Here is a 115,343-nt window from a genome sequence, read left to right on the forward strand (position 1 = left end):
GATCCGCCAGGGCGACACGGTGATCATCTCGGCCACGCCGATCCCGGGCAACGAAAAACTCGTCTCCCGGACCATCGACAACCTCTTCCGCATCGGCGCCGACGTGGTCTACAAGGAAGTGGCCAATGTTCACGTCTCCGGCCACGCCGCCCAGCAGGAGATTAAGCTCATGCTCAACTTCCTGCGCCCCAAATACGTCATCCCCTTCCACGGCGAGTACCGGCACCAGGCCACCTTCGCCAAGCTGGGGCAGACGATGGGCATCCCTGACGAGCATATCCTGCGCGTTAACATCGGTGAACGCTACGAAATGAACGAGGAAATGGTCCAAATGACCGGCACTGTCGAGGCCGGCAGCGTCATGGTCGACGGTATCGGCGTCGGCGACGTGGGCAATATCGTCCTGCGCGACCGTCACCACCTGGCCCAGGACGGCGTCGTCATCGCTGTCGTCACCATCGACAAGGAAAACGGCAACGTCCTTGCCGGACCGGACCTCGTCTCCCGCGGCTTCGTCTTCGTCCGCGAGGCCGGCGACATGCTCGGCGAAGCCAAGTCCCGCGTTAAGGATGCATTGACCGGCCGCAACACGGGCACGACGGAGTGGTCGGTGCTGAAGAACCTGATCCGGGATACGCTGAATGAGTTCTTCTACCAGAAGACGAAGCGGCGGCCGATTGTGTTGCCGATTATCATGGAAATTTAATTAGAGCGAAAAAGCCTTCGTTAGCTTGGATAAAGCAACGAGGGCGTTTTTTTGAGGATCACCCTATTAAGTGTATCGCTAAATGCTATGGAGACAGACCTTACAATGCCTTTTTCGTCATAGAAAAAGCAATTCCTGTCCTGTTCACCTTTCATTTCACCTTCGAGATCGACAAATGAAGACGATAGTTGCCGTAACGCAGAATGTCATCCAACAACCGGTCCAGGCTCTCTGTGTTCTCCAGGCAGGCTTTCAGCCAATAACAACCGTCGCCGCTGATACGGTGGGATTCGACGATAGCTGCTTCCTGTGTGATGAAGTCCTGAAAGGCCTTATGGTGATTGGTCTTCATGGAAACGGTGATCATCGCCACAATCGGGAGGCCGATCTTCTCCTGGTTGACTTTGATGGTGAAGCCTTCGATCACGCCGATCTCTTCTAACCGGCGAATGCGGCTTGCCACCGCCTGACCGGTCATGTGGACCAACTCGCCGATTTCTTTCCATTGCAAACGGCTGTTCTGTTCTAATAGTCGCAGGATTTCGCGATCCGTTTGATCCAGCATGTCCACTCGAATCCTTTCAAGATGAAAAGAATAGGGGCAAAATCCTTCCATCGGACAATCGTCTTGTCATCGGCGCCGATCTAGAATGAGAGGAGAGATCCGAAAAACGATGGAGGGGTTTTGGGTGAAAATACGGCTGATCCGGCACGCCACCGTCTTACTCGATATCGGGGGCCAGAAGATACTGGTCGATCCCATGCTGAGCCCGGCGAGGGCCATGGAACCTGTTGTTCATTCTCCGAATCGGCAACGGAATCCTCTTGTGGAGCTTCCCCTTTCAACAGAAGCACTGTTGGATGTCGATGCCGTGCTGCTGACCCATACGCACCGGGATCACTTCGATGATGAAGCGGCGAAAAGACTGCCCAAGGACGTTCCGGTATTTTGCCAGCCGTCCGATGAAGGGAAGGTAAACGATTTGGGCTTTGCTTCCGTCCATCGCGTTGACGATCGGTTGGATTGGGGCGAGATCACCTTAATCCGAACAGGTGGACAGCACGGAAGGGGGGAAATGGCAGAGAGGATGGGACCGGTATCGGGTTATGTGATCCAAGCGACGGGGGAACCGTCGCTCTACATCGCCGGTGACACGGTCTGGTGTCCCCCAGTCGAGGCTACCCTGGATCAATATCGACCTGCGATCAGCATCCTCTATGGTGGCGCGGCACAGTTTCTCGAAGGCGGACCGATCACCATGGCCTGGGATGATGTTCTTCAGGTTTGCCGTAAAAACGCCGATATGAAGGTGGTCGTTATCCACCTGGAGGCCTTTAACCACTGTCTAGAAAGGCGAAGTGATCTAAAAAGAAAACGCGATGAGCATGGTCTGTCTGAGCGTATATCGGTTCCTCTCGACGGTGAATTATTGATCTTCCCCAAAACGACTCCGGTTTCAGGATAAGAAGTCCTGGCTAGGTTGTAAGGACAAACAGCAATAAAAAGCTACCGTCAAAAAAGAGAAGTGATTGTTGCAAATGCAGCCAATTTACCCTCACGAAAATCGCCCTCTGCCTCTTCAAACGATGAGATGAGGCGGAGGGCGATTTTGTTTTTGACGATTGTAGAATGATTGGCCCAAAAAAGCGTTACACCCGAAAGTAGATATGGGCGTCCAGTTAGGAAGATGCTGAAGAAAAGAATGCTCGGTTCACTTCTTCGAACAGGGTCGGCTTGCCATTCTGGACACAGACGCCGGTTGCCTTCGCCCGCAGCACCAGTTTTTCATCGGGAAGACGGTACAGGTCCTGAAGGAAGACAAGCCGCAACCGGCCTTCTCGGATAATGTTCATGCGGACGACGAAACGGTCTCGGCTGCGCAACGGCAGTTTGTAGTCCGCCTCGATCCGGATGAGAACCAGGTCTTTTCCTTTGGCATGGAGACCGGCAAAGTCAATCCCTTTGGCGTATAGAAACTCATGCCGGGCATGTTCCAGGTAGTGCAGGTACACAGCGTTGTTGACGACCCCTTGCAGATCACACTCATAGTCACGCACCTGAAAGGCCACTTCGTACTGGTAGGCAGTGTCGGAAGTGATGTTTTTCATCATGATACCAACTCCCTGTTGCGAATTCTGGATAGATAGTAATGTAAACAATAGCGAAGTGGAAAGCAAGGGAGTTAATCAGCAGGGGGAGAAAAACGGTGTTATCGGTTGGTTAGGTGACGGAGTAGTTTCGTTTACCTTATCCCTGGGCACCCCGGTGTTCCATTTGCCGGCTCTCTTCGTAGGTAGCGGCAGCTTCGTCCTTCCCTTCCGGCAACTGATCGATCTGCTTCAACAGAAATTGTTGGAGATCGATGCCGGTGGTGGTCTTCAGCACATCGGGCAGTCGGGTCATCAGTTCGGTCACATAATTGGTCACCTTCGAGGCGCCGGCGTTGTTGCCGTTGCCGGAATCGACGATGGTGATGCGTTCGATGCGGCTGAGCGGTTCGGCGATATTGCGGGCGATCTCCGGCATCTTCTCGATCAGTTTTTCCATGATCACCAGGGTCATGGCAGGCTGCTCGTACTTCTTATAGGCTTCCCCGAGCGCTTCGATAGCTGCCGCCTCGGCCATGCCTTTTTCCCGGATGATCTCGACTTCGGCCATCCCTTCCAGGCGCCTGGCTTCCGCCGCTGCGCGGCCTTTGGCTTCAATGGCCGCCGCTTCCGCCTGGGATTCCTGGATTTTTTGATACCGTGCGGCGTCGGCCTGGCGTTCGACCTGGAACTGCTCGGCTTCCGCCTGTTTCTTCACGGTCGCTTCCAGTTCTTTTTCTTTCCGCTCAGCTTCTTTTTGAGCCAGTTCCGTCTCTTTTTCCTTGCGGATGATGTCGATCTGCATCTTCTCGCGCTCGGCCTGCTGTTTGATGCGCAGGCCTTCGATTTCATAGGCCAGATCGGCGTTGGCGCGCGCCGTTTCCTGTTCCTTTTTGTAGCCCTGGATTTTCAGGTCCGTATTTTTGCGCTCTTCCGCCACATCGGCGTCAGCGCGTAGTTGGGCCGCCTGACCATCTTTGACGGCTTCCGCCGTTTGCACTTCCGTTTCCTTGCGCGCGCGGGCTTTTTCGATTTCGGCGTCGCGGCGCGCCCGCGCTTCGGCGATTTCGGCTTCTTTCTTCACTTCAGCCACGCGCTCTTTGCCGAGGGCTTCCAGGTACCCGTTGTCATCAGAGATCTCCTGGATGGTCAGAGTCTCGATCAACAGGCCCATTTCAGCAAAGTTCTCTTTGGCGCCGAGCAAAATTTCTTGAGAGAAGCGCTCCCGGTCGCGATAGACCTCCTCTACGGTCAGGCGGGAGATGATCTCACGCAACTTGCCGCTTAGGACTTCGTGGGCGATCGTGCGGATTTTCAAAACCGTTTCATTGGCATTTCCGGCGTTGAAGCGCTCAAGGGCAGCCAGGATCGATTCGTTCGTGTCGCTCTTCACTTTGATGACGGCGACGCCGCTCACATTGATATCGACGCCCTGGGTGGTGTAGGCCTTGCGAACCCTTACCTCCAGGTTGATCGATTCCAGTGAGATGACGTCGACCTGATAGAGGATGGGAATGATGATGCCGCCGCCGCCGGCGATGACGCGCAAGCTGTTGTTCGGTCCTTTGATCACCAGGGCTTTTCCGGTCGGCACTTTGCGCCACATGGAAAGCACGCCGAAGACGATCAGCAGAAGAATAAAAACAATGCCGCTGACGATGGAGGCGCTGGGAAGAAGCTCACCGATAACGTCAAACATATGTTTTTCCCTCCTTAGAGTTTGGCGACGAGGTTGATATGTTTTTCGACTTTGATGATCACCACGTCATCGCCGGCGAGGATCTCTTTCCGATCAAAGGAACGGGCTGGGGCGCGGTGCCGGACGCCCTTGATCAGGTAGGAGACCTCGCCGAGTTCTTCTCCCTTCATCGAGGTCAATGCCGTCCCTTGCACGCCGGTAATCTTTTCGCTTTCAATGGTTGTCGTGCTTTCCCCTTCTTTGAGGGGACCGATGACAAAACGTTGGATCAAAAATGAGACGATCAGGCCGCAGGCCAGCGCGGCGATCCAGCGCGCCGGCATGGATAATCCTTTTGTCATCATGCCAACACCGCCAAAAACGGTGACAAAGGCGAAAATCGATTGTGGACCTAGCGGCAAAAAATGAGCAGCCGAATCGTCGAAAAGGTCAAGGTCTAGATCAAAGGCTGCAAAGAATTCGCCAAAGATAAATGAAAGGATGGTCATGGCAGCGCCGACGCCGAAACATACCTGAAAAAAGGTTTCCATAACATTCGATCTCCTTGATTCAGACGTCTTTGATACAGAACGGGAGTCTTTTAGCGGCTCACCTCCTGGGGCTTTGGAAAGATGAGATGAGATTCCCAAAATAGGTATGTTATAATTATATTTAGAATTATCTTTCAATGTCAAGAAAAATATGTAAATAATAGATTCGAATGTAAGAATAATAATTGATTAACGACAAAAACGATATTGGACAATCGGAAAGAGGGCTCACAAAAGAACTTATGGCAAAGAAAGAACCGACGTCAGCGCTTAGCTTCCGTCGGTTCTTATTGTGTACCGGAATATTTCGCTCCCCTGGCTGCGGCGGAGGCGCCCCTCCGTATCGAATAGATTCAAAGATTGTGTTTGGTACTACATGATTACTCTTCGAGCGCAAATAAAAGTTTTCGAATAATATTTATCATTCATATCGCTGATGATAACCCCCTTGTCCAGGGTAGAACAGTGCAGGAATTTTCCTTCGCTCAAATAAATGCCTACATGCCCGATTCGATCAATGCCCTTTTTGTTTTGCGTGTCACTGTTCCAGAAAAACACGAGGTCTCCACTTCGGAGTTGCGCTTTTTCAACACTTTTACCTTGGATGGACTGTTGCGCAGCCGTACGATTCAGTTGTATGTGATTTACCCCGTACACGTACTGCGTAAAGCTTGAACAGTCAAAGGCAGTGGGGGTCATCGACTTGGCGCCATATTTATAGGGCTTGCCCAGCAGTTTTTTTCCTGTAGAGACGAGCGCATTGATGATTTTTTGCCGTTCATCATTGTTGGCGCTTTGCGCTGATTGGATCGGTTGCATTACGTTCTGAGGTAAGTTCGAGGTAGGTAGAGGTTGCATTGCGGTTTGGGCTGAAATCGAGGGAGAGAGAGGTTGTGTGCTGCTCGTTTTAGACTTTTGCTGAATTGGAAGATTTAATAGTTGTCCTATTTTTAAACTGTTTGGATTTTTTAATTGCGGATTCGCTTCAATGAATTTATTTACACTTACGCCGGCATGTTGGGAAATCGACCATAAGGTGTCGCCGGATTTTACTGTGTATGTATGATCGTCGGCAAAAGCTTGATTCGGAACAGATATTAAAAACATGGTTAATACAATGGGGCAAAAAAAATATACGCATATCTTATCGTGTTGTTTGTTCATCGATAGTTCTCCTTTGAAGTGAATCTTCGCAGTGAGTCAATCTTTCTCGTGAAAGGCGCCGGTGATCGTTTCTATGCGTTTTTCGACGTACGAAAAGCAATTCCTGTCTTGGGGAAAAAAGAAATCGATACAACTCGGAATATGCGATCACTTGCCGGAGAATACTGGCAGGTGATTGAAAAGGCAAAACGATGGTGCGAAGGAGTTCGGTTTGATGAAGGTATTACTGGTCAACGGCAGTCCCCATGAAAAAGGGTGCACCTATACGGCATTGTCCGAAGTGGCCGGCGCGTTGGAAAAAGAGGGTGTGGAAACAGAAATCTTTCAAGTCGGAAAAAATCCGATCGCCGGTTGTCACGGTTGCTTCGCCTGTCAGAAGACAGGGAGATGCTTTATGAAGGACCCAGTCAATGAATTTTTAGACAAGGCGGCAGAGACGGACGGCTTTGTTTTTGGCTCGCCGGTGCATTTTGCTTCCGCTTCCGGCATGTTGACGTCCTTCATGGACAGGGTGTTTATTAGCGGCCTTCGGAGCGGACTGTTTGCCTACAAGCCCGCAGCGGCTATCGTCAGCGCTCGTCGCGGCGGAACCACCGCGACATTCGATCAGATCAATAAATATTTCACCATTTCGCAAATGCCGGTCGTATCGTCTCAGTATTGGAATATGGTGCACGGAAATACGCCGGAAGAAGTCAAGCAGGATTTGGAGGGGATGCAGACCATGCGCACCCTCGGCAACAATATGGCTTGGTTGTTAAAATCCATTGCAGCAGGAAAAGCGGCAGGTGTGGCGTTTCCGGAGAGAGAACCACGGGCGATTACAAACTTTATACGGTAGCCCATAAAAAAGCAAAAAAATGCCCTCCGCCTGTTTATCTATTTGCATAGAAGGCCGGAGGGCTTTTAAGTTCTCGCGAACTATCTGATTTTTACCGCTGTCCCGCTGGCAGTGACCATTAACATGCCATCACGGATCACCTCATAATCGATATCAATGCCGATCACGGCATTAGCGCCGAGACGATGGGCCTGTTCTTTCATCTCCCGAATGGCGATTTGACGGGCCTCGTTGAGTTTTTCCTCATAAGCGCCGGAACGCCCGCCGATCACGTCTGTGATGCTCGCCAGAAAGTCCCGAACAACATTTGCCCCCATCACGGCCTCTCCGGCGACAATGTCCAGGTAATCCGTGATTGAGCGCCCCTCGATGTTATGTGTGGTGGTAATGATCATTTCTTCGACCTCCTTATCCTGTTATTCAGATCATATCAGAAAACAGCCGGATTTAACCATGTATGTCACGTTGATTTCACCACATATTTCACCATATATTCCACAAAAACAACAGCCCGTTCGAAGCTAGAAAACCCTCTCCCGCTTATACCAAAGCCGGAGAGGGTTTTTTCAATGCTGTTGCAAGGGAGACCGACCGCGCTCGATACGACCAAGACAACAGTTGTAAGCAAAACGAAGCAAATCGTTTCTAGCATTTACGATGGAGAGATAACTGGCCGAGAAGGGGAACTTCTACATTGGTATCACCAAAGAAATTAGCGTAAAATATTAATCGACATGATAATATTATATATTATCATAAAAACACTGATTTGTCAATAGCTTTTTATTAGGAGGTTTCATGATGACGATTCATCGTTCCAGCATCACAGCGCTGATGAGCGCATATGTGCGGGCTTATCACTCGAAGCGCGATGCTAATCCGATCTTTGACGATTTCTTCGCGGAACGGTTGTTTACGGTAGAGGAGCGTTCATCGATTGAAAGCAACCTGGTCGCTGCGTTGCCCTTTTTTGATCCAGAAAGAGTCACATCATGCCCCGATGCGGATGCCGCATTGTCGTTGGTCATTCGGGCCATGAACGCAACCACCGTAATCAGCCGCGCGCGTTACACCGAGGATGTATTGGCAAAGATGGTCCATGAGGGTGTGCAGCAGTATGTGATCCTCGGGGCGGGTATGGACACCTTCGCCCTCCGGCGGTCCGATATGTTAGGGCAAATCGAAGTCTTCGAATTAGACCACCCCGCCACCCAGGCCGATAAACGCAGGCGCCTTGAACGCGCCGGAGTGTCCTGTCCGGAGCGATTGCATTTTATTCCCATCGATTTCACGACAGAGAGACTGCCGGATGCGCTAAACAGGTCACGGTATTCCCCTGAAAAAAGCACGCTCTTTAGTTGGCTGGGCGTCACCTATTACCTGACCGGCGAAGAGGTGCTTCGCGCGCTGCGGGATATCGCCACCCTGTCACCGGGAGGCAGTGCGATCATCTTCGACTACATGGATGCCGACGCGCTGGATCCCCGGAAAGCATCTATGAGAATGCAGAAGGTGCAGGCGATCGCCGGTCGTTCCGGCGAACCGATGAAGACAGGCTTTGATCCGCGCAGTTTGGCGGAAGACCTTGCGAAAACCGGCTTGCTTGTTAAGGAAAACCTGTGTCCTGCCGATATAGAAGAGCGCTATTTTAGAGGACGCATCGACGGGTGCCACGCATTCGAACATGTGCATTTCGCGTGGGCTGTTGTCGCATAGAGGCGGGGATATCGTTACGTAGAGAGGCCTCCTCCGACTCGTACAGATGTGTCTGTCATTGATCCCGCACATCCTGCTGGGACAAGCCTTGCCAAAAGGCGATGGCGATGCCTGACCAGACAAAGGTGGCATAGGAAGCATCAATCCCGGCGATGATCGAAAAGGCGACACCGGTCAGGCTGACGGCAAGGTAGCCGGCAAACCCTTTTGTCATCTGCTGTGGTTGGGGTATGCGGTTTCGCAATCCGTAACCGATGACAAAGGCCGTCGCCACCGTGATGATCAGGATGAGCAAAGGCATAGCGCGCCACCTCCTATCTACGCCTCCGGCTGAAACGTCCCCTCCGAGGGGCGTTTTCTTTATGCTCCCCTTGGCGCCTTTGTACAAACCGAAATCTCAATGCCTGAGGCGTTTCACTGAACAGCGTGTTCACATTCCGGTGTTTCTTCACACACAAAGGCGGCTCACCAGCCAGGGGGGCTTTACATATAGTGCTATAGACTTGGGGAGGGGGTGTGAACCGATCATTCTCGGCATGCTCGTTCATCCCCGAACCATTCGGGAAAATTTCCGTGGCAACCGGCTATTTTTCGGGCAGATGGCGCTGTTGGGGAAGACAATGGATATCACCCTGGTCGTTTTCCCGCCAAAGCATGTCGACTGGCAGCGCTGTCACGTGAAGGGGTATGTCTATGACAGCCGGAGACAGCGCTGGATTCTGCGACGAACGCCCATTCCGGATGTCGTCTATGACCGCTATATCCCCCATGATTTGCAAACAGCCAGGGTGATCTCCTGCAGGCGGGCCTTCCAGATGCGGGGGATTCCCATCTTCAATCCCCCCTTCGGCGGCAAATACGGTGTCTACCGGCGACTGCTCAATGATCCGGCCATCGCTCCCCACCTGCCGGAAACGCGATTGCTCATGGGAGAGCGGGGGTGGTCATCCAGGCTGGCAGCATGGCGGAAGGTGTACCTCAAACCGGACAAGGGATCAAAAGGCAAGGGGATCATCCGCATGTCCCTAGCTGGAGAAGAAGAGGTCGTCGTCGAGCCAACGGGCGGGCAGAGACAGTACTTGCGACGCAAGGCAGCCTGGCGGTGGCTCAAGAGCCGGACGTTAGGGCAGCGCTACCTGATCCAGCGGGCCATCGAACCGGCTTGCTGGAAGGGGCGCATCTATGACCTGCGCGTCCTGGTCCAGCGGGAGATGCGCGGGCAATGGGAGGTCACTGGGGGCAGCGCGCGGGTGACGGGCAATGGGATCACCTGCAACCTGCACACCGGCGCCAGCGCCGCGCCGCTTTCGGAGGCGCTGGCAGAGAGCGGTGTTGAGGTGACGGCGGAACAGGTTTTTGCGCTGTCCCTGCGCATCGCCCACGCCCTGTCCCGCCACTACCCGGGACTGGCGGAACTAGGGCTCGACTTCCTGGTTGATCGCGAAGGCAGGGTATGGTTTTTAGAAGCCAATTCACGCCCCGGGCGGAGCATCTTCAGTCGCATCGGCGACTTGCAAGGGCGCCTCACGGCGGTCCGCCGGCCCTTGGAGTATGCGCGGTATCTGGCAGGGAAAGAGGCCGGGTGAGAGCATGGGCACCATCTACCTGACGGCCCACCAGGCCGGGACAATCGGCGTCGAAGCGGGGAAAGCAGTCCTCATCCGCGCCGGCGTGCTCTCCTGGCAGGCAAATGTCCGTGTCGTTTCAACCAAACTGCAGTCCCCGCTCGCTCCGGGCGTGCTGTCCGGCCTGCACTGGCCTGCCGATCTACCCTATCAACTCACCTACTCGAAAGAGGAGCAGGCCTTTGTCGCCGGTCCTCTGCTCGGTATTTTTTCCTACCGTTATCCAAACAAATCCTACCTCTGGTCGTCTCACTTAAAAGAAACCCAGCGCTACGCCCGTGACTTGGGCGTTATTGCTGTCGTTTTTAGTCCTCAGGACATTGATTGGGGGGAGCGGACGGTGACAGGCGTCATCCTCGTCGGTGATGAGTGGCGCAAGAAGACCTTCCCCATCCCCCGGGTCGTCTATAACCGAATTCCTTCGCGAAAGGTAGAGAACCTGCCGGAGGTCATCGACTGCAAAAATCATCTGCTCGAAATACCGGGCCTGATTCTCTTCAACCCCCGCTACCTCGACAAGTGGGAGACCCACCGTCTGCTCCAGCAGCACGTCGCCGTCCGGTCGCTTCTGCCGGAAACGCGCCTGTTGCAGAAAGCGGAGGATATCTGGCCCTTGCTTAAAGAGCACCGCGTCGTCTACATTAAACCGATCCATGGGACCCAGGGATATGGCATCTACCGGATCGGCCTCCACCCGTCAGGGGGGTACTCCTGGATCGGCTGCCAATCGGCGGTCACCCTGGGGCTGGCGTACACGCGAAACGCGATTGAAGCCAAGATCAAACGGCTCCTTGAACGAACCGCCTATGTGGCGCAGCAGGGGTTGCGCCTGGCCTTGATCGAGGGGGCGCCCTTCGACATCCGCCTGCTGGCGCAGAAAGACGGCCGAGGGAAATGGGGGATTACCAAGGCGTTCGGCCGGATTGCCCCGCCGGGCAAGTTCACCTCCAACCTCAGCCAAGGCGGAAAGGCGATGGGCATCCTCAATTCCTTGAAGGCCGCCTCGCTGCCGCCGAAGCGAAAACGGTCGACCATCCTCAGAGAATTGCAGCGGTGGGGGGGAGCACTGCCCCGCATCTTGGAGGAGAGCGCTGGATTTACACTGGGGGAATTGGGGCTAGACATGGCAATTGACCGAAGCGGCAAGGTCTGGTTGCTGGAAATCAACGCCAAACCCTTCAAACGGCTCGACGAAGGGGAGGGGGATCCGCGGCTCGTCCGTCTTTCCCTGGAGCGGCCAGTCGTCTATGGGCGCTTCCTGGACGGATTTGAGGACGAAGGAAGGGGCCGATCTCCATGACGGGGCCTTATGTAGGGATTCTGGCCGCCGGCGAAGGGTCGAAAACAGCACCTTTTGGCCGGTGGTCGCCGGCGATCGCTGAAACAGTGAATGCCTTGCGCCTGCGGGGGATCAATGCCGTCGCCGTGGCTGTCGACGACCTGGGACAGAAACGCTTCGTGAGGGTCTGGCGGCCGGGGGTGGGGCATCGTTGGCATGGGGAACTCAAGGCAGCGCCAAAAATCCTCTACAACCGCATCCTCAACCGCAGCCGGGAGCACCGGCCTGAGGTGCAGTCACTCTTGCGCACTTTAACACAGCAGGGGGATATCCTTTTCAATCCAGGCTACCTGTCAAAGGCTGTCCTCTACCGTCACCTGTCCGGCAGCGCAGTGGCTGACTACCTGCCGGAAACGTCGCTGCAGCCGGCGCCGTCAGACGTGCTGGCTATGCTGGCGCGCCGCTCCTGCCTGTATCTGAAACCGGTCGACAGTTGCGGCGGCAGGGGGATCTTTCAGATCCGTCAGAACGGTCCCGCCTGGCAGGTGACGGAGGTCCGCAAGAAGATCGCCCTTACGTCTTCCTTCCATGAAAGGCAGGAACTGCTGGCCTGGCTCGACCGTCTGCTACACCGGCGTGAGTACCTGTGCCAGCAGGCCTTGTCGCTTGATCGCATCGATGGCCGGCCCTATGACTTTCGCGTCCTCGTCCAAAAAGATGGTCGGGGCCGCTGGACGTACGTTGATGCCGGTATCCGGCTGGCTGCGCCCGGTCACGTGGTTACCCACCGTCCCAACGGAGGGCGGATCCTTCGCCGGGAGCAGTTGCTGCGCCTCCGATTCGACCGCTTTCGTTGGAAAGCCATTGAATCAGAAATAGCGGCAGCGGCCATCGCGGCGGCCCGCGCACTCGAGGCAGGCAGCGGAGAGCACTTTGGGATTTTGACATTGGATATGGGCTTAGAACGGACTAGTGAACGTTTATGGCTCCTGGAGATCAACGCCAAGCCGGGACGTTTTGACGAACCCTGGATTCAACTGAAAAGCGACTACCTGCTGGCATCGTACATCAGACATCTGGCGGCCCGGAGGGGGGAGTTTCATGAAAATATATATTCACCATGAACCAAATTCAAGCGTATCGGAATTGACGCGTCGGCTGTCTGCTCGCGGCGTCAACGTGACCGCCGGCCGGCAGGGGCCGGAAGAACCGGTCGACTGGTGGATCGAATGGGGGGCAGGGAGGGAGAGTCAATCGGCAGCCGCCCAGAGGCTGTTCAATGCGCGGGCGGTCGCTTCCCCGGCGACCGATTTTGATACGGTGGAAACGGTGCTGCAAAAAAATCACCTGCAGGCGCTGCTCGGGGAGGATCCCAGCCGTTGGCCCCTCTCCGTCTGGCCGAAGGAATACCTGATCTATCTATGGGATTGCCGCGTTGTCGCCGTTCAGCGTAAGGTCTTGATTACACAGCAACTGCGCGATCTGCTGCCTAACAAATCGGTGGCGCCTGCCTTTCACTGGGTCGAACAGTTGACACCCTGGGAAGAGGAACGGATGGTCAGCGCAGCCATCCGGGCGCTACACTGCCTGGGTATTGATTTTGGCAGAGTCCACCTGGGCGTCAACCGCTCCCGCGGCCCCATCATCCTCGGTATCGACCCGGCGCCTGTGGTCCGCAAGAGGCTGGCCCAGGCTTACGCTGAGGCGATCGCAACGTCCATCCGGGAGTGGCAGGAAAAAGCGTCTGTGACCATCGGCTCTGACCCCGAGTTCATGCTCTCCCTCGTTCCCGGTCGGCGCATGGTGCCGGCCTCCCGGTTTTTTCCGCGCACGGGGACGGTCGGTTGCGATAACCGCAGAGCCTTCGGGGCATCCGACGACCTGCCCCTGGCTGAAGTCCGCCCGGCGCCGGCCGAAAACGCGGTTGAGGCGCTCCAGCAGTTGCGCAACGTCCTCAATGAGGCGAACCGCCTCTGTCCCTACGCCAACATCGCCTGGGTGACCGGATCAGAACCCTACCCCGGTTATCCGACAGGCGGTCACATCCATTTTGGCGGACTACAGCCGAACAGCCGTCTCATTCGCGCACTTGATCAATACTTGGCATTGCCGCTGCTTTATCTGGAAAACCCGGAGACGGCTGCCCGGCGTCGCCAGTTCTACGGCGCCCTCGGCGATTTCCGTGTGAAGCCTCACGGTTTTGAATATCGCACCCCGGGATCATGGCTGGCTTCTCCGGAGACAGCCTGGATCGCCCTGCACCTGGCCGCTGTTGTGGCCCAGCACTACCGGAGGTTGGAACGGTGGGACTTCCTGCTGCCGGAGGCACAAGAGGCATTTTACAGTGGGAAGCGAAAAGCGCTCATGCCCCTGTTGCGGCAGACGCTGCTCGATTTGGTCGCCCTTGACGATTCAGAAACGATGCGCCGCCTGGCCCAGCGGATCTGGACGATGGCCGAAGAAGAGGGCTATGTCCAGGAGGACATCGATATCCGCCGCGCCTGGAAACTGCCCGTTGGGATCCATCGCTACCGGTATGTCCCTCGTCCCCGCTACAGCATCTCCTGGCTAGGCGGCAGCGCCAACCGGATCTAAAAAAACCCTGCGGGATCATGCCCGACAGGGTTTTTTTCCTAAGGTCTCAAACCAGTTCTTGCGCCATTTCCGTGAGTCGCTCCGCCATGCGACTGATCTGGTCCAGGGCCTGGGTGATGTTTTCCGCCATGTGCACCTGAGCCTGGGTGATCTTGTTCAGTTCTTCGCCCTCTTTGGATACGGTCAGGATCAGTTGATGGATGCGGCTCAACGTGCCTGCGATCTGATCGGCTGAACTGGCGCTGTCCTGGGCCAGCTTTTGGATTTCCCCGGCCACGACGGCAAAGCCGAGGCCCAACTCGCCGGCCCGAGCGGCCTCTATGGAGGCGTTCAATCCGAGCAGGCGCGTCTGATTGGCCACCTTGCGGATGAATTTGACCACATCGTCAGTGGCGGCGACTTTTTGTTTTGCCTCCGTTGATGTCTCATTCAGCGCTGTGTTGGCTTGGGCCAGATCCTGCGAGGACTTGGCGATGATGCCAGCGGAGGCGTTTATCTCCTGGACAGAGGCGTTTAGCTCTTCCGCCATAGCTTGCAAAGCCACTTGGCGGTGAATGGGGGTCGCGAAGGCCACGGCGCCCAGGATCTCGCCGCCGGGACCGGGAATCGGCCAGCCGATAGCCATATAGTCAACGCCGTAGACAGACTTGTCTACCTTGCGGGTGACGCGCCGGTTTTCATTGATGGCAATATAGGCTGCCGTCGTCGAGGGCAACGTATCGCCAGGGCGGATGCGGAGATTGAGGTCGGGCGCCGGGGTATAGGACAGGACCTTCAGGTTGCGGTCACAAACGGTAACGGAAGCGGCGTGAGGCAGGATTTCATTGATGTGTTTGTTGATAGCTACAAAATGATCCAGCAAAGTCATGTCGCTCATCCAGACTCCTCCATATTCGATTGCCCGATTCGATTACCCAGTTGGCTTACTCCATTTGATCATCCAGTTTGCGCACCCGTTCATTCACCCGATTCCATTACCGGAACCCATTATTGCCCCTATGCAACCGCTATAAAAGGGGAGAAGCGGCGACATTCGCGAATAGGGGAGGCATAGATTAGATACGGCATATTTATCTGAATATATCACCAATTTAGGCCTCACCTGCATTTATGATAAACACAACTCCCTTCTTGGTCAACGTACGATTTCTTTTGACAAAGTTCGCAAAGGGGCAAAACCCTTGCTAGTGAATGAAATAACATTTATAAAAATAAAGACATACTAAATGCCCATTTTTCGCGCTTAAAAGCAGGAAATCAGAAGTGCGGGTCGAAATAGTGTCACCGAATTGTTACGTAAGGAGTGCATTATTGTTGGCCGTAAAAGTGGGGATTAACGGCTTCGGCCGTATCGGGCGCAACGTTTTCCGGGCAGCCGTTGACCGCGATGATGTGGAGATCGTCGCCGTCAACGTTACCTCGGATCCGCAAACGACAGCCTATCTGATGAAGTATGACTCCGTTCATGGCACTTTTAACGCCGATGTGAAAGCCACGGAAGACAGCATCATCGTCAACGGCAAACCTGCCCGCATCGTGTCTGATCGCGACCCCGCTCGGCTTCCTTGGGGCGATCTGGGCGTTGATATTGTTATCGAGTCGACGGGGAAGTTCAATAAAGGGGAAGAAGCGGCCAAGCATCTCGTCGGCGGCGCCAAAAAGGTGATCATCACAGCGCCCGCCAAAAACGAGGACGTCACCATCGTGATGGGCGTCAATGACCATATTTACGACCCGGAGCGGCATCATATTATCTCCAACGCCTCTTGCACGACCAACTGCCTGGCGCCGGTAGCCAAGGTGCTCCACCGTGAGTTTGGCATCGTAGAAGGCCTGATGACGACGGTCCACGCCTTTACCAACGACCAGCGCATCCTCGATGACGCCCATAAGGACCTGCGCCGCGCCCGCGCCCTCGACCTCTCCATCATTCCCACGACCACCGGGGCTGCCAAGGCCGTCTCCCTCGTCCTCCCTGAACTGGAAGGCCGGTTGAACGGTTTTTCCCTGCGCGTGCCTGTTCCGAATGTTTCTGTCGTCGACCTCGTCGTCACCCTGGAACGCTCCGTCGATAAGGAGACGATCAACGAAGCGCTCCGCGCTGCGGCCAAAGGGGATATGGAGGGGATCCTCTCCGTCTGTGACGAGCCCCTCGTCTCCAACGATTTTCTGGGCACCCACTACTCGTCCATCGTCGACGCCTTGTCCACCATGGTCACATCAGGCCGCATGGCCAAGGTTGTCGCCTGGTATGACAACGAGTGGGGCTATTCCTGCCGCGTCCTTGATCTGGCGGCGAAGGTGGGGAAACAACTGTAGGTCGAGTGTAGGTTGAGGAAAGCCTCCTGTAAAAATGCCGCCGTTGCGGATGGGATGTAGGAAGATCGCGCTCCTTTGTCGAACCTGTGAGGGGTGAGGAGGTGCCTTATGGAAGCGCGCTGCATGCTCTGCGGAAAGAAGGACGAAATCGACAAAAACCATCCCAAGTGGTCCGATTTTCAAGGAAAAACGAAAATCACTGGATACATATGCCTGCGTTGTACGGCCAAGATTAATTTTGAGGCCAATGAGTCGCAAAAGGTACCTAAACCGATGTAGGAACGGCGAAAGCCGTTTCTCTTTTTTGGGGATAACTGATCCGAGTGCGCTTGGCGTATTGACAGGATGGGCGGGGAAAGAGTATATTGGATCCGGGTCAGGCGGACCTTGGGAGGTAGAACGAAATGATCAAGACCTATATTTTCGACGCGCAGCAAGACAAGGTCCTCCATGATATCAACCCTGATCAATTGGAGCAATGGCTCGCTTCCCCTGACAACCTGATCTGGATCGATCTCTATGATTATGACGCCGACGAGGTCAACCAGGTGGCCCGTGTCTTCGACTTTCACCCGCTGGCCATCGAAGACGTGCTCCATGCCAGCCCCCGCGCGAAGGTTGACCGGTATGACCGCTACTTTTTCTTCGTCTTCCACGCCCTCCGCTATGACGAAGAAAGCGACGATGAGTTGACCCTCTTCGAATTGGACGTTTTTTTAGGCAAAAACTACATTGTCACGCTACACCGCTCCGCATTGCCGGCTGTTGGGCGTGTGGCGTACCACTGCCTGCGGGGAACGCGTCTGATGAACCGCGGTCCCGACTACCTCATCTACGCCATCGTCGACGGCATCATCGACGAGTACTTTCCTATCGTGGAACGACTCGGCGACCGGATCGACGAACTGGAAGATGAACTGTACATCAATCCGGCCCGCGAGACGACGGACGAGATGCTGGCGCTGAAACGAACCCTGCTCCTCTTGCGCAAGACTGTGCTGCCCCAGAAGCGGATCTTTTCCAACATCAACGGCCGCTACTCTTTCGAGGTGCGGGAAGACAACCGCCCCTATTATCTCGATTTGGTGGACCATATCGAGCGGATCTCCGACACCATCGACACCTACCGCGACCTCGTCAATAGCGCTATGGACACCTATTTCTCGATTATCTCGAACCGGACGAACGAGATCATGCGGGTGCTGACGATCATCTCTACCATCTCCATGCCGTTGACGGTCGTCACAGGCGCCTTCGGGATGAACGTGCCCATCCCCGCCCATGAGAACCCCTTCATGTTCTACGCCATCTGGCTGAGCATGGCAGCCCTATCGGCAGGGATGATTTATTGGTTCCGGCGAAAGAAGTGGATATGAGTTTAAAATAATGAAGAGACGCTATTCCAATCGCGGAATGGCGTCTCTTTTCGTTCGTTCACTCTTCCTTGAACTAAAATCGGAAAAAACCATAGCCATAATCCTTCCGGTCTCCGATGGCGACGGCGTGTTCCAGCATGAACTGGCGCACATCAGCTGGGGCAGGGGGGGCGCCGGATTTCTTCCGTCTTTCTGCCATCAGCAGGGCGGCGGCGCCAGTGATATGGGGCGCGGCCATACTGGTGCCGGAAAGGCGCACATAGCGGTTCAAAGGGTAGGTGCTTAGGATGTTGACACCCGGAGCGGCAAGGAACAATTCCGGTCCTTGGCTGGAAAAGGGGGCCCGTTTGACGCTGCGGTCGACGGCGGCTACCGTGAGCACCAGATCGGCCCAGCGCCCCGGATAATCGATGGAGTCCTTTGTGAACGCTTTTGAAGCATCGTTTCCGGCAGCGGCTACAAAAGTGACCCCTGCCTGATTGGCTTTTTCCATAATGGCGCGCAGTTTGGCGTTCGGCTTTTGGCTCCCGAAGGATAGGTTGAGCAGATGAATTCCATTGTCAAGCGCCCATTCAATAGCGGCGATGACATGCTCCTGGCCGCCTTCTCCTTTTTCATCGAGCACCTTGAGCGCGTACAGTTGGGTTTTCGGGGCGACTCCGACGATGCCGATGCCGTTGTCCGAGCCCGCGATGATCCCTGATACATGGGTGCCATGGCCATGATCATCGGCATAGTTGTCATTATTGTCGAGAAAGTTGTAGCCTCCCCGGATATTCTCTTTCAAATCGGGGTGCGCCCTATCGATGCCTGTATCCAAGACAGCGACACGAATGTTTTCGCCCTTAGATCGGAGCCATTGCCGGGGTGCGTTCATCAGCTTAATGCCGTAATCGATCACCTGTCCGGGCACTCGGTCCATAATCCGGTGGATGGTGAGAGGGAAGAGGTGGTTTTTTCCGTACTGTGGCAGTCCAGCGCCTCGGGCTGTGACGAGATCACTCATGCAAAAAAGCTCCTTTCCCACAAGCAGCGACGTAGTCGTGATCCAACTTATGGAAAAGAAGGTTGTATCGTTCCCGTCTGGTTCGACAAAAGCGGTGAAAAAACGAAAGAGGAAAGCAGAGGGAATCGACGAATAGGATAGTGGATAAAAATGGAAATATATTCCGGGGGTGCTTGCCATGGGGATGTTGGTCAAACTCTTTCAACGGCGCGGTAGTGGATGGAATGACCCGTCGCCGGGAGAATTGTCATTGCCGCCGGGCTTGGGAATTTCCGACCAGTGGAACGGAGCGGGCTATGAGGGATTTCGCAAGCCGGGAAAGCAGGAACCGCAGCTCTATGATGAGGAAGAAAGGCGGATGCTGCGAGATATCAACCTGTCCCTGATCATTATCAAGATGACATTCCAATTGGCCGATGATCGCCGGTTTGCTTCCAGCATGGTAGCTCGTCACCTGCAGCCTTTCGTCGTCCTTGATATGGACAAGTCGCGAAAATCATACTTACAGTTGCTTGCCCAGGTGGCCCGTGACGAATCGGCCAATTTTGCCACCCGAGCAGGCTTCGAGAGCTTTGAGGCCTTGGGCCGGCGGTGGCAGAAGTCCGGAAAGGACCTCTACGATCAGTCCCTCCTGATGGGACCAATGGGGGACCAGTTTGAGAGCAAGCTCCAGCACATCCTGCGTAAATTCGCCAAGGCGGCCCAGGCGCCCTATTTGACAGTGGTGACGCGGTTGCCGGCGGAACCGTTGCGGATCGAGATCCCACGCTTTCAGGTGATCCGCCCCTTTGTCATCGGCGGCATCCCCTGCGCCAGCTTCGAGGATGCGCGATTGCTGGCCCAGACGCTGGCGCCTGCCGTGGCCCGCGATGAGAAGGACGGGCTGATCGAGCACTTTACCAGTCACTATATCGATTGAACTTGTCCTGTTGAGGCAAGGTTTGAGGCAAGCCCAAGGAAAGGATTGATTCATAATAAGCGTCATTCTCTTTTCTCTTGAACCCCCCGCCATTCTGCGGTAAACTGTGATGGAGAATAGGGGGGAGGGGTATTCTTTGGACTCGGTTTCCTTGACAGTCGCTTTTCTCGCAGGGATCGCTTCCTTTTTATCGCCCTGCGTATTACCGCTCGTGCCGGCTTATGTGACGTACCTTACCGGCTCTGTCGTCGCTGAACTGCCCCAGGGTGAAGCGGGGGAGGGCGAGAAAAAACAACCAAACAGTCCATTCTGGCGCGCCATCGCCTTTGTCCTCGGCTTCTCTGTCGTCTTCATCGCCTTAGGGGCGACGGCCACGGTGCTCGGGAAATGGTTGGTTCAATATCAAGGGGCCTTGCGCGTGGCCGCCGGGGCGATCATCGTTCTTTTCGGCCTCCATTTGAGCGGGCTGTTGCCGATTCCCGGCCTCTACCGGGAGGTTCGCTTGGGCGGTAAGCCGAAGACGGGTGGATGGCTCGGCGCCTTTCTGCTGGGCATGGCTTTCGCCGCCGGCTGGTCGCCCTGTGTGGGGCCAATCCTGTCGGCCATCTACATCTATGCGGCCACTGGAGAGACACTGGGTCAGGGATTGGCGCTGCTGACAGCCTACTCGACGGGGTTGGCCATTCCTTTCCTGGTGACAGCCTTGTCGATCGCCAGGTTTGACTTCTGGTTCCGGCGCATGAGCCGCCATCTCACCAAGATCTCTATGGCCAGCGGCGTCATCATGGTGGCCGTCGGCGTATTGATCCTGACGGACCGACTGGGCAGAATGAGCGCCTACCTGGACTTTTTGCCGAGCTTCTGAAATCCTGATAAATCGCTTAAAAATGAACAAAAAAGAGACCCGGGGAAGAATTCCCTGGGTCTTGCAGTTTGGTTTGCAACAACAAAAAAACTGCGTCTCTAGGCCGCAGTTTTCTGTCATAATGGGGCGATTGAGGGGACTTGAACCCCCGAATGCCGGAGCCACAATCCGGTGCGTTAACCACTTCGCCACAACCGCCATAATGAATGGAGCGGAAGACGAGATTCGAACTCGCGACCCTCGCCTTGGCAAGGCGATGCTCTACCGCTGAGCTACTTCCGCAAAATGGTGATCCATGCTGGACTCGAACCAGCGACACCCTGATTAAAAGTCAGGTGCTCTACCAACTGAGCTAATGGATCATGAGAGTGAGATCAAGTAAATGGCTGGGGAGGCTGGATTCGAACCAACGAATGGCGGAGTCAAAGTCCGCTGCCTTACCGCTTGGCTACACCCCAGTGATGGTGGAGGGAGAAGGATTCGAACCTTCGAAGGCAGAGCCGGCAGATTTACAGTCTGCTCCCTTTAGCCACTCGGGAATCCCTCCGTGAAATGGTGCCTCGGGGCGGAATCGAACCACCGACACGAGGATTTTCAGTCCTCTGCTCTACCGACTGAGCTACCGAGGCGTTGGTGACCCGTAGGGGATTCGAACCCCTGTAACCGCCGTGAAAGGGCGGTGTCTTAGACCGCTTGACCAACGGGCCAAATCGCGAACGCAAGAGAGATTATAACGGATTCATGAAGGCAAATCAACACTATTTTTGACGGAAAAAATAGAAATATATTCATTCCTGATGGATAAGAAGCCGATTGAGCGCCCTAACGGCTCTTTTGCGGCTTTTCTTGCGTCTTTGAAGCGCCTTTTGCTTGTTTCGCCGGATCCAGTTTCCCTGCCGCCTGCATCCGGCTGATTTTGATGCGCGCAGCGATGTAACCGATCAGCAGCGCTAAAGCGATGGCGCCCATGTAGAGTCCGATCGATTCATTGACAGTCATGGCAATCCCCTTTCATTGTCGTTCTCTATTTCACTAATGTAACCGATGAGAGAGGAATAAACAAGGAAGTGGTTGGAATTTGCTCGAAAATGACACGGTCATATGGAGATCAAAGCACGATGAGTGACAAAAAAATGGAGGAAATAGATCCTCTTGGTCGAATGAGTAAATAATATTTTGCATGAGGGAGGTGGGAAAGATGCGCCCCGGCATGTCGAAGGACCAAGATAATTACCGGCTCATTTTTGAACACGCTGCCATCGGATTGTGCTTAAACGACCTGGAGGGGAAATGCCTGAAGGCGAACAAAGCATTTTGTTCGATCGTCGGTTATTCGGAACAGGAACTGCTGCATATGCGCTTTCAGGATTTTTCCCACCCCGACGATGTGGAAACAGAAGGGGAGTATTTACGGCGGCTGCATTCCGGCGAATTGGACGGCTATACACTGGAAAAGCGATATATCAATCGCAGCCGGTTGATCTGGGTTCAACTTACCATCGTTCCGATTAAGGATCAGTATGGCCGCCTTGCCTATACGCTCGCGCAAGTGCAGGATATTACAGAAGAAAAACGGATAGAAGCCGAATTGCATTCCCAGACGGAACTGCTGCGGGAAGAGAGGGACAGTGCCGAGAACCAGATCCGGCAGTTTTTTACGCTATCGGTCGATTTGATGTGCGTCGTCGGCATGGATGGCTATTATAAACAGATCAACAGCGCCTTTTCCCATGTCCTTGGCTATAGTGAAGAAGAACTGATGACCACCCCCTATCTGAGCTTGATTCACGAAGATGATCAGATCAAAGTGAAGGCGCTGAACTGGGAGCAGTTCAAAAGCCAACCCTTGCGGGACATGGAGGTGCGTCATCGATGCAAGGATGGATCCTACCGGTGGATTTCCTGGATTTCAGTGGTGAATTTGCAGACGGGGCTGATTTATGGCGTCGGCCGTGATGTTACCGCACAAAAACAGTTGGAGCAGGAACTTGTCTCCATCGACCGTTTAAACATCATCGCCCGGATGGCCGCCGGGCTGGGACATGAAATCCGCAACCCCATGACCACCGTCCGCGGCTTTCTCCAGATCATGTCCAAGAAGGATGAAAATGAGGAGCACCGTCGCTACTTTGAACTGATGATCAGTGAGCTTGATCGCGCCAATGCGATCATCACTGAGTTTCTGAGTTTTACCCGCCGTAAATCGAAAGATCCCCAGCCTGGCAACCTGAGAAGGCTGATCGAGGACTTTTTCCCCTTGCTACAGGCCGACGCGCTGCGGGAAGACAAGTGGATCCAAATGGAACTGGCCGATGTGCCGGATCTGACCCTCGATGAAAAAGAAATCCGGCAACTGCTATTTAACCTTGTTCGAAACGGCTTGGACGCCATGGCGTCCGGTAAGTGCGTCACGATCCGGACGGCTGTTGATGATGATGTCGTCGTCTTGCAAATCGAGGACCAGGGCTCCGGGATACCGGACAAGGACATGAAAAACCTGGGCGTTCCCTTTTTCACCACCAAAGACACGGGAACAGGGTTGGGCCTGCCCATCGCTTACAACATCGCCAATCGTCATAAGGCGAAGATATCCGTGGAATCGAGTTCGAAAGGGACCTGCTTTAGTGTCCGCTTTCCCACCGAGTATTCAGTCCCGACGCAACGGGAATAGGCCGGGACATTTTTCATATACAGGTCTCTGCTTTTCAATAGTTACCGCATTGGGTATAATGATCTAACTGAAAAAAATGTCGAGGAGCAGACCTGTGAGCGCAAAGAAGGATACTTATCATATTTTGACCTACGGCTGTCAGATGAACGAACGGGACACTGAGTCGCTGGCCGGTTTTCTCCAGCAGATGGGATATACAGCGTCCACCCCTGAAGAGGCTGGCGTCTTGCTGATCAACACCTGCTGTGTCCGTGAATCGGCCGAGCGCAAGATACTGGGCAAACTGGGCGAATTGCGCAAGTACAAGTTGGCCCGGCCCGAAGTGGTCATCGGCATCGGCGGCTGCATGGTCCAGCAGCCGGGCATGAGCGAGCGTATCCGCAAGGAATATCCTTACGTGGACATCGTCTTCGGCACCCACAACCTGCACCAGTTGCCGCGCATGATTGAACAGTGCCAGTTTGGACAGGTTGTCGAGGTTTGGGACAGCGAGGGCGAGGTTGTCGAGGATCTACCGGAGCGCAAGGCAGAAGGCATCAAGGCCCATGTGACGATCATGTACGGCTGCAACAACTTTTGTAGCTACTGCATCGTCCCCCATGTGCGTGGCCGGGAACGCAGCCGGGCGCCGGAAGACGTGGTCCGGGAGGTCCAATCCCTCGTCGCCCAGGGCGTCAAGGAAGTGACCGTCCTTGGACAAAACGTCAACTCCTATGGCAAGGATCTGAATCCGCGGGTTTCCTTCGCCGACCTCCTGCGGACCGTCAACGGCGTCGAAGGGCTGAAACGGATACGCTTCACCACGTCCCATCCGAAGGATTTCGATCTGGCGCTGATCGCGGCGATGTCAGAGTCGGACAAGGTTTGCGAACACATCCACCTGCCCGTTCAAGCCGGGAGCAACCGGATCCTGGCGGCCATGAACCGCGGTTACAGCCGGGAACAATACATGGAGATGATCGGCCAGATCCGCCAGGCTATGCCCGAGGTGGCGCTGACGACGGACTTGATCGTCGGGTTCCCCGGCGAGACGGAAGAGGATTTTGCCGACACGCTCGATCTGCTCGAAAAGGTCCGCTATGACAACGCCTTCACCTTCCTGTACTCCAAGCGCAGCGGCACACCTGCGGCGGAACTGGCGGAACAGGTCGACGCCGAGACGAAAAAAGCGCGCTTCCAGCGGCTGTTGCAACTGCAAAACCGGATCAGCCTGGAACACAATAAGGCCCTCATCGGGTCTGTCCAGGAGGTCCTCGTTGAAGGGCGCAGCAAGACGAACAAAGAACTGATGACCGGGCGGACGCGTGGCAACAAGATCGTTGTCTTCGCCGGCGCAGAGCAACAGGTGGGGGAGACGGTCCTGGTTCGCATCGATGAGGCGCGGACGTGGACATTGTTGGGAACGATGGCTTTGCTTTGAAAAATTGTGACGAGCAAGAGCAGATCCACAGGGGGAAGTTTTGGTTCGTTAGTTACAAAAATGTATAGCCTGTAAATTAGAAGGGTACGCTTTTTTCATGATGGAAAAAGCGGAGCCTCGGTTTGATGATTGGAAAAAGAGCCTCGACAACAAAACGGCAGCGCAAGCCCGTTTTGAGCGATGGCTCTTTCTTTATCTGTCCAAGGTGCTTTTTTCCGGGAAACCGGGGGAATTGCTGCGGTTTTCGGCGCCTTTTTTTGGCCGAACCGTAATGGATACATTGAATGAGTCGAAGGCGATGGCCTCGCTTTGGGGCCTGTCAACATATCATTTACGCTGGAGCGCGCAATCGGCCCATGTCTTTTTTTATGATCGCCAGAAACTTGAGGGAGTTTTGCGAGGTGTGGCCCAAAACCGCTTGTTTCATTTTTTGGGATACGGACCGAGTGTGACTGCCATGTCCTTCCTGGATGGATTGGCGGAGCGGTGGCGGCAGACGGGACAGATCCCGCATGAGATCGGCATCGCTGTCGGCTACCCGCTCAAGGATGTGCTGGGTTACATGGGCCTTGTCGATTTACCAAAGCGGATGGTGCGTGAATGGTGCATTTACGGCAGGGAAGGGGCGTCTCTCCAGCGAAAGGAACAGTATGATCTGGGATTGCAGCGAGGGCTGGAGTACTTGCGAACTGATCAGAGCGCAATGATTCGTGACGAACTATGCGGTCACCGGAGCTATACCACCTATGTGTGTCCTGAGGGGGATGTTGCGGTGCAGGAAGACCAATAAACCTGGTTATAACCGAATAAGTCAGCGATACGATGTTCGTTCACTTGTTTAACACCAACCCATCAATTGTTAGTGCGCCGATAAAAATGCCCTATCGCGAAAGCGATGGGGATTATTGTTTTCCTATGGAGTTTCTGTTAGAGGACATATGCCTTTGCGCCTGCTATAATATCCTATTATATTGATTTTGCTCCCTAGAGGAGCCGGGGAAACCGTGAGAAAGAGACAAGAAAGAGACCTGAAGGACGCCTACAGGAAACCTGAAGATTAATTATCGTTACGAGGTATCACCATGAAAGCTGTCACTCCCATGATGAAACAGTATCAGGAGATCAAGAATCGCCAGCCTGATGCAATCCTTTTTTTTCGTCTCGGCGATTTTTATGAGATGTTTGGTCCCGACGCTCTCCTGGCATCGCGGGAACTGGAGATCACTCTTACGGGACGGGACGCCGGTCTGGAAGAACGCATCCCCATGTGCGGCGTGCCCTACCACTCCGCCCAAGGGTACATATCGCGCCTCGTCGAGAAGGGGTATAAAGTCGCCATCTGTGAACAGGTGGAGGATCCTGCGGCGACCAAAGGGATCGTCAAGCGGGAAATTGTCCGTGTCGTCACCCCCGGCACCCTGATGGACACGAACATCCTTGAAGAAAAGAGCAACAACTACCTCGTCGCCGTGGCCCACATCGCTGATGAGTGGGGGCTGGCGGCGCTCGATGTCTTTACCGGCGATTATCTCGCGGCCCGCTGGCATGATCGCGACCTGGCCGCGTTTCAGGCGGAACTCCTCCGCCTGGATCCCAAGGAACTGCTCGTCCATCCTGCTGTAGCGGCCAATTTCCCCGAATTGACGGAAGGTTGGAAGAAGCAGGGCATTCTCGTCAGCCCCTATCCTGTGGAAGGCCTGACGGTGGAACAGGCGACGACGGTCATCAAGCGGCAGTTTAACTTGTCCAGTCTGGAAGCCTTCGGCTGCGCCCACTGGCCGGCGGCCATCGTCGCCGCTGCCATCAACCTGCGCTATGTCCAGGATACCCAGAAGGCCAATCTGCCCCATATCACTCGCCTAAGGACCTACACGACGGACCGTTTTATGCGCCTCGACCCAGCCACTCGCCGCAACCTGGAATTGACCCAGACGATGCGGGAGGGCAGCCGCAAAGGCTCCCTGTTAGGGGTGATTGACAAGACCGTCACGGCCATGGGCGGCCGGTTGATCAAGCGCTGGCTCGAACAGCCATTGGTTGACGCAGAGGGGATCTGTAAGCGTCAGGCCGTCGTTTCGGCGCTGGTTGATGACGGGCTCTTGCGCCAGGATTTGCGGGCGGAACTGCGGGCGGTGTACGATTTGGAGCGGCTGGCCGGCAAGGTGGCCTACGGCACGGCAAACGGCCGGGACTTGATCGCCTTGGCGTCGTCGCTAGAGACGCTGCCGATAATCCTGGACAAGCTGCGCCAGGGTCCGCCGGTGCTCGAAAAACTCGCCAGCCGAATCGACCCGCTTACCCCTGTGGCTCAGCGCATCACAGAGACGCTCGTCGACGAGCCGCCCGTCTCTGTCCGCGACGGCGGCCTGATCCGGAGCGGCTTTCACCCGGAAGTGGACGAACTGCGGGAGAGCGCCGGCTCCGGCAAGGAGTGGCTGGCCCGCATTGAACAGCGGGAGCGGGAGCGGACAGGGATCCGGTCGCTGAAGGTCGGCTTCAACAAGGTCTTCGGCTATTATATTGAAGTGTCAAAAGCCAACATGACCAGCGTCCCGACCGATTACATCCGTAAGCAGACCCTGGCCAACGGCGAGCGCTACATCACGCCGGAGTTGAAAACGTACGAGGAGAAGATACTCGGCGCCGAAGAGAAACTGACCCAGTTGGAATACCGCCTGTTTACGGAACTGCGGGACACTGTCGAGGCGGTGTTGCCGCAGTTGCAGAAGACGGCGGAGCAGGTGGCCCATCTTGATGTCTTTGCCGCCTTGGCTCAGGTGGCTGTCGAGCAGGGCTATATCTGCCCGGACATTCACGATTGCATGGAGATCCACATCCAAGGCGGTCGACATCCTGTCGTGGAGGCGCACCTGGGGCCCGGCGTCTTCGTGCCCAACGACACGCGCTTCAGTGATGGAGAGGCGCTGCTCCTGATCACCGGCCCCAACATGGCCGGCAAGAGCACCTACATGCGCCAGGTTGCCCTGATCGTGCTCCTGGCCCAGGTGGGGTCTTTTGTTCCGGCTACCTCCGCCGCTATCGGTGTGGTGGACCGCATCTTCACCCGCGTCGGCGCCTCCGATGATCTAGCGACAGGTCAAAGCACCTTCATGGTTGAGATGACCGAAGTGGCTCATATCCTGCATCATGCCACACCGCGCAGTCTCGTCGTCCTCGACGAGGTGGGGCGCGGGACCAGCACCTTTGACGGCATGGCCATCGCCTGGGCAGTGGCGGAGGCGATCCAGCGACTGGGCGCCAAGTCCCTTTTCGCCACCCATTATCACGAACTGGTCCGCCTGGAAGAAACACTGCCTGGCGTTCGCTGCTACACCATCGCCGTTCGCGAATCGGGTGACGATATCGTCTTTTTGCACCAGATTCGTCCCGGCGGTGTCAATAAAAGCTATGGCATCCAGGTGGCGCGTTTGGCTGGGTTGCCATCTTCCGTCATCCTGCGGGCACGGGAGATCCTGGCCAACCTGGAAAGCGACTCGAAAAAACGTCCGGATCGAAACGCTTCCGAGATAACGACAAATACATCCCCAGATCAACGCGTCCCTGTGGCCGTTGTAGCCAATGAAGCTTCCATTCACTTTGCTCATAAAGCCGCTGTCCCTCTATACGATGACAGCGACCCAGGGCAGTTGATGCTTTTCGGAGAACAAGGCCATGCTTCAACGCAGTTAAAGGGTAGTGAGGCCATGTCCCGCTTGGCCGAGGAACTTGATCGTTTGGACATCAACCGGATGACGCCTCTGGACGCCCTCAACTGGCTAGCCAAACAGCAGAAGAAATTGAAACGGGGGAGGTAGCCATGGGAGTCATCCAACGCCTTGACGCCCATACGGTCAACCAGATCGCCGCCGGCGAGGTTGTGGAGCGACCGGCCTCCATCGTCAAGGAACTCCTTGAAAACGCCCTCGATGCCGGCGCCACCCGGATCGATGTAACCCTTGCCGAAGGCGGGAAAAAACTGATTCGCATCATTGACAACGGCTGTGGTATGGCTGCCGATGACGCCGAGCTTTGTGTGGAGCGCCACGCCACGAGTAAAATCCGGCGAGCGGAAGACCTAATGGCCGTGCAGACCCTTGGCTTCCGGGGAGAGGCGCTCCCGTCGATCGCCGCTGTATCTCGTCTGGTCATCACCACTCGGAGAAGCATGGACAGCCAGGCCACACGAGTGCGGATCGAGGGCGGTGAACGCTATCCCATAGAGGCGGTAGGCGCGCCGCCAGGCACGACTGTGCAGGTGGAGGATCTTTTTTTCAACACGCCGGCCCGGCGCAAGTTTCTCCGTTCCGCCACAGCCGAAGGTTCCGCCTGCGCTGAGGTGATCTGGCGGCTGGCCGCAGCCCATCCCCAAGTCGCTTTTTCACTGACCCAGGGGAAACAGACTAGCTTCCGCTCCCCAGGGAATAATAAATCATTAGAGACCTTGTCGGCTGTCTTCGGCCGCGAGATCATCCCCTTTCTGCTGCCGCTGTCGGCCTCGGCGCCGGACGGCTGGACGTTGAAGGGTTTTGTCGGATCGCCGTCGCTGCACCGGAACAACCGCAATCACCAGAACTGGTTTGTCAACCAGCGTTGGGTGCGCTGCCGCAGCCTGAGTCAGGCCGTCGAAGAGGCCTATCACGGCATGCTGCCGGGGGGGCGGTTTCCCTTTTTTGTGCTCCATCTCGAACTACCGCCACAGACGGTTGACGTAAACAGCCATCCGACCAAGCAGGAGATCAAGATCGACCGGGAGCGGGATGTGGCTGACTTCACGCGTCAAGCGGTGTTGCAGACCTTGCGGAGCCGATCCCTTTCGCGACCTTTGTGGTCAGCGGCTCCGCTTCGAACCGATGGGGCGCCTCTAAGTCAGCCGACCACTCGTGACTTGACTCTGGCGCGTCAGAAAGATGCTTCGCCGCTTACGGCGATACAGGGGCGTATTTCATCGGCCCCCACCGCTTTCATAGGGGAAAAAACGGCGGAGGGAGAGCGGTGGAGACAAGACCGGTTACTGCTCCATCGAGAAGGTGCTGTTTCGCAGGTGTCAATGCCAACGGAGCAAGAGCGCCCAGAAAACCTGGAACGTTTGGGAAGCGCGGAACGCCTGGACCGCGACGACTTCAAAAGGCAGGGGAAAGAACCCTATCGGGAATCGGATCAGGAACTCCGTCCAGATTGTTTTCGGGAGTCTCTTGAGGAAACACACCCGACGGAATTTCCTCCGGAATCACAGTCCGAATCAATCCTGAAATGTCTCCCCGAAACGCTCCGACACCACCGGCAGGATCCAAGCGCAACGAAGGAATGCCAACCGGAGGAAGGGCTGGCGGCTGGGGATGTTGCCGACTGGATCCCCATCGGCCAGTTTCAGCGTTCCTACATCCTGGCTGAGGGCGGTGACGCCCTTTACCTGGTGGACCAGCATGCCGCCCATGAACGGGTGCTCTATCATGAGTTAAAAGAGCGCTACCTGAATGAAGCCGGCGAATGCGCCAGCCAACAACTGCTGCTGCCGGTGACGGTCACCTTGACGCCCGCAGAGTTTCAGGGGGCCATCGAGGCCATCGCCGAACTCCGTGACGCCGGTCTGATCGTGGAGCACTTTGGCGGCAACACCCTGCTGATCCGGGCTGTTCCGGTCGGCCTGCCGCCGGGAGAGGAAGAGGGTCTTTTCCGGGATATCCTCAACGGGCTGATGAAAGGCCTTCACGACCGGGAGGTCATCCGGGGGGCTGCTTTGAGCAGCATGGCTTGCCGCGGCGCTGTCAAGGCGGGCCAGGCGATGAGCCATGCCGAGATGAGCGCCCTCTTGCAACGGTTGGCACGGCTGGAAGGGGTCGACACCTGCCCCCACGGCCGTCCCTATCTGCTACGCATCGACCGGAGGGAACTTGAACGCCGCTTTTACAGGAGTTGACCATGGCGCAGCAGGAACATAGACTCAAACAGGACTCCGGGCAAACGGCGCCGTTCGGCCCGGAGCATCGCCCCGAACCGTGCTTCGAACACCGGTCGAAGGAGCTTCTCGTGACGACGGTCCACAAAAGCACCCCTGTGCTGGAGGAGCGGGCCCGGGCGCTGGCGGCGGAACTGGGCGCAGACTTCGTCCCTCGGGAGGGAAAATCGGCTGAACGTTTGACTCGGGAGGCCGGAGACAACGGGCTGCTGATCGTCGAAAAGAACAACCTGACTCTCTACCAAGGCGAGGAGACCTTCTTCTTTCACCCCAATATGGCGGTGTTGCGCATCCAGGCCCTGAAAAAGGGACAGCGTGATCCGCTTGTCCATGCCCTTGATATCCGTTCCGGTGATCGGATCCTCGACTGCACCCTCGGCCTGGGCGCTGACGCCCTCGTGGCCGCTTTCGCTGCAGGAGATGAGGGGGCGGTGACCGGGATCGAACACAACCGACTGATCGCGCTCATCGTCCGTGAAGGGCTGCAACACTTCCGGCATCGGAGGTCCGACGATCTGCACCGGGCCATGGCGCGCATCCGCGTGCTCCAAGGCGACCACCGCGCGCTGCTGAAAGGCTTTTCAAACGGCAGTTTTGATAGCGTCTATTTTGATCCCATGTTCCGCCAGGCGCTGCGCGCCTCCAACGGGATAGGGGGGCTTCGCCAACTGGCCGACCCCCGGCCGATTGAAGCGGATGTGATTGCAGAAGCGCGCCGGGTCGCCCGCCGCCGTGTCGTCATGAAGGAGCGGCGTGACAGTCCCGAGTGGGAGCGCCTGGCGCCGGAGCATGTCGAATGCGGGAAATACGCCCCTGTGGCCTACGGCATCTGGTCTGGAGGAGGTGAGGTTCTTGGGGGCGAACGATACACGTAACGATATGGTCGATGCCGCTTTGGATCCCCACGGCGCTAACCCGCTACTCCCACTTGTGCAGATCGTCGGGCCGACAGCAGTCGGCAAGTCTGACGCCGGCATCGCCGTAGCTCAGCGATTTAACGGCGAGATCATCTCCGGCGATTCCATGCAGGTCTACCGGGGGATGGACATCGGCACAGCCAAGTTGAAACAGGAGGAACGGGGCGGCATCCTCCACCATATGATTGATATCCTTGATCCCGATGAACCCTTCAGCGTGGCCGATTTTCAACGGAGGGTGACGACCCTCATCCCCGAAATCGTTAGCCGCGGCAGGCTGCCCATCCTGGTAGGGGGCACAGGCTTGTATGTGCGGTCGATTATCGATCACTATGAATTCACGGAAGAAGCTATAGACCTGGAACTGCGCCGGCGGCTGGAGCAGGAGGCTGACACCTCCGGGCTCGAAGCGTTGCACGGCCGCCTGGCTGAGGTTGACCCGAGAGCGGCGGCGCGGATTCACGTGAATGACCGCAAGCGCATCATCCGCGCCCTGGAAGTCTACCAACTGACAGGTCGCCGCCAAAGCGACTTCCACTATGCCGACTCAGTCCGGCAACCAAAATACCAGTTGGCGCCGATCGCCCTGACGATGGACCGGCAAGAGTTGTACCGTCGCATTGACCTGCGTGCCCAGATCATGATAGAATCGGGGTTGGTGGAAGAAGTAAAAGGGCTCCTAAAACGGGGATACGCGCCAACGCTTCCATCGATGCAAGCCATCGGGTACAAGGAAATCGTCGGGTACCTTCAGGGCGAATACGACCTTGCTCAGGCGCTCTACTTACTGCAGCGGGATACGCGGCACTTTGCCAAGCGTCAGTATACATGGTTTCGCCGGGACACCCGGCTGATCTGGTTTGCCGCCGACGCCATAGAGCGGGAAAGACTGATGGAAGGGATTTTCGACGCCGTCAGGAACGCTCTTGGAGGGCATGTAGAGAGAAATATAAATGATGGAGGGGCACTCAGATGACCAAACAACTCAATCTTCAGGATGCATTCCTGAATCAAGTGCGCAAAGAAAACCTCCCAGTCACCATCTTTCTGGTGAACGGCTTTCAAATCAAGGGGATGGTCAAAGGCTTTGACAGCTTTACTGTCTTCCTCGATGTAGAAGGCAAGCAGCAGATGGTCTATAAGCACGCCATCTCGACGATCATGCCCTTGCGTCCTGTCTCTCTTTCCATGGACGCCAACAAGGCTTAAAGGGAACTGCCAAAAAAGCGCCTCGCAGAGGCGTTTTTTTATGCCCATAAACTTGATTATATTTGCATCACTGGAAGGATTATGCAATAATTTGGGAGAATACATAACGGGAACCGTCTATGATGTTCCGAAGGGCGCTCCATCAGAAAGTAAAGGAATCGAGGTGGCAGCCATGAATGATCTTTCTGAACAGTTGGACGAAAATGCCGTGGAAGCGAAGGAGAATCAGAAACGAAGGGGCCGGATTTTGGCCGCCGGTTTTGGCCGTGAGGCAACTGCGGGAGAACTATCGCCCTCACTGCCCCCGTATCAGTACAAAAAGAAAACACCGCGCTCGCGAAAACGCTATTTTATCCTGGTAGCGGTTGCCCTTTTGCTGATCCTTGGCGGCGGAACGGCGGCATGGTTGAGCGGTTGGCCCCCCCTTGTAACCACCCTTTCCACCCTCTCGGCAGGGAGGCTTTCCGGGCTCAGCGGTAAACCTGCGCCATTGTTCGCCCAAGCACAGGCACCTGAAACCGCCTCCCCTGTGGATAAGGGAGCGACGGCGCCCACGCCGGGAGAACCCCGTTGGGGAGACGGATGGGTGACGGAAAAGACCTTGGAGGGGTTGCCCTTTTCCCCAACCGCCCTGGTTCCGCTCAAAGGAGGGCGGGCCGTGGCTGCCGATCCCCAGGGGATGCTGTACGTCATCAACGAGGAAGGGAAGGTGGAACGGCAGTTCGGTCCCTGCGCAGGCGGCGGGACGGCAAACATTACCGGTCTTGCCGTCGATCCTAGAGGATATATTTTTGTGGGCACCAATGAACGCATCGAGGTTTGGCGCGGAACGGGCGAGTTGGCCTCCTATTTTTCCGTTGGCGGCAGCATTGCATCGCTGGCCCTCAACGACGAGGGGAAGCTGCTTGTGAGCGATCAAAACGGAAAGATCAAAATAATTTCGGCGGCCAGACCAGGGAATTCGCCTTTACTGTCGAAATATCCTGAATAAAGGGTCATCTCTTTTGGACGGAGATGGTGAACATGAGCATCTTCCCCTGGGACAGCCAATGGGAAATGGTCGCTTGGTTTGCGCTCTTTGGCGGGGTTGCGCACTATACCGACCAACTGTCGGCCTCTATGTTGCAGCGTGGTTTTGGGCGACAGGACATAGGGTGGCTGCGCGGTGGCGCCATCTGTCTCGCCCTCGGGCTCTATCCCCTTTTCTTTTTGGGAGCAGATGTCATCATCGGTGAGGCGACACGTATGGCGGAGACGCCGCTTTCCGGCTGGGGGCGCACGCTCGCGGCCGGGGTGCTGGCCATGGGATCTGCGATGCTCATATCCACCGGCAGATACATATCCCTGCAGCGGGAGGTTCTGATCGAACAGGTCCTTGAAGGCTGGGACTTCGAGTTTGACGAGTGGATAGAGGAGCAGGTCTGGACAGCCCATTCCATTCCCGAATTGACCGAGTTGAACAGCCGTTTTGGCAGAGGTCGCCTTTCCGTGGCGGTTTTAAACGGGGAAGGGGAAGTGATCACCCTCGGGGTGCGGCGTTCCAGTCAACTGCGTTTCGGACTGCAAGAACCTTTCCAACTGACCGCCTGGATCGGTCTGGAGGGCGGACATTCGGCGGCGATCTGGTTTCGGACCGAAGAAGACAGGCGTTCTCCTGCCGCAGAGGAATTGGATGAGGTGCGTCGAATCGCGCAATGCCTGCAACAACAGCGGATCGATCTACACTACGTTCTCTTCCATAACGGCGCTCAGGTGCAATGTCTCTACGCGGGTCCTCCGGCAACCTGGAGCCACCAGGGAATGCTGCCGGTTGAGCGGGAATCAACGCATACCATGTGAGCATAAAAAACATGAGAACAGGGAGACAGTTTGCACAGGCAAAGTCCCGGCGCCAAAGCCGGGCTTTGTTTTTTTCTTCGCTTCACGATCATAGGATATATGGATCGGGGCGGGAGGTGACCGACTTGAAAATACGGGTGAATATCAACCCCGACACACAGACGGCCTTACTGAGCAAGACCTCCTGGCTTCCCGTGCCAAATCCCTTGATTCGTGGAGGATTGACGGTGGGCCAGGAGGAAAGGGAAACGGAAAAAGCGGGTACGACCGGAAAGGTTGGCGAAAAGGCAAAGGCTACAGGGAAGGTTCAAGCAACGGGAAAAGTTCAGGCCACGGGTAAGGTCCAGGAGATCCTTGATGAGATATCCGGCCTAGTGGGACTTCACGAGATCAAGGCGCTCATCCATGAATTGCGCTCCTTTGTGGAGATCAGGCAACTCCGGGGCAAGGAAGGTCTGATCAACGAGCCGATGGCCCTCCATATGATTTTCAAAGGCAATCCGGGCTCCGGAAAAACGACCGTCGCCCGCCTGATCGGGCGACTATTCAAAGAGCTGGGCGTTTTGCCGAAAGGGCATATCGTCGAGGTGGAACGGGCCGATCTGGTCGGCGAATATATCGGCCACACCGCCGTCAAGGCGCGGGAGCAGGTGAAAAAGGCGCTCGGCGGCGTGCTCTTCATTGATGAAGCCTACTCGCTTGCAAGAGGGGGCGAAAAGGACTTCGGAAAAGAGTGCATCGATTGCCTCGTCCGGGCCATGGAGGATCACCGCGACAGCCTCATCCTGATCCTGGCAGGATATAAAGATGAGATGGAGTACTTTCTACACTGCAACCCAGGGATTCGCTCCCGTTTTCCCATCCAATTGGAATTTCCCGATTACACGACGACGGAACTCCTGGCCATCGCAGACGCCATGGTGGCACAGCGGCAGTACCGTATGTCAGGCGAAGCGCGGTTAACGCTACGCAACTTCTTGCTGCATCAAGAGAAGTTCGGACACCGGCACCGGGGCAACGCCCGGCTCGTCCGAAATATTGCCGAAAAAGCGATTCGCCGCCAGGCCGTGCGCCTGCTCCACGCCTACGACTACCAGAAGATCTCCCGGGAAGCCTTGATGACGCTGGAAGCCCAGGACATGCTGGAAGGCTGCAACCTCGCCGGCCTGGAGCCGACCACATAAGGCGATCCTTCCAGTCCCGTTTCCCGCTTCCAAACCCCGCCGCTAGGCAAAAGGGCCTCGGCTATGGTAAAATGTTGCTATGAGTAATGAACGCTTAAAAGGTAATGTCGACGGCGTGGCGCGTAGCCGTCTGGAACGGTTGACCGGGCTGCTGGAACAACAGATGGACGCCGATTTGCTCCTTGACCCGGAAGTGGGAAAGGAGCTTGTTTTGTTTACCTCTCTTACCGGGCGGGAGGTGGCCCTGTTCGTAGATCGGCGGGGACGAGTGGTCGATCTGGTCGTTGGCGACGCCCACACGGTGGTGATGATGGACCACGACATCCGCCGGGGAACGCGGCGCCTGGCCGGTGTTCGCTGCATCCACACCCATCCGGGAAACAGCCCGCATTTAAGCGATGTCGATCTGTCGGCCCTTCGTCAATTGCGCCTCGACTGCATGGCGGTGATCGCCGCTGCGGAACCCCATCGCGGCTCTGCGGCCTATCTCTCCCCCGACGGCGAAAGCGCCATTGAGACGGTCGGGCCGCTAAGGTATGAAAAGCTCTGCGCCTTCCCCTGGCGGGAGACGGTGCGCCTCTATGAAAAGAGCGCATCGTCTGTCGAGACGACGGCGACGGGTGCGGAGAAAGAGCGGGCTTTTCTCATCGGACTGGAGGAAACCGCTGCTGGGGAGGAACCACCGCTCGAGGAACTCGCCCAACTGGCCGAAACGGCTGGGGCTGTCGTCGTCGGGCGGATGACGCAGCGCATGGAGCGGCCTGATCGCGCCACCTATCTAGGTTCGGGAAAAATCCGGGAACTGACACTGGCCCTGCAGGTGACTCGCGCCGATCTGCTGATCGTCGATGAAGAGTTGTTGCCGGCTCAGCAACGGCGGCTGGAAAGCCTCACCGGCATCCGGGTCGTCGACCGGACAGCCGTCATCCTGGACATCTTCGCCAGCCGGGCCCGGACAAGGGAGGGCAAACTGCAGGTGGAACTGGCCCAACTGCAGTACCTGCTGCCGCGATTGACCGGTCAGGGTCAGGCTTTATCCCGTCTTGGCGGCGGCATCGGCACACGCGGACCCGGAGAAACAAAGCTGGAGACGGATCGGCGCCACCTGCGGCGGCGGATGAGCGAGTTGGAAGGTGAACTCAATCATGTCCGCCATCACCGGGAACGACTGCGCCACTCCCGGCAGCGTTCGGATCTGCCTCTGATTTCCATGGTCGGCTATACGAACGCCGGTAAGTCGACCTTAAGCAGTCTTCTGGTGGCTCGTTTTGCTCCCCTCGGGGGACCGAGCCCTGCTGGAGAAGACAAGCTCTTCGCCACCTTGGATCCGACGACACGAAGAATCCGGCTGCCCGGCGAGCAGGATGTGCTGATTTCCGATACGGTCGGCTTCATTCGCAAGCTGCCTCACTCGCTGGTGCGGGCCTTCCGGGCCACCTTGGAGGAGATTGTGGCCGCCGACCTGCTGTTGCATGTCGTGGATGCCTCCCATCCGGCGGCGGTGGAACAGATGCGGACCGTGGAAGCGGTGCTCGCCGAGATCGGCGCCGGGGAGAAGCCGGTCCTGACGGTGCTAAACAAAATCGATCGGTTACAGCCCGGCGGGATGGATGCCTTGTTGCGCCCGCCCGACCCGTGGGTCGCCCTTTCTGCCCATACAGGAGAGGGCGTTGACGGCCTTTTGGAGAAAATAGCCCGGCTGTTGCCGGATGATCGCGTCACCGTAGACGTGCTGATCCCCTATGACCAGGGAAAACAGATTGATCACTTGTACCGGATCGGGGTTGTTCGCGAACTGACCTATGAGGCAGAAGGCGTCCGCATCCGGGCCGATGTGCCGAAGGTTTATGCCGGAGCACTGCTGGGCAGGCAGATGACCGTTCCTGAAGAAACATAAATGGGAAGAAACGATGAAACTGGTAGAAGCGATGAACGGGGAGAATCAATAAAATTGGAAGCAACAAAGAAACAGGAAGACTGTGCGAATCCGGTATGCGCCGACAATGGCCTCATCGCGAGCCTGTGCCACCGGGGCAGGCTCGCGCCCGAACTGGCTATCCTCGCCGAGGAGGCAGACGCCGATGCAGCGCCTGTCATCGCCCAGTTAGCGGCGCGGCGAGAGCGCCATCAACTGCGGCTGTTGGAGGCTTTTCATGACTGCCGCGTCTCCGATTACCACCTGGGTGTGACCACCGGCTACGGTTACGGTGACAGCGCCCGTGAGACTCTGGACCAACTGATGGCCGCCGTGCTGTCGGCGGAAAGCGCCCTCGTGCGTGAGCAGTTCGTATCTGGGACCCATGCCATCGCTACAGCACTATTCGGTGTCCTTCGGCCAGGCGATGAACTCCTGTCGGCAACGGGAACGCCCTATGACACCCTCTGGGAAGTCATCGGGCTTGGGGAAGAACCAGCCGAGGGAAGCCTGCGCGAGTTTGGCGTTTCCTACGAACAGGTGGAACTGACCGCCGACGGGGGTATCGACCTGCCCGCCCTCCTCCAAGGGCTGCGTCCGGCGACAAAGTTAGTCCTCTTCCAACGCTCGCGCGGCTACAGCCTGCGTCCATCGCTGACATCGAAGGCGATCGGGGAGGCCTGCGCGGCCATTCACCGGGTGCGGCCCGATGTGATCTGCTTTGTTGACAACTGCTACGGCGAACTGGTCGAAGCGGAGGAACCGACCGCCCTGGGCGCCGATTTGATGGCCGGATCGCTGATCAAAAACCTGGGCGGCGGTCTGGCCCCCACAGGCGGCTACATCGCCGGGCGGGAGGACTTGGTGCGCCGGGCGGCAACGCGGTTGACGGCCCCGGGCATCGGCGCCCATGTGGGGAGCAGTCCCGGCGGCCGCCGACTCTACTTCCAGGGACTGTTCCTGGCGCCCCAGGTGGTCTTCGAAGCGCTGGCGGGCGCCGTCTTCGCCGCCCGGCTCTTTGAACGCCTCGGCTTTGCTGTCACGCCGCGCTATGACGCACAGCGAAGCGACATCATCCAGGCCATCACCCTCGGCAGCGCCGAACGGGTGGTCGCCTTCTGCCAGGGTCTGCAAAAGGCCTGCCCTGTCGACGGCCATGTGATCCCCCAACCGGCGCCGATGCCTGGTTACGCCGATCCCGTGATCATGGCCGGTGGAACCTTCATCCAGGGGGCGACGAGCGAACTGAGCGTCGACGCCCCAATGCGCGATCCTTATGCCGTGTATTTTCAAGGAGGCCTCTCACAGACCTTCGTCCGCATCGGCGCCCTCTCTGCCGCCCAGACCTTGCTCGAACGGGGACTTCTGCCCTGATGAGTGGTGAAGAACGCCGATCCCGTGCAGGAGCTTGTCAAACAATGTGGAAATACTAAAGCTATTGACATTGCGATGACACAGGGGAGAGTCGGAGTTTGTACGATTATTGGTTGATCGGCGCAATCGTTGTCATGTTCATCGGCGTCCTCGGCACCTTTTTGCCGGTAATTCCCGGCATCTCTTTGATCTTTCTGGCAATGGTCGGCTACGGCTTTGCCGAAGGGTTTCAGAAGATGACGCCGCTCTTTTTAGGGCTGAACCTGATCGCGGTGTTGCTGTCGAGCGGACTCGATTACCTGGGAACAGCCTGGGGGGCTCGCCGTTTTGGCGCTTCCTCCTCCGGGACCTGGGGCGCTGTCGCCGGCGGGCTGCTGGGGCTCCCGTTGGGACCCTTCGGTGCGGTGGCCGGCGCGTTCATTGGCGCCGTCGCCGGCGAACTTTGGCATGGCCGTTCCATTGAAACTGCGTTGGAAGCGGGCGTCGGAACGGTGCTTGGGTTGGCTGGCGCTTCGGCCCTGCGCTTTCTGCTGGCGATGGCGATGATCATCGCCTTCATCTGGCGGGTATGGTAAGCGCCTGCGATACTGCCGACATAGGATATTCACTGAATGGAACGCAAAAGGGTGGGCCGGCCCATCCTTTTTCTTGGAAAGGGGGACCTGGCGATGAAACAAACCATCGCCGTGATCTGTGGCGGTCGTTCGGGGGAACATGAGGTTTCCTTGACATCGGCCCAATCCATCGTCAACGCCTTGGACCGTTCCCGTTTCAATGTATTGACCATCGGCATCGACCGCCGGGGCGCTTGGTGGTTGGGGCCCGAAGTGATCGAAAAACTGCGTAAAGGCCAACAACCGTATGGTCGGCGGGTCTATTTTCTTCCCGACCCGACTTGCCCCGGCCTCGTCGAGGAAAACATCGCCGGCGGGCAGCAGCCTATTCCTATCGATGTCTTCTTCCCGGTCTTGCATGGTCCGAACGGGGAGGACGGGACGATTCAGGGACTCTTTGAGACGGCCAACGTCCCCTATGTGGGCTGCGGCGTCCTGGCATCGGCTTGTGGCATGGATAAGGCGATCATGAAGGCGCTCTTTGCCCAGAGCGGCTTGCGCCAACTGCCCTATCTGGTGGTGCTACGCAGCCGCTGGGAGTCGGCGCGAGACCAGGTCATCGGCGATGTGGAAAGCCGTCTCGGCTACCCCTGCTTCGTCAAACCGGCCAACATGGGCTCCAGTGTGGGCATCTCCAAGGCGGCAAACCGGGCGGAACTGGTCGCCGCTTTTGACGACGCCGTCCGTTACGATCGCAAACTTGTTGTAGAAAAAGGGATCAACGTCCGTGAGATCGAGGTCAGCGTGCTGGGGAACGATGAGGTGGCGGCGTCTGTGCCCGGCGAGATTGTGCCGGCCCACGAGTTTTACGACTATGACGCCAAATACGCCGCCGCCGATTCGCGCCTGCTCATCCCGGCGCCCCTCGCAGCGGACGACGTGGCGACTTTTCAAGAGATGGCTATCCGCGCCTTCCGCGCCGTCGACGGTTCCGGTCTTTCACGCGTTGACTTCCTGTTTGACAAGGACAGCGGGGAAGTGTACATCAACGAGATCAATACCCTGCCCGGCTTTACCTCGATCAGCATGTACCCGAAACTCTGGGAGGCGACAGGCATTCCTTATGAGGAACTGCTCAGCCGGATTGTCGATCTGGGCCTCGCCCGTCACCGAGAAAAACAGCGAAACGCCACGGAACGGTTACCTCGTCTGTGACGGAACGGAATCCCCGTATGCACCGAATGGCCGTACCTGTGTAAGAACCGTTGCGCGCCGTCTACATCTGGGATCATGAAAAGAGACGCCCTCCAAGTACCGGAGAGGCGTCTTCTTATATGTTCGTTTCAGTTCATTCGTTTCTTGCGCCGGGAACGATAATATCTGGTTGTCAAGATGATGTATCTCGTCTGCTGATGATTTGCTTCGTTTGCTGCAAAAGTTTAAAACTTCCGGAATAAGGCGATAACCTTGCCGAGGATGTGGACCTCCTTGATCAGGATGGGGTCCATATAGTCGTTTTCAGGCTGCAGCCGGTAGTAATCCGTTTCCTTGAAAAACCGTTTGATTGTCGCTTCGTCGCCGAGCAAGGCCACGACGATGTCGCCGTTGTCTGCCGTTTGCTGGATGCGGACGATCACCAGGTCTCCGTCATGTATGCCGGCGTTGATCATGCTTTCACCCCGGACGGTCAGGATAAAGACCTGATCGGTACGGATGAAATCGAGTGGAAGGGGGAAGGTGTTTTCGATGTTCTCCGTGGCGAGGATAGGGCGACCCGCGTTGATTCGTCCGAGGATGGGGATGTCGATGAGCGGACGGGTCCCCCCGTTTTCATCGTCAGGCGCTAGCACTTCGAGAGCCCGAGGCTTGGCGGGGTCTCGACGGATGAAACCCGCTTTTTCCAAGCGGCTAAGGTGACCATGAACGGTGGAACTGGAGGTCAGGCCGACGGCGTCGCCGATCTCCCGGACAGAGGGCGGATAGCCGCGGCGGCGGATTTCCGTACGGATGTAGTTCAGAATCAACTTTTGTCGTTCGCTCAGCTCGAACATCAAGGGCCCTCCCGGATACGTCCGTTTTTCCGCCAATAATTATAACATAATCTGACCTATCAAACATCAATTCACGGAAAAACCATCTTTCTTTGGAAAACGGGTGTTTTCATGTGGAAAACTGCCCCATTCAAGCGCTGTTGTATGAATTTATTGGAGATGCGCATGATAGCAAAAGAAACCCCATTCTCTGTGGCGGGAGGTGAATTCCGGCGGAGATGCTCCTTTTCCGCTGGAAAAAGCGATTTGAGGCTTGACGATGATACGGCGAAAAAACCTAGAGTAGCCTACTTTTGCATGGAATACGGCTTGGATTCCCAACTGCCCATTTACGCCGGCGGTCTCGGCGTGCTGGCCGGCGATTACCTGAAGGCGGCCTATGATTTGGGTTTGCCCATGGTGGGTGTCGGAATCCTCTGGAACCAGGATTATACGCACCAATACATCGGGGAAGACGGCCGCCCCTATGACAAGTATCCCAATTTCAGCTTTGATTCGGTCAAAGACACGGGGATCACCGTCAAGGTGCGGGTGCGGGGCGCTGATGTGACCTGCAAGGTCCACAAGGTGGAGCAGTTCGGCAATGTGTCCCTCTATCTTCTCGATACGAATTTCCCGGGCAGCGAACACGGGTGGATGACGAATCGCCTCTACGGCGGCGCCGCGCAGGACCGGGTGGCGGCGGAGATCATCCTAGGAATCGGCGGCATCCGGGCATTGCGGGCCTTGGATATCGATGTGGACATCTATCATATGAACGAGGGGCATGCGGTTTTTTGCGGCCTCGAACTGATCCGGGAAAAGATGCGGCAAGGGATGTCTTTCAAAGACGCCTGGAGCGAGACACGAAAGCAGATCGTCTTTACGACCCATACGCCGGTTGAGGCCGGGAACGAGGTCCATGATCACGGTCTGCTTCAGCACATGGAGGTCTACAACGGGCTGACCTACGAGCAGGCCCGCGAAATCGGCGGAGATCCCTTTAATATGACGGCGGCCTCGTTGCGCCTGTCTCACATCGCCAACGGCGTCTCCAAACTGCATGGTCAGACGGCCTGCCGCATGTGGAAAGACATCCATGACGCCGCCTGTATCATCTCCATCACCAACGGGGTTCACCCTCAGACCTGGCAAGATGAGGGTATCCGTGACGCCTTTGAGCGCAAGGGTGATCTCTGGGAGGTCCACCAGCGGAACAAGGGCATGCTGATCGACTATATTGAGCAACACTGTCACACCCGGTTAAACCCGGACGCCTTGATCGTTGGTTTTGCCCGTCGCGCGGCGCCTTACAAACGCAGCGACTTGATCTTCCGGTCTTCTGAGGTGATCGAGCCGTTGCTGATGGAAGGCAAGATTCAACTTGTCTTCTCTGGCAAGGCCCATCCTCAGGATGGGATCGGCAAGGACATCATCCAGCAGTTGGTGCGCATGTCCAAGAAATACGGCAAGAGCGTCGTCTTCATCGAGAACTACAACATGGAAGTGGCCCGCCACATGGTGCGTGGCTGTGACGTGTGGCTGAACAACCCGCGCCGTCCCCTGGAGGCGAGCGGAACCTCGGGGATGAAGGCTGCCATGAACGGGGTGCTGAACCTGAGTGTTGTCGACGGGTGGGTCGGCGAGGGGCTACAGCATCGAGTGAGCGGATGGTTGCTCAATCCCATCTTAGAAGCCAACCTGAACGAATGGGAGCAGGACGAAAAAGACCTGCGCGAGCTCTACCGGGTGTTACTCAATGAGGTGATCCCGACCTACTACCATGATCGGGAACGATGGATCCAAATGATGCGCGCCAGCATCGACATGTCCCGCTGGCAGTTCTCGTCCCACCGGATGATCAGGGAATACTTTGACGTTATGTATGAAGTCACCCGTTCGGCCCAGGATCTGGACATCCCTTCCATGCCAGTCGGTGTTTACGACGAATCGGAACGCCCGGGCTATTCGTCGCCGCAAGACGAGGGGCGCTGGTGAGCGGTTTCAGAAACAAAAGCCAACGAAAAAGAGAGACGCGACAATCGCCTCGTCTCTCTTTTTCTTTCTCTTCCTTGCTTATTTTCAATCTTATCGTTGCGCTTAATGTTCTTATCGAGTTTTTTAATTACTTCACCTTAAACGCCCTCACCATGGATGTGGCGGCTTCCAAACGGGTCACCGGATGGCTGGGTTCGAGTTGTCCAGCATCACCGGGGAGCAATCCCAGCCCCCAGGCGATGGCCACATAGCCCTTCGATTCGGGTGAAAGGGAAGCCGCGTCTTCATGGGGTAGCTGGTATATCGATTGCAGACGAGCAGCCGGTTCCAGTTTGAGCATCCGCACCATCCACTTGGCGAGCAATTCACGGCTCACGGCGTCGCCGGCTTGGACCGGTTCGACGAGCAGGCCCATCGTTCGCGCCCGTTGCAGGATATCGGCGTCAGAAGGCTTGTCTTCACGGTAATAATCGGGTCGGGTGATCACGATCGACCGTAGAAGTGAAATGGCGGTCACCGGCTCATCGGGACGCAGTGCGTCGCCGTACTCCCGGAAGGCGTTCATCTGACCTAGCAGACTGATCTCTTTGACGAGCGGGTTGTCGGCAATATCGTTGAACCGGAAGGAACCGCTGGGTGGCTCCATGGGCTGGCCGTCAAAACGGAGCGGTTTGCCGGAACGGGCATCGATCATCTCATAGGAGCTTCCGTTCGGTCCATCCTGCGCCAGGTAGACGAGGGTAATGGGCGCTTCCTTGCCCGGTTCGGTGAAATTTTGGGTATAGGTAAGGGTGAGGGGACGGTATTTGAGGAAGGCGTCAACAGCGCCGGAGGGGCTGAGAATATTTTGCGGGGCGGCAAACCGGTCTGACGAGGACCAGCGCATCTGGTAGCGAGTGATCTTTTTGGTTTTCGTGTTGACCGAGATGGAGATGAAGTTTTCCGGATAGGGCACATCCTGGACGTGCCGGCGATAGAGGAACGAGTGATTGGCGGGCGCTTTTCCTTTCAGGATAATCGGCGTCATTTCATTGACATTGTTGTTTAGGCGGGCCTGTGCCAAACGATCAGGCTGAATTTTTTGCAAGAAGGCTTCGCCGATCTTCAACGTCTCTTCACGAGACAGGTCCCCGCCCGGTTGGTTATAATCATTCGGATCATGAAGATTAAATTCGACAAGTTCTCCCGTTTCGGCATTCACCCGGGCATTGACGAAGGGGATCTGTTTTTCCTGAGAACCTTCCCAGTCAAACATCCAGGCGTAGGTGCTCTCCTCGAACTTGCCCAGATGGGCGCCTCGCAAGTCCGCGCCTTGCGGAAGGTCAAACCATTTTTTTACCACCTGGAGTGCCTTGTCGCGGGAGATCAGCTTGCCGGCCAGTTCAACTTCCCGATTTTCCTGGGGAGTCAGATCGGGGGCAGCCGATTTTGCGAAGGAACCGAACCCGCCAGCGCCGCCCTCGGCAAACTTCCAATCCGGTGTATAGGGCTTTACGGGCTGACCGGTAAAGGCGTCGATTTGACCGTTGGACGGGTGTTGCAAACGATAAATCAATTGAGGCTCTTTGGTCGCCTTCCCGTCAGGGGTGCGAGGAGAATAGTACTGCAGTTCGAGCATGCCCGCTTTTTCATAGATTTCGCGCGCTTTTTGGAGAGAGATTACACCCTGGGCGTCAGGCAGGCTCTGCGTGGTCCAGTTGACGTGATAACTGGTCACATCGCCGCTGTTGGCGTCTATTTCCACCATGATGGTGTTGCCCGGAAAAGGAATGCCCTTGTGGGTGCGTTGCCAGATGAAATTGTAACGCCTTTCCATCTCCGGTCGGATGACGCCGCCGTTGAGTCCATCCATATGTAGCCGCAGGTTCTCCGCTTTTGTCGGGTTAAGCTGTTGCACCAGGCGCCAGGCTTTTTCCCGCGCTTTGTCCAGCGGCAGGGTGGGGAAGAGGTTCGGACGTCCCTGGGGCATCATCAGTTCCTTCCACATGTTCATGGCCACTATCTCGCCGGTGACAGCGTCGACGGAAACCTCAAAAAATCCCGCATTGTTTTCCGGCCGCCAACTCAAGCTCCAGACGGTTTGCTTGCCATAGCCGTTAAAGGCCGATTGAAAGGTCGTGTATTCCGGAGGGGGAGGGAAGGTTTCCTTTGCTTTGACCAACGCCTGCTCCAGCGTCACCGGCGCTTTTTCCGGAGAAGTGGGCTTCATCTGCCCATCCGGCGCAGCGATCAACCGCGCTGGTTCGGCGGCGACGGCGGCGCTGGCCGGCGCAAATCCTGCCAGCAGGCAGACGCTGAGGCAACCGGCCAGGCAGCGACGCAAGGTGTGCCTTTGGACCATGTGTTTTCACTCCTTTATTTGGTTCTTATCGGGATATCTTATCAATGTAATGACGATGGAAGGAACGGAAAGGTTGCAAGGGGGGTGATTTTTTCTCGTTGATTTTAAATGAACTGTGATGAGTTTGAGGTGTTTTGAACATGAACGTATGTTTTATCGTTTCGGTCATTAGTTTACATAATATGTTCGCGGGAGTGAAAGAGCGGCTCTCCAGGGGCGGTAACAATCGGGACCATGGTTATGGATCGATTGCAGCAGCATTGCCTTTCTGCAAAAGCAGGATTAATAAGGCCGTATACAGTTGTTTATACGGCCAATGACAGATTTGACCATCACAGAGTTGCGCAACTGAATCTGCTTCGATCTTTCCTATTTACCTAAGTGCTGACGGTCATAGCGGACTGATAAGAGCTTTTCATGTTTGCCTGTTGGTGTTGGAACGTCTAAGCTCCGGATAAGCTGGCCAGTGTACAGTGATTAAAGCGTGCGTCAGCGGGCACGGATTTACTTAGAGAAAAGCAATCAGGAATATACGCCATAAGGCTCAACAAGGTCACAATTGTCTAGGCCCGGCAGTAGGAAACCTATAGCAGTTAAAACGTCAGCTACGGTGAGCATGTCCGGAAAAAACAGAGTGCAATGATTGTGCAGCGCTGGGGCCGTTCACCGGGCAAACAACCGATCTTTTATTTCGCATAATCGATATTATGTAAACTAATGAAGTTGAAGAAAAAGGGACGGCTTTCCGACCGTCCCCAACAGGTTAACTTTTTAGAAAAAATCCTGCTTTTCGGCGCTGAACAAAAAAAGTAAGCCCTGTTTCTCATCTAGAAAAACAGGGCGTCACTGTCCAATTCAGCGCTTCATTGGCAAGGGATCAACCGCTCTTTTCCATCGCATAGGGCCAGGCCAGGACACCGCCCTCCATCACGTTGACATTGCGCCAGCCGTTGGCCTCCAGGATGCAGGCGGCTTCATAACCACGCAGGGAAATCTTGCAGTAGACGATGATCTCACGGTCCTTGTCAGCAGGCAACTCGTGAAGGCGTTGACGCAGCATGCCCAGCGGGATCAGGGTCTCGCCGATGCCAAGACGCATGACTTCAAACTCGTCTTTCCCCCGCACATCGAGGAAAAAGACATCGTCCCCCCTGTCGACTTTGTTTTTCACGTCCATGACGGAGATGCCTTTCATCCGTCCCGCCAGCTTGTTCTCCAGCACATGGGCGGTCGTGATCAGCGAGTCGATGGCCTGAGAAAAGGGCGGCGCGTAAGGCAGGTCAGCGTTGATCATGTCTTCGACGGTGAACCGGCCCTGCACGGCCAGCGCTGCAGCAGCGATGCGCCGGCTCACATCGCCGATGCCGACGCACTGAACCCCCAGGATCTGCCTGCTGTCGCGATGGGCCACCATTTTCGTGATGATCGGTTTGCCGCCCATGAAACCCGGTTTATCCAAGGTGGTCGTCGTGGCGGTGATGATATCGGTGTATCCGAGACGGTGCGCCGCCTGTTCCGAGAGACCAGTGGCGCCGGCGGTGTAATCAAAGACTTTGCAAATCCCTGTCTGGATGGTTCCGGGAAAACGGGCGCAGTTGCCCTCGATCACATTCTGTCCCGCCACACGGCCTTGCAGGTTGGCCAGGTCTCCCAGCGGCGCCAGGACGCTTTGCCCGGTGATCCGGTTCCTGACTTCTACACAGTCTCCGGCCGCGTAGATGTTCGAGTCGGAGGTCTGCATGTACTCGTCTACCAGGATCCCGCCCCGTTCGCCGATAGCCAGACCGGCCTGGCGGGCTAAGGTCACATTCGGTTTCACCCCGATGGCGATGATGGCCAGTTGACAGGGCAGTTCCGTGCCGTCTTGCAGGCGAACCGCCGTTAATTCACCGTCGCGACCGATGAAGGCGGCGACACCGTTGTGGGTGATCACCCTGGCGGCTTTGCTTTGCACATGCTTTTCCAGCATGCTCGCCAGTTCCCAGTCGAGGAATGTCAAGGTGTGTGGCATCATCTCGACAACGGTCATGTGGATGCCGGACTGCTGCAGCGCTTCGCAGACCTCCATCCCAATCAAGCCGCCGCCGACGATGACTCCTTCTTTGACGACGCCTTCGTCTCGGATCCGGCGCAGGTAGTCGGCGTCCTTCAGCGAGTGCAAGGTTGTCACACCTTTTAGTTCCGTCCCTGCGATAGGCGGAATCAGCGCCTGGGCGCCGGTGGCGATGACCAGTTTATCGTAATTCACTGTCCGCGTTTCCCCGGTCGGCAGGTGGACGCAATGGACCTGCCGCTTCTCACGGTCGATCGCCGTCGCCTCGGTGCTCACCAGGGCGGTTATGTTCTTTGCGGCTTTAAAAAAGTTGCTGTCGCGGACAACCCCAGTGGGGCTGCAGATCAGTTGGTTCCGGTCGTGGAAGACACCGCCCACATAATACGGATAGCCGCAGGATGCCATGGAAAGGTCGGCTTCCTTCTGGATGATGGTAACTTCCGCAAATTCATCAAGGCGACGAGCACGCGCTGCGGCTTTCGGTCCGGCGGCAGCGCCGCCGATGACGACGATTCTTCGAGATCCCATAGTTGGCTGCCCCTCCTTCATCGACGGTTGCTTGTGAAATACGTTGATGACACAAGTGGTTACGTTTCATGTCAGACGATTTAAACGCTTTTGCCGATGGGACAGCACTTGATGCAGCGGCTGCACCCCTCACATTTTCGCAGGTCCACCTCTCCCCTTTCCAACGGCGCTTGTGGGCAAAGGCTCAGGCATAGTCCACAGTCATTGCAGCCCATACTCGCCGGTTGCTCTACTTGACCAGGAAGCGGCAGCCCCCCTTCCACCTCCACCCCGGTGATCAGCATCCGTGGACCGAATCGGGGATGGACGAGCAACCCGAAGGGCGACAGATTGCCCAGACCTGCCGTTTCGGCCAGTTCGGGCAGGTTTATCTTCGGCGAGAGGGTCGTAAAGATGCGAAAACGCCGTCCCTGGGCGCGGAGCACCCGTTCCAAATCAAGCAGGAAGTCGTGGCTGTCGTGGAAGGCGTCTAAATCAAACTCATCGCCCTTCCACTTAAATATGAAGATGTATGTATCCCCCGCGCGCCCGGCGTCATTGGGGCGTTTGAGCAAATCCTCCAGCAAAGGCAGCGGCTGTCGATTGCGGTTTCTTCTCGATTGCCGGCGCTGCCACCAGGCGCGCGGATCGCGTTTGAACAACAGCAGGCTTGGGATTATGGTCCCAAAGAATTCGATGGCGGCGCCGTTTTTGATTACACCCTGAAAGCGGACGTTTCTGCGACTCATATCGATATACCCCCTGGAGGTAACATTTGCTTTACCTTTATTCCACACGCAGGGGGGATTTCCTTCAACCTTTCAATCGCCGCCGCTTTTCCAGTAAAAAAATTTACCTCCATATAATAACTATCACTAGGAATTTTACCAACGGTGTCGAAAAAAGTGACATATTGACGTACACGTGTAAGTGTTCCTAGAACAAATTCTTGAACAGCAGTGCAACGTAAGGAGGAAGTGCAATGCCCAACGGCAACGTCAAAGACCCCAACATCATCGAAGCCGATCCGCTCATCGGAACGCCGGTGGAAGACAGTGAGGTCTTTCCCGGTCAGCAGAACTACGAAGATACCTGCGCCATTCGTTCCCAGCAATTTATCATCGAACAGTTCACTGGACTCCCCATGACGGAGGAACAGTTGATGGCAGAGGCCAGCGCCAACGGCTGGTATACCCCTGGCGGCGGAACGCCCCTCGAAGATGTAGGCAATCTGCTGGAACTGCACGGTATCCCTGTCAACCGCATCGAGAACGCCAACATCTTCAATCTGGCCAATGAACTGGCCCAAGGACATAAGGTGATCATCGGCGTCGATTCAGGTGAACTTTGGCAGGAACAGCCCATCTTGAGCAACATCGCCGATCAACTGGGCATCTCCGGAACGGACCATGCGGTTGTTGTCAGCGGGATCGACACATCCGACCCGGAACATATCAAAGTCATCGTCAGCGATCCCGGGACGGGAGAAGCGGCGGCTACATATCCCCTAGAGGATTTTCTTGATGCCTGGCAGGACAGCGGATGCTACATGGTGTCCACCCAGGAACCGGCGCCTCCCCACCTCCCCGAGATGGAGAACTTCGACTACGCAGCAGGCTACATTCCCGCCGTTGGGGACGTGCCCTTTGAAGAAATGCAGGATCTCATGTATCATCCCGATGAATGGTGGCGTCTGACCGAGACGGCCTGGGACCAGGACGCCCTGGGGTCTGTCGATCACGAGGCAGAAGGCGATCCGGCCCACATTAACCATGAAGGCAAGGAAAGCCTCGTAGACCTGCTCGATGACAATGACGACACGCCCACGTCCATTGAAGAACTGATCGAAGATCTCAATCCCTTCGACTCAGACGATGATACCGGTAACCCTTCTGACCATCATGACCAAGATCATGGGCAGGAAAACCTTCACTCCTATGCCGATCTGCTCGACGACCCTGCAGATGGAGATGATTGGCTGTAAGGAGAGGTGACCTATGTCGATTGCAGAGATCAGCAAGAGATTGAAATCAGGCGAGTCGATCATCTGCAACCCCAGCAGCATTGATTCGCTGGAGTTTACAGGCTCCTCAATCGTCGGAACGCGCAGCCTCTATCTCACCAGTCAGGGACGGGTCTTTGCGCACGATACAGGCGGCTTGTTCGGCGACCCCAAGTTGATTACTGTCCAACTGCAAAAAGGCGATCTGCGGACGAGTTTTGAAGAACAGGTTCGCGTCGCTTACAGCAAGAAAAATGATTACAACCTGTCCTTCACCATCGTTTTTTCCCTCCCCGACTTCCTGTCCCTTTGCAGCCGGTCACCCGGCCTCTTTGAAATCCCGGCCGAGCGCACCTATATCAAGTTGGAACAGGGCTTCTTTCCCGTCAATTTGAAGATCGCCGGTCACGCCATTGTCCTTACTTCCGGCGTCTATAAAAACAAATTGGACTTGACGCGGGCGACCGCCTGCCAGTATGAAAAACCCTACATCAAATTGTCGGGACGCTTCACATGGTCCGATGAGTGCAAAAGAGAAAAAACAATAAAGAAGGCCGAACTGCTGGTCTTGGATGAGCATGCGGCGCGAAGCGTCGTCGAAGCCTGGTCCCGTCTGCCCAAACTATTCGATCTCGTGCCCATCGACGCCATGCTCTTCCCCGGAGAATACACGGGCCGGCTGGATCAGGCGGGAACGCGCCGGAAGCCGGCGCTGCTGGCGCTGAGCCAAGATATGGCTCAAATCGTCGATGAAGAACGGATGCGCGTCCTGGCCGAACAACTCATAGACGACGAGGAACCATCCATCGCCTACGATTCCTACACCCAATCGCTCTATTTCTTCCGCGATGATGACAACTGCCGCATCTCCCTCAATGGTCTGAAAATGGAGGAACAGGTCCATCTGGCGGAGCGCTTCGCCGGGCAATGGGTCATCTTCGAAACAGGTGTCTTCGGCAGCCTCGCCGATATGGCCTGCATCGATGAAACCCTCCTCTTTGTCCACAGCCCGGGCGAATGCCGGTTTATCGATCCCGACGGGATGGAAACGGTCCATCGCTTTTCAGACCAGGATGCCGAGTTTTATTTCAACAGCAGCGGCATCCCCTTTATCGTCTACCGAGAACAGGTTCTCTCCCTAATCCTCCGCGAGGAGGACAAACAGGAGGAGTACCAGCAGTTCTGGAAGACAGGCTTGCCGTTGCAAAAACTCTCCCGCAAGAGCTTGTGCCTTGCCGAGAACAGCAGCCAGCCCTTCATCTTCCGCTTTGACGCCGATGGATGCGCCTTGATGCAGGATCCCCAACGCCATCTGGACAAGTTCGCCTATTCCTCCCTCAAGCGGATTCAGTACCTGGAACTCGCCCAGGAGGAAGATGACTTTTGCCGCATCGTGCTGTTGATCCAGGGGCGCGGCGATGTTCCCCTGCGCGCGCCGATGCAGACGATCAAGGGGCTGATTCAATCCCAGTACCAGTCTCTAAAAAAAGAAGCCACCCTGGCGCTGCCCGACAACAGTCTTTTTGCCCAGTGGACCCAGAACGTCAACGACTACATCATGACGCAACTGTTTTCCCAATTCTTCGTCATCGAAGCGGAGATCCAGACCCTACAAGCGACAGAGGCGGAGGAAAAAGAGAAACTGGCCCAACAGGCCAACTACCTCTACTATGCCGTTCAGGGTCTGAAAAAACACCTGGACATGCTCAGCATCTACCTGCCGCTGATGCTGAAACAGGAAGAGCAGCGCCTGGCCCGCAAGGCAAAGCAGAATGTCAAGGTAGAGGTGTTCAAGAGCCTGCAGCGGGGGCTCTCCGGCATCACCGGGCAAATCTCTCGTTCCCTTGGGGACGTGGAACGCAGCTTGGGGCCGATCTCTTACGTCATCGTCCCGCAGCCTGAAATAGAAGAGGACAACAGCGATCTGGCCAGATGGGGCGCCACGCTGGCCTCGGTGGCCATCAACCCCGCCTACGCGGTCAATCTGGTGCGCATGTTCTTCGATGAAGACGCCCGCGACAACAGGGAAAGAGCCAAGGATGAACTGGAGAAAAACCGTTTGAAGCTCTATGTGGAGCAGGCCATTCACAGCTACGAGTATTTGATGCGGGCCGTTCTCCCCTACTGCATTTCCGAGACGAGCGAGACGGTGAACAAGTGCTACAAGAGCCTCGGCGACTCTTACGCCGTCCTGTTGAAGCTGAAACCGGCCCGGGAGATGCTCTTCGAACGATTCTGCGAACTGCACCTGTATAAAGAGATGCCTGTGAGCCCCTCCCACCTGCTGACCCGGCGGGCCATGCTGGAGAAGATCCGCAGTTCCATGGAGCGAATGAACGGCTTTATCCGCCAGTGCCGGTGGAGTGAATAACCAGCCGCAACCGCAAAAGGTTTCAAGGAAAGACCGCCTCTCCGGTAGGAAGGCGGTCTTTCTGACTTCTAAGTGAGCGTAATGCTTTGTGTAAATAATGCGTCACCTAAAGTCCCTAGAAATTGTTATCGTAACTTAGAGAGGGCGTCTACATAGGCTTTGGCGCTGGCCTCAATGATGTCGGTGCTGACCCCCCGGCCCATCACGGAGGGGTTGTCGCCGGTCCTGATTTTTACGGTGGCGTTACCCAGGGCCTCAGCGCCCCGACTGACCGAGCGAAGGTTGTAATCTTCCAAGCGGATGGCTTTGCCGGTAATTCGGTCGATGGCCTTAAAGACGGCGTCGACAGGACCATTGCCTGCGGCGGCATCGGTGGTCTGGGCACCGTCGATTTCGAGTGTCACTGTGGCGGTGGCCGTTGCGGTTGCGGCGCTGGCGCCGGTAGTAGTACCGGGAATCGCATCATCAGCGCCAGTATCATTCTCTGAGACGTGACCGTTTGTTACGACAGAGATGCGCTTGAGTCGATAACGGCTCGCCTCCGGCCCGCCTGCGCCCATCAACATGTGCAGATCCTCGTCATAGACCTCTTGCTTCTGGTCGGCCAGGCGCAGGAACGCCTGGTAGACCTGCTCCATGTCTACCGTCTGGGAACTGTAGCCCAGTTCTTCCAGCCGGTGTTTTAATGCGTGACGGCCGGAACGGGCGCTGAGCACGATCCGGTTTCTCGGCACGCCGATGATTTCCGGGTCGATGATCTCATAAGTCTGCTTTTCCTTGAGCACGCCGTCCTGGTGGATGCCCGAGGCGTGCATATAGGCGTTGGCGCCGACAATCGCCTTGTGGGCGGGCACAGGGACGCCGGTGATCATGGAGACGAGGCGGCTCGTCGGCGCGATCTCCCGCGTATTGATCCGGTGCTGGACATCGTACCGCTGTTTTTGCGTGTAGATGGCCATGATCACCTCTTCCAGCGATGTGTTGCCGGCCCGCTCACCGATGCCGTTAATCGTGCCTTCGACCTGGTCGGCGCCGGCCTTGATGCCGGCCAGGGAGTTGGCTGTCGCCATGCCCAGGTCGTTGTGGCAGTGGATGCTGAGGCGTGCCCGGTCGATGTTGGGAACATTGTTTTTCACGTAGGCGATCAGTTCGCCATATTCCCAGGGCGTGGCGTAGCCGACTGTGTCGGGCACGTTGACGACCGTCGCTCCCGCCTCAATCACTCTTGTCAACACCTGCACCAAAAAGTCGTGGTCGCTCCGGAAAGCGTCTTCGGCGAAGAATTCAACGTCACTTATATAGGACTTGGCGTGTCGCACGGCTGCGGCGGCCGCCTCGATCACCTGATCAGGGCGCATCTGCAACTTCTTCTCCATGTGCAGCGCTGACACAGCGATGCCGGTGTGAATCCGGGGCGACTCAGCGTCTTTGAGCGCCTCAGCGCAACGGTCGATATCTTTGGCGACACAGCGCGACAGGCCGCAGACGGTGACGCCTTTCAGTTCTCTGGCGATGGTTTGGACCGATTCGAAGTCCCCCGGTGATGAAGCAGGAAAGCCCAGTTCAATCACATCAACGCCCAAACGGACCAGTTGGTGGGCGATCTCCAGTTTCTCTTTCAGGTTTAAGGTGATTCCTAACGATTGTTCTCCGTCCCGCAAGGTGGTGTCGAAGATGTACAGCCTCTTCATAGCCCTTATTCCTCCCTATTTTACTCATTTCGCTCTGTCCAGCAAGATCCTTCCGGGTGTCTAGGCGACTGAGTTCATCCGCGCGGTCAAATTCTACCCGGCTTCTTCGAGCGTCTAAGCCCTTTAGGTCTTCAAGGCCCTCTAGGTCTCCAAGGTCTCCAAGGTCTCCAAGGTCTAGTTCCATCCTGAACCACCCCCTTTACCGGAAAAATATAAAACCCCCATCGCCTCAAACAATTGAGACGAAGGGGGTTCCTCCGCGGTACCACTCAAATAAACGGCAACAATAGGCCGCTCACTCTATCAGGATACGGGAACAGAAACACGGCTGCTCCGATATCCCCTTTCTTGTAACGGTGGAAGTTTCCGTCCGATTCTACTCTCCCCGAAGGGATTTCGGTCGGCAACTCAAGGGAGAGTTCAGTCCCTGCCTCGACCGCTTCGCACCAACCAGCGGCTCTCTGACCTCCGCACGAGGACCTACTATTCCCTCTCATCGTCTGTTTCCGAATATTAGTGGAATTGCTCCGAATTCTACCAGACCCTTTGTTCGGTTGTCAATAGTCCAGGCAAAAAAATGGCCCCGGCTCATCGCCGGGGTGTTCAGTTCTACCTATGAAACGGCAATGTACCCGCTATGCCGTTGCACCTTGGTTTCTAAACCTGCGTCTCGCAGGTGGGCGCCTCACGGCACGTTTTTGCCTTCCAATCAACGTTGGCCTGGCAGCCACCGCCGGTATTGACTCCCGAATGTTTCCTGTAGGTTAGAAACATTCATGGGCTGACGAACACGGCAGGCACATTGCTGTTCGACGTCATTATACCACCGATGCCCCGCTTTGTGAAACGGAAAATTAATTGAATTTCCATTTTCTCAATTGAATTTCCAGTTACCTCGTCTTTTTCTCTAAGGTTTCCAGTGTCTCCCTGAGTTCGCGGAGCCGTTCGCCGTAGCCGTTCCAATCGCCCGCTTTCAGGCGCGCGTCGGCATCGTCGTACAGTTGGCGCGCCCGAGCAGCCAGTTCGGGAACCGATTGCACAGCAGGCCCTGGCGGCGCTCCCGGCTGACCCGGCGCGGGTGGCTGCCCTGGCACAGCCGGCGGCGCGCCCGGTTGTGCCGGTGTTCCCTGACCCGGCGGTCTGGCGGCGGCGCCTTGGCCGAAGATCCGCTGGAGCGCCGTGTCCAGGTTTTCTTCCATGACGACCCGTTCGCCGAAAATGACGATGACACGCCGCAAGGCCGGCAGTTTCCCCTGCTCTGACTGCAGGAACAAAGGCTCGATGTAGAGGAGCGAATCCCTGATCGGCAGGACGAGCAGGTTGCCGCGGATGACCGAGGAGCCCTTTTGGTTCCACAAGGTCAATTTCTGGGAGATCTCCGAATCCTGGTCGATCCGCGCCTCGAGCTGTGCGGGACCGTAGATAAGCTCCTGTTTCGGGAAGGTGTAAACGACGATGTTGCCATAGTTGGCCCCATCGTTGCGAACAGCCATCCAGGCGATCATGTTTTGCTTTTTCGACGGCGTAAAGGGGATCATGAGGATATACTCGGGCGTCGCCTGTCCGGGCAGCCGCATCAGCGTGTAGTAGGGCTCGATCTCCCGCTGCTCCTTGTCGCTCACCCGTGTTGTGGGGATGTTCCATTCATCCTCTTTGTTGTAAAAGACGCCCGTATCCTCCATGTGGTAGGTGGCGTAGACGCGCGACTGGATCTGGAACAGTTCTTCGGGGTAGCGGATATGATCCCGCAGCGTCGACGGCATCTCTTCCATGGGCCGGAACATGCCCGGGAAGATGGCCCCATAGCCGCGGATGATTGGATCATTGGGATCACTGAGATAGAAGGTCATCCGGCCCGTGTAGGCGTCGACAGTGGCTTTGACGGCGTTGCGGATGTAGTTGCCCATGCCGTTGACCGGTTGGGAGAAGGGATAGGATCTGGACACCGTATAGGCGTCAGCCATCCAGACGAGCCGTCCATCCTGGATCACCAGGTAGGGGTCCTTGTCAAAGCGCAAAAAGGGGGCAACCTTCTGAAGGCGGTCGACGATATTGCGATCCATGAGCAGGCGGCTTTCCGGCAGGATTTCCGAGGAAAGGAGCAACTTCATGTCGCCGAAATACAAGGCATAGACCAGCTTTTGCATGAAGGATCCGACGGGCAATCCGGCTTCTTCCTGATAGGTCGTGTAAACGTTGTCATCGCCGGAGGGATAGTCGAATTCCTTCGTCGCCGTCTTGACGATGACATAGTCGCCTTCTGTCTCGCCGAAATAGACCTCTGGCCGGGTGATGGCAAGGCTGGGTGACGCCGGCTTCGGCGGGATGTCTTTTAAGAAAAACTTCGGCAAGCCTTCTGAGGAGACCTCGTTGACAGGGCTCATGGCCACACCGTACCCGTGGGTGTAGAGCAGGCGCTTGTTGATCCAGGTCTGGGCGGCCTCCGGCAGCGCGGCCGCGTCCAGTTCGCGCGCCGCCAGCATGACCTGGCGCTCTGCGCCGTCGACGCGGTAGCGGTCGATGTCAATTCCCTTAAACTTGTAGTAGAGGCGGATCTCCTGCAACTGGCTGTAGGTCTGCTGGAGGGGACGCCAGTCCCAGAGGCGCACATTGGCCATCGTGTCGCTGTTGGCGACGATGTCGGCCGCTGAGAGGTCATTTTTGACGGTGAAGGGCTGGATCTGGATCCGATCCAGGTCAAAGGCCCGGCGGGTGAAGGCGATGTTCATATCGATGTAGGGTTTTTCCATGACAAACTCGTTCGGTTCTACCTTGAACCGCTGGACGAGTTCCGGGTAGATGGCGCCTACTAACACGGAGGCGGCGACGAGCAGGCCCACGCCGTAGGCGGCCCAGCGGATGCGCCGGCGGACAAGGGCGAAGACGAGCATGACCGCCGTGATCAGGGCGATCACCGAGAGGATCTGGTAGGCCGGCAGTTGGGCATGCACATCGGTGTAGCTGGCGCCGGAGACGACGCCGCGGGGCGAATAGACCAGATCGTACATGTCCAGTCGGTACCCAAAGGCCTTGACCAGGAAAAAGAGCGCGCCAATCCCGGCGAGGTGAAAACGGGCGCGAGGGAGTTCCCCCCACCCCACTTTGCCGAAACCAAGGGTATTGGCGGTCTGATAGACGAGAACCAGCAGGATCGCCGTCACAACCAGGACAAACTGGACGACACCGTAGATAAACTCCAGCAGCGGCAAATGAAAGACGTAAAAACCAACGTCAATTTGGAACAGCGGATCGGCAATGCCGAATTTTTCGTTCTGCAGCGCCAGCAGCAGCGTTTGCCAGCGGTTTTGCGCCAGTTGGGAGACGAGGAGCGCCGGCACCAGACTGAGCAGCGGAAAGATATAGCGAACGTTCTCCGGCTTTAGCCAATCGCCCAGCGCAAATAGTCTGGGGTGATCCTCCGCTGTCGTCCGGGCGTACTGCAACGCTTTGTCGACAACGTCGCGGGTCAGACGCAGGTTGAAGTAGAAAAAGAGAAAGGTGAGCAGTCCTGTGCCCAGGATCAATCCCCAATCCGTGGCATAGCGGGTGAACCAGAGGTCGCCAAACCCTTCGGAACCGAACCAGCGCCACTCTACATAGAGACGGAGCAGCGCGGAAAGCAGAGGCAATAGAAAAAAGATGACCGCCAGGAAGGCTGCACCTCGAAAGCGGCGTTGTTTCACAGTCAATTGCCCATTCCTTTCCTTCATGCGGTAAATCCGAGGTGTGGAAAATGGATGCCCTTTTTTGACGGGCATCCATATCCGCTATCATTTCATAAAATTAGATTCCGTATACGGAGTCTTCCTTCAGCACGCCAATGCCCTTTTCCAGGAGCACGCGGATGGCTTCGTCCAACCGCTCGACGCGGAAGACGACGAGGGCTTTGTCATTGCTCTTCTGGGGCAGCGCATAGCAGTATTCGATGTTGATCTCGGCGCCAGCGAGGATGTCCAGGATCTCGGCGAGGCCCCCGGGATGATCAGGGATCTCCACGGCGATGACGGCCGTTTCGCTGACGGTGAAGCCGGCCCGTTTGAGCATCAGATAGGCGGCGTCAGGCTGGTCGACGATGAGTCGGAGGATGCCAAAGTCGGTTGTATCGGCGATGGAGAGCGCCCGGATGTTGATCTTTTCTTGGGCCAGCACCTTTGTCAGCATGGCGAGGCGACCCGATTTGTTCTCCAGAAAGACGGAGATTTGTTGCACCTTCATAGGTTATCCCTCCCCTTCCCTGTTTCGTTATTGTTTTTTCCGGCGGTCGATGACTCGCTTGGCCTTGCCTTCGCTGCGCTCGATCGACTTGGGCTCGACGAGGCGGACGCGGGCGGTAAGCCCCAGCAGACTTTCCAGTTCTCGCTGGATCGTCCGTTCGATCTTTTCGAGGTTGCGCACCTCGTCGGAGAAGAGTTTGTCCGAAACCTCCACCCACACCTCCAGCGTGTCCAGGGTGCCTACCCGATCGACGACGAGCACATAGTGGGGCTCTGTCAGGCCGAGCTTGAGGAGGACGCTCTCCACCTGAGACGGGAAAACGTTGACGCCACGGATGATGATCATGTCGTCGCTGCGGCCGCTCACCTTTTCCATGCGGACATGGGTCCGGCCGCATGGGCAGGGTTCGGCGTGCAGGACTGAGATGTCGCGGGTGCGGTAGCGGATGACGGGGAAGCCTTCCTTGGTGATGGTGGTGAAGACGAGTTCCCCTTTTTCCCCGTAGGGCAGCGGCTGCTCCGTTTCGGGGTCGATAATCTCAGGGATGAAGTGGTCCTCAAAGATATGTAGACCGTTTTTCACGGGGCATTCGCTGGCGACGCCGGGACCAATGACCTCGCTCAGACCGTAGATGTCGATGGCCATGATCTCCAGGCGGTACTCCAGTTCGCGCCGCATCTCTTCGGTCCAGGGCTCAGCGCCGAAGATGCCCGCTTTCAGGCGCAGCTTTTCCCGGGGGATCTTCATCTCTTGGATCGCCTCGGCGAGGTAAAGGGCGTAGGAAGGCGTGCAGGCCAGGATGGTGGCGCCGAAGTCCTGCATCAGCTTGAGTTGCCGCTGAGTGTTTCCGCCGGACATGGGCACGACGGTGGCGCCGAGCTTCTCGGCGCCATAGTGGATGCCGAGGCCGCCGGTGAAGAGGCCGTAGCCGTAGCTGACTTGGACGACTGAGTCGGCGTCAGCGCCGGCGCAAGCCAGGGTCCGGGCGGTCACTTCCGACCAGGTGTCAAGGTCCTTGCGGGTATAGCCGACGACAATCGGGTTGCCCGTCGTGCCGGAAGAAGCGTGGACGCGGACGATCTCGCGCATGGGAGCCGCGAAGAGTCCATAGGGGTAGTGGTCGCGCAGGTCCTGCTTTACCGTAAAGGGCAGTCGACGCAGGTCCTCCAGGCTTTGCACATCCACGGGCGTCAATCCGGCGGCCTGCATCTTTTCCCGGTAGGCAGGCACATTGTGATAGACCCGCTCCACAAGGGCTTTTAGCCGTTGGAGTTGCAATGCCTCCAATTCCTTGCGGGCCATGGTTTCCATCGGTCGGTTCCAGATCATGGGTCACTCTCCTCAGCTCGTCTTTTTTGATGTTTGATTCTAAGATGGTTTGGCGGCTGCCAACCGCTCAAAGGCAAGAAGTTGTTCACGGGTGCCGAAGAGGATGACCAGGTCGTCGGCCTCCAGCTTTTCTGAACCCTGCGGGTTCGATATGAGTTGGCGTCCCCGATAAATGGCGACCACCATCGCTCCCGTCTCTTCACGAATACGGGCTTCGACAAGAGTCTTGCCAATCAGCGGAGACGGGTTTTGCAGGATCATCTCTTCCATGCTGAACTCGTACTCCCTGTCATGGAGGACTGTATCGACATAGTCAACGCTCACCGGCTTCAGAATGGACATAGCCAGCCGTTTCCCGCCAATCACGGCGGGAGAAACGACCTTGTCCGCGCCGGCGCGACGGAGCTTCTCTTCTGATTCTAAACGGTCGGCCCGGGCAACGACAAGCAGGTCCGCCTTGATCCCTTTGGCTGTCAGTGTGATGAACACATTGTCGGCGTCGGTGGGCAGTGCAGCCACGATCCCACGGGCCCGTTCGATGCCGGCCTCCAGCAGCACAGCATCATCGAGGGCGTCCCCATGCACATAGAGGAACTTGCCGTGAACGTATTTTTCCAAAACGTCCTCTCTGGAATCGACGACAACAAAGGGGACGTTTTCGCGGGACAGTTGTTCCGCCACCTGCCAGCCGACCCGACCGGCGCCGCAGACAATGATGTGGTTGCTCAGTTTCGCGATCTTGTTTTTCATAGCACGCTTCCCCCACAGATTGGCCAATCGTCCTTCCACGACATAGCCGGCGATGATGCCGATGGCGTAGGCCACAATGCCGACGCCGAGGGGCATGATGACGAGGGTGAAGATCTGTCCCCCCATCGTTTTAGGGAGGCGGTCGCCGTAGCCCACTGTCAACAGGGTCGTCTCTGTCAGCCATGCCGCGTCAAGGAGAGTAAACTCCTTTTCGAAAAAAAGGATCCCTAGTGTGCCAAAGACCATAAAACCGATGATCGACAGGGTGGCCCATTTGATCTGGCGCGATTCCACGAGTCTATCACACTCCGGCGGCTTGTCGAGACTGTTTGGCCATCATGATGGCCCGGTCCAGATCGGGCACGACCCACTCGGGAACGGGCACGCTTCCCGGTTTGAAGGGAGCGAAGGGGCCGTGGTAATCAGTCCCTCCCGTCATGACCAGGTTTTTCTCCTCGGCAATGCGGCGGTAATCCTCGATCCACCGCTCCCGGTTGGGACCGTAGTAGCCGTAAAAAACCTCCAACCCTACATCAGGGCGAAGTAGCAGTTCCGGCAGCAGCGATTGTGTGTGGATCAATCCCGGGTGGGCCACGATAGGCACCCCGCCGGCAGCCCGGATCATCTCCACACCCTGGTCAAAGCTGTTACAATCGTATTTTACGTGGGCCAGCCCGTCGCGGGAGAGATAGAGGCGGATGAATTCCTGAGCGGGGTGGGTCAACAGGCCGCCCAGGTGCAAGGCGTGGACGATGTGTCCCTTGCTGATGGCGCCCCGCGGGTGAGCGATGGACACTACGTCTTCCCAGGCAAGAGGGATGCCCAGTTTTTGCAGGTTTCGAACCGTCTGCTCGGCAACGATATTGCGTGCCTGACGGAGTTCGGCCAGTCGCTCCAGGAAAGGACCGTCGGTCAGGTCCATGCCGTAGCCGAGCAGGTGGATTTCATCGCCTGCGTATGTGACGAGCAGTTCCACGCCGGGGATGACGCGGATGCCCTTTTTTTCCGCAGCGCCGGTGATTTCTAGACAACCCTCGATGGATTCGTGATCGGTGATCGACAGCGTGGTCAATCCTGCTTGGACTGCCATGTCGAGGATTTCCATGGGGCTGTGCAATCCGTCGGAGACCTTCGTATGGAGATGGAGGTCGATGGTCATAGGCTTTTCCCCTGTCCCCGCGTTTTCCTTCATGTATTCCCTGTGGATGAGAAAAAAACCTTTTTTCATAACGCAAAAACCGATGAAGACGATAAGGGGAGCCCGCAGCAGAGGGTCCCCCCTCTGCTCACGGTCTCCCCTTGATAGATGAATCGTTAAGGTTCTTCCCCTTCCATGGTGGGCCAATGACGGAACTGCCAGATCTCCTTGATACGGGGGTTATAAGGAATCAAGCCAATGGTGTGCCCTGTCAGTGGCCGTTCTTGCGGGCCGATTCGATGACGGTCTGGGCCAGTCGGGCAGGCACCTCTTGGTACGAGTGGAATTGGGCACGGTAGCTGCCGCGGCCGTGGGTAATCGCCTGGAGTTGCAGGGGGAACTGGATCAGTTCCTGCTGGGGCACTAGGGCCTGGATGATCTGGCGCTTGCCAACCATATCGCTGCCGAGGACGCGGCCCCGGCGGCTGTTCAGGTCGCCAAGGATATCGCCCAGGTAGTGCTCGGGCACATTGATCTCCACCTGCATCACTGGTTCGAGCAGGTAGGGATCGGCCATCTCCATGCCTTTTTTGAAGGCGCTGTGGGCCGCCATCTTAAAAGAGAGTTCCGAAGAGTCGACGGGATGGTAGGAGCCGTCGACGAGGTTGACCTTGATGTTCGTGACGGGATAGCCAGCCAGCGCCCCTTCCAGGAGGCTTTCGCGAACCCCCTTTTCGACGGCGGGTATAAAGTTTTTCGGCACCACGCCGCCGAAGATAGATTCGGCGAACTCGAAATCGCCGTCATGCTTTGGTTCCATGACCAGCCAGACATGGCCGTATTGGCCGTGGCCGCCGGTCTGCTTTTTATGTTTTCCTTCGGCTTTGGCCGTTTTGCGGACCGACTCGCGGTAGGGGATCTTGGGCCAACTGGTGGTCACATTGACGCCGTACTTGCGCTGTAACCGTTCGACGCAGACCTCCATGTGTAGGGTGCCCATGCCGGTCAGGATGGTCTCTTTCGTTTCCGTGTTCCGGTGAATTTTTAAGCAGGGCTCTTCCTCCAACAGGCGTTGCAGGCTCATGCCCAGTTTGTCTTCATCGGCTTTGGTGGCCGGGTGGAAGGCCATGGACAGGCTGGGAGGGGGGAATTCGATGGGCGTGAGCGGCGCTAGGCCGGCGCCTTTGGCAAACAACGTGTCGCCTGTATGGGTATGTTGGAGTTTCACAAGGGCGATGATCTCGCCAGGGCCGGCTGCGTCAGCGGGCTGCTGGTTCTTGCCGGTCATGAACAGCGGCGCTGCCGGTTTTTCTTCTTTTTGACTCGTGCCGTTGTAGAGCGGCGTATCTCCACGCAGTGTACCCTGGTAGACGCGGACGAAGTTGACTTTGCCCAGGTAGGGGTCGATGACGGTCTTAAAGACCTGGGCTTTTAAGGGCGCGCCGGCGGCCGGCTCCTGCCCTTCCTCATCGAGAGGCGCAGGCAGCAGGGCGACCAGGTCATCGAGCAGGCGCTTGACGGCCCCATCGGCGTTAATGGCGCCGCCGAGGACGGGGACGACCTTGCCTTCCTTGACGGCAACCGCTAAGGCCGGACGGAGTTCTTCCAGGTCAATCTCTTCGCCATCGAGGTAGCGCATCAGCAGTTCCTCGTCAATCTCGACGATGGCCTCGACCAACTTGTTGCGCCAGCTTTTTATGCTCTCCGATTCTTCTGTGGACAAAGCCGGCATATCTTTGACCTTAGGATTGGCCGGGACAAAGGAGCCGTCGAGGATGTCGATCATCCCCTGCCACTGGGGAGCGGCGCCAAGGGGCCACTGCAGGGGCAGAACCTGGGGACCTCCGAGTTCGCGCAACTGCTCCAGCGCCTTGCCAAAGTTCGAGTTCTCCCGATCCAGTTTATTAATAAAAACGACAGGGATACGCCCCTTGTCTTGGCTCAACTGCCAGGCCGCTTCCGTCTGGACCTGGACGCCGCTGACGCCGCAGACGACCAGCAAGGTCCCTTCGACGACCGATACGGCGCTGATGACCTCGCCAAAAAAATCGCTGTATCCCGGTGTATCAATGATATTCAGTTTTGCCCCGTGCCATTTGATCGGCGCCATCGCCGATTGGATGCTCACTTTTCGCTTCGTTTCCTCGGGCAGGTAATCGGTCGTTGTGTTGCCGTCTTCAACTCGACCTTTCCGGTTGACGAGCCCCGCATTGAACAGCATCGATTCCACCAAAGAGGTCTTTCCTGCGCCGGTGTGGGCGAGAACAGCGATGTTGCGTATGGCTTCTCTCGGTGTCGTCAAACTGGAACCCTCCTTCGCTAGCGATAATTCGAACTATTTTATTAATTATACGTTAAGGCATAAAAATCCTTTTCACTTTTGTAGGAACATACTGAATTTTTAGGAGGTGGGCCATGGCCACCGCCTTAACCTATGGCACCCTCGTCCTGATGGCGGCTACGTTGTTGAACCGCTTGCTTTCCTTTTATAACCAGATTGTACTGATGAAATACATTGGCGCAGAGACAGTGGGGCTCTTTCAGATGATCTATCCCGTCTATATCCTCTTACTGGTGGCAGCCACCTTTGGCATCCCGGTGGCGTTGACGAAAAGAGTCGCCGAGGAAGCTGCCTATAACCGCTGGGGCAATGTGCTACGCCTGATGAAGGTGTCCGTGCTGCTGTTGGCTGCCGGCGGAACAACGGTGACGGCTGCGGCATTCCTGTTTTCCCGCTCCCTCTTTCCGGCGCTGGTGGCCGATGATCGCGCTGTGGCCGCCTTTTGGCCTCTCTTGCCCAGCATCGTGCTGATCAGTTTTGCCTCGGCGATCCGTTCCTTCTGTCAAGGAATGCAGGAGATGGCGCCATCCTCGATCGCCTCTTTTGTCGAGCAGGTGGTGCGCATCGTCAGCGGAATCTCCCTAGCGCTGGCGTTGCTGCCCCGCGGCGCCGGTTGGGCGGCTGCCGGAATGGCCTTGGGGATCACCCTCGGGGAACTGTTCGGTTTGGTTACCCTGCTGATCCTTGCAGGTCCCTTGTTCTTCAGCCGGCTCAAGCTATTCTGGGCTGGTCGCCGCGCCCAGGCAACGATCAACGCGGGGCAGGCGCTGCGTTCACTCTGGCCGGTGGCTTGCCCGGTAGCCGCCTCTCGGATCGTGGCCTGCCTGATCATGGGTCTTGACGCCTACCTGATCCCGCGCGTTCTGCAACAAGCGGGTCTATCCTCGTCAGAGGCGACAACCGCCTTCGGCGGTCTCGTCGGTGGCCTAGTTCCCCTGATCGCTATTCCTGCCGTATTCACGGCGCCCCTATCAGTCAGCCTTGTGCCCGGCATCGCCGAGAGTTGGGCCCTCGAGCAGGAGCGGACGGTGCGCTACCGGGCTGTCAAGGCGCTGCGCCTGACGGCGGTGATCGGCTGGCCGGCGGCGGTGTTGCTCGGCATCATCGGTGATCGCTTTGCGTCGCTGTTTTTCGGTTTGGACCATATGGGCGATACGCTGCAGATCCTGGCTTGGGGCGCTCCTTTTCTCTACCTGCAAAGCACCACCGGTGGAATCTTGCAAGGGCTGGGAATGGTCGTTTTCCCACTCCTCGTCACAGTGGCCACGTCATTGCTCCGCGTTGGCCTCTTTCTCTCCCTGGCCACCCTGCCTTCCGTCGGTCTGAATGGCATCGCCTTCGGCTTTACGATTTCCAACATCCTGGCGGCTTTGTTGCATCTTTTTTGGTTTCACCGGCGACTCGGTCTCACGGGAAGGGAACTGTCTTCTTCCCTGCTGCCCCTTCCCGCCGCTCTCGTCGTGGCCGCCGGCCTATGGGTGTGCCTTCAGGCAACCGCCTTCGCGGGGCTGCCGGAAGTAATGGTCTTGTCAGCGATGGTCGCTATTTCGGGTGTACTCTACTTTGTCACGCTGGCTGCATATGGAGGTTTGACCGCTGCCGATCTGCGCAGTTTTCCGGGAGGGGTCTGGTTGCTTGGATGGATCCGGAAAAAATGAGCAGGCGCCCTCAAATGTGGAGGCGCCTGCTTGACCATCCGTTTTTCAGTGGATGCCCCATGATTTGCCCGTCATAGCGGAAAACTCGGTGGAAGACACTAGGGACACGGAGGAGGTGGTTCCCCTTGGCCCAGTTTTTCCCGAGAGAAAAGATCTTTCCCGAGTCTGTGCGCGATACTTTTAAGTACGAGATTGCCGAGGAACTGGGGCTGACACCAAAAATCCACGACGGCTACTGGGGCGCTTTGACGGCCAGCGATTGCGGCCGTGTGGGGGGCAAGATTGGGGGCAGCATGGTGAAGGCCATGGTCCGCCGGGCCGAGGCGTTGTTGGTTCAGGACGGCAACGGAACGACGTCGTAACGGACCAGCCGATCAACGAGTGACTGAAGGCGCTGACAGGTAAACCGGACAGAACAGAGCGCGAAAGGAAGGCTAGGCCTTCCTTTTTGTCGCGAAGGGAGAAGATTCCCGGCCGAGCCAATCCGATACCTCCTGGATTAGGGAGTAGTTGGTGAGGTCGAAATGAATCGGTGTCACTGAGATGGCGCCGGCATTGACGGCTTGGATGTCGGTGCCTTCACCTGCGTCAACGTCATGGACCTCTCCCGCCATCCAGTAGTAGGTGCGGCCACGCGGATCAGTCCGCTTGTCAAAGATGTTCTGGTAGCGCCGGCTTCCCAGTTTCGTCACCTGGATGCCGCCGATGCGTTCACGGGGCAGATCAGGCACATTCACGTTGAGAAAGGTATCCGGCGTCAGCCCGCGCGCCACCAGTTTCTCGCAGAGCAAGCGGGTCGTTTCGGCGGCAACGGTGTAGTCCACTGTGTGCCAGCCGGTGACCGAAACGGCGATCGACGGGACGCCGTAGATGACTCCCTCCATGGCGGCCGAAACGGTGCCGGAGTAGAGCACATCGGTTCCCAGATTGGGGCCGCGGTTGATGCCTGAGATGACAATGTGAGGCGGTTCTTTCAGGAGTTCCTCCATGGCCAGTTTGACACAATCGGCCGGCGTGCCATTGACGGCCCAACCGTGACAATGAGGATTGGCAAAGGACAGCTTTTCCACACGCAGGGGTTGGTGAACGGTGATTCCGTGACCGGTGGCGCTCCGCTCCGTATCGGGAGCGACCACGAAGATGTCGGCCCAATCATCGAAGATGCGCCACAAGGCATGAATACCGGGCGCGTGGATCCCGTCGTCATTGGTCAGTAGAATGCGCAACGTTTTTCCTCCAGTCGGGCGCTACCCGAGCCGCCTTTTCCCGGACCGATCCAGAGTCCGATCCCGGGCGCCCAGGAATGAAAGGCGCGGCACCGGGGACATCGAAGGATATACCGCGAATCCCGTGCCCATATGATTTCCCATTGGGACGGTTGCAAATCGAGGAAACAATTGATGCAGAGATCCAGGTCGATCATGGAGACATCCCCCAACGAGATCCATCGATGGAAAACTTTACTATATCTTATACCTCGTAGATGGAAATGGTCATCGTCTCGCCGTTTTTTCTCACCCCAAAGAGCAGACCTTTGTCCTTCAAGGTGTCGTTGAGGAAATCGACCAGGGCGTACATGTCGACGTTAGCGGGAATCTCCTTTGTCGCCAGCGGTTCAAAATCGACAGAAACGTCGGTGAAGGCCTCCGGGATGCCTACATAGACCCAGGCTTCTACCGGTTGTCCATCGACGTCCAAGGTGATCGATTTCCGGAAATACATAGGGCTCTCATCGAGGATGCCCTCGTACTCGTCGGTGCGAAGCAGGTCTTCATCGCTGAGACCGCTCCAGAGCACCCCCTCCACCGCTCCCTCTTGAACCGGTAGGATATAGGGGTAGCCGTAAGCGGAGGGGTATGACTGGTAGCCGGCCAGGATGGCCGGACGGGCGACGCCGGCGCTGTGTTCGAGCAAGCCTTCCATGGTGTCGCGGTCCATCAGCGTGCCATATGTAAAGAGCCTGTGGGCCATCGCGATTCCTCCCGGCTCAGCATTTTGTTAAGGAAGGTTCCGCGAACTGCGGATCAGGGAAAAGGCTTCGCTGCGCGTCGCCGGGCGGCTCCGGAAGATCCCTCGCACCGCCGAGGTCACCGTCCGCGAGCCGGGTTTTTTGACACCACGCATGGTCATGCACATGTGTTCGGCTTCGATGATGACGAGCACACCTTGGGGATTCAGCTTTTCCACGATCGCGTCAGCGATCTGGGCGGTGAGGCGCTCCTGCAACTGAGGACGTTTTGCAAACCCTTCCACCAGGCGAGCCAATTTGCTTAAACCGGTGATCACGCCGGAACGGGGGATGTAGGCCACATGGGCGACACCGTAGAAGGGCAGCAGATGGTGTTCACAGACGGAGTATAAGGGAATGTCCTTGACCAACACCATCTCTTCATGCTCTTCTGTAAAGATCACTTCCAGATGGCGTTTCGGATCATCCTCCAGGCCGCCCAGGATCTCCTGGTACATGCGAGCGACCCGGCGCGGCGTATCCACCAGACCCTCCCGCTGGGGATCCTCGCCGATGGCCTCAAGGATCATATGGACAGCCTTTTCGATCTTCATCAAATCCATGTATTTCACCTGCTATTTCTATAAGATACCCAAAATCGGATGGACCTGAGGGATGATGCGGACGTCGCGGTGGATGGACAGGGCGGCTCCTTGCAGGTTGAGCAGGTGGCCCGGGACGGTCAGGGGCAGTCCCGTTTTTCCCGTGACAGGCTGCAACACCAGCGGAAAATGCGGGGCTTCTTCCGTGATAATCGCAGCCGCCCGCTGCACCGTATCAACTGCCGTAGCCGGGGTAATAACGATTTTGACATACCCCTTTTTGCGGGAGGCGATGCGCAAAAAAGGGCGATGCAGATCCCAGTGGTTGTCCAGGGGCGTCTTGAGGTCCATGCTGACATAATCCAGGTCGTCTACGATGAGGGCCAACTGTTCAGGCAGCGTCCCGTTCGTTTCCAGGTACAGGTCGGGTCGCTGCGCTCCCAGCAATGGGATCAACTGTTGGATAAATTCGACATGCAGCAACGGTTCTCCTCCGGTGAGGCTGACAGAATGGATGGGAACGGTATGGCGAAGGTACTCGGCGACCCGATCCGCTGTGACTGGATTTTCCCAGAGATCAAAGAGGCTGCTGCCGGGTTCCTTTTCGATCCGGCAGGCCGATGGACGCGGGCCCCGGCTACCCGGGGTGTCACAGTAGGAACAACAGAGGTTGCAGCCGAAAAAACGTAAGAAGACCTGCCGGCAACCGATCCAGGGTCCCTCCCCCTGAGCGGATACCATAATTTCGACGAGATCGGCCGTAGGCAATGAATTATTCAACTCCTCGAACTTTGCAGCGGGCGAGATAGACATCAGCCACTTCGGCGGCGTATTGATTCATCAGACGGCGAGCAAATCCCTCAGGGTCCTTTTCCCCGATCTGCCCCAGTGAAGCCGTCGGCACCGGCGTCCCCTCTGTCCGCAGGTTCAACCCTACATGGATCAGGGTGGACACGGGCGACAAGGTAGCGATAGAGACGGAGAGTTTCTTTTCCCGCCAATAGAGGTCGTCGCCGCGACGAATCAGGGCGCCGCCGCAGACCTCTTCCAGATCTTCTTTGATCATGGCCATGAAGAGGCGCTGCCGGTAGACCGTCTTCTCAAGGTCCATATCGAAATGTTCGATGATAAAGTGCAGCATCTCGGCGCTGTAGATGCTGTCACCGACGAGAACATCTTCCAGATCGACCATCTTGTCCAGGCCGACTTTACAGGGCCCTCGGAAGGCGACGATGCTGTCCCCCATGATGTGAAAGTGACGGTATGTCCATAGGGAGCGCAGTTGGGTTCCATCGTAGGTCATCGGTTCTGGATGATAGTATGTCTTCAGCACCGGTCACTACTCCTCTCCTTTTTCCCCGTTTTTTCATTCTATCACTGAATCGGCGGTGCGAAAACCACCTTTGGGCAGGAGAAGGGACTGGCGTCCCGAATAAGGCAAGGAAGAGGATTTACTTAAGGAGAGAGAATCATGAACGCTGACGCTTTTTTTACACAACGAAAAACCTGTCCCGTCTGTGGCAAGGAGTTTGCTGCTACCCGGATCCGCAGTTCTTCCATCCGTGTCAAGGAGCGCTTGCCTGACTTTCGAACGGTCTTTGAGGGGATCAACCCGTTACATTACCAGGTGTTTGTCTGTCCGGCCTGCCAGTATGCCGCCCTGGAAAACCGTTTTGACCAGGTGACCGGCGACAGGCTGCAACTTCGCCGGGGCTTGCTCGACGCCTTTAGCCCGGAGCCTGACTTTTCTGGAATCCGTACGCCCGAGACGGCGCTGCGGACCTTCGAGTTGGCCCTGCGCACGGCTCAGATCGGCGGAGCGCCGGCAAGCCTCCAAGCGCCTTTGACTTTGCGGGTTGCCTGGATCGCCAGGGATATGGGATGGAATGATTTGGACCGTAGGTATACGGAAGGGGCGCTGCGTCTCTACGAAGCCGCTTTCGGTGATGACCGCAACGCCAAGTCGAGCACGGTGACGCTCATGTACCTGATCGGGGAACTGTACCGCCAATTGGGTCAATACGCCGAGGCGGTTCGCTGGTTGGCCAAGGCGGCCATGCATCCGGACGTGAAAAAAGAGCCGGAGATCGAGCGCCTGGCCCGGCAGCAATGGTCCCTGGCCAGGGAACAGAATAAGGCTGGCGAGCAGGAATCCGGGTCTGGGCAGGTTGAGGTTAGTGAGACTCTGCCGCCGGCTGAACCCGGATCCGGTCAGTTCGTTAACGCGCAGTCGACCGAATCGAATGAGCGAGACATGGCGAAGACGACCCGAAAGCGGTTGGGGCCGAAAATCCGCTTCAACGTGACCCTCTATGAGGACGAACTGGACTGGTTGAAGCGCTTGAGCGCCGTTCCCTATGCAGAGGGCAAGGTCTTCATGGACAAAGAGACGGTGTTGCGGGCGTTGCTGGGCGCGGCCATGGAAGCCTGGCCGGAAGTGCGCGGCTTCACCGATGAAGATGGGCTGCGCCAGCGGTTCATCGAGGCCATGCAAAAAGAGAAACCAGGGAGCTAATCCCTGGTTTCTGCTTGTTGGCACTCCTTGCAGACGCCGAAGAACTTCAATTGATGATCGAGGATGCGAAACTGGTTGCGGCGCTGGATGGCTTGTTCGAGAGAATCAAGCAGGTCATCCTCAAATTCCAGCACCTTGCCGCAACGGGTGCAGATCAGGTGATGGTGATGGTGTGCTTCCTCGCTGGCCAGTTCATAGCGAAGGCGTCCATCGCCGAAGTCAATCTTCTGGAGGACGTCGATCTCGGCAAGCAGTTCCAAGGTCCGGTAAACAGTAGCTAAACCGATCTCCGGGTTCTGCTGCTTGACGATGCCGTAGAGGTCTTCAGCGCTCAAATGGGCATCATCGCCGTTCAACAGCGCGCGCAGGATAATCTTGCGCTGGGGTGTCAGCTTGTATTCTTTCTGGTGGAGCCGTTCGCACAAATCCTGGAAGCGGTCCAATGCCGGGCCCCCTGACTCTTGAATACTCTCTCTCTTCATTATACCCGTCCTGGAAAAGTGCTGTCAAACTTAAAACTTCAGCCGGTAAAGCACCGTCAATTGAAGATGTCCATCCATTTCCGCTTGGTCGATGGAGACTACGTCCCCCAAATCCCGCCCCATGCCGGCAGCGATGGCTTTCGCTTTACGATGGGCGTCATCGAGAGCGGCTTTGACGGCCAGTTTTTGCGCATCAGCATTGCCAGCGGGCAGCGGTTCCGTTTTGATGATCTGGTTGGCGCCATTGGACAGCACAGTAGACAGGATCGCTTCCCGCTGTTCCGCCGGGATGCGGTTGACTTCGATGGTGGATGCGGCGATATAGCCCTGGGGAGATCTGGCGCCCGCGACAGACCACTGCGGCGTTAACTTCTGATCGATGCAGTTGATGTTGTCAGGGGAAAGGCCCGCGCCGGCCATGCTGTTAAGCAGTTTATCGACGGCCCGGCTCATGGCTTGCTCTGCCTCTGTTGATGTACGTCCTCCCTGTTGCACAGCCACGGTCAGCCGCCACTGCTCTGCCGGCAGATCGGATGTTCCCGTCACCTTGATGTGGACATCGCGGGGATCGACAGCGATAGCAGAATCGAGCGGGGGCGCAGGGACGCGGTGGGTGGATAGGTAAAAAGCAGTCAGCACGATGATGGAGAAAAAAATAAGGGCGATTTTATTGGCGGTCGAACGGTTCTTCGTGGCGATCAGTCCTCCTGTGTCTTGCAATCTCGTCCTAAACGGAAGCGCCGGTGAATAAAGTGGTGGCAAGGAGGTGGACCCGATGGCAGAACAAAATGAGCCGGCAACCCTGTCGGCGACTCCCGTTTTGGTCGGAACGGGCTACGCCCTGGCGGCGTCGCTGGGCGTTTCCGTGCTGCTTGTCCTCTTTTTCTTCTTTACCAGCTTGTCCGAGCGATACATCATGCCAGTTGTCCATAGCGCCTATGGACTCTGCGCGCTGGGAGCCGGCTGGGTGGCTTCCCGGAAGGCCGGCGCCAGGGGATTGATTTACGGCTTGCTGGCGGGGTTAAGCTTCTTCGCTTTCACCGTTGTCGTCGGATATTTCGTGCCGGCCCCGGCCTTCCCGATGACAGCATGGTGGAAAAAAATGCTCTACGCCCTGGCCGGCGGTTCCGCCGGCGGCATCGCCGGGATCGCCTGGAAAGAATGAGCATCCTCCGTCATCTTATCACAGGGTCGAAAAAAAGCCAACGGGAAGAGGCCTGCCTCTCCCCGCCGCTTCTTATCCCCATACCTTCAAGAGCAATGTCCGCAAAAAACCCGGCAGCCGGACAAAGTAAATCCGCATGATGGCGTTCACCCCTTTTTGTCGCTGACCTCTCACGTTCTTCCCTATTATATTGCCGATTCCCTTTGTCGGTGACAGCGGATCAACCAAAATTGAAAGGCTACGATGGCGGCTGCGACTGCCGTTACAGTCAATGCAGAAGCAGGAAAGCCCTTCATCCAGGCCACGATAGGCACGATCCACAGCGCCGCAAAGGCAGCGAGATTGGGTGAGCGTGTCAGCAACAGCGCTGACAAGGCGACGGCAAGCGAACACTGGCCCAGCGAAGGCGCAACCTGGAGCAAAAAACCCGTAAATGGAATCCAGACGTTCCCCCCTCGCCCGCCGATCACCGGCGACCAAGCATACCCCACCAACAAGAACAAGGCGGTCATCCACCGGGTCAAATCTCCGGCTTGGAAGAAAACGGTCAACCAGCCGATCAGCCAGCCTTTTGCGAGTTCAGCCAGGAGGGCGGCGACCATGCTCTCCGGTCCCGTCAGGCGCAGCAGTTTGGCGGGGCCGATCGAGCCGGGACCGTAATCAGCGGCAGCCAGATTGCCCTTGAACCGGCCGACCCAGTAGGGCAGCGAAAGGGCGCCGAGCAGGTAAGCGCAGATAAAAAGCGTCAAGACCGTAAACACACCCATTCCTCCCAAAATACGGTAGTAATGTGTATGCTCCGGTCTTGACGGCTATGCGTACCCCTTTGGCGTTACCGTTCCTGGCCGACAGGCACTTGGCCGCAATCGTCCATGCCGGTCCGGCAGGCGGCGCAGATAAAACGCCCGCACTTTTTGCAGACAAACATGTTGATCTGCTTTTTCTCCATACAATCGTAACAGTACATGGTATCGCAGTGCCCGCAGACCGCCCCCTGCGTATCAGTGGCGCCGCAGCGTTCGCAGTAGGGAATTTTCATGCCGCCTTCACCTCCCTGTATGAAGCTTGACGAGCAGGGATATACTAGGAGTGCGGAAGTCCCCTGCCGGCAAGATGGTCCCTTCCCGGCTAGCCTAACCAGCGAAGAGGGCTTCCGCATTCTTTGTCTATTCTATGGTGGAAAGAACCCCTGGCGCGGGCCAGGGGTTTTGCCTTTTCGCCTCAGTTGTCAGAGCTTGGGCACTTTCAGGTTCGACACCATCAGTCCCGCCAGGAGCAGCATGGCGACAGGAAAAAAAAGCGTGGGAAGGCGGTTTCCGGCGAGGGAGAAAATCGCCATCAAAGGACCGGCGACAGTGATAGGGATGCCCAGGAAGTGGGTCGTGATGTTGAGGACATTGAACCGGGCCAAGCGAACGGCGCCACAAAGAGCAAAGATGATGGCGATGGCCAGGCCGAAGTACTGGTAGGGCACCTCAAGGTGTGCCGCGTAGACGAGAATCGCTGGGGCCACCCCGAAGGAAACCAGGTCGGAAAGGGAATCCAGTTCTTTCCCGAATGCCGATGATACTTCGAGCTTCCGGGCCACCCGGCCATCCATCCCATCTAGGACGGCGGCAAGCAGAATCATGATGGCGGACATGCTGTAGTTTTGGTCCATGGTATAGACGATGGAGAGGATTCCCAACAACAGGTTGGAGAGTGTGAAGGCATTGGGAATGGCCGCCTTATGATTCATCAACTAAACCTCCATGGCTGGAGCCGCTCGGCAGATCTAAATTTCATTAGGTCTATTCTAACATTTTTCCCGCCCCGGCAAAAGGTGCAGGGGCTTTTCTCCGAATATTTCGCGCCAGTGAGCAGTTTGTCCATTCCAGGCATAAAAACGCGCCTTGATACTCCCCTTCCCCAAAACGCCTCGGCAACGTTCCACATCACCGGGGAAGATCCGGATAGAGAGGCCACATCCCTCCCCCAGTTCGCGTGGCGTCGGAACGACGAGGCAACAGATTGTCTCTGCTTTCAGCCTGTCTTCAGCGGCCATGGCTTCTTGGGGGGAGAGAAAGGTGATCAAGGGATAGTTTTTTTGGCGCCAAAGGGTTTTCGGATCACCGTATGATTCGCTCAGCGGGCATTGCTCCTCCACCCCAGCCAGTAACGGCTTGGCTGGACAAAATCGATAATTGCTTGAGCGGCCTCAAGCAATGTAGAGACTTGAAGAATGCCGGGGATGGCGTGAAGGACCGGCTCTTCGTCGATCAGGGAATCGGTTGCCTTGAACAGGATCGGCAGTTCTGCCTGGCGGAACATGGGAATATCACCAGAGGAATCGCCAATAGCCGATGTCCTTTCCATACTCACCCGGTGCTTTTTACAGAAACGGCGGACCCAGGCTCCTTTGTCCCTGTGGATGTCATCAGCAGACACGTGAACGAAGACGCGTCCCGTCAGCTTGCCATCGACCACCTCCAACTCGTTGGCCATGCTGGCGAAGGCGCCAAAGCGCTTCGCCAGATGGTCCGTCAGGGCGGTCAAACCGGTCGACAAGAGAATGATTCGGCAACCGTTATTTTGCAAGCGCTCAAGGGCTTCCACTGCATCCGGCCGAAGGGGGATTTCTGAGATCCACTGATCGAGCGCTTCAACAGGGGTACCGGCAAAAAGGGCTGCGTCTTGGGCGGCGAATTCCCGATAGTCTATCTCCCCCTTCAGGAAGGCCTCCTGAATAGGGATCCCAGCAGACTCCCACAAGCCGAGGCGCCGGTAGATAACCTCCCACACGTTGGGTCCTGATGTGAGGGTGCCGTCCACATCGAAGAAAACGAGCATCCGCTTCTCCTCCCCTGTCACATGAAGCCTGTTCAGACAAGCTTATTCGGCCCAACTGGCCAGGTACTTGGCCTGTTTTTCCGTCAATTCGTCCAGGGAAACGCCGAGGGCTTTCAAACGGTACTCGGCTACCTTGCGGTCGATCGAATCCGGCACGGAGAAGACGCCCGGTTCCATCTTGTCGCGGTTAGCGACGAGGTAATCGAGAGACAACGCCTGCAGGGCGAAGGTCAGGTCCATCACCTCGGCGGGGTGCCCGTCGGCGCAGGCGAGGTTGACGAGGCGGCCTTCGCCGAGCAGGTAGACCTTGCGACCGTCGGGGAAGGCGTATTCTTCGATGTTTTTGCGGGCGGTGCGGACGCTCGTGGCCATGGCCCGCAGGTCTTCCTTGTTCACTTCCACGTCGAAGTGTCCCGCGTTGCTGAGGATGGCCTTGTCCTTGATCACCTCGAGGTGTTCCCGGCGGATGATATCGCGGTTGCCGGTGACGGTGACAAAGATGTCGCCCAGTTTGGCGGCTTCAACCATGGGCATGACTTCAAAGCCGTCCATAAGCGCTTCGTTGGCTTTGATCGGATCGATCTCGGTGACAACAACGCGGGCGTTCAAGCCTTTGGCCCGGGCAGCGACGCCTTTGCCGCACCAGCCGTAGCCGGCGACAACGACCACCTTGCCGCAGACGGTCAGGTTAGTCGTGCGCAGGATGCCGTCCCAGACAGACTGGCCGGTGCCATAGCGGTTGTCGAAGAGGTACTTCATCTGGGCGTCATTGACGGCCATCATGGGGAAGGTGAGTTTGCCTTCCCGGGCGAGCGCCTTGAGGCGGAGGATGCCTGTCGTCGTTTCCTCGGCGCCGCCGATAATCCCTTTGGCCTGCTCCAGCCGTTCCGCATGGAGGGTGGCCACCAGGTCGCCGCCGTCATCGATGAGGATGTCGGGCTGGAAATCGAGGGCTTTATTCAGGTGCATCTTGTATTCTTCGTCCGTAGCGCCGTGCCAGGCGTAGGCGGTCACCCCGTTTTTCACCAGGGCGGCGACCACGTCGTCCTGGGTGGAGAGCGGGTTGGAACCGCAGACGGCCACCTCGGCGCCGGCGGCTTTGACGGTCAAGGCCAGGTAGGCCGTTTTGGCTTCCAGGTGCAGGCAGATGATAGCCCGTTTGCCGGCTAGGGGCTTGCGCTGCGCAAAGTCTCTCTTGACCTGGTTCAGGATGGGCATGTGCTGGTCGACCCAGTCGATTTTCAGCTGACCCTGGGGGGCAAGGTTGATGTCGCGAATCATCGAATCCACAAATAAAGCCTCCTCAAGAATAGTACTGTTTACTCAACCCCGCTGCTGGAGGGCGGTTGAACATCGGTAGGGACCGGAGGGGCGCCAGGGATGACGCGATTGGGCGCAGTCGGATTGAGAGCATCGGGCAGGCGCGACGGCGCTGGTGGGGTGATGGAAGAACCAGGCTGTTGCGGGTTCTTGGGGGTGTCCGGAGGGGTTGGCAACTTGCCCTGAGCGTCAGGGGCGCCGGGTGCCCGAGGGGTGCTGGGGTTCCCGGTTCCGGATTTTTGCTCTAGGATGTCCTTCGCCCCGGGAAGAGCGGCCGGTTTTCCCGCCTGCTCAGCACCGGTTTTGTCACCCGGTTGAGACTCTAAGACAGGGTGCTGCACCCGGTCGGCTTCCGGCTTTGCTTCATCATCCGCTGTTTTCGGTTTTTCTTTCGGTTTTTCAAGGACGACGATGCTTTCGTCGATGATTGAGGTGCTGATGACGCCACGCATGAAATCAAGGGCAGCCTGGCGGGACTTCGTGGGATCGACCTGCCAATAGCTGACGCCGTTGAGGGTGACAAAATTCCCCGGCAAGGTGTGGGCGATAATGTTGCCTGCGTTCCAGTCCTTGGCCTTGATCGCCAGGGAGACGAGATCACCGGCGCCCAGATTGGTCTCGACGTAGTTGACCATTTGAGGAACGAGGGCCGGGAGCTTCCATACCGTATTGACCTGCAAGGACTGTTTGGCGAGGGCGTGGAGGAATTTTTGCTGCCGTTGGGTCCGGCTGATATCACCCAGTTCGTCTGAGCGGAACCGGACATACTGGAGCGCCTCTTTGCCGCTTAACCTTTGGAGACCCTTTTTTAAATTAATTAAATCTTCCGGATTTCCTTCATTGTGGTACATGTTTTTTTCGACATCGATTTCTACGCCGCCGAGCGTATCGACGATCTCTCGAAAGCCGTTAAAATCGGTCTTTACGTAGTAGTCGATCGGTATCCCCAACAGTTCCTCCACTGTTTTCCGTGTCAAGGGGACGCCGCCGTACATGTGGGCCGCGTTGATCTTGTCCATGCCGTGGCCGCTTATTTTGACTCGGGTGTCACGGGGGATGGAAAGGAGATAGAGCTTTTTATCCTGACGATCAACACTGGCGACGATGATCGTGTCAGTGCGTCCATCCAATTCTCCGGGGCGGTTGTCCACGGCCAGTAGGAGCACATTCATCCGCCGCTTGATTTCTGATTCCGTCAAGGGTCCGTCGGGGTTGAAAGGATCGCGCAGGGAAAGATCGGGACTCAAGATCCCGTATGTAACCCCTGCCGTCACCCCCAGGAGCAGCATGAGACCGAAAAAGATCATCAGCCTGGGTCTGGCCTGCCATTTCTGCATCGAATCACCTGCCTTGAATCGTTCTGCGAAGCGTAGTTTGTTCGTGTCTGGTGTCGCGTGGCGATGAAAAAGATGTCGCCCATCATTCTACCACGAAAACGGTTCTGTTAATAAAGATTTTCAAAGCGACGGCCGATCGCAGCGCTTCGCCCCCCGGCCGTGAAGGCGGGCGAAGCGCGCAAGAAACAAGGAGGCTTGCGCCTCCTGTTCCATCGCCTTTTATTTGTTTCCAATCACGGCGCCGCAGACCAGGCACCGTTCCAGATCGTCGCCTTCCACGTTGTCGCAGTCTTTGCACTGAGGAGATTTCTCGACGACACCGCCATCCACATAGTTTTTACGGAAGCGTTCCAACTCATCCTCCTTGTCGCGGCGACATTCCCGGCACTTGTCACAGAGGGCCATGAGCTCCCCTCCCTTCTTTTACCACCATTATACCCGCCTCGGGGTGATCCAAGCAAACGGAACAGTGGCCGAGGCATCGCTTTCCCCAATAAAGGTGAAAGGTGTCGCCCGATGTGACGGGTCCCACACCGGCCGGCGTCCCCGTGAAGATGATGTCTCCGGGACCGATACCGAAAGATTCGGCGCAAAAATCGATGATTTCCTGCACATTGAAGAGCATGTCCCGCACATTGCCCCGTTGCGTTTCCACGCCGTTGCGGGTAAGGGTGAAGTCCTCCGCAGCGAGCGCCGCCACGCCGGGAAAGGGGATAAAGGGCGTCAGGGCAGCCGAATTGGGAAACCCCTTCGCCTCGAGCCAGGGGCGACCTTTGCGCTTTAACTCCTCCTGCTGATCCCGCAAGGTAAAATCAATGCCGAGCGCCATGGCGCCGATCAACATATCGGCGGCGCTCCCTTTTCGGTAGGGGCGATCGATCCGGAGGACCAGTTCGGCTTCGAAGTGAAGGCTGCCTTTCGTTCCGGGCAGATGCAGGGTGTTGCCGTCCATCAAGGCCAGCGCGTGCGTCGGTTTCGAGAAAATCAGCGGCCTTTCAGGAATCGCGTTGCCTAGTTCAGCGGCATGGAGTGGAAAATTTCTTCCCACACAGTAGATATTTCGGATATCTTTCATCTTAACGCCTCTTTTCGTCAAGAAAATCATAGCAAAAACAAGCATTTTTCGTAAGCCTTCTGACTAAAAAAGGAGGAAAAAATAGAAAAAGTGCGAAGTAAATACATGCAACCCTAATTGTCTGACTATTGCATAAGAGGATTTGGGAGGGAATCTGTTGCGAAAACGGCTGCTATTTTTAACGACATGGGCCTTATTGACCCTCAGCGCAGGCATGGCTGAGGCAGGCGATATTCGTCTCCGCTTTGAGGACGCAGACAAGCCCGGTGCATGGAAACCGGTCGCCGTCCAATCCGCTGGAACGATGACGAGTGAAAACTTGTCCACATCGGTTCCGCAAGTAAACTTTGGCGATAATCAGTCTTTGCGTTCCGTCTTTCTTGTTGCGCTCTCTGAGGGACCGCAGTCTGTCGGTGTGGGCAGCCGGATCACGGTAACCTTGCCCTTTGGTATCGAGTATATGCAGGTTCCGACGGCGGAAACGCTGGACAAGTATGTGTCCTGCCCATCCATGATCAACTGGTTGGTTAACTCCATTGCCACGGAAGGAGATCGACCGGCCCTTCGCCTTGTATCGGCCACGTCTCGTTCCTTGACGGTGGAAATCGCCAACATGCGCCCCAAAGGGGTTCCCTTCGTAGAATTCACCTTTTACTCAAAGGATCTGAGCATGGTGCGCATCTCCGAGATGGTGACCTGGCCGGCCCAAGATGGCGAGCAGGCCGATGGGATGACCCGGCAGGAGTTCTTCTCCTATTTTATCGACGTCTCCCCGTCGTTGAAGGGGATCGAGGAGAGCGTTACGGGCGAGCAAGCGGAACGGTTGCGCCCTTTTGTCGATGCGGGTAAAACGAAGCCGGAACTGCGAGACCGCGTGGCCGGCCTTGTGAAGGAAAAACTGGTGATCGGCCGCCCAGAGCAACGGCTGGCGCCGGATGAACGTATCACCCGAGCGGAGGCCATCACCCTGGTGTCTCGGGCGCAACAGTGGGACAGCCCGTTGTCGCCGGCATTCGCCGATCTAGAGAACTCCTGGGCCTTGGGACCGGTGAGCGCCGCATCCGCCAAGGGGATGGCTAAGGGTTATCCCGATGGCACCTTTCACCCGGAGATTCCCATTACTCGGGAAGAGGCTTTCCTTTTGCTCGAACGCCTCTACGACAGCAATGCCTCACGACAGAAATAACAATTCTACGCAGCAATCCGTCGGAAATAGAAACCCTATGTAACGTCGACGGACTGACACACCGGACCCTAGAGCTCCCGGTTTTTACCGGGGGCTTTTTAATTTCCTACCCCCGAAGGTTGCCGCTGCAGACGCAGGAACTGGAGAAATAGTTGGATAAACTGAAAAACGATATCAAGGCGGACAAGGATACACATTAATTCAGACTGGCATGGGCATTCGCAGAAACAACAGCGTGCGGGTAAGATCCGGTCGAAAAAAGGGAACCCGGTTTCCCTCCTCTTCGGGAGCAGGAAACCGGGTTCCTTTGTCTATCGCTTGAAATGAGACATGTCATAAGGAATTTCAAAGGCCATTTCCACAAGCCCTTGATACTCGCCATCAGCGTACCAGGGGGCTTGGTATATCATTTTCTTAACCCCGTTCTTTTCGATGGTGTAACAATTGGCTTTTTGTTGCTCCATCAGATCGCGGATCTTGGCCTGGGCCTTCTCGGGGTGGCAATCCAATAGGTTTTTTCCGATCAGGTCCTTCCCGCCGCTCTTGGCAAAGAGGCGGCCCGCCTGTTCGTTCATCGCCACGATGACACCTTCGCGGTCGCAAACGGTGATTGCTGCAGGTAGTCCTTCACTCCAGGGTTCCATGATTATACTCCTCCCTTTTTAAAGTCCCCTGTTCTCTTAATCTTGTGTTTCTCTCAGTTTTGTTTTTTCGGAGTCAACACCAGATAAACAGGTGGATAAATCTGGCGCTGTTTTTTTAACCCGCTCCCCATGACAATGGGAGCTTATGTTCGTATAATAGAACTGATGTTCTGAGAATATATGTTCCAATAAAGGAGGGAACGCCTTGGATGAACGCACCCGCGCCTTTTTCACCCACAACCGGCTCTGGCAGGGATCCCGCATGATCCTGCCGGAACACCGGGCTGGCGCTGTTGAGAGTGCCCGGGAAGCGGCTCGCTCCATGCCGCTTCCTTGCCCCACCCAAGAATACCTGGAGGAGATCCAGGCGCTGGTCCTCGCAGCGCGCGATGCAGGCCGCGCCATCACGCTGCTCGTCAACCGCGAGGGCCGGCTGGAGAAGCTCACCGGCATCCCCTTGAGTGTAGGGCAACCGCCAGGAACGTTGCGCTGGCGCCGGGCCGGTACGGTCGATGGGCTGGCCATTGAGGCCATCGTGGGGGCGGAAGAGCCGTGAAGGTTGAGCCGACGGTCCTTCTGGCGGACATGAATTCCTTTTATGCCAGCGTCGAGATGGCCCACAACCCGACCTTGCGGGGACAGCCGGTGCTCGTCTGCGGCGATCCGGAACGGCGGCATGGCATCATCCTGGCCGCCTCCCGGGAAGCCAAGCGTCGCGGAGTAAAGACGGCCATGACCGTCGGCGAGGCCCGGGCGATCTGCCCTGACGCGGTCTGTGTGCGCCCGCGCATGAGTCTTTACTTAGAGGTATCCTGGCAAATCCAGCAGATCGCCCGCACCCTTTCGCCGCTGGTGGAGCCCTACAGCGTGGACGAACTGTTCATCGACGTGCGGGGCGCCGAACACATCTGGGGTGACGCCGTTGAGGCGGCCGGGATTTTCCGGCAAAGGGTCTGGGAGGCGGTAAAGGTCCCCTGCTCGGTCGGCGTCGGCCCCAACAAGTTCCTGTCCAAGATGGCCTGTGACGTGGAGGCGAAAAAAAGCCCCTCCGGCGTGGCGCTCTGGAGGGCCGATGATGTGGAAGCAAAGCTGCATCCCCTGCCGACAGGCAAGATGTTCATGGTGGGCTCGCGGATGGAGCGGCATTTTCGCAACATGGGCCTGCTCACCATCGGCGATTTGGCCCACTACCCCGTCCACTACCTGACGCGGCGCTTCGGTCTTCGCGGCGCCGTCTACCACAACCTGGCCTGGGGGCGCGACTGCTCGCCGGTTTGCCCGGACTCGCTGGAACAGGCCAAGAGCGTCGGCCACTCCATCACCCTGCCCCGCGACTACCACCACAGCGACGACATTGAACTGGTGCTGCTGGAGTTGACCGATGAGGTCTGCCGGCGGGCGCGTAAACTGGGCAAGGCAGGGCGGACCGTCTCCGTCGGCCTGCGCGCTTATGACCTGACACGGGGGTTCTACCGCCAGACGGCCCTGCCCTCCCCCTCCAACCTGTCGGGGGCGGTTTTTGAAAAGGCGCAGTTGCTCTTTCGCCGGCACTGGGACGGCCGCCCTGTCCGCACGGTCACCGTGGACCTGAGCGGTCTTGAAGAAGACGGCGCCCTCCAGCAGGAACTGTTCCGTGACATGGATCGGCAGGACCGGGTGAGCCGGACTATGGACCGCATCCGCGACGCCCTGGGAACGACGGCCATCGTCCGCGCCTCCTCCCTCCTGCCGTCCAGCCAGGCCCGGGATCGCGCCGTAAAGATCGGCGGCCATTACCGGTAATGACCAGTAGGCGACATGGGGCGGTGAGAGCGGTTGTTTCGATGACCATTGACCTTGTTGCGCTGATGATGCTTGCGCCTCGGTAAAAATGCCTGTCGCCCTGGCGATGCCTGTTATCCTGCGGCTTCGACGTCCTTGGGGAAGCCGGTATCACCGGAAAGATCGGCCAGATCCCGCCAGCCCTCATTGCGCAGGCGGAACTGGAGGGAACCGTCGTAATCGTTGACCTCCGGCAGCCCGAGAAGGGCCAGCGTTCCTTGGGGGTTGGCCTGACGGAAGGCCTCGGCCTGGTTAAAGCCGATGGCAGTCACCCCCTGGCCGCTGAGGCGGAGATGGCTGCCATCCCGGCCCATAAAGCGGACCTGCTCGGGCCGAAAAGGCGCCAGGAGAAAATTGGGCCGGGGAAAGCCGGCGCCGTAGGGAGCGAACCCCTCGATCTGTGCCACCAGCGCCCTGTCCATTTTGTTAGGGCCCAGGACGTAATCGATATCCACCGTGGGGACGAAGAGATCGGCCGGCATTTGGCGGACTGCCGCATCGAGGCGGCGGCGCAAGGCGGCCAGGTTTTCCTTGGCCAGAGAACAGCCGGCTGCCATCTCGTGGCCACCGCCCTTGAGCAGCAAGTCGGCGCAGCCGTCGACGAGGTGGTCCTTGACGGAGAAGCCCTTGACACTACGGACAGAGCCTTTGAGGACGCCTGCTTCGTGGCTGTCGGTGAGCGCCAGCGCGGGCCGGTGGTAGGCCTCCTTGAGCCGGGAGGCGATCAGCCCCACGATCCCCTCGTGGAAGGACGGGTCATAGACGACGATGAATCCCGGCGATCCCTCGCCCTGCGCCCGGGCCTGGTCGAGGGCTGCCTCGGTCTGGCGGCGGGTCAGTTCCTGCCGCTCCTCGTTGACCTTCCGCAGTTGGGCAGCCAACCCGGCGGCCCGACTGCGGTCCGGTGTCAGCAGGAGCTCCACCGCCGCTGCGGGCACGCCGTCGATGCGGCCGGTGGCATTGAGCATGGGGCCGAAGATGAAGCCGAGGTGATAGTGGGCGTTCACCTCCCCCTTCAGGTCGGCGGCATCCTTGATGGCTTGCAGGCCGATCCGCGTCCGGTTGCCCCAGTTGGTCAACTTCAGGCCGTTTTTGATGAAAATACGGTTTTCTCCCGTCACAGGCATCACATCGGCCACTGTGCCGAGGGCGACGAGGTCGAGGGAGCGCAGGATTTCGCGCGGTCTCCCCGCTGCCTGGAAGAGGATCTGCATCACCTTGAAGGCTACGCCGACCCCGGCCAGGTGTTTCTCGGGATAAGCGCAACCGGCCTGTTTCGGATTGACGATGGCGTCAGCCGGCGGCAGTTCTTCGCCTGGTTCATGGTGATCGGTGACAACGACCTGCATCCCCAATTCCCGGGCTCGTCGGACGGCGTCGCCGGCGCTGATCCCGTTGTCGACGGAGATGATTAACCGGGGCGTTCCCCTTCGCGCGATCTCTTCGACGCCGAGTGGGTGCATGCCGAATCCCTCTACGAAACGGCTGTTGATGTACCAGTCTACCGAGGCGCCCAATTTGGTCAGGCTCTCCACCAGGAGCGCCGTTCCGGTGACACCGTCGCAGTCGTAGTCGCCGTACACGGTGATGGGAACTTGCTGGTCGATGGCGTCACCGATGATCGCTGCCGCAGCGGCAGCGCCTTTTAGTTGCCGAGGGTCGTGCATGTCTTCGATGCCGGAACGGATAAACCGTTCCGCTTCAGCAGGCCCAATCCCTCGCCGGGCGAGCAGCGCCGCCTGAAAAGGGGTGAGTCCAGGATAGGATGGTATCTGTTGTGTTGATGGGAAGATCCACCGCATGGGGTCGCCTCCGGTCTGCTTTTTCAAATTAAAACCTTTACGGTGTTTGATGTAGGCGCGTGTATAGGGGGCTAGCGGGGGCGCCAATCCCGACGGTCACCGGCGGCGATCGAAAAAGGGCGCCACCTTTCCGCTCTCCCGGTTTTCCTGTAGCCGCTCAGGGGACAAGACACCCCGGACCGACATATGGACATTCGTTCGTCCCAAGGCGAGGACGCCGTCATCGGGAAAGGGATAGTCGCAAGGCGCGAAGAAACCGGCGCGGCACCACCCGGCATCCATCTGAGGCACCTGGGGAAGCTTGCCGACGATGCCGCTCAGCGCCACATAGACCTGATTTTCAATGGCCCGCGCCTGGCAGCAGTGGCGAACGCGCCAGTAGCCGTCGGCGCCGTCCGTGTAGGATGGGCAGAGGATAATCGTAGCGCCCTCGTCAGCCACCTGCCGGGCGGCTTCCGGAAATTCGATATCATAGCAGATCAGGATCGCCAGGCGGCCCAAGGGGGTGTCAAAGACCTGGAACTGGTCGCCGGCAGACAGCTTCCAGGCACGCCGCTCTTCCGGCGTGAGGTGGACCTTGGCCTGTTTTTCCACTCTACCATCGGGGAAAAAGAGGAAGGCCGTGTTATAAAAACAGCCCCCTTCCCGGATGATATGGGTGCCGCCAAGGATAATCATGCCTGTATCCCGGCTGAAACGGCGGAAGGCGGACAGGTATTCGCCGGTGTGCTCATCCAGATAGCGGCAGGCCTCGTCATGGTCCATGGCCGGAACGAGGGCCAACAGGTGGCCTGTCAGGTACTCAGGAAACAGCACGAACGAGCTGCCTTCTTTTTGGGCCTGGCGGATCTGCGCCTCCACCCGGCGCCAAAAGTCTTCCTTCGATGCAATCGGCTTGATCCCGTATTGGACGACGTGGGCTACTGTCTCCTTCATGGCGATGCTCCTTCCCCGGCCAGGCGCGGGTTTGGCCATTCGACCAGGATGGCCTTGTTCAGCGACTCCGCATCGTCCAGGTAGCCGTCAAGCACCTGCAGCGGTCTTAGACCTTGTTTGAGCATAAAAGTCAGCACGAGATCGGTGAGTTCGCCGGAGGCCACGCGACGCACATACTCGTCACAGGTCATCTCAGCTGCGTGGCGGTGAAAGCCCGGAATCCGGCATCCGGCCAAAAAGCGCTTCAGCCCCGTCCGGATAACAAGTTGTTTCCGGGCCTCGTATAATGCGCCGGCCACGCCGCATCCCCGGTAGGCGGGCCGAACGCAGACATCGATGCCATAGAGGCTGTCGCCGTCAGGCTGATGGCTGCGCCGGATATAGCCGTTGTCAGCCACCTCGGACCATGTATGAGGCTTGCCGTCGTACTTGATCAGCAGCGCCGTCGCTGATCCGACGAGTTTGCCCGCCAGTTCCGCCACCATAGCCCCCTCTGGGTAGGTCTCTACATGGGCGGCGATTTGCTCCCGGCACCACCAGAGTTCTTCTGGAAAAGGCGGCGGAAAGGCCTCCCGCTGGATATCGAGCAGGCCTTCGAAATCTTCCAATGTATAGGGACGGACGATGAGGCCCAAGGAACACCCCTCCGACTTTTCTTTCAAATGCAAAGGCCCGGCGCACCTTCGCCAGGCCTTGGAACAGGCGGCCCTTCAGGCAGAATGGCCAGGTTCCTTTTTACAGCAATTGCACCTTTCCTGCGGGATCAGCAAGGCCAATTCACCAGGAGGGATTTCGACTGTCTCTCCTGCCAGGACCTCAATGGAGGCACTGAGGGGGGTGCAGAATCCCCGGTTTCCAGCAACCAAGAGGGCCATGTGGGTGATCGCCCCCCAAGGCGCCGTCGCTTCCGGGAAGATCACCGGTTTTACGTTGCGCGCCATGTAACCGTCGCCGGTCCGGACAAGGGCGAAGGTCACAGGCTGGCGCGCGTACCCGCCGTCACGCGCCTCAGCAAGTTCATCCAAATCATAAGAACCGTAATAAGATTTAATGAGCACAGGATCCGACGTATAAAGGGCCACCTGGTATTCTCGTTCCAACGATTCTCACCTCTTGAGCGGCTATCCGCCTTCATCGTTCGTCGATCACTTTTGATTGAATCCGAAGTTTACGTCGATTTTCATCCCATCCACGACGTATTCGACAGTGAGAAACCGACTGTTGCAGATGGTGACTGTCGAATTTTGCCCCAGGATAATCGTGGGCGGGGAGATATCCATCTTGATTTGCCGGCTTTCCAGGGTCATGGCCGCATTGGCTGTCAGCATATTGACGAGTTCCGATACGGCGCTTTGAGCCAGCGCGTCAAAGGTATCAACAGGCATGCCGCCCATCATTGTCGAAGCGATTTTCTTGGATACCTCTTCGGTCAGGTTGTAGGCGATATTGCCCGCCACATCACCAGTCGTGCCGATGAGGACGATCACGCCTTTGCCGGAGACGAAACGCTCGCCGACAGAGAGCTTTCCCCGGGTGATCTGCTGGAAGCCGAGCATGGGCAGCACATTATGGAGGGCTTCGAGGAAGGGATCGATGTGTTTAACGTCCACCGAAAACACCTCCAAAGCCGACCAGCAGGTTCCAGGGACCTTCTCCGGTCTGCGCAGTTGTGCGGAAGCCGATCATTTTAGGATTGATGATCCCCACCTTGCCGAAGAGAATGCTCGGCGAGGTGAGCCGGAGATTGCCGATGCTGGTGCGGTCGTTGATGCGCGAAACGCCGTGGCCGGCGATGATGTTGCCGATCTCCGCCACAGCGTAGCGCATCTCGTTATCGTCCACATCGTCTTTGCGCAGGATGCGGCGCGCCGTTGCCAGCGCCGTTTCAGGGGCGCAATCGAGGATCATTTTCCCCGACCTGCCGCCTGTGATTCCGATCACGACAGCGATACCCTGGGAGGCGTATTCCGATTCCTGCTCGGAAAGTTCCGACAGAGTCACCGGAGCGGATTGCAAGGCCAAGAGACTGTCTTGCAAGGCCTGTCGGAACAGTTCAGCGAAAACATGGGCGTCATGCTGATGCTGTTCCCGCTTTTGCAGGATGTCGAGGGCCAAACGGTTCAGTTCTTCCGGAGGGAAGGGTTTTTGTAGGAAATGAGCAACACCGAGCGCACGCGATCTTCCGACCAGTTCCTGATCGCGCATAGAACTGATCATGATGATATTGGCGTCCGGATCAATATCCAAAATCCGTCGGACACACTCCAGCCCATCCATATCGGGCATGGTGACGTCCATCGTCACCATTTGCGGTTTCAGTTCCCGAAACTGTTCGACCCCTTCCAGACCGGTGCTAGCCGTTCCAACGACCTGAAAGCGGTCTTCCTGGAGGGAACTCTTGATGATCGACTGGCTGAAGGGCGAGTCGTCGACGATGAGAATCCTGTACTTATCGTGGGACACGGTGGCTCCCCTCTTTCCGCTGTTATTTTGTTCGAAAAGCAGCGGGAAATCATTCGTAGGAATAAACTATCCTTTCGCTAGTGCTATGTCTTCGGAAAAAACACTACTGTTATGGTAGAACAAAGGGATGCTGTTGTACATACCGGAACTGACGTTTTGTGACCGCTGTACTCATCAAAAGCAGGCGATTGTAATATATGCGAGAGGTATATCGGAGTAATAGATCCAAAAAATCAAAAATTTGGGCGAAATCCGGGAGGTAAAAGATACTTCAAAGAGAAAGTAATCTACATCAACCTCCCGGCATACCGGTCACCGCTATCCGCATAGGTTGTTACAATTATCTCCCTTAGAGGTAGATGACCTGATAGAATATATAGCCGGATATCCGAATGAATCGATCGGAGGTAGAGTTGATCATGTCACAATTGCCTGTCGCTTTGCAAGACGCGCTCAAATGCGCAGAACTGATGTTTCGGATGTTTCACTCGGCTTCCTCTATATTGGTCGCAGATACGGAAGTGATCGTGGGAAAATTTGAGGGTTCGCTCAAGACGCCCATCGAACCGGGTCACAAATATCCGGACACGACGGTGCTACGGGAGGCTATCCAGCGGAATACGAGGGTGAAGAAAACGTTTTCCAGGGAGAACTCTCCCTTTGGTGTCCCCTATACATCTATCGGATTGCCTGTTTACGATCATCATAAGAAGATCGTAGGCGCGATCGGGATGACTGCGCCTGTGGTGGCCTATGAAGAACTGAAAGAGAATACGGAAAAACTATACTCTACGCTGTTACATACGACTTCCTCCAGTGAGGCCATTGCCTCCGGGGCCGTCAGGTTCAACGATGCGATGCACGAAATCGTCGGTGAAACGGCGAGAATCAAAAAAGAACTTGGGACGATCGGTGATGTCATCGCATTGATCAAAAAAATCTCGGATCAGACCAATTTACTCGCCCTCAACGCCGCTATAGAGGCGGCCAGAGCAGGCGATGCCGGGAGGGGCTTCGCCGTCGTTGCGGAAGAGGTCCGCAACCTCGCGCAAAACACGAATCACAGCGTCTCCGACATGTCTTCAAAATTGAACAAAATGATCGATTCGCTAAACAACATCGCCTCTAAACTTGAACAACTGGGAGATTTTGCCGAAACGCAAACCGACTCAATCGAGGAATTATCGGCAACGATTTGCACGATCCAGGAAACGACCGATAAAATCGCATCGGCCACGAAGAAGCTAGTGGACTAGAAGGAGTTTTCGCGTAATGACTTTTATGAATTCGGTTATTCTAACCTCGGAGGTGGTCGCATGATTGATCTCCGAGATCTGCACCAACGACGTCTGGAAATGTTCCGACTGTCTCCATTCCCCTTTTTCCTTGTAGCGCTGGTGATCAGTGGGTTCTTGTTCGGTCGTTGTCGGAAATGCTAGCTGCCTCCAGCCACTCCGCAAGGGGTGGCTTTCAACGATTTTCACCGGGACGTTGGATATGCTCATTGAATTGTTTGTCGGCTTCAACGATCTCGTTTTTTAGCTTATTGATTACGTCATCTGGTTGCGTCAACAAGTTCTCGTAGCTATGGAATTCTTTGAGCATCTTGCGGGCTACATTGAGAGGAATCCCTTTTTCCTTCAATTTTGCTGATTGCTCGGGTGTAGGCGCGTTTTTCTTGTCTGTTTGAGCGAGGGAGTACGCGTTAAAGTCTGCATTTGTCCATTCTGAGATATCGACATGCTGGAGTTCAGGATAAATCCCCTTCACCATCTTAATTTGTTGTTCCGATAGTTTCCAGTTTGCTTCGTGCTTCTTAAATTCTTCGCTATCCATATTTTTGATTTTGGGATATGTCGCTTCGGAGAGCACAGCCGGTGATGCCGCTGAACAGGAAAGTCACGGACGCAACAACTACCGCGATTCTTTTCAAAAACCCTTCCTCCTCTAAATATCTCCTAAGCAATTCTATCATCTAAAGTAATTTTCTTCAAATAAGTGTGGCTTTTGAATACTCTGTGGGAACGCCAGAGCCCAGTGTATCACCTAAAAAGTACCGCTTCGAAAGAGTGAAAAAGAAAGAAGAAGCCCAGTGTTTTGAACACAAGGCTTCTTTTTGCGATGACTGATGCGATTGTGTTATTTTTGTGGTGATGGAATCGGCGCCGAAGGGTTTCTGCCGGTACGCAGTTGTTTTAACCAAGGGAGGAGGTAGTGGTCAACGCCGTAACGGTAACTGTATGCTCCGGCAAAAAGCAAGAAAAGCGACAAAAGCATCATCTGTGGGTTCGTGGAAGAGGTGCCGGCCCAAAGAAAGTTTAAGTTCATGGTGATGCCGCCGAGCAGTGCGATGGTAGTAAGGCATCCCACAATCAGCCCTAAACCGGCGAGGACTTCAGCGTAGGGAATCAGATAGGAGAAGAACTTCGCGTTCGGCATGGCGACGGAACTGACGAAATCAGCGTACCAGGCTTTAACTTCGGGGTTGGCGCCTGTTTGCGCTTTTTCCAATACGCCTTTGAAAAAGCCCATGATGGCTGCCGGCGCTTTCTCTCCGGTCCAAGCGGGGTTATTCAACTTGCCCCAACCGCTGGTCAGCCACTGGTAACCCAACCAGAATCGGATCACCGTCCAGAGCGGCGCCAGCTTTGGATTCGAAAACCACTGTTGCATTCGGAAGCACATCCTTCCTCCAGATTGTTTTGCGACAAGTTTGAAAACTGTGAATCCTGGGTTACTTTGTATGCTAGCTGAAACTTGTGAAGATTTCATGAAGTTGCATCCACCTTGAACATGTAATCATTGGAAGGGTATACAAGGAAAAAGACCAGCCAGTGTGCTGGTCTTTTTTTACCCTGCGAGTGTCACTATTGCGGTATGGACAAAAATTCAACCTAATGTGTTACAATAAGTCTAACTATCTACAACCAGAAACATACAGCTCTAAAAGGAGGAAGAGCACCATGGATGTTCTGATCAGAAAGGCTTTGCCAAAAGAAAGCGCCATTATCACGGAGATCTCCTTTTTGTCGAAACAATACTGGAATTATCCGAAGGAATACTTCGAGATTTGGAAAGACGAATTGACGATTACGGCTGAGTATATAGAAAGAAACATCGTCTTCGTGGCTGAGGTTGACGGAAAAATCATCGGGTATGAATCTGTCGTCGAGGTGAAAGAAGACTTTTGGGCCGGGAATGTTTTTGTCCAAAAGGGTTTTTGGTTGGAGCATATGTTTATCCATCCAAGTTATATTGGAAAAGGTATTGGTTCAAAGCTAATCTTTTTTATCAAGACCTTTTGTAGAGAAGCAGGTATTTCTTCTTTAAATATATTTTCCGATCCCTATGCGAAAGGGTTTTATGAAAAGATGGGAGCGATGTACATAAGAGAATCGCCCTCAAGTATCCTGGGACGGACTGTATCTTTGTTTTCACTACAGGTCTAAAAGGGGGAATGGTCGTCAAGTCACTTCTCAGGTATGGCTGGCGTTAAAACTCAGGCTACATTAAAGGTCAAGCACCACTCACCTACCTTAAATTTCACACTGTCGCTTGGTGAATAAAATATATCCAACTAAGCACATAAGCAAGGATTGCCGATCCTGCGCCCCAGATGCTCCATTTGACCAATCCGGGAAGTCTGTCTTTATAGGCTGAGAAAATGGCCGATAAAACGAGCAGGACTATGAGCGAGCTAGTCAATTGAATGGCTATAATGCCAAAGCGATGGAACTGCCAGTCAATCGTCGCTAGGTTAAAGACAAAGAGCAGCAAAGCGCTTATGATCAGGCCGTAGGCGCTTCTATACGTATACAAATGGAGACACCTCCATAATGGATACATACCCGGAACAGATCACTGCAAGGAAGTGTCTTTTTAAACGTGATCGCTCCATTGTTTAATTTAAAATAATAATGCTGAAAATTGCTTATCGGACTTGTCGAGCGCTATTACTTATGGGATAAGTTTAAACGTTAGTTCCTTTGAGAGCGTTTTTCTAACCGCACAGTTGCTAGCTTTTTCAATTACCCATCGCTTTGTTTCCTTAGAAAGTTCACCGACGATATCTATGTTGTATTGGAATTTGGTTTTATTAGCATCGGTTCTGTCTAGATCGACTTTGACTATCACTTTATCGTATTTGATGTTATGGTGATCCATCAACATTCTGGCGCCGATATTCAGGCATGCAGATAATCCGGCGCATAACAGATCATGGGGTCTGAAATATTGTCCTTGTCCGCCTTTTTCCTCCGTCACGTCAGAAAAAACAATTGAAGTTTCATTAGAAATTTCAGTGCAATAGTTGGCGTTCTTACTTTCTGAAACGATCATCATGGCAGACCTCCTTTAATTATAAATTAGATTGATTATTTCAAATCGAATTTTTCGACGCGTCAAAATCTATTTCCTTCAAAAATTGGGCTGTTTTTCAAAAAAAGGCACACTTGCCGAAAGCGATACCGAAAACCAAGAAAGGTCCAGGACGTGCATCCTCGACCTTTTGGAAATCTAACTCCATGATATTGCTTATGAAATTGTTCAATTTGACGCAAGACTTCATTTGGAGAGGCCTATTATTAGGAGACGATAACGTATGGTATCTATTCAAACTGCATCGGTTTCCGATCTTGATTCCTTAGCAGATCTGTACGAAGAATTGGCAAGCAAGACAACAAACGTAGTCAAGATGCGGGAGCAATTCCGCTGGATGGATTCCAATCCCGATTACGTCGTTCTGGTTGCAAAAGAAGGGGAAACAGTGATCGGCTCAGCTATGGGCGTAGTTTGTCATGACTTGGTGGGTGATTGCGACCCCTTTATGGTCGTCGAAAACGTCATCGTGAGAAGCGCCTTCCGGGGAAAGGGAATCGGCAGGAGGCTCATGGAAAAGATTGAGGAAATCGCTGCTGCAAATAGTTGCCAATATATCATGTTTGTTTCCAGGACCGACAGGAAAGGGGCGCACAGATTCTATCAATCAATCGGATATAGCTTGGATGTTGTTCAAGGGTTTAAAAAATTTCTCTAACGAGTGTTGCGCCCTGTAGTTGTATGCCAAACTACATCTTTGAGCCTAGCCAATGGTCGGGAATGCTTATAGAAGGCGGTAACTTGGTATGGATATCGCCATTAGCCGAATTTACCTGAGATTGTGTAATGAAAATACTCCCCGTCAGGTTCGCGCCGCTTAAATCAGCGTCTCTTAAATCGGCGCCGAGAAAGTCACTCACTCGTAAGTCGGTTGCTCGGAGATCAGCGGCGATGAGTATGGCGCCCCTCAAATTAGATCCCTTAAGGTCTGCGCCTCTTAAATTCGCACCGATTAGATTGCTCCCCCTGCTTATATTTCTCAGTTTCCTTTGTTTCGCTTCTTTCCTGACTTTTGCTCTGACGAATTCACTGGTTTGCATAAGCAAGTCACTCACAATGACTCTGTGTTTTGGCACATCAAGCTCTAAAATGGCCTTGGGAGTAAGATCTGTAAGCTGTTCCGTTGCTTCAATCGCCTTCTGCAATTCTTTATGAATCGGCCGAGTTTCTTCAAGGCTCAACGCTTCATTCAAGTAACGGAGCATTTCATGAAGTTGCTGCATGATCGGAAATACATCAAACATTTCGCGAGCTGACTGGGGGTTCTCTCGCCAATCAATTCCGTTGTACGTGAATTGGGAAACCTTCTGACCGGCTCCAAAACACTCATAGACAGTACAGCCTCGAAAGCCGCAAGTTCTTAAATTATTATGAATACTGCAACGATAATCTAATTGCAGATTGCTACAGGGAATTCCCGCCTTTTTGTCAACGGCAAAATCAGCAGATTTAGAATACGGTAACGCTACACAGCACAAACCAAAACAATGGACACAGTCGACAGTAAATTTTGTTAAGCAACGATTCGGAATTTGTTGGGTAGACAAAAACACACTTCCTTACTAGATATCTCGATATATTACCCTTACATAAAAAAGCTATTGGAATGAAACATATATCACCAATAGCATGTTTAATATATCAGATCCTCCGGGTTAGGGCAACGTGTCCCACAGCGGGCGGTCCGCCTGACTTTTTGATTGTGGCAAAGCGACTATAAAGTTTTGTCAATGACAGTATATCGTATGTCCTGAACTAGCACAATTCAAAACATTAAAAATGTATAAGGTTTATAACGCACAAATTGAAAAACCCCAGCCTCAAAGCCGGGGTCAACTATTTTAATTTAATAGACGCAAGTTCATCGAACATCGAATTGAACGGTTCCATCCGGTAAGACTTGACTTGGCATCGCGATAAATAATCCGTTTTTTCCTTCGATCACTTTAATCTCGTGAACTGCAAACGAATCGTCAATTGTTACAGAAGCAAGTGCTTTAACGGAGCCATGGAGGTTAACGCGATTGAACCTGACTTCTGTAATTTTCGTTGAAAACATCTCCCCTTCTCCCGCTGAAAACTACCTTCAACATCATTGTATAACTTTTGAAGAAGGAACACAATGACGTATAAATAATTTAACTAATCTGTTAGCCTGCTTCTCTCAATACCCGTTCTTTTAATTCTTTTGGATAATTTAGCGAATTGGTCGATTCAAGGATCAGCAGCCCGGCTGTATGGCGTAAGCTGTGGAATGTCGTCTTTAGCAGGCCAGCTTCGATCAACAGCTTCTCGAACATCCGCGTAAACACCCTGGGGTCTAGTGGACTGCTGTCCTTCGCACAGAATATCAGGTCATAATTCAGGTACCTCTCCCCTGCCCACTTTTTGTCCTGCTCGATCAAGACTTTGAGGCGTACCCTGTGGCCTAAAATCCATCAATTCTGTACGCTCTGAGCTTGCGGAGGCCTGTCTTAGCCATCTGAACTTAAAAACAGTTGTCACGGGAAAAAAGCCCATTACTTTATCTTATCAATTTAAGAATAATAAACCTGCCTATCGCCAAAAATAATGACACCTTGAATTAAAATATACGACGGAGTTGATATTTTTGGGTACAGCAGTATCCTGGGTCTTGCTTATCTTACCGTGGTTTTTGTTGATACCGTTAAATATGAAACGAGTTAAACGCTTCTTATCTGTTGCGTTCTTCACAACCATAGTCGACACCATTCTTTTCCAAACAGCTGAAGTGCTGAATTGGTGGAATGTTTCAAGTAACGTTGCTTTTCTAACAAGCGTGTCGTCTTTTACTTATGGTTTCTTACCAGTAACTACTATTATTGTTTTTTACTTTACTTATCCAAATGTATGGCTGTTTTTTGGGGTTAACTTTGTGATAGACGCATTACAAGCGTTTATCATCAGCCCTTATGTTTTTATGAAAGTCGGACTTTATCAGTTAAACTCTATGAGTAATTTAGGGCTTTTTTTTCTATTGATTGGACACCTTCCAATAATTTTTCTTTATCAGAGATGGTATGACGAATTTGCCGGAGAAGTGAGTTATTTACCTAAACTAAAACTTGCAATCGCAAAAAGACTTACATCAAACAAGAAGTAGCTGAACAAGCTTAAAGACACCCCACAACACACACGCAAAAAAGCCCAGGACTGCTAATCCTGGACCTGAACTGCTTCATCTGAATTTATACGTGGCGTCATCGCAGGCGTCACGCCAGGCGTCAAACCCCCACCGCAACACTCCCATACATCCAAACAACCCAATAAAATCAATGGTCGGGGCGACAGGATTCGAACCTGCGGCCTCTTGGTCCCGAACCAAGCGCGCTACCAAGCTGCGCCACTATGTTCCTCATTCTAACCCCGCCTACCCGCCACGTCAATGGCTCTCCATTATAACCCACTACTGCTCTCCCCCGCTGTTATTCCCCGTGGCGCCATCGATAGGCGTCTGGATTGGCGTCTGCCCAAAAATCGAACTCCACTCAGCGTCTTGGCATTTTTCATCAACTTTTTTTGTGAGCAGTATGCCGTTCATCTGAGCGAGGGCTTTATCCATATCGTCCACGCTCACGTGGTCCAGGTAGATATCGGCCGTAGTCTGAATGGTGGTATGGCCCAGCATCTCCTGAACTACCTTCAAGGATTTCGAGCTGGCCAGCAGCAGCATCCCGGCAGTGTGGCGCAGGCTATGGAATGTCGTTTTGGGCAGCCCGGCGTCCTTCAGCAGTTTTTCAAACAGCCGCGAGAAGCCACGCGGGTCCAGCGGCGCGCCGTCCTTCTGGCAGAACACCAGGTCGTAGCTTTTATAACTCTTGCCGGCATAAGCCCGTTCCTCTTCTATACGGAGTTTGTGGTTATGAAGGTCGATCATAATGTCCATCGGGATCGGCAGCGGCCGTTTGCTGCGCTCACTCTTTGGCGATTGGAAGATCAGCCGGTTGATCCGTCCACCATTGCCGTCAGGGATAGATACCCGGATTAGCGTCTGCCTCACATACAGGATCCGCTTTTCAAAGTCGATGTCCTGCCAGCGGAGGCCCAGCAGTTCTCCCCGACGCAGGCCCAAACGAATCTCCAGCAGAAATGCAGGGTAGAATCGATGCGTCTCAATCAAATTAAGAAATTGCCGGATTTCCTCAAGTTTCATGACGCGGATATCCGGCTTTTCTTTTTTGGGCAGCTTAACTGCGTCGGACGGGTTCTTCAGCAGCTTGCCTTCCTCAACGGCCTGACGGAAGGCACAGTGGATCACATTATGAATGTGGCGGATCGTCTTCGGGGCCAACCCTCCCCCATCGGCACCGCCGCATTGCTGCTTGACGTTGTACATCCGTTGGATGTCGGAGGTCTGCACTTTCTGAAGGGCAAGCGATCCCAGCGTGGGCACGATATGAACCCTGGCCATCGTTTCGTACTGGGCATAGGTCGTAGGCTTTACGTTGGGCTGGATACATTCGGCAAGCCAATAGGACAACCAGTCCTTTACGGCCATCTTGTTGGGCTCGACGAAGTTGCCGGTGAGGATCGCTGCCTTCGCAGTGATCATCTTGTTGTAGGCTTCTTCGTGGGTCTTGCCGAGATAGTTGTAGCGTTTCTTGTGGCCGGTGGTAGGGTCCGTGTGGAAGAAACGGGCTTCCCAGCGGCCGTCTTTACGGAGGTATACGTTGCCCTCGCCGTTGTTGCGTCTGGTCATGGTGGTCCACCTTCCCTGTGGTTAGTTAGGGTCAGTGGACAGTTTTGATTAGGTTGGGGTTAGGAGTCAAGCGGAGAATAGATAAGATGAGATTTTCAGCGAATAAAACATAGCTATTAATGTATGGAAATTATTTCTTATGATGCTATAATTGTACGTGGGGGTGATTACATGAGAATAGGGAGAACCATTTGGCTTATAGATGCTGCGTATTTATTTAATGGACAAGAATCAGTCAGTAATTCTTATGCATTTGACTATCTAAAATTGCAAAATAAGTTGGAAATGGACGGAAAAATAGATCGAGCATATTATCTAAATTGTACACATGATCCACCGAGTGATAGACAAACACACTTTCATACTTGGTTACAAAAACCTAAACCAGAAGGGCCAAACATTATACCGATACTATATAAATTAAAGTTAAAGGAATATGATTGTCCCCATTGCAAAATGAAGTATAGTTTGCCAGTTCAAAAAGGTGTAGATGTTGGTCTCGCTACACTGATTGTAAGTCTAGGGCACCAACATCAGTATGATAATTTAATCTTATCTTCAGGTGATAGTGACTTAAAAGATGCAATTGTGTTTATGAAAAAAAATCTAGGAAAAAGACTCGAGCTTTGTGTATTTCGTTACGGAATTGCATCTGAATTAGATTCATACGCAGATAACATTTACTGGATAAACGATTTTTATCTCGAAGTAAGCAAAGAAAAAACATAGAAATGAAAAGTTAGGACCGCAGAGATAATTCCGATCCCATATATCGTAATCCCCCAACTAGCGACAGATATAACCTGCATGGAGACGCGAGGGTCTAGCAGTTGTTTCCCAAAGCAAAATGTATATGGTTCGAAAATATATTTATGATTTAGGAGGTTTAATATATGGGATTAAAAGTCGAAATGCCTGAGCTTTTCAAGGAAACTTTGCAACACGGAATAAACTTTTTTGCTGGTGCAGGATTTTCAAAGCTTCCCGATACCCAAGGAAATAAATTACCAGATGCGAAAGAACTTTGTTCGGAGATTTGCACGACTTTTGATTTAAAACATGGGTACGGAAATGATTTAGAAAGAATTTCTACAATTGTTAATACCAAATATAAACAACGTTATCAAGAATTTTTACGAGAAAAATTTACTGTAAAGTCATACAATCCGTTGTATGATCAAATAAACAAAATTAACATTAATTCCTTTATTACTACAAATATTGACAATATTATTCATTGTGTTATGGATAACAGTAATAAATATTATCTAAATAGTTTAACCTATTATGGAGCTACGAAAAGGAGTAAATCAGCACTCTCTTATATACCTTTGCATGGTGACGTTAAAAATATCTATTCAACTTTATATTTTGGAAAATTTGATTTAGCAACAGTAGATATTAGCAATAGGGATCTTTTTGATATAATGATAGCCAAATTGATGGAATGTCCAACGTTATTTATCGGATATGGGTTTCATGACTCTGGTGTTGAACGTGCTATTGGGAGAATATTAGAATCTCAAAATAAAAAGAATATCTGGATACAATGTCTTCCCGGAAATGAAAATATTGAACTATATAGGGACATGAATTGTTACATTATTGAAGGAACTACCGAAGATTTTCTCCAGTGGATTAGAGATGAACTTAAGTCTGAAGAAATTATCACATCAAGTTTTGATTCACCGTTCTTGGCTCAATACAAAGTTCCGACAATAAATGAAGTAGAAGCAGTCCCGGTAAATGAATATTATATTAATGCGAGAACCCATTGGTATAATATTATAGCGAATCAAGCATTCCAAACAAAAAAAATCAACGAAATCCACGAAGCTTCAATAGCTAATAAAAATGTTATAGTTGTAGGAATACCCTTTTCGGGAAAAACAACTGATATGATGCAATTATCTCTTCAACTAAATTCAAATATGAAGCTGGTAGTTAAAGATTTAACACCTGAAATTTCCAAGCATATAATTAATGAGCTTAGAGGAGTTGACGCAACGATTTTAGTAGACAACTGTTCTGAGGACATGTATGCTTATTATCTTTTGGCGAGTTGCCCTAATATCAAGACTATAGGATTTATAGATGAACATTCATTTGAATCCACGAAGCACATTATTAGTGGATTAATATATAAAAAAATAGATATTAGTGAGTTGGATTTAGCAGAAGCCCAATGCATTTATGAAAAAATCCCTCAATCCTTGCGTACTGATAACTTTGCCTATAAAAAAAATAGGCTTGAAAGATTTTCAATGCTTGAAATGATGTCTAATAATGTAAAGAATATAATGACTGAATCAAAAATACAAACTTTTCTTCAAAGAATAAAAGCAACGACACCAGATGCATTCGAGGTTATTAAATTAACGTCTTATCTATTTGTAAATAATTCCGCGCTATCGATTGATATATTGTGTTCTTATTTTAATATTACTAATTACGATAAAATTTCTACGCTATTATCTACTGTAAAGATGTTACTAACTGAAGCTGATATTCGGTTAACCCAAGATGAAGTAGATGGAGAATTTTATTATTTAAGGTCGAATTTATTTTCGCATTACGTTAATAAATTGTTAATGTATAGACATTCCGCCGATTATGCAGAAACTATTAAAAAGTTTGTTTTTAACGTATCACCCTATAAAACGTATAAATACCATGTTTTCAAACGCACTGCATATGATGCGAAATTATTTTATCGCTTATTTAATGATGAAGCACACGAATTGTATAAGAGAATTTACTCATATAACCCCACCGCTTACACTTTACAGCAATGGGCGCTGTACAAAGTTGAACTTAAAGATTACCCTGGTGCATTTGCCGATATTGATAAAGCAATTACTATGGATAGATATAATTTTAGTATAAAAAACACAAGAGCAATTGTTTTGTTTGAAGCTAACAAAGAAATAAAAACTGGTCTAGCTATAACTGAGATGATAGAAGCAATGGATATATTATCCGAATGCTATAGAAGTGATAAACGTAAAGTATTTCACGCTCAGAAATATGCTGAATTTGCCCTTTATTTTGCGACGGTCCTTTCGTATTATGAGTTTATTGATCAAGCAATTACATGGCTAAAAGAGATTTCAAAAGATTTTAAAAGCTATAAAACAAAAGAACTTTTGAATAAATTAATTAATATAAAACGCTAAAATTAAACCAGGGGTTGTGCATAAATAGCTTATACCGAAAATACGATCCTTTTATTGTTGACTTCCTCCCCCACTAGAGCGATGATGTCCACGACCCCACCACCATCGCCAAGGAGGAATTTTATAGGCCATAACCGGTTTCCCGACAAATTAAGATTGAGCTAATTTCGCGAACAACCGTCACTCAACGAACATTCCAGAGGAGGGACTCTATCGACCTTGACCGGCTCCCCACAAAACTAAATCTACCTTGAGCTAATACCGCTAGAATCTCAATCTCAATACGAAGGAGGTCGATCTATGGACACAGCACCGGCACCGCTTGCTCTCTGATAACCGCATACGGGAAGTGTATCTTCAAGGATGGGCTAGGATTGTTGGCGATAGCCCGCTGGCTGAACTGTTTATGGAATGCCATCAGCCACGGTAAGGCCAATCAGGCTGCATCCCCGTTAGGCCAGCAACTCTTGGACAGCACCGGCGACAACTGGCCAAGTGTCCGTCAGCAATAGTCGCCCACATTGTCTGAGGGGAAGTCCGTCCTCCAAAAGGGCAGGCGAGTTTGCCCAGGATACCCGAGGGGCAGTCTGCCATTACGACTGACGGTGAAGTCTGTCCAACCATCCCGAAGGATACGTCTATCCAGATATCAAGCGAGGGCACTCTGATCAACCGCCGTCGCTTAGAGGTCGTGGCTCTCTATTCGGTTATCAAAGAGCAAACCAGCCTCCGTTGCCGGAGGCCGTGTGTCCTTCGCTATTCAATTACGGCTGCTCGGGCCTACTACCCTCTTCCCTATCGGCATTTAGCTTATCGAGTCGCTCATTCATCTTCTCAAGCTGCTTGGCGATGGCGGCCAGCGATCCGAGTAACTGCGGGATATCCCGTTCGAAGAACTTCCTTCCGAAGCCGGTCCTCATGAATTCGTCCATACTGCCCCTCCTTGATGGTGTTTTTTGGTTTGGTCTTGGAGCAGTGTAAGCTTATCTAGACGTCCATGATCAGTAAAGTTAATCTTATCATCCTTGCGCTGGCAAATAAGGGAGCGCGCTATTCCACCGAAACCAGATACGCCCCCAGCAATATCACCAAGCCGCCAACCCATCTGATCGTTGGGATCGATTCCCCGAAGAACAGCCACCCTAGGATAATACCGATTAAATAGCTGGAGCTTTGGGCCGGGTAGGCGACGCTGAACGGGGCAAGCGACAACACTCTGAACCATACCACTAACCCCGCCGTCAGCGCCAGCACGCCCCCGAGTATTCCCGGAGAGGTAACGGTGGCGAGTAGGTTATTCCATTGAAAGCCGCCCATCCGGTCGAGGTCCCACTTTATAAGAACCTGTCCCACCAACAGCATGATAATGTTCAGCCCAAGGAGTAGCCATGCCTGAAGACTCAACGTAATTGCCCCCTTTTGGATATCGTCAGATTATCCATTCCCCGAGGGAAGGGGCAATAGTCGGGTGAAAGCGTTCCGAACATGCCATTCAGTTTTTTAACCGATAACTTTTTGATTTCAGGTAAGACGTGGCTATACGTGTTCATGATTACTGTAATGCTGCTGTGACCAAGAAGTTCTTGGGCCACTTTTGGGTGCACATTCTTCTCAAGCAATTGGGTTGCATAGGTGTGGCGTAAGGCATGAATATTTGTTTTTGGCAAACTCGCTTTGTTTAGTAATACATGAAAAGCACGTGTCAGATTACTCTGGTCCATCATTGTGCCGTTACGATGCGTGACGACATATCCACTGTTTATATATTCATGCCCGTATGTCAGCGATTCCTCTACTTGAACCCGTTTCCATTCTTTAAGGAGGTTTGCAAGCACATCGAACAGGGGAATGTCTCTCTTCCCACTCTTTGATTTGGGTGCTTGAATCACAACTCTTGTTTTTCTTCGACCTTCCGGTGCTTTCAATCTAATTGCTGAGCGACGTATTCGGATAAGATTCTGTGAAAAATCGACGTCGTCCCATCGTAATGCCAACAGCTCCCCTAGCCGTAAACCTGTACCTAGTAATAATGCAAATGCAGTTCCTAATCGATCAGACATAGCTGATTGGACAAATCGTTGCAATTCATCTGTCGACAAAACTCGTATTTCTTTTTTAGTTTGATTTGGCCTACGGACTTTATCAACCACGTTAGTAAGGAGAATTCCTTCATTTACAGCCTGGGCAAATGCACTTCTTGTAACTACTCGAATTAGGTCGACTGTTCGAGTTGATAGACCCGAATTGCGCTTATCACTTAGCATTTTTTGAAAGTGGAAGCTGGTTAGTTTTTGAATCTTTTCTTTCCCTAATTCCGGGACGAGATGACACCGACAAATATACTCATAATTTTCCCATGTCTTTGGACGAACACTTGGTTTGATGTAAGTCTCTAGCCACAACTGAAGCCATTTTTCGAGGGTAATGTCATTGGGTAGAAGAAACCGTTTTTGTTGTAGTTCATGAATAGACTTGTTTTTCCAAGCGAGAGCGTCTTGCATTGTCTTAAACCGTTTTCGAACGTAATGAAGTCGACCGTCTTTCTTTCGACCAATTGTGATCTGAGCATTCCAGTAACCATCCTTGCTTCTAAATACGCTGCCCTCACCATTAGCTCGTTTTTTCGCCATTCTTCCCTACCCCTTAAAAGATTGAGTAGGGCAAGCTTATCCAGTTCTCTATGGAATATGATAGGTGATGGTTGGAGGACCGCCGTTAGGCGATCCTCTTCTTGTTGGGCTGCTTGGTAATATCGTGCTTCCTTGATTTGAGCCGAATGCCCAGCCGCTTTACATCTGATGGCGCCTTACCAATAAACTCGAAAGGAATCTCCCGCCATTGCCGGACCTTCAGTTGATCCTCATTCATAGCCGGGTATTCCTCGTGGCTCACTTTGTCCGGCCGGTTCGTAGAATCCTTCAGGATGAAGTTAGCCAGGCGTTCAAGCTGAATACCGTCAGGAACCTCACCCACCTGTGAGACATACGCCTCAAGCAAATCATCGACTGTTTTGATCCTCCAGGGCACCGGCAGTTTACGCTTCACCAGTTCCGTAACGGCAGCCTCGAATACTAACTTATAATTCCTGTCCGGCGAGAACATGCCCTCATACATCACGCCGCCTCCTCCCTTTCGTTTACCTGGGCGATCCGCTGGATTGCCGTTCGGATATGGTTGCTCACTGCCTGTTGGGAGATGTTCATCCAATGGGCGGCATCTTTTTGCGTCCAATCCCTGACGAAGACCAACTGCATCGCCTGCATCTGACGTCGGTTCAGCCGGGCCTCTTCTATCAGCCGCGCCAGGTCCAATAATAAAACGCTGGCATCGTAATCCCCGCGAAGAAACCGTCCTTCCCGAATATGGTGTAGTTGCGTCAGAAGGGCGTAGATACCATACTCCTGCTCTAACGGATAGGCATCATCAAGCCGTTTCTGCTTGGTGGCCAGGTCAATGACTTTCCCCAGTTAGGCCACTTCCTTTTTCAGACGGAGTAATGCGGCATCGACGAGGTTATAGAGTTCTTGCCGGGAGCCCTCGTTCGTAATCTCGAAATCCACGCAGAACTTATCGACCGTCTGCTCCGTCTCATGGCGGAGGCGAGAATACTTGACCGTCTCCCCCATCGCCTTCATCCTGCGGAGCCGTGTGAGTTCCGATGCCCGGATGCGGCCGATGGTGAACCCCGCCTTCAGCAAAGCGAAGTATTCGTTCCACTGGCGGAGATCGGTGATCACGATGTTATCGTCCGGCCCCGTTTCCTCCTCGATTTGCCGAAGAAGATAGTTCACCCAAACGTCCGGGCTGATTTGACGAAGGGCTTGTCCAACGTCTTGGTAGAGTTCGCGGGGCTTGCCGTTTTGAGCCGCGTCGGGAAATAGGTCATTGCAGACAGCGCGGAGAGCATCCCCCAAAGCATACCGTTGGAAACCGAAGTGGTTTACCAGATAATCCGCCACCGAATCCTTGCCGGCGCGCATCTTACCGGTCAGTGCAATTCGAACTCCTGTCATTATGCGATCTTCCTTTCATTTCTCTTATTGTCGATGGCTTCCCATCGCTTCAAAACCTCGAGCTTTTTGAACAGCCGTTCGTAGTAATAAATATCCCGTCGAGTAAGCCCGTGGACTTTTCGTTGTTCGCCAGGCTTCATTTGTTTGGTGATGCCGTTCATGAAGGTGATGAACAAACGGCCCTCCCCTTCTGCCTGCGCCAAAACCTTGCGATATTCAATGACCTTTCCCAAGCATGTGCTCCTTTCTACGCTGCCCTGGCCCTGGCGACCTCGGCATATTCCTCTTCCCGTTCAATTAAGATGAAGTTAAAACCATTCTTCCGGGCGGCTACCGCTGTACTGCCGCTGCCACCAAAGGGATCGAGGACGATGCCTCCCGGCGGCGTGACCAGTTTAATCAGCCATGCCATCAATTCAACGGGCTTCACGGTCGGGTGATGGTTGCGGCTCTTTACCGGCTTTCGTTCGTTGCCGTCCAGCGTGTACTTGCTGTTGATGACGCCGCGCCCCGATCCCGGATAGGTGCGCCGCTCCTCCAGGTCGATGACGTTGCCTTGCCAGTCGCTGTTGCGATCCTTCTTCGATGATTTCTTGGACAGTTCTTTCGGCGTGATATTGAAGAAAGGGCTGTACCATTCATCGGCGTCCACGGTCACGCAGTTGGCCGGGAAGCGCCCTTCCTCCGGGGGCAGGCCGTCCTCCGTCATGTAGCCCATGACCTCACTGGTGTTCTTCCAACTGTTCGTGTTGTTCTCGACAGGATGGTGCCGCAGCTTCTGCCGTTCCTTTTCGTCAGCGAAGGGGATCCGGCAGTCACGAATGTTGATGGCGCCAGTACCATACTGCTCAACGGTATCGCAGGTATTGCCTAGCAAAGGCTTCCTCGCCAAGATTACCGGCTCGTGTGCGGGTTTTAGCGATGTCCCCCAACCATGCCACTGTTTGGCGAGGTCCGTGGTAGGCTCGGTAATCTGATGAACGATTTTCCCCGTCTGCTCACCGGCAAACAACGAGGAACCATCGGCTCTGCCGTGGCCGTTGCGCTTATCCGGCACTTCTCGTTCGCCGATGACATGCCGTTCCACCCCGGCCCGTTTGTCGAAGGCTTTACTGATGTCCAAGCTTTTGGGGAAGCCGCTTGTGTACAGCCATTCAACGACATCTCGGATCTCAAACCCGGCCATGCGGAGGGAAATCGTCATCAGGTCCTGTGTTCGCGTACCGGAGAAGCACAGGATATGGCCGCCCGGCTTCAATACGCGGAATACCTCATTCCAGATGGCCGGTCCCGGGACAAAGCTGTCCCAGGACTTGCCCATGAATCCGTTAGCTCGGTGGGTGTAGTCCTCACCGGCCATCCATTTGGAGAGAACCTCACGGATATTGGGCTCTTTGGAAAGACCATAAGGTGGGTCGGTGACGCAGGAGTCGATGGAGTTGTCGGGAATGGACTTCAGGATATCCAGAGAGTCTCCAGTCAGAACCACGTTCTTCGGTGTATCTGATGCCAATGGATGACCTCCTTTTATTTCTTAAGCAAAGCTCATTTGTTATAATGGTGACGAGAAGAGTTCTGAAAGGCAGGTGCCTAATGCTCGGGATGTTAGAGTTAACCGTAGGTTCCATCTTTCTAGTCCTTTTACTTGTGTTCGTTAAAGTAGGCATTCCCGTTTTACTTATCATAGGAGCCTACATCGCATATAAAAGGTTCAGTTCACCGGCTGAAGTTGCGAAAAGGCGATATGCCAAAGGTGAAATTACCTTTCAGGAGTTACAGGATATCCTGAGGAATTTAGAAGTCATGAAGTAGCCTCTTTCGCTAACTCGCTTTATCCCACATCGTCTTCGGCAGCTTCCCCACCGTATCCATCAGGAGTTCATAGACGTCCAGGTCCATCAGATCGGCCTGGGCGTTTTCTTTTTGGCTAATCAAATCCCGCAGGGTCGGCCGTTTTTCCCGCAGCTTCCGCATGGCCCGGTTATGGCCCTCCATATGGGGACCGTGGTGTTCCTTCAACGTGTCCCATTTTAGGGGGTCCATGGCGCGAACCGTTTCAAACATAGAAGTAACCACGTCGTGGGTATCTTCTTGGGCACCACGCTCCCAGATACGCTGTTTGAACACATGCTTCACCAGGGCTTCCTCGGAAAAATCCAGCATGAACGGAGGCATCATCACGCCCATGGGGTAAAGGGAGCGGATGGCTTGCAACGGTTCTCTAGGATGATCCTTCTTCATTTGCTTGCACCTAGCAAGCTGTTCCTCCATCATCCCGTGATATAGCCAAGGGTCACGTGCCTCATAGGGAATTACATATCCCCAAGGTTTATTAGCCCGGAAGCCTCCGGCGATCCGACGGTTCCGAAGCGTGTAGGTGATGAGGTGGTCGTAGACCGTTTTGCTCACGCCGATGAAAAGGAAGGTCACTGTCTCGCCACGGATCGGCTCGTAAGAATGTCCTGCTTTGACCATGCCGTTGAGGAACCGATCCGTGTTTCCCATGTCGTCGTACTTGCCGAGGTAAAGAGCTGATGCGAAGGCGGAGGATTTTCGCCCCTTATCGGTAGACCGCAATGCGATCACTCGGCCATGCTGGACCGGCTTGCATCCTTCCTTGACATAGTTCTCATTGATGAACTGCTCCAGATTGCGGAGATCGGTCAGCCGTTCTGGCTCAAGGTGGGTGCGTTCACTCCAGCAGATGGGAGTGAGGTCAATCGTAAATCGGCTCAAGCAGTCTTCCTCCCCTCTGTTCCGGTATGGCCGAATCCGCCGCTGCCTCGTTTGGTTTTTCTAAGGTCTACTGAGTCTGAATAATCTACGCCAAATAAAACAGGTTGAAAAACCATTTGAGCGATCCGGTCCCCTTGAAGGATGCGAAACTGTTCCTCACCAAAGTTAATTAAAATGACGCGAAGCTCACCGGCATAATCAGCATCGATGGTTCCTGGTGAATTCAGCACCGTAATCCCTTCTTTTAATGCCAATCCACTCCTGGGTCGGATTTGAGCCTCCACACCCACAGGTAGCTGGATGCCAATACCTGTCCGAACAAGAACGCGTTCCCCTGGTTCTACCCAAAACTCTTGATAGCCTAAGTTTTTTTCAATGCAATCAATTTCGTCTAGAGGAAACACTCCGAGAGCGTGAAGATCAAAACCACTAGCGTATTCCGTCTGTTGTTTGGGAAAAATGGCCTCTGGGTGAAGACGAATGATTTCAACGTTCAAATCTGTTCCCCCTAACCTGCCTTGTTTAATTCATGAAACTTCCGCTTTGGATACTCGTAATTCTTTCGCACATCTCCCCATGAGGACACTCGTGTAAAGTAGCCAATAACCCGCGTCAGATGATCTGTAATTGGCTGCCCACAGATGGGGCAGGTAGTCCCGGTGCCGACGATCGCCATATGACCGTGGGCGCAAATGCCAAATCCATAGTTGATGGCGAAGTGTTCAATTCCCTCGGATAAGGAAATCAGGATGAGTTTCTTCATTATATAAGGGTCAGTGATCTGTTCCTGAACATTCAGGTGAAGGATGCCGCCGCCGCTGACGTGTTTCATAAACCGGCCCGTCAGTTTGATGCGGTCGACGGTGCCCATATCGGCAATGAGCGGGACATACTGATTCGAATACAGTTCAAAGGGTTGCAACTTTCCATAGACAAGCCGGTCCTTTTTCGCCAAGGTAGCTGCCGTGCTTTCCGCAGGAATTTCCTCGGTGTTGAAGGAATGACCTGTTCCCCGACTGAAGATGGCGGCGTATTCCTCCGTCCGCTTCAGTACCTTTTCGGTAAACGCCTGGCCCTCAGCGGTTTCCATCGGCAGCCCCATGAACTCGCACATCTCATATTGGCCGTGGATGCCGATGGTGGAGAACAGCATGTCCAGCGAGAACCAATCGAGGGGCTTGAAGAACTTCAGGAATCCTTTCTTCACTCGGCGGCGAAGGATTTCTTCCCGGTGGACCAGCAGCAAATCTCTTGCCATTCTCGCCCGGCGATCCAACAGAACAAAGAAATGCTTCTCGTCACGCGCATCCAGCGCAAGACGGGGGAAGTTGATGGTCACCACTCGGTGGGAACCGATGTTTAGGCCGCCGTTGCCGAAGCTATCGGCCCTGTACTTCATCCGTTCGGTGTCGTTTACGTAACGGCAGCACATTGCGATCTTGGAGCCTTCATTGGCGTAGATGTTGAGCACACCCAGTTTGACGTTAATCCGGCTGATAAAGTCCAGGAAGTCCTCGTCGATGGGTCGCCGATCCTTATCGACCGACAGGTTGGCCGTCATGACGGGGAAGCGGTACGGCAGGCCAGTAGACGGGTCGCCTTGGGCGAAGAACTCGGCGATTACCTTCTGCACGGTCATCACATACTCGACATCTACTTCCGTCCCGTCGGGATACCGGTACTCTTCAAAGAGCTTCTTGAGGTTTTCCCGGTCAAAGATAGACACGTTAGAAAAGGGCGATTGGCCCGAAATTCTGAACTTGTTATTGGCCACGTGGACGAACTTTTGCCAGAGGTTCTCGATATAGGCCCGGTCCTCCGCTCTTTCCGGATCGCGACCTTCCTTTTTGAGATACCACGCCAGGTTGACGATAAAATCCCCTGGCGCCACCGCACCGGCAAACTCCTGGCTCAAATCCATGACCACTTCCGTGACTTGGGCCACGAAGCTGTCCGAACGCCTCGGCGGTAGGCTATGAAGTTGACCGTATTGCCGCCCCTCGATCATGAGGTTTGATGTGGAGAAGGCGAAGCAATAGGGTACTTGAATCCCTTGGCCGGAGCTGTCGTGGAAGTACAGCTCCCCCCGCCAGATCGCCGAGAGCATCTGGTTGGCCCGGTGGAGGCCGAAGCGTTTTTTGCTGTATCGCCACAGCAGGTAGTAGCCCTCCAATTTCAAGATGCCTTTTGTCACTTCGGCCTGGTAGTTGTTTGCCGACAGTTCCTCGTTGGAGTTGGCGTTTTGATCCACGCTGGTATCGGCCAGCCGCTTGGTGAAGTAGTCGTGGGACATCTGGCCGACATCCACTTTGTTCGGGCTGATGCCTTCGAGTTCGAGCAGCTTGAGGCCGATAGGATCATTGGCAAACTTCTGATAGAGACGGTGGAATCCAGGTTCAAAGGTCAGCGATAACTTCAAGCCACCCTCTCCTTCCGTCGATGGTACACGATTTGATTGGAACTGGCGGGGAATGCGCCGGTGCGTAAGTCCTCCCGATATTCGCCAGCGACAATGACATCACATAGGTCGATGATGACCTCGGGGATCTTGTTCAGGTCATAGCCGGTATACAGCCAGGTCTCAAGGCCGAAGGATTTTACGGCAGCCAGGATGGTCCGCAACGCTTCTGGCTGCTCCATGGGCTCCCCGCCAAGGAAGACCACGGAATCGTAGACCGCCCGGTGCTTTCGGAGCCGGGCGAAGATGTCATCAATCGCCATCTCCTCCCCGCCGTCCATGGGTTGCAATTCTGGATTGTGGCAGCCGGGGCACCGCTTACGGCAACCTTGAAAGAAGATGCTGAAGGCAATGCCGTTGGCGTCGGTGGTGTTGAAGTCATGAAACCCCGCCACGCGAACCGTTTGCATCAGGCCACCTCCTTCACGTGGCTGGCCCTTACTTGCCACTTGCGAAAGCCTTGCCGGTCTACCCACACCCAGAGTTCAAAGTCGATGACATCATCCAGGTTGTGCTGGGCGATGGTTGCTTGGATGTCGGCGATCTCTTTGCGGTAATTCGCCGGAGAGAACTTTTTCGTCCGCTTGGACTGCACCGCTAGGATCCGCCGTCGGCTGATACCCAGCACATCGACCTTGGAGTGCGAACCGGCAGACCGGAGTACCAGATATCCTTGGCTGGTCAGTTCGTGAACAATCTTTCGCTCAATCTCATAGCCTCGCTGATAATTGGTCCGCCCCATTTAGGCCGCCACCTGTTCGTTCATGCGATGGCAGTGGGGCTTGTACAGGCAGAAAAAACACTTCTCAATCATTGCGGCAGGAATTTCATTGGCGTAGCATTTCTGGGCGACAACAGCGAACTTGTCCAAGAGCCGGTTGCGGTCTTCATCGGTAACCTTCAGATAAAACGCGCGCATGTCTGGCTTTGCCTCGGCTCCCTTGGTCCAACTGTCCTTCGCGAGGGATTCGTAGACAATGAGGAACTCGTTAAGGCCAAAGAGCAGAGAATAGGCGATGCATTGCTCCTTGTGATCCTCCTGGGCATCTTTCAGCCGGTACGAGCCGATCGCCCCGATGGTCGATGACTTCGTCTTAAACTCAAATCCGATCTTGCTGCCATCCGGCTGGTACAGCAACACGCCGTCCATCATGCCGTACAATTGGAACCGCTGACCGTTGTGTTCAAACTGGCGGACCTGACGGATGTTCTTTTCCCAGGCCGGCCGGTTGGTGGTCTTCGTTCGCACCACGGTAAACTGCGGAGAATCCAGCTGGGTCTCGGCATAGAGCAGATCCCGTTGCACCGCCCGGTGAACGGCCGATCCGTTGCGGGTCCACCGTCGCTGATATGGAAAGCGGTCAACAAAAGCGGCTTCCACACGTTTGTTTTTGTAATAAAGTTCCCGTTCACATTTGTAGGCCGATGAAGGCGAGAATGTCACCAAACCCCGTTGAAACCCCAGCTTTCTCGTATCGCTGTTGAGACCGTCCAATTCGTCCGTCAGGAGCAGCTTTTCGATGTCATTGTCATTTACTTCTTCAATGGAATGGATCGCATCAAAATGTTGGAGGATAGCTGTGGTCAATTCGTTACCGCGGTCGGCAACGACGGACACCACTTCCTCACGCAGTTCCCTGGCGCCATCTCGGTTGACTAAGCTGCCGATGCAAACCACTCCCCTTTCTTTATCCCTTCGCCCCATCGGGTCATGATTTCGGTATCCACTTTGAGCGGCACTGCCAGCGAGGCCGCTGCGGTCATGCACGCTTCGATATCCTGGATGTCACGCTCGGTAATGTTCGTATCCACCAGCATCAACGCTTCATCGTGTACGGTGCCGCAGAGAGACCAGCCCCGTCTGTTGCAATACTGGTTCAGGTTGAGCATCGCCCGCTTCATGATATCGGCGGCCGTTCCCTGGATGATGGCGTTGACACTTTGCCGCCGGACGGATTCTACCTCGCCTTTGACGTTGTAGAATTTGCGTTTGAGATCCCGGGGGATGTCGTTGTTTCGCCAGATATCCAGCGGGAGTTCCTCGACGCCAAGGATCGAACAGATTTCTTTTGCCAGAGCATCGTAGAGATTGGCTTTCTGGCGATGACCTGGGAATCGCCGTTTTCGGCCAAAGAGGGTTTCTACGTACTCGTTCTCCTTGACCAATAGGTGCGTGTCTTTAATGAAGGAATAAACTTGTGGGTAGGTTCTAAAGACATCTCCAATAAACAGTTGGGCCTCTTCTACTGTGATTCCTAATTGGTCCGATAAGGTATACATACTGGTCCCGTAGAGAATCGCTAGCAGACCGACTTTCATCATCTTCCGGTACTTGGAGCCGTCGCCGCATTCCTCGATGGGCACCTTGAATACCCGGCTCGCCAGGGTGGAATACAGGTCCTGCCCGTTTAGATAAGGCTCCTGTAAGTGAAGGTCACCGCTGATATGGGCCAGCACACGGGGTTCAATCTGGGAGAAGTCGCTGCCGACAAGCAACTTGCCGGGTGGCGCGACGATCAATTTCCGGGCTTTCGTAGGCAGGTTCTGAAGGTTGGGTTCGTTGCTGGAAAACCGGCCCGTCACGGTGGCCACCTGATTGAAGGAGCCGTGAATTCGGCCATCCGATTTGATCCGTTCCGGCAACGCCTCAACGTAGGTGCTGAGAAGTTTCGAGAGTTCCCGGTATTTCAGCAGGTGCTCGATGCCGGGGTGCTTGTCCTTCAGAGCCTTCAGCGTCTTCATATCGGTGGATCGGTCGTTAACCTCGGGTAGTTTTAATTCGTCATAAAACTTACGGGCCAACTGAACGGGCGAATTAAAGTTGATCTCCCCAAAGTGATCCACTAGGTTTTTTTCCAACTCGGAGATCTCGGCTTTGAGTTCACCGCCGTACTGCTGGGCATACCCCTGGTCGATGAGGAACCCGCACTGTTCCATTTCGACGCAGGTGTCAATGAGCGGATTCTCCAGTTCGCGATACAGCCGAGACAACTTCGCTAGCCGCTGTAGATGCTCACGCTGCCATAGGTACAACATCCACGTAAGGTGGGTGTCTTTGGCGGCGTACACGAGGGCCACGTCCAGGGGCACGTCATCGAAGCGGGTCTTCCCAAACAACTCCTCAAAGGTATGGCTGCTGTCCTGAAACCCGAAATACTTCCCATACTTTGTCGCCAGGTTCTTTAGGGCAAAGGAAGGCTCGTTCTCGTTTAACAGGGCCATGGCAACTCGGGTATCGTGCAGGAGCCCCTGCATCCGAATGCCGTGTCGGAGCAACATGTGGATGTCGTACTTGGCGTTGTGCAGCACCTTGCCGATAGCCGGGTCGGTAAGAATCGGCTTCAAGGCAGCGAGTACAATAGAGCGATCTAGCTGCTTCCCCGTTCTGTGAGCCACCGGGATATAGACGTGGTAATCGGCCTTGGGCAACGTGATCGACATTCCAACAATTACATCGTGGTAAACGTCCAAACCGGTCGTTTCTGTGTCGAATGCTATGATAGGCTCATTTCGTAGGTCGCTGATCAACTGGTCTAGCTGTGATTCTGTTTGAATCAGCCGGTAATTGGCCGGCGTATTCGCGACCATGTTTTTCAGCACCGATTCTTTGCGCTGCATCTGTAAATCACGCCATAGCCGCAACGCATGGGCCTTAGTGAACTTCTTCAGGTTCTCGACACCCACACCGATCTCGCCGGAATCGATGGCCGCCTTTACCGTTTTCAATCGTCCCTTATCAAGGTCCGAGAGGTTCGTCTGAAAGATCGCTTTCTTCTTGGCTCCGGTATGGCTGACCCAACCGGAGAGCCACACTTCCTCCCAAGTGGGCTCCCGACTTGCCATCTCTTTACGTAGCTGAGCATTTTGAACCCGATCAGACACATCAATTACAACAGGTTTTGATAATCCAATCCTTAGCTCGACAGTCACGACCTCCCGCTTTTCATGATGGCCTCCTTAAAAAAGATCCTCTGGCTTTACCTCCGCTTCTCCGAGGGGCTTTACGCCGTCGTCCTGCAGTTCGTTGCCGAAAAATCGCTCAATAGGAAAGCCTGCCTTTTCTAGCTCTTCGATTTGCTGTTGGCGGGTGCGCGGTTGCAGAACCGTTTCGTAGAAATCGTCTTCCACCGTCGTCTCATTAAATGAATCGAACTTTTCCTGGTCTTCAGGCTTTAGCTTAATGATTGGATTCAGCGTGAAGCTCGTTTCCACTTTGGTGCCAGTTCGCTTGAACACGAAGGCCAAATCCCGCAAGTGATCGGTGTACTGTTCAATGGTCTGAATGATCCCCTGGGCTTGTCCTTTGCTGGCATCGAATACCCGGATGATGCCCTCATCGAGATCGGCCATGGCAAAAAGGTAACGCTTGCGCGCCCGAAGTCCCTGGAATTCTTCCAGCCCCGAATGGCCCGCTTCGCAATGGGCACATTTTTGACCGGCGGGATGAATGCAGGGCTGTGTGAAAATCCCTTGCAGGTAGGCGCTGTGGGCTCTGTATTCCACATAATCCTCCGGCGTCAGCAGGCGAACGCGAACGGAATCGCCGTCTTTCAACCGAATATACACCTTTTTGAAATCGATAGATGAGTTTTTCTTGTTGGCAGATTCCTTGGCAGCTTTGCCTTTCGCTGTGATTACACTCATGATTTAATACCCTCCGTGAAATTGATTATTGTATGGTTGGCGCTGAAACGCTTTTTGTAACCGCTTTGAGTTAGGCGACACTGTCGAGGTACTCTTTGAACTTTTCTTTGGCTCGTTGCACCCCCTTTCGCGATCTCGCATCGTATTCGCTCGCACCGAACACGACAGAGGCGATTTCTTGAAAGGTGCAGCCGAAATCTAACAGCTTAATGATTTTTCCTTGCTGCTCGTTGGTTCTCGCAAAACCATCGAGCAGTTCTTTTTTTTGCGCGTTTCCGACGACGGTTTGCTCAACGGTCGATACATCGTCTTTACATATGGAATTCCAGTCCAACGTATTCTCATCGAAATCAGTAGTTTGCAGTGTGTCTGAGACCCGCTTTATCGCTCGATGATACCGGCATAAGTCAATGAATTCCCGAAGCATAATGACCCGGTATCGCTGTACAAACGAGGTCCTTCCGTCAAAATCGATGGCCGCCTTCCAAACCGCTTCCTGAAATACGGAATAGATGTCCTGGTAGCGAATGCGATGATTTTCCCTTTTTCGAGCCTCGTACTTCAGGATAGGATCCATAAGCCGCAGCAGTTCCGTAAATGAATGACCATCCCCCGTTTTGGCGAACTCTAGTGCAAAGCCATCGATCTTGTTCTGGTCGTTCAAGCCGCTACCCCTTTCCTTCTTTCCTCGTTTCATCGGTTGTTCAAGTAATCTTTATGGTTTAATTAATGACAGGGCTAATGATTACACAATTTACACAGTATTAATAGGTGTAGATTATTGGAAGCAAGGCTTTACCAGTTATGATCGATTCCAACCGGGGAAAGTTAAGAAAAGGGGTTGCTTCATGCCGAAGCGGTTAACCGGTCGTGAGAAAGCCCAGCAGATGCTACGCTACGCCA

Annotated in this window: 113 protein-coding genes, 7 tRNA genes, 1 other RNA gene and 1 other annotated feature (2 of these 122 cut by a window edge); of the genes, 45 read left to right on the forward strand and 76 right to left on the reverse strand. The window is 54.8% G+C overall.

Annotated features, from left to right (window positions below):
* Positions 1–706: the 3' end of a ribonuclease J gene (locus tag GTO91_RS02305; RefSeq protein ID WP_235918934.1), read on the forward strand. It extends 1,262 nt beyond the left edge of the window; 706 of the gene's 1,968 nt are visible here — the last part of the coding sequence; the start codon falls outside the window, past its left edge; the stop codon is at positions 704–706.
* 151 nt (positions 707–857) lie between these two features.
* Here the strand turns inward: GTO91_RS02305 and GTO91_RS02310 are convergent, their stop codons facing one another.
* On the reverse strand, positions 858–1,271 hold the full coding sequence (locus GTO91_RS02310; protein ID WP_161254306.1) for an Lrp/AsnC family transcriptional regulator: 414 nt from the start codon (positions 1,269–1,271) through the stop codon (positions 858–860).
* Between the two features lie 124 nt (positions 1,272–1,395).
* On the opposite strand from GTO91_RS02310, the gene GTO91_RS02315 reads away from it, so the two are divergent.
* Complete coding sequence (locus tag GTO91_RS02315; protein WP_161254309.1) at positions 1,396–2,172, forward strand: MBL fold metallo-hydrolase; 777 nt, start codon at positions 1,396–1,398, stop codon at positions 2,170–2,172.
* 214 nt (positions 2,173–2,386) lie between these two features.
* Here GTO91_RS02315 and GTO91_RS02320 read toward each other — a convergent pair whose 3' ends face one another.
* The 4 genes from GTO91_RS02320 to GTO91_RS02335 form a co-directional block, all read right to left on the reverse strand.
* Complete coding sequence (locus tag GTO91_RS02320; protein ID WP_207708959.1) at positions 2,387–2,818, reverse strand: acyl-CoA thioesterase; 432 nt, start codon at positions 2,816–2,818, stop codon at positions 2,387–2,389.
* 136 nt (positions 2,819–2,954) lie between these two features.
* Positions 2,955–4,493 carry a flotillin family protein gene (locus GTO91_RS02325; protein ID WP_161254312.1) on the reverse strand — a complete coding sequence of 513 codons (1,539 nt, stop codon included), beginning with the start codon at positions 4,491–4,493 and terminating at the stop codon, positions 2,955–2,957.
* Positions 4,494–4,507: 14 nt separating this feature from the next.
* A complete protein-coding gene (locus tag GTO91_RS02330; protein WP_161254314.1) occupies positions 4,508–5,023 on the reverse strand; it encodes a hypothetical protein in 516 nt (171 codons plus the stop codon).
* Positions 5,024–5,395: 372 nt separating this feature from the next.
* Complete coding sequence (locus GTO91_RS02335) at positions 5,396–6,187, reverse strand: NlpC/P60 family protein (protein ID WP_161254317.1); 792 nt, start codon at positions 6,185–6,187, stop codon at positions 5,396–5,398.
* A gap of 214 nt (positions 6,188–6,401) precedes the next feature.
* Between GTO91_RS02335 and GTO91_RS02340 the strand changes: the two genes are divergently transcribed.
* Positions 6,402–7,028 (forward strand): flavodoxin family protein, encoded by a 627-nt coding sequence (locus GTO91_RS02340; protein WP_161254320.1) that lies wholly within the window; start codon positions 6,402–6,404, stop codon positions 7,026–7,028.
* Positions 7,029–7,108: 80 nt separating this feature from the next.
* Here the strand turns inward: GTO91_RS02340 and GTO91_RS02345 are convergent, their stop codons facing one another.
* Positions 7,109–7,423, reverse strand: a complete 315-nt coding sequence (locus GTO91_RS02345) for a YbjQ family protein (RefSeq protein WP_161254323.1) — start codon at positions 7,421–7,423, stop codon at positions 7,109–7,111.
* 406 nt (positions 7,424–7,829) lie between these two features.
* On the opposite strand from GTO91_RS02345, the gene GTO91_RS02350 reads away from it, so the two are divergent.
* Entirely contained in the window at positions 7,830–8,744 is a 915-nt protein-coding gene (locus GTO91_RS02350; protein ID WP_161254325.1) for a class I SAM-dependent methyltransferase, read from the forward strand.
* A 55-nt stretch (positions 8,745–8,799) separates the two neighbouring features.
* On the opposite strand, the gene GTO91_RS02355 is transcribed toward GTO91_RS02350, so the two are convergent.
* On the reverse strand, positions 8,800–9,045 hold the full coding sequence (locus tag GTO91_RS02355) for a hypothetical protein (RefSeq protein WP_161254327.1): 246 nt from the start codon (positions 9,043–9,045) through the stop codon (positions 8,800–8,802).
* A gap of 307 nt (positions 9,046–9,352) precedes the next feature.
* Here GTO91_RS02355 and GTO91_RS02360 point away from each other — a divergent pair, with 307 nt between their 5' ends.
* Genes GTO91_RS02360 through GTO91_RS02375 form a run of 4 tightly spaced genes read left to right on the forward strand, consistent with a single transcriptional unit; the run spans position 9,353 to position 14,243 of the window.
* On the forward strand, positions 9,353–10,330 hold the full coding sequence (locus GTO91_RS02360; protein ID WP_161254330.1) for a YheC/YheD family endospore coat-associated protein: 978 nt from the start codon (positions 9,353–9,355) through the stop codon (positions 10,328–10,330).
* 4 nt (positions 10,331–10,334) lie between these two features.
* On the forward strand, positions 10,335–11,669 hold the full coding sequence (locus tag GTO91_RS02365) for a YheC/YheD family endospore coat-associated protein (RefSeq protein ID WP_161254333.1): 1,335 nt from the start codon (positions 10,335–10,337) through the stop codon (positions 11,667–11,669).
* Positions 11,666–12,772 carry a YheC/YheD family endospore coat-associated protein gene (locus GTO91_RS02370; protein WP_161254334.1) on the forward strand — a complete coding sequence of 369 codons (1,107 nt, stop codon included), beginning with the start codon at positions 11,666–11,668 and terminating at the stop codon, positions 12,770–12,772. Before GTO91_RS02365 ends, GTO91_RS02370 begins: the two co-directional genes overlap by 4 nt.
* Complete coding sequence (locus GTO91_RS02375) at positions 12,750–14,243, forward strand: putative amidoligase domain-containing protein (protein ID WP_161254337.1); 1,494 nt, start codon at positions 12,750–12,752, stop codon at positions 14,241–14,243. Before GTO91_RS02370 ends, GTO91_RS02375 begins: the two co-directional genes overlap by 23 nt.
* A 46-nt stretch (positions 14,244–14,289) precedes the next feature.
* Here GTO91_RS02375 and GTO91_RS18570 read toward each other — a convergent pair whose 3' ends face one another.
* Complete coding sequence (locus GTO91_RS18570; protein WP_161254340.1) at positions 14,290–15,120, reverse strand: methyl-accepting chemotaxis protein; 831 nt, start codon at positions 15,118–15,120, stop codon at positions 14,290–14,292.
* A 437-nt stretch (positions 15,121–15,557) separates the two neighbouring features.
* Between GTO91_RS18570 and gap the strand changes: the two genes are divergently transcribed.
* The 3 genes from gap (at position 15,558) to corA (ending at position 17,938) form a co-directional block, all read left to right on the forward strand.
* The gene (gene gap, locus GTO91_RS02385; RefSeq protein WP_161254344.1) at positions 15,558–16,562 is read left to right on the forward strand and encodes a type I glyceraldehyde-3-phosphate dehydrogenase; all 1,005 of its coding nucleotides are present in this window, start codon (positions 15,558–15,560) and stop codon (positions 16,560–16,562) included.
* 108 nt (positions 16,563–16,670) lie between these two features.
* Positions 16,671–16,841: a DUF2197 domain-containing protein gene (locus tag GTO91_RS02390; protein ID WP_161254346.1), complete on the forward strand. Its 171-nt coding sequence runs from the start codon at positions 16,671–16,673 to the stop codon at positions 16,839–16,841.
* Between the two features lie 125 nt (positions 16,842–16,966).
* Positions 16,967–17,938 (forward strand): magnesium/cobalt transporter CorA, encoded by a 972-nt coding sequence (gene corA, locus GTO91_RS02395; RefSeq protein WP_161254349.1) that lies wholly within the window; start codon positions 16,967–16,969, stop codon positions 17,936–17,938.
* Positions 17,939–18,011: 73 nt separating this feature from the next.
* On the opposite strand, the gene GTO91_RS02400 is transcribed toward corA, so the two are convergent.
* The gene (locus GTO91_RS02400) at positions 18,012–18,944 is read right to left on the reverse strand and encodes a S8 family peptidase (RefSeq protein ID WP_161254351.1); all 933 of its coding nucleotides are present in this window, start codon (positions 18,942–18,944) and stop codon (positions 18,012–18,014) included.
* 178 nt (positions 18,945–19,122) lie between these two features.
* On the opposite strand from GTO91_RS02400, the gene GTO91_RS02405 reads away from it, so the two are divergent.
* Positions 19,123–19,863: a hypothetical protein gene (locus GTO91_RS02405; protein WP_161254354.1), complete on the forward strand. Its 741-nt coding sequence runs from the start codon at positions 19,123–19,125 to the stop codon at positions 19,861–19,863.
* A gap of 136 nt (positions 19,864–19,999) precedes the next feature.
* On the forward strand, positions 20,000–20,728 hold the full coding sequence (locus tag GTO91_RS02410; RefSeq protein WP_161254357.1) for a cytochrome c biogenesis CcdA family protein: 729 nt from the start codon (positions 20,000–20,002) through the stop codon (positions 20,726–20,728).
* A 122-nt stretch (positions 20,729–20,850) separates the two neighbouring features.
* Here GTO91_RS02410 and GTO91_RS02415 read toward each other — a convergent pair.
* The 8 genes from GTO91_RS02415 to GTO91_RS02450 all read right to left on the reverse strand — a co-directional run bounded on the left by GTO91_RS02415 (position 20,851) and on the right by GTO91_RS02450 (position 21,727).
* Positions 20,851–20,926 (reverse strand) — tRNA-His (locus GTO91_RS02415).
* A gap of 9 nt (positions 20,927–20,935) precedes the next feature.
* Positions 20,936–21,010, reverse strand: a tRNA-Gly gene (locus tag GTO91_RS02420).
* Positions 21,011–21,014: 4 nt separating this feature from the next.
* Positions 21,015–21,090, reverse strand: a tRNA-Lys gene (locus GTO91_RS02425).
* 21 nt (positions 21,091–21,111) lie between these two features.
* A tRNA-Gln gene (locus GTO91_RS02430) sits at positions 21,112–21,186 on the reverse strand.
* A 4-nt stretch (positions 21,187–21,190) separates the two neighbouring features.
* Positions 21,191–21,275, reverse strand: a tRNA-Tyr gene (locus GTO91_RS02435).
* 6 nt (positions 21,276–21,281) lie between these two features.
* Positions 21,282–21,357, reverse strand: a tRNA-Phe gene (locus tag GTO91_RS02440).
* Between the two features lie 2 nt (positions 21,358–21,359).
* A tRNA-Glu gene (locus GTO91_RS02445) sits at positions 21,360–21,435 on the reverse strand.
* Between the two features lie 115 nt (positions 21,436–21,550).
* The gene (locus GTO91_RS02450) at positions 21,551–21,727 is read right to left on the reverse strand and encodes a hypothetical protein (protein ID WP_161254360.1); all 177 of its coding nucleotides are present in this window, start codon (positions 21,725–21,727) and stop codon (positions 21,551–21,553) included.
* 199 nt (positions 21,728–21,926) lie between these two features.
* On the opposite strand from GTO91_RS02450, the gene GTO91_RS02455 reads away from it, so the two are divergent.
* The 15 genes from GTO91_RS02455 to GTO91_RS02525 all read left to right on the forward strand — a co-directional run bounded on the left by GTO91_RS02455 (position 21,927) and on the right by GTO91_RS02525 (position 40,982).
* Positions 21,927–23,399, forward strand: a complete 1,473-nt coding sequence (locus tag GTO91_RS02455) for a PAS domain-containing sensor histidine kinase (RefSeq protein ID WP_161254362.1) — start codon at positions 21,927–21,929, stop codon at positions 23,397–23,399.
* Between the two features lie 94 nt (positions 23,400–23,493).
* Positions 23,494–24,819: a tRNA (N6-isopentenyl adenosine(37)-C2)-methylthiotransferase MiaB gene (gene miaB / locus GTO91_RS02460; protein WP_328793712.1), complete on the forward strand. Its 1,326-nt coding sequence runs from the start codon at positions 23,494–23,496 to the stop codon at positions 24,817–24,819.
* A 97-nt stretch (positions 24,820–24,916) separates the two neighbouring features.
* The gene (locus tag GTO91_RS02465) at positions 24,917–25,609 is read left to right on the forward strand and encodes a DUF3793 family protein (protein ID WP_161254368.1); all 693 of its coding nucleotides are present in this window, start codon (positions 24,917–24,919) and stop codon (positions 25,607–25,609) included.
* A 292-nt stretch (positions 25,610–25,901) separates the two neighbouring features.
* The gene (gene mutS, locus GTO91_RS02470) at positions 25,902–28,634 is read left to right on the forward strand and encodes a DNA mismatch repair protein MutS (protein WP_161254371.1); all 2,733 of its coding nucleotides are present in this window, start codon (positions 25,902–25,904) and stop codon (positions 28,632–28,634) included.
* A gap of 2 nt (positions 28,635–28,636) precedes the next feature.
* Entirely contained in the window at positions 28,637–30,736 is a 2,100-nt protein-coding gene (gene mutL / locus GTO91_RS02475) for a DNA mismatch repair endonuclease MutL (RefSeq protein ID WP_161254374.1), read from the forward strand.
* 2 nt (positions 30,737–30,738) lie between these two features.
* Complete coding sequence (locus GTO91_RS02480) at positions 30,739–31,650, forward strand: class I SAM-dependent methyltransferase (RefSeq protein WP_161254376.1); 912 nt, start codon at positions 30,739–30,741, stop codon at positions 31,648–31,650.
* A 55-nt stretch (positions 31,651–31,705) separates the two neighbouring features.
* Positions 31,706–32,668, forward strand: coding sequence for a tRNA (adenosine(37)-N6)-dimethylallyltransferase MiaA (gene miaA / locus GTO91_RS02485; protein ID WP_161255042.1), 963 nt, complete (start codon positions 31,706–31,708; stop codon positions 32,666–32,668).
* Positions 32,665–32,901, forward strand: coding sequence for an RNA chaperone Hfq (hfq, locus tag GTO91_RS02490; protein ID WP_012283609.1), 237 nt, complete (start codon positions 32,665–32,667; stop codon positions 32,899–32,901). Before miaA ends, hfq begins: the two co-directional genes overlap by 4 nt.
* 91 nt (positions 32,902–32,992) lie before the next feature.
* Positions 32,993–33,892, forward strand: a complete 900-nt coding sequence (locus GTO91_RS02495) for an NHL repeat-containing protein (RefSeq protein ID WP_161254379.1) — start codon at positions 32,993–32,995, stop codon at positions 33,890–33,892.
* A 32-nt stretch (positions 33,893–33,924) separates the two neighbouring features.
* Positions 33,925–34,740 (forward strand): hypothetical protein, encoded by an 816-nt coding sequence (locus GTO91_RS02500; protein WP_161254382.1) that lies wholly within the window; start codon positions 33,925–33,927, stop codon positions 34,738–34,740.
* Between the two features lie 125 nt (positions 34,741–34,865).
* Positions 34,866–35,924, forward strand: a complete 1,059-nt coding sequence (locus tag GTO91_RS02505; RefSeq protein ID WP_407929510.1) for an AAA family ATPase — start codon at positions 34,866–34,868, stop codon at positions 35,922–35,924.
* 115 nt (positions 35,925–36,039) lie between these two features.
* Entirely contained in the window at positions 36,040–37,821 is a 1,782-nt protein-coding gene (hflX, locus tag GTO91_RS02510; protein WP_161254385.1) for a GTPase HflX, read from the forward strand.
* A gap of 54 nt (positions 37,822–37,875) precedes the next feature.
* Positions 37,876–39,213 (forward strand): methionine gamma-lyase family protein, encoded by a 1,338-nt coding sequence (locus GTO91_RS02515; RefSeq protein WP_235918938.1) that lies wholly within the window; start codon positions 37,876–37,878, stop codon positions 39,211–39,213.
* A gap of 98 nt (positions 39,214–39,311) precedes the next feature.
* Positions 39,312–39,788 carry a DUF456 domain-containing protein gene (locus GTO91_RS02520; RefSeq protein ID WP_161254388.1) on the forward strand — a complete coding sequence of 159 codons (477 nt, stop codon included), beginning with the start codon at positions 39,312–39,314 and terminating at the stop codon, positions 39,786–39,788.
* A gap of 93 nt (positions 39,789–39,881) precedes the next feature.
* Complete coding sequence (locus GTO91_RS02525) at positions 39,882–40,982, forward strand: D-alanine--D-alanine ligase (RefSeq protein WP_161254390.1); 1,101 nt, start codon at positions 39,882–39,884, stop codon at positions 40,980–40,982.
* A gap of 224 nt (positions 40,983–41,206) precedes the next feature.
* On the opposite strand, the gene lexA is transcribed toward GTO91_RS02525, so the two are convergent.
* Complete coding sequence (lexA, locus tag GTO91_RS02530) at positions 41,207–41,818, reverse strand: transcriptional repressor LexA (RefSeq protein WP_161254392.1); 612 nt, start codon at positions 41,816–41,818, stop codon at positions 41,207–41,209.
* A gap of 144 nt (positions 41,819–41,962) precedes the next feature.
* Here lexA and glgP point away from each other — a divergent pair, with 144 nt between their 5' ends.
* Positions 41,963–43,795, forward strand: a complete 1,833-nt coding sequence (gene glgP, locus GTO91_RS02535; protein WP_161254394.1) for an alpha-glucan family phosphorylase — start codon at positions 41,963–41,965, stop codon at positions 43,793–43,795.
* 127 nt (positions 43,796–43,922) lie between these two features.
* On the opposite strand, the gene GTO91_RS02540 is transcribed toward glgP, so the two are convergent.
* The 3 genes from GTO91_RS02540 to GTO91_RS02550 form a co-directional block, all read right to left on the reverse strand.
* Positions 43,923–46,136, reverse strand: a complete 2,214-nt coding sequence (locus GTO91_RS02540) for a PepSY domain-containing protein (protein WP_161254396.1) — start codon at positions 46,134–46,136, stop codon at positions 43,923–43,925.
* Positions 46,137–47,013: 877 nt separating this feature from the next.
* Entirely contained in the window at positions 47,014–48,717 is a 1,704-nt protein-coding gene (locus tag GTO91_RS02545) for an FAD-dependent oxidoreductase (RefSeq protein ID WP_161254398.1), read from the reverse strand.
* 80 nt (positions 48,718–48,797) lie between these two features.
* Entirely contained in the window at positions 48,798–49,445 is a 648-nt protein-coding gene (locus tag GTO91_RS02550) for a hypothetical protein (RefSeq protein WP_161254401.1), read from the reverse strand.
* A 233-nt stretch (positions 49,446–49,678) separates the two neighbouring features.
* Here GTO91_RS02550 and GTO91_RS02555 point away from each other — a divergent pair, with 233 nt between their 5' ends.
* Together GTO91_RS02555 and GTO91_RS02560 are read left to right on the forward strand one after the other, a co-directional pair.
* The gene (locus GTO91_RS02555) at positions 49,679–50,680 is read left to right on the forward strand and encodes a cysteine peptidase family C39 domain-containing protein (RefSeq protein WP_161254404.1); all 1,002 of its coding nucleotides are present in this window, start codon (positions 49,679–49,681) and stop codon (positions 50,678–50,680) included.
* A 13-nt stretch (positions 50,681–50,693) separates the two neighbouring features.
* Positions 50,694–53,069 (forward strand): DUF1091 domain-containing protein, encoded by a 2,376-nt coding sequence (locus GTO91_RS02560; protein ID WP_161254407.1) that lies wholly within the window; start codon positions 50,694–50,696, stop codon positions 53,067–53,069.
* A gap of 125 nt (positions 53,070–53,194) precedes the next feature.
* Here the strand turns inward: GTO91_RS02560 and GTO91_RS02565 are convergent, their stop codons facing one another.
* From GTO91_RS02565 to fusA, 8 genes are all read right to left on the reverse strand, one after another.
* Complete coding sequence (locus GTO91_RS02565) at positions 53,195–54,760, reverse strand: 2-isopropylmalate synthase (RefSeq protein WP_161254409.1); 1,566 nt, start codon at positions 54,758–54,760, stop codon at positions 53,195–53,197.
* Between the two features lie 235 nt (positions 54,761–54,995).
* Positions 54,996–55,266 (reverse strand) — a binding site (T-box leader).
* Between the two features lie 119 nt (positions 55,267–55,385).
* A non-coding RNA gene (gene ssrS / locus GTO91_RS02570) (6S RNA) lies at positions 55,386–55,563 on the reverse strand.
* Between the two features lie 87 nt (positions 55,564–55,650).
* Positions 55,651–58,443, reverse strand: a complete 2,793-nt coding sequence (locus GTO91_RS02575) for a UPF0182 family membrane protein (RefSeq protein ID WP_161255051.1) — start codon at positions 58,441–58,443, stop codon at positions 55,651–55,653.
* A 100-nt stretch (positions 58,444–58,543) separates the two neighbouring features.
* Positions 58,544–58,975: an amino acid-binding protein gene (locus tag GTO91_RS02580; protein WP_161254413.1), complete on the reverse strand. Its 432-nt coding sequence runs from the start codon at positions 58,973–58,975 to the stop codon at positions 58,544–58,546.
* Positions 58,976–59,002: 27 nt separating this feature from the next.
* The gene (locus GTO91_RS02585) at positions 59,003–60,304 is read right to left on the reverse strand and encodes a phenylacetate--CoA ligase family protein (protein WP_161254416.1); all 1,302 of its coding nucleotides are present in this window, start codon (positions 60,302–60,304) and stop codon (positions 59,003–59,005) included.
* Positions 60,305–60,343: 39 nt separating this feature from the next.
* Positions 60,344–61,348: a potassium channel family protein gene (locus GTO91_RS02590; RefSeq protein ID WP_207708960.1), complete on the reverse strand. Its 1,005-nt coding sequence runs from the start codon at positions 61,346–61,348 to the stop codon at positions 60,344–60,346.
* 7 nt (positions 61,349–61,355) lie between these two features.
* Positions 61,356–62,213, reverse strand: a complete 858-nt coding sequence (locus GTO91_RS02595) for a PHP domain-containing protein (RefSeq protein WP_161254419.1) — start codon at positions 62,211–62,213, stop codon at positions 61,356–61,358.
* A 250-nt stretch (positions 62,214–62,463) separates the two neighbouring features.
* Entirely contained in the window at positions 62,464–64,494 is a 2,031-nt protein-coding gene (fusA, locus tag GTO91_RS02600) for an elongation factor G (RefSeq protein ID WP_161254422.1), read from the reverse strand.
* Positions 64,495–64,607: 113 nt separating this feature from the next.
* On the opposite strand from fusA, the gene GTO91_RS02605 reads away from it, so the two are divergent.
* A complete protein-coding gene (locus GTO91_RS02605) occupies positions 64,608–66,191 on the forward strand; it encodes a putative polysaccharide biosynthesis protein (protein WP_161254425.1) in 1,584 nt (527 codons plus the stop codon).
* Positions 66,192–66,316: 125 nt separating this feature from the next.
* The gene (locus GTO91_RS02610) at positions 66,317–66,553 is read left to right on the forward strand and encodes an alpha/beta-type small acid-soluble spore protein (RefSeq protein WP_161254428.1); all 237 of its coding nucleotides are present in this window, start codon (positions 66,317–66,319) and stop codon (positions 66,551–66,553) included.
* A 72-nt stretch (positions 66,554–66,625) separates the two neighbouring features.
* Here the strand turns inward: GTO91_RS02610 and surE are convergent, their stop codons facing one another.
* The 5 genes from surE to GTO91_RS02635 form a co-directional block, all read right to left on the reverse strand.
* Positions 66,626–67,417, reverse strand: coding sequence for a 5'/3'-nucleotidase SurE (gene surE, locus GTO91_RS02615; RefSeq protein WP_161254431.1), 792 nt, complete (start codon positions 67,415–67,417; stop codon positions 66,626–66,628).
* Positions 67,418–67,661: 244 nt separating this feature from the next.
* The gene (locus tag GTO91_RS17940; RefSeq protein ID WP_235918943.1) at positions 67,662–68,162 is read right to left on the reverse strand and encodes a DUF4264 family protein; all 501 of its coding nucleotides are present in this window, start codon (positions 68,160–68,162) and stop codon (positions 67,662–67,664) included.
* Between the two features lie 27 nt (positions 68,163–68,189).
* Positions 68,190–68,762, reverse strand: coding sequence for a GTP cyclohydrolase I FolE (folE, locus tag GTO91_RS02625; RefSeq protein ID WP_161254434.1), 573 nt, complete (start codon positions 68,760–68,762; stop codon positions 68,190–68,192).
* Positions 68,763–68,780: 18 nt separating this feature from the next.
* On the reverse strand, positions 68,781–69,509 hold the full coding sequence (locus tag GTO91_RS02630) for a 7-carboxy-7-deazaguanine synthase QueE (RefSeq protein ID WP_235918945.1): 729 nt from the start codon (positions 69,507–69,509) through the stop codon (positions 68,781–68,783).
* 4 nt (positions 69,510–69,513) lie between these two features.
* Positions 69,514–70,074: a DUF366 family protein gene (locus GTO91_RS02635; protein ID WP_161254440.1), complete on the reverse strand. Its 561-nt coding sequence runs from the start codon at positions 70,072–70,074 to the stop codon at positions 69,514–69,516.
* 138 nt (positions 70,075–70,212) lie between these two features.
* Between GTO91_RS02635 and GTO91_RS02640 the strand changes: the two genes are divergently transcribed.
* Positions 70,213–71,256, forward strand: coding sequence for a DUF2225 domain-containing protein (locus tag GTO91_RS02640; RefSeq protein WP_161254442.1), 1,044 nt, complete (start codon positions 70,213–70,215; stop codon positions 71,254–71,256).
* Here the strand turns inward: GTO91_RS02640 and GTO91_RS02645 are convergent.
* Together GTO91_RS02645 and GTO91_RS02650 are read right to left on the reverse strand one after the other, a co-directional pair.
* On the reverse strand, positions 71,253–71,699 hold the full coding sequence (locus tag GTO91_RS02645) for a Fur family transcriptional regulator (RefSeq protein WP_407929511.1): 447 nt from the start codon (positions 71,697–71,699) through the stop codon (positions 71,253–71,255). The two genes, GTO91_RS02640 and GTO91_RS02645, sit on opposite strands and share 4 nt — an antisense overlap.
* A gap of 69 nt (positions 71,700–71,768) precedes the next feature.
* Entirely contained in the window at positions 71,769–72,458 is a 690-nt protein-coding gene (locus tag GTO91_RS02650) for an SIMPL domain-containing protein (protein WP_161254448.1), read from the reverse strand.
* Between the two features lie 55 nt (positions 72,459–72,513).
* Here GTO91_RS02650 and GTO91_RS02655 point away from each other — a divergent pair, with 55 nt between their 5' ends.
* Positions 72,514–72,903: a TIGR04086 family membrane protein gene (locus GTO91_RS02655; protein WP_161254451.1), complete on the forward strand. Its 390-nt coding sequence runs from the start codon at positions 72,514–72,516 to the stop codon at positions 72,901–72,903.
* A gap of 185 nt (positions 72,904–73,088) precedes the next feature.
* Here the strand turns inward: GTO91_RS02655 and GTO91_RS02660 are convergent, their stop codons facing one another.
* The 9 genes from GTO91_RS02660 to GTO91_RS02700 form a co-directional block, all read right to left on the reverse strand.
* The gene (locus tag GTO91_RS02660; protein WP_161254455.1) at positions 73,089–73,664 is read right to left on the reverse strand and encodes a glycerol-3-phosphate acyltransferase; all 576 of its coding nucleotides are present in this window, start codon (positions 73,662–73,664) and stop codon (positions 73,089–73,091) included.
* 71 nt (positions 73,665–73,735) lie between these two features.
* Positions 73,736–73,942 (reverse strand): hypothetical protein, encoded by a 207-nt coding sequence (locus tag GTO91_RS02665; protein ID WP_161254460.1) that lies wholly within the window; start codon positions 73,940–73,942, stop codon positions 73,736–73,738.
* 189 nt (positions 73,943–74,131) lie between these two features.
* The gene (gene pssA / locus GTO91_RS02670) at positions 74,132–74,641 is read right to left on the reverse strand and encodes a CDP-diacylglycerol--serine O-phosphatidyltransferase (RefSeq protein WP_161254463.1); all 510 of its coding nucleotides are present in this window, start codon (positions 74,639–74,641) and stop codon (positions 74,132–74,134) included.
* Between the two features lie 57 nt (positions 74,642–74,698).
* Positions 74,699–75,049 carry a DUF3343 domain-containing protein gene (locus GTO91_RS18755; RefSeq protein WP_407929512.1) on the reverse strand — a complete coding sequence of 117 codons (351 nt, stop codon included), beginning with the start codon at positions 75,047–75,049 and terminating at the stop codon, positions 74,699–74,701.
* Positions 75,028–75,732 carry an HAD family hydrolase gene (locus tag GTO91_RS02680; RefSeq protein ID WP_161254469.1) on the reverse strand — a complete coding sequence of 235 codons (705 nt, stop codon included), beginning with the start codon at positions 75,730–75,732 and terminating at the stop codon, positions 75,028–75,030. The genes GTO91_RS18755 and GTO91_RS02680 overlap by 22 nt, the downstream gene beginning before the upstream one ends.
* Before the next feature lie 42 nt (positions 75,733–75,774).
* Positions 75,775–77,013: an adenosylhomocysteinase gene (locus GTO91_RS02685; protein WP_161255060.1), complete on the reverse strand. Its 1,239-nt coding sequence runs from the start codon at positions 77,011–77,013 to the stop codon at positions 75,775–75,777.
* Between the two features lie 38 nt (positions 77,014–77,051).
* Positions 77,052–78,389, reverse strand: coding sequence for an LCP family protein (locus GTO91_RS02690; protein ID WP_161254472.1), 1,338 nt, complete (start codon positions 78,387–78,389; stop codon positions 77,052–77,054).
* A gap of 219 nt (positions 78,390–78,608) precedes the next feature.
* Complete coding sequence (locus tag GTO91_RS02695) at positions 78,609–78,794, reverse strand: hypothetical protein (RefSeq protein ID WP_161254475.1); 186 nt, start codon at positions 78,792–78,794, stop codon at positions 78,609–78,611.
* Positions 78,781–79,464, reverse strand: coding sequence for a fumarylacetoacetate hydrolase family protein (locus GTO91_RS02700; protein ID WP_161254478.1), 684 nt, complete (start codon positions 79,462–79,464; stop codon positions 78,781–78,783). Before GTO91_RS02700 ends, GTO91_RS02695 begins: the two co-directional genes overlap by 14 nt.
* A 157-nt stretch (positions 79,465–79,621) precedes the next feature.
* Here GTO91_RS02700 and GTO91_RS02705 point away from each other — a divergent pair, with 157 nt between their 5' ends.
* Positions 79,622–80,650, forward strand: a complete 1,029-nt coding sequence (locus GTO91_RS02705) for an S-layer homology domain-containing protein (RefSeq protein ID WP_161254481.1) — start codon at positions 79,622–79,624, stop codon at positions 80,648–80,650.
* Between the two features lie 311 nt (positions 80,651–80,961).
* Here GTO91_RS02705 and GTO91_RS02710 read toward each other — a convergent pair whose 3' ends face one another.
* Entirely contained in the window at positions 80,962–81,294 is a 333-nt protein-coding gene (locus GTO91_RS02710; RefSeq protein ID WP_161254485.1) for a PAS domain-containing protein, read from the reverse strand.
* Between the two features lie 205 nt (positions 81,295–81,499).
* Here GTO91_RS02710 and GTO91_RS02715 point away from each other — a divergent pair, with 205 nt between their 5' ends.
* Together GTO91_RS02715 and GTO91_RS02720 are read left to right on the forward strand one after the other, a co-directional pair.
* Positions 81,500–81,850, forward strand: coding sequence for a hypothetical protein (locus tag GTO91_RS02715; RefSeq protein WP_161254489.1), 351 nt, complete (start codon positions 81,500–81,502; stop codon positions 81,848–81,850).
* Entirely contained in the window at positions 81,847–83,076 is a 1,230-nt protein-coding gene (locus tag GTO91_RS02720; RefSeq protein WP_161254492.1) for a DNA polymerase IV, read from the forward strand. Before GTO91_RS02715 ends, GTO91_RS02720 begins: the two co-directional genes overlap by 4 nt.
* Before the next feature lie 113 nt (positions 83,077–83,189).
* On the opposite strand, the gene recJ is transcribed toward GTO91_RS02720, so the two are convergent.
* The 6 genes from recJ to GTO91_RS02750 all read right to left on the reverse strand — a co-directional run bounded on the left by recJ (position 83,190) and on the right by GTO91_RS02750 (position 88,316).
* Positions 83,190–84,917, reverse strand: a complete 1,728-nt coding sequence (gene recJ / locus GTO91_RS02725) for a single-stranded-DNA-specific exonuclease RecJ (RefSeq protein ID WP_161254495.1) — start codon at positions 84,915–84,917, stop codon at positions 83,190–83,192.
* 96 nt (positions 84,918–85,013) lie between these two features.
* Positions 85,014–85,853, reverse strand: a complete 840-nt coding sequence (locus GTO91_RS02730) for a carbon-nitrogen hydrolase family protein (RefSeq protein ID WP_161254498.1) — start codon at positions 85,851–85,853, stop codon at positions 85,014–85,016.
* The gene (locus GTO91_RS02735) at positions 85,850–86,488 is read right to left on the reverse strand and encodes a GNAT family N-acetyltransferase (RefSeq protein ID WP_161254501.1); all 639 of its coding nucleotides are present in this window, start codon (positions 86,486–86,488) and stop codon (positions 85,850–85,852) included. Before GTO91_RS02735 ends, GTO91_RS02730 begins: the two co-directional genes overlap by 4 nt.
* Positions 86,489–86,563: 75 nt before the next feature.
* Positions 86,564–86,953, reverse strand: coding sequence for a phage tail fiber protein (locus GTO91_RS02740; RefSeq protein ID WP_161254504.1), 390 nt, complete (start codon positions 86,951–86,953; stop codon positions 86,564–86,566).
* A gap of 45 nt (positions 86,954–86,998) precedes the next feature.
* Positions 86,999–87,463 (reverse strand): chemotaxis protein CheX, encoded by a 465-nt coding sequence (locus GTO91_RS02745; protein ID WP_161254506.1) that lies wholly within the window; start codon positions 87,461–87,463, stop codon positions 86,999–87,001.
* Positions 87,453–88,316 carry a response regulator gene (locus tag GTO91_RS02750; protein ID WP_161254509.1) on the reverse strand — a complete coding sequence of 288 codons (864 nt, stop codon included), beginning with the start codon at positions 88,314–88,316 and terminating at the stop codon, positions 87,453–87,455. The genes GTO91_RS02745 and GTO91_RS02750 overlap by 11 nt, the downstream gene beginning before the upstream one ends.
* A 428-nt stretch (positions 88,317–88,744) precedes the next feature.
* Between GTO91_RS02750 and GTO91_RS18575 the strand changes: the two genes are divergently transcribed.
* Entirely contained in the window at positions 88,745–89,572 is an 828-nt protein-coding gene (locus tag GTO91_RS18575; RefSeq protein ID WP_328793713.1) for a methyl-accepting chemotaxis protein, read from the forward strand.
* A gap of 214 nt (positions 89,573–89,786) precedes the next feature.
* On the opposite strand, the gene GTO91_RS02760 is transcribed toward GTO91_RS18575, so the two are convergent.
* Both GTO91_RS02760 and GTO91_RS02765 read right to left on the reverse strand, forming a co-directional pair.
* A complete protein-coding gene (locus GTO91_RS02760; RefSeq protein ID WP_161254515.1) occupies positions 89,787–90,188 on the reverse strand; it encodes a hypothetical protein in 402 nt (133 codons plus the stop codon).
* A 267-nt stretch (positions 90,189–90,455) separates the two neighbouring features.
* The gene (locus GTO91_RS02765; RefSeq protein ID WP_161254517.1) at positions 90,456–90,989 is read right to left on the reverse strand and encodes a DoxX family protein; all 534 of its coding nucleotides are present in this window, start codon (positions 90,987–90,989) and stop codon (positions 90,456–90,458) included.
* A gap of 290 nt (positions 90,990–91,279) precedes the next feature.
* On the opposite strand from GTO91_RS02765, the gene GTO91_RS02770 reads away from it, so the two are divergent.
* Positions 91,280–91,765, forward strand: a complete 486-nt coding sequence (locus GTO91_RS02770) for a GNAT family N-acetyltransferase (protein ID WP_161254520.1) — start codon at positions 91,280–91,282, stop codon at positions 91,763–91,765.
* Positions 91,766–92,273: 508 nt separating this feature from the next.
* On the opposite strand, the gene GTO91_RS02775 is transcribed toward GTO91_RS02770, so the two are convergent.
* On the reverse strand, positions 92,274–92,654 hold the full coding sequence (locus tag GTO91_RS02775) for an OsmC family protein (protein WP_161254523.1): 381 nt from the start codon (positions 92,652–92,654) through the stop codon (positions 92,274–92,276).
* A 262-nt stretch (positions 92,655–92,916) separates the two neighbouring features.
* On the opposite strand from GTO91_RS02775, the gene GTO91_RS02780 reads away from it, so the two are divergent.
* The gene (locus GTO91_RS02780; protein ID WP_161254526.1) at positions 92,917–93,351 is read left to right on the forward strand and encodes a GNAT family N-acetyltransferase; all 435 of its coding nucleotides are present in this window, start codon (positions 92,917–92,919) and stop codon (positions 93,349–93,351) included.
* Between the two features lie 31 nt (positions 93,352–93,382).
* On the opposite strand, the gene GTO91_RS02785 is transcribed toward GTO91_RS02780, so the two are convergent.
* The 3 genes from GTO91_RS02785 to GTO91_RS02795 all read right to left on the reverse strand — a co-directional run bounded on the left by GTO91_RS02785 (position 93,383) and on the right by GTO91_RS02795 (position 95,098).
* Entirely contained in the window at positions 93,383–94,240 is an 858-nt protein-coding gene (locus GTO91_RS02785) for a pentapeptide repeat-containing protein (RefSeq protein ID WP_170294070.1), read from the reverse strand.
* Between the two features lie 314 nt (positions 94,241–94,554).
* Positions 94,555–94,752: a SpoVG family protein gene (locus tag GTO91_RS02790; RefSeq protein WP_161254529.1), complete on the reverse strand. Its 198-nt coding sequence runs from the start codon at positions 94,750–94,752 to the stop codon at positions 94,555–94,557.
* 91 nt (positions 94,753–94,843) lie between these two features.
* Positions 94,844–95,098: a tyrosine-type recombinase/integrase gene (locus GTO91_RS02795; protein WP_161254532.1), complete on the reverse strand. Its 255-nt coding sequence runs from the start codon at positions 95,096–95,098 to the stop codon at positions 94,844–94,846.
* Positions 95,099–95,304: 206 nt separating this feature from the next.
* On the opposite strand from GTO91_RS02795, the gene GTO91_RS02800 reads away from it, so the two are divergent.
* Complete coding sequence (locus GTO91_RS02800; protein WP_161254535.1) at positions 95,305–95,817, forward strand: hypothetical protein; 513 nt, start codon at positions 95,305–95,307, stop codon at positions 95,815–95,817.
* A gap of 303 nt (positions 95,818–96,120) precedes the next feature.
* Here the strand turns inward: GTO91_RS02800 and GTO91_RS02805 are convergent, their stop codons facing one another.
* Positions 96,121–97,413, reverse strand: coding sequence for a tyrosine-type recombinase/integrase (locus GTO91_RS02805; RefSeq protein WP_161254538.1), 1,293 nt, complete (start codon positions 97,411–97,413; stop codon positions 96,121–96,123).
* A gap of 171 nt (positions 97,414–97,584) precedes the next feature.
* Here GTO91_RS02805 and GTO91_RS02810 point away from each other — a divergent pair, with 171 nt between their 5' ends.
* Together GTO91_RS02810 and GTO91_RS02815 are read left to right on the forward strand one after the other, a co-directional pair.
* On the forward strand, positions 97,585–98,142 hold the full coding sequence (locus GTO91_RS02810) for an NYN domain-containing protein (RefSeq protein ID WP_161254541.1): 558 nt from the start codon (positions 97,585–97,587) through the stop codon (positions 98,140–98,142).
* Between the two features lie 164 nt (positions 98,143–98,306).
* A complete protein-coding gene (locus GTO91_RS02815; protein ID WP_161254544.1) occupies positions 98,307–100,589 on the forward strand; it encodes an SIR2 family protein in 2,283 nt (760 codons plus the stop codon).
* A gap of 764 nt (positions 100,590–101,353) precedes the next feature.
* Here GTO91_RS02815 and GTO91_RS02820 read toward each other — a convergent pair.
* The 17 genes from GTO91_RS02820 to GTO91_RS02900 all read right to left on the reverse strand — a co-directional run bounded on the left by GTO91_RS02820 (position 101,354) and on the right by GTO91_RS02900 (position 115,104).
* Complete coding sequence (locus GTO91_RS02820; protein WP_161254547.1) at positions 101,354–101,521, reverse strand: hypothetical protein; 168 nt, start codon at positions 101,519–101,521, stop codon at positions 101,354–101,356.
* A 118-nt stretch (positions 101,522–101,639) separates the two neighbouring features.
* Entirely contained in the window at positions 101,640–101,993 is a 354-nt protein-coding gene (locus tag GTO91_RS02825; protein WP_161254550.1) for an EamA family transporter, read from the reverse strand.
* Positions 101,990–103,219, reverse strand: a complete 1,230-nt coding sequence (locus GTO91_RS02830; RefSeq protein ID WP_161254553.1) for a tyrosine-type recombinase/integrase — start codon at positions 103,217–103,219, stop codon at positions 101,990–101,992. Before GTO91_RS02830 ends, GTO91_RS02825 begins: the two co-directional genes overlap by 4 nt.
* Positions 103,220–103,304: 85 nt before the next feature.
* Complete coding sequence (locus GTO91_RS02835; RefSeq protein ID WP_207708961.1) at positions 103,305–103,703, reverse strand: hypothetical protein; 399 nt, start codon at positions 103,701–103,703, stop codon at positions 103,305–103,307.
* Complete coding sequence (locus GTO91_RS17945; RefSeq protein WP_235918949.1) at positions 103,703–103,900, reverse strand: sigma factor-like helix-turn-helix DNA-binding protein; 198 nt, start codon at positions 103,898–103,900, stop codon at positions 103,703–103,705. Before GTO91_RS17945 ends, GTO91_RS02835 begins: the two co-directional genes overlap by 1 nt.
* 156 nt (positions 103,901–104,056) lie before the next feature.
* Positions 104,057–104,602: an AAA family ATPase gene (locus GTO91_RS02845; RefSeq protein ID WP_161254556.1), complete on the reverse strand. Its 546-nt coding sequence runs from the start codon at positions 104,600–104,602 to the stop codon at positions 104,057–104,059.
* Positions 104,602–104,835 carry a hypothetical protein gene (locus GTO91_RS02850; protein WP_161254559.1) on the reverse strand — a complete coding sequence of 78 codons (234 nt, stop codon included), beginning with the start codon at positions 104,833–104,835 and terminating at the stop codon, positions 104,602–104,604. Before GTO91_RS02850 ends, GTO91_RS02845 begins: the two co-directional genes overlap by 1 nt.
* Before the next feature lie 14 nt (positions 104,836–104,849).
* A complete protein-coding gene (locus tag GTO91_RS02855) occupies positions 104,850–106,115 on the reverse strand; it encodes a DNA-methyltransferase (protein ID WP_161254562.1) in 1,266 nt (421 codons plus the stop codon).
* 308 nt (positions 106,116–106,423) lie between these two features.
* The gene (locus GTO91_RS02860; RefSeq protein ID WP_161254565.1) at positions 106,424–107,338 is read right to left on the reverse strand and encodes a hypothetical protein; all 915 of its coding nucleotides are present in this window, start codon (positions 107,336–107,338) and stop codon (positions 106,424–106,426) included.
* Positions 107,335–107,835 carry a dUTP diphosphatase gene (gene dut / locus GTO91_RS02865; RefSeq protein ID WP_161254568.1) on the reverse strand — a complete coding sequence of 167 codons (501 nt, stop codon included), beginning with the start codon at positions 107,833–107,835 and terminating at the stop codon, positions 107,335–107,337. The genes GTO91_RS02860 and dut overlap by 4 nt, the downstream gene beginning before the upstream one ends.
* A gap of 11 nt (positions 107,836–107,846) precedes the next feature.
* Positions 107,847–109,757, reverse strand: a complete 1,911-nt coding sequence (locus GTO91_RS02870) for an anaerobic ribonucleoside-triphosphate reductase (protein WP_161254571.1) — start codon at positions 109,755–109,757, stop codon at positions 107,847–107,849.
* A complete protein-coding gene (locus GTO91_RS02875) occupies positions 109,754–110,206 on the reverse strand; it encodes a 4Fe-4S single cluster domain-containing protein (RefSeq protein ID WP_161254575.1) in 453 nt (150 codons plus the stop codon). Before GTO91_RS02875 ends, GTO91_RS02870 begins: the two co-directional genes overlap by 4 nt.
* The gene (locus GTO91_RS02880) at positions 110,206–110,538 is read right to left on the reverse strand and encodes a PDDEXK family nuclease (RefSeq protein ID WP_161254578.1); all 333 of its coding nucleotides are present in this window, start codon (positions 110,536–110,538) and stop codon (positions 110,206–110,208) included. Before GTO91_RS02880 ends, GTO91_RS02875 begins: the two co-directional genes overlap by 1 nt.
* Positions 110,539–111,474 (reverse strand): PD-(D/E)XK nuclease family protein, encoded by a 936-nt coding sequence (locus GTO91_RS02885; RefSeq protein WP_328793714.1) that lies wholly within the window; start codon positions 111,472–111,474, stop codon positions 110,539–110,541.
* Positions 111,453–113,609: a DNA polymerase gene (locus GTO91_RS02890; RefSeq protein WP_328793715.1), complete on the reverse strand. Its 2,157-nt coding sequence runs from the start codon at positions 113,607–113,609 to the stop codon at positions 111,453–111,455. Before GTO91_RS02890 ends, GTO91_RS02885 begins: the two co-directional genes overlap by 22 nt.
* 144 nt (positions 113,610–113,753) lie before the next feature.
* On the reverse strand, positions 113,754–114,440 hold the full coding sequence (locus tag GTO91_RS02895) for a hypothetical protein (RefSeq protein ID WP_161254582.1): 687 nt from the start codon (positions 114,438–114,440) through the stop codon (positions 113,754–113,756).
* A 70-nt stretch (positions 114,441–114,510) separates the two neighbouring features.
* Positions 114,511–115,104: a sigma-70 family RNA polymerase sigma factor gene (locus GTO91_RS02900; protein WP_161254585.1), complete on the reverse strand. Its 594-nt coding sequence runs from the start codon at positions 115,102–115,104 to the stop codon at positions 114,511–114,513.
* Positions 115,105–115,288: 184 nt separating this feature from the next.
* Between GTO91_RS02900 and GTO91_RS02905 the strand changes: the two genes are divergently transcribed.
* Positions 115,289–115,343: the 5' portion of a helix-turn-helix domain-containing protein gene (locus tag GTO91_RS02905; RefSeq protein WP_161254588.1), read on the forward strand. Its footprint extends 371 nt past the window's final position; 55 of the gene's 426 nt are visible here — the first part of the coding sequence; the start codon lies at positions 115,289–115,291; its stop codon lies off the right edge, out of view.

Source organism: Heliomicrobium undosum, from assembly GCF_009877425.1.
GTDB classification, from domain to species: Bacteria; Bacillota; Desulfitobacteriia; order Heliobacteriales; family Heliobacteriaceae; genus Heliomicrobium; species Heliomicrobium undosum.

Coding starts and splice junctions, on each gene's coding strand:
- GTO91_RS02655 (WP_161254451.1), top strand. CDS start 72,514: ATGGCAGAACAAAATGAGCCGGCAACCCTGTCGGCGACTCCCGTTTTG.
- GTO91_RS02450 (WP_161254360.1), bottom strand. CDS start 21,727: ATGACTGTCAATGAATCGATCGGACTCTACATGGGCGCCATCGCTTTA.
- corA (WP_161254349.1), top strand. CDS start 16,967: ATGATCAAGACCTATATTTTCGACGCGCAGCAAGACAAGGTCCTCCAT.
- GTO91_RS02390 (WP_161254346.1), top strand. CDS start 16,671: ATGGAAGCGCGCTGCATGCTCTGCGGAAAGAAGGACGAAATCGACAAA.
- GTO91_RS02480 (WP_161254376.1), top strand. CDS start 30,739: ATGGCGCAGCAGGAACATAGACTCAAACAGGACTCCGGGCAAACGGCG.
- GTO91_RS02710 (WP_161254485.1), bottom strand. CDS start 81,294: ATGGAACCCTGGAGTGAAGGACTACCTGCAGCAATCACCGTTTGCGAC.
- GTO91_RS02330 (WP_161254314.1), bottom strand. CDS start 5,023: ATGGAAACCTTTTTTCAGGTATGTTTCGGCGTCGGCGCTGCCATGACC.
- GTO91_RS02355 (WP_161254327.1), bottom strand. CDS start 9,045: ATGCCTTTGCTCATCCTGATCATCACGGTGGCGACGGCCTTTGTCATC.
- GTO91_RS02325 (WP_161254312.1), bottom strand. CDS start 4,493: ATGTTTGACGTTATCGGTGAGCTTCTTCCCAGCGCCTCCATCGTCAGC.
- folE (WP_161254434.1), bottom strand. CDS start 68,762: ATGGATTTGATGAAGATCGAAAAGGCTGTCCATATGATCCTTGAGGCC.
- GTO91_RS02500 (WP_161254382.1), top strand. CDS start 33,925: ATGAGCATCTTCCCCTGGGACAGCCAATGGGAAATGGTCGCTTGGTTT.
- GTO91_RS02700 (WP_161254478.1), bottom strand. CDS start 79,464: ATGAAAGATATCCGAAATATCTACTGTGTGGGAAGAAATTTTCCACTC.
- lexA (WP_161254392.1), bottom strand. CDS start 41,818: ATGTTCGAGCTGAGCGAACGACAAAAGTTGATTCTGAACTACATCCGT.
- GTO91_RS02605 (WP_161254425.1), top strand. CDS start 64,608: ATGGCCACCGCCTTAACCTATGGCACCCTCGTCCTGATGGCGGCTACG.
- GTO91_RS02845 (WP_161254556.1), bottom strand. CDS start 104,602: ATGACAGGAGTTCGAATTGCACTGACCGGTAAGATGCGCGCCGGCAAG.
- GTO91_RS02690 (WP_161254472.1), bottom strand. CDS start 78,389: ATGCAGAAATGGCAGGCCAGACCCAGGCTGATGATCTTTTTCGGTCTC.
- GTO91_RS02880 (WP_161254578.1), bottom strand. CDS start 110,538: ATGGGGCGGACCAATTATCAGCGAGGCTATGAGATTGAGCGAAAGATT.
- GTO91_RS02730 (WP_161254498.1), bottom strand. CDS start 85,853: ATGAAGGAGACAGTAGCCCACGTCGTCCAATACGGGATCAAGCCGATT.
- GTO91_RS02465 (WP_161254368.1), top strand. CDS start 24,917: ATGATGGAAAAAGCGGAGCCTCGGTTTGATGATTGGAAAAAGAGCCTC.
- GTO91_RS02550 (WP_161254401.1), bottom strand. CDS start 49,445: ATGAGTCGCAGAAACGTCCGCTTTCAGGGTGTAATCAAAAACGGCGCC.
- GTO91_RS02310 (WP_161254306.1), bottom strand. CDS start 1,271: ATGCTGGATCAAACGGATCGCGAAATCCTGCGACTATTAGAACAGAAC.
- GTO91_RS02805 (WP_161254538.1), bottom strand. CDS start 97,413: ATGACCAGACGCAACAACGGCGAGGGCAACGTATACCTCCGTAAAGAC.
- GTO91_RS02790 (WP_161254529.1), bottom strand. CDS start 94,752: ATGTTTTCAACGAAAATTACAGAAGTCAGGTTCAATCGCGTTAACCTC.
- GTO91_RS02405 (WP_161254354.1), top strand. CDS start 19,123: ATGGGGATGTTGGTCAAACTCTTTCAACGGCGCGGTAGTGGATGGAAT.
- GTO91_RS02320 (WP_207708959.1), bottom strand. CDS start 2,818: ATGATGAAAAACATCACTTCCGACACTGCCTACCAGTACGAAGTGGCC.
- GTO91_RS02370 (WP_161254334.1), top strand. CDS start 11,666: ATGACGGGGCCTTATGTAGGGATTCTGGCCGCCGGCGAAGGGTCGAAA.
- GTO91_RS02585 (WP_161254416.1), bottom strand. CDS start 60,304: ATGATCTGGAACCGACCGATGGAAACCATGGCCCGCAAGGAATTGGAG.
- GTO91_RS02780 (WP_161254526.1), top strand. CDS start 92,917: ATGGTATCTATTCAAACTGCATCGGTTTCCGATCTTGATTCCTTAGCA.
- GTO91_RS02555 (WP_161254404.1), top strand. CDS start 49,679: ATGCCCAACGGCAACGTCAAAGACCCCAACATCATCGAAGCCGATCCG.
- GTO91_RS02815 (WP_161254544.1), top strand. CDS start 98,307: ATGGGATTAAAAGTCGAAATGCCTGAGCTTTTCAAGGAAACTTTGCAA.
- GTO91_RS02640 (WP_161254442.1), top strand. CDS start 70,213: ATGAACGCTGACGCTTTTTTTACACAACGAAAAACCTGTCCCGTCTGT.
- GTO91_RS02835 (WP_207708961.1), bottom strand. CDS start 103,703: ATGTATGAGGGCATGTTCTCGCCGGACAGGAATTATAAGTTAGTATTC.
- GTO91_RS02545 (WP_161254398.1), bottom strand. CDS start 48,717: ATGGGATCTCGAAGAATCGTCGTCATCGGCGGCGCTGCCGCCGGACCG.
- GTO91_RS02365 (WP_161254333.1), top strand. CDS start 10,335: ATGGGCACCATCTACCTGACGGCCCACCAGGCCGGGACAATCGGCGTC.
- recJ (WP_161254495.1), bottom strand. CDS start 84,917: ATGCGGTGGATCTTCCCATCAACACAACAGATACCATCCTATCCTGGA.
- pssA (WP_161254463.1), bottom strand. CDS start 74,641: ATGAATCATAAGGCGGCCATTCCCAATGCCTTCACACTCTCCAACCTG.
- mutS (WP_161254371.1), top strand. CDS start 25,902: ATGAAAGCTGTCACTCCCATGATGAAACAGTATCAGGAGATCAAGAAT.
- glgP (WP_161254394.1), top strand. CDS start 41,963: ATGAATTTATTGGAGATGCGCATGATAGCAAAAGAAACCCCATTCTCT.
- hfq (WP_012283609.1), top strand. CDS start 32,665: ATGACCAAACAACTCAATCTTCAGGATGCATTCCTGAATCAAGTGCGC.
- GTO91_RS17940 (WP_235918943.1), bottom strand. CDS start 68,162: ATGGCCCACAGGCTCTTTACATATGGCACGCTGATGGACCGCGACACC.
- GTO91_RS02830 (WP_161254553.1), bottom strand. CDS start 103,219: ATGGCGAAAAAACGAGCTAATGGTGAGGGCAGCGTATTTAGAAGCAAG.
- GTO91_RS02595 (WP_161254419.1), bottom strand. CDS start 62,213: ATGACCATCGACCTCCATCTCCATACGAAGGTCTCCGACGGATTGCAC.
- GTO91_RS02895 (WP_161254582.1), bottom strand. CDS start 114,440: ATGAGTGTAATCACAGCGAAAGGCAAAGCTGCCAAGGAATCTGCCAAC.
- mutL (WP_161254374.1), top strand. CDS start 28,637: ATGGGAGTCATCCAACGCCTTGACGCCCATACGGTCAACCAGATCGCC.
- GTO91_RS02875 (WP_161254575.1), bottom strand. CDS start 110,206: ATGCAAACGGTTCGCGTGGCGGGGTTTCATGACTTCAACACCACCGAC.
- GTO91_RS02345 (WP_161254323.1), bottom strand. CDS start 7,423: ATGATCATTACCACCACACATAACATCGAGGGGCGCTCAATCACGGAT.
- GTO91_RS02400 (WP_161254351.1), bottom strand. CDS start 18,944: ATGAGTGATCTCGTCACAGCCCGAGGCGCTGGACTGCCACAGTACGGA.
- GTO91_RS02540 (WP_161254396.1), bottom strand. CDS start 46,136: ATGGTCCAAAGGCACACCTTGCGTCGCTGCCTGGCCGGTTGCCTCAGC.
- GTO91_RS02685 (WP_161255060.1), bottom strand. CDS start 77,013: ATGATTCGCGACATCAACCTTGCCCCCCAGGGTCAGCTGAAAATCGAC.
- GTO91_RS02775 (WP_161254523.1), bottom strand. CDS start 92,654: ATGATCGTTTCAGAAAGTAAGAACGCCAACTATTGCACTGAAATTTCT.
- GTO91_RS02765 (WP_161254517.1), bottom strand. CDS start 90,989: ATGCAACAGTGGTTTTCGAATCCAAAGCTGGCGCCGCTCTGGACGGTG.
- GTO91_RS02455 (WP_161254362.1), top strand. CDS start 21,927: ATGCGCCCCGGCATGTCGAAGGACCAAGATAATTACCGGCTCATTTTT.
- GTO91_RS02770 (WP_161254520.1), top strand. CDS start 91,280: ATGGATGTTCTGATCAGAAAGGCTTTGCCAAAAGAAAGCGCCATTATC.
- GTO91_RS02810 (WP_161254541.1), top strand. CDS start 97,585: ATGAGAATAGGGAGAACCATTTGGCTTATAGATGCTGCGTATTTATTT.
- GTO91_RS02340 (WP_161254320.1), top strand. CDS start 6,402: ATGAAGGTATTACTGGTCAACGGCAGTCCCCATGAAAAAGGGTGCACC.
- GTO91_RS18570 (WP_161254340.1), bottom strand. CDS start 15,120: ATGAGCGACATGACTTTGCTGGATCATTTTGTAGCTATCAACAAACAC.
- GTO91_RS02565 (WP_161254409.1), bottom strand. CDS start 54,760: ATGAAGAGGCTGTACATCTTCGACACCACCTTGCGGGACGGAGAACAA.
- GTO91_RS02350 (WP_161254325.1), top strand. CDS start 7,830: ATGACGATTCATCGTTCCAGCATCACAGCGCTGATGAGCGCATATGTG.
- GTO91_RS02335 (WP_161254317.1), bottom strand. CDS start 6,187: ATGAACAAACAACACGATAAGATATGCGTATATTTTTTTTGCCCCATT.
- GTO91_RS02665 (WP_161254460.1), bottom strand. CDS start 73,942: ATGAAAATTCCCTACTGCGAACGCTGCGGCGCCACTGATACGCAGGGG.
- GTO91_RS02525 (WP_161254390.1), top strand. CDS start 39,882: ATGAAACAAACCATCGCCGTGATCTGTGGCGGTCGTTCGGGGGAACAT.
- GTO91_RS02695 (WP_161254475.1), bottom strand. CDS start 78,794: ATGGCCCTCTGTGACAAGTGCCGGGAATGTCGCCGCGACAAGGAGGAT.
- GTO91_RS02375 (WP_161254337.1), top strand. CDS start 12,750: ATGAAAATATATATTCACCATGAACCAAATTCAAGCGTATCGGAATTG.
- GTO91_RS02580 (WP_161254413.1), bottom strand. CDS start 58,975: ATGAAGGTGCAACAAATCTCCGTCTTTCTGGAGAACAAATCGGGTCGC.
- GTO91_RS02680 (WP_161254469.1), bottom strand. CDS start 75,732: ATGCTCGTTTTCTTCGATGTGGACGGCACCCTCACATCAGGACCCAAC.
- GTO91_RS02560 (WP_161254407.1), top strand. CDS start 50,694: ATGTCGATTGCAGAGATCAGCAAGAGATTGAAATCAGGCGAGTCGATC.
- GTO91_RS02820 (WP_161254547.1), bottom strand. CDS start 101,521: ATGGACGAATTCATGAGGACCGGCTTCGGAAGGAAGTTCTTCGAACGG.